113 protein-coding genes, 4 tRNA genes, 1 other RNA gene and 3 pseudogenes (1 of these 121 only partly in view) are annotated in these 111,114 nt (G+C 64.6%); 61 read left to right on the forward strand and 60 right to left on the reverse strand.

The genetic code is table 11. The features are described from left to right. Positions 1-90: 90 nt before the first annotated feature. A complete protein-coding gene (locus BSG17_RS03140) occupies positions 91-975 on the forward strand; it encodes an IS1595 family transposase (RefSeq protein ID WP_089820982.1) in 885 nt (294 codons plus the stop codon). Between the two features lie 1,770 nt (positions 976-2,745). Continuing rightward, positions 2,746-4,395: a hypothetical protein gene (locus BSG17_RS03155; protein ID WP_089821037.1), complete on the forward strand. Its 1,650-nt coding sequence runs from the start codon at positions 2,746-2,748 to the stop codon at positions 4,393-4,395. A 388-nt stretch (positions 4,396-4,783) separates the two neighbouring features. Here BSG17_RS03155 and BSG17_RS03160 read toward each other — a convergent pair whose 3' ends face one another. Then, positions 4,784-7,651, reverse strand: a complete 2,868-nt coding sequence (locus tag BSG17_RS03160) for a phospholipase D-like domain-containing protein (RefSeq protein ID WP_089821038.1) — start codon at positions 7,649-7,651, stop codon at positions 4,784-4,786. Positions 7,652-7,795: 144 nt separating this feature from the next. Then, on the reverse strand, positions 7,796-9,070 hold the full coding sequence (locus tag BSG17_RS03165; protein ID WP_089821039.1) for a HEAT repeat domain-containing protein: 1,275 nt from the start codon (positions 9,068-9,070) through the stop codon (positions 7,796-7,798). A gap of 241 nt (positions 9,071-9,311) precedes the next feature. Here BSG17_RS03165 and BSG17_RS03170 point away from each other — a divergent pair, with 241 nt between their 5' ends. Both BSG17_RS03170 and dpsA read left to right on the forward strand, forming a co-directional pair. Beyond that, positions 9,312-10,085: a carbon-nitrogen hydrolase family protein gene (locus tag BSG17_RS03170; protein ID WP_089821040.1), complete on the forward strand. Its 774-nt coding sequence runs from the start codon at positions 9,312-9,314 to the stop codon at positions 10,083-10,085. A 191-nt stretch (positions 10,086-10,276) separates the two neighbouring features. Continuing rightward, positions 10,277-10,825, forward strand: coding sequence for a DNA starvation/stationary phase protection protein DpsA (gene dpsA / locus BSG17_RS03175; RefSeq protein WP_089821041.1), 549 nt, complete (start codon positions 10,277-10,279; stop codon positions 10,823-10,825). Between the two features lie 79 nt (positions 10,826-10,904). On the opposite strand, the gene BSG17_RS26725 is transcribed toward dpsA, so the two are convergent. Next, positions 10,905-11,078 (reverse strand): hypothetical protein, encoded by a 174-nt coding sequence (locus tag BSG17_RS26725; protein WP_170864698.1) that lies wholly within the window; start codon positions 11,076-11,078, stop codon positions 10,905-10,907. Between the two features lie 85 nt (positions 11,079-11,163). After that, positions 11,164-11,847 carry a DUF7504 family protein gene (locus BSG17_RS03180; protein WP_089821042.1) on the reverse strand — a complete coding sequence of 228 codons (684 nt, stop codon included), beginning with the start codon at positions 11,845-11,847 and terminating at the stop codon, positions 11,164-11,166. Positions 11,848-11,975: 128 nt separating this feature from the next. Between BSG17_RS03180 and BSG17_RS03185 the strand changes: the two genes are divergently transcribed. Beyond that, positions 11,976-13,058, forward strand: a complete 1,083-nt coding sequence (locus tag BSG17_RS03185) for an NADH:flavin oxidoreductase/NADH oxidase (RefSeq protein ID WP_089821043.1) — start codon at positions 11,976-11,978, stop codon at positions 13,056-13,058. 86 nt (positions 13,059-13,144) lie between these two features. Then, a complete protein-coding gene (locus BSG17_RS03190; protein WP_089821044.1) occupies positions 13,145-13,855 on the forward strand; it encodes a DUF7547 family protein in 711 nt (236 codons plus the stop codon). A gap of 183 nt (positions 13,856-14,038) precedes the next feature. Here the strand turns inward: BSG17_RS03190 and BSG17_RS03195 are convergent, their stop codons facing one another. Both BSG17_RS03195 and BSG17_RS03200 read right to left on the reverse strand, forming a co-directional pair. After that, a complete protein-coding gene (locus tag BSG17_RS03195; protein ID WP_089821045.1) occupies positions 14,039-14,413 on the reverse strand; it encodes an OB-fold domain-containing protein in 375 nt (124 codons plus the stop codon). Beyond that, positions 14,413-15,564, reverse strand: coding sequence for a thiolase family protein (locus tag BSG17_RS03200; protein ID WP_089821046.1), 1,152 nt, complete (start codon positions 15,562-15,564; stop codon positions 14,413-14,415). The genes BSG17_RS03195 and BSG17_RS03200 overlap by 1 nt, the downstream gene beginning before the upstream one ends. 95 nt (positions 15,565-15,659) lie before the next feature. Between BSG17_RS03200 and BSG17_RS03205 the strand changes: the two genes are divergently transcribed. The 3 genes from BSG17_RS03205 to BSG17_RS03215 all read left to right on the forward strand — a co-directional run bounded on the left by BSG17_RS03205 (position 15,660) and on the right by BSG17_RS03215 (position 16,820). Continuing rightward, positions 15,660-16,079 carry a DUF7548 family protein gene (locus BSG17_RS03205; protein WP_089821047.1) on the forward strand — a complete coding sequence of 140 codons (420 nt, stop codon included), beginning with the start codon at positions 15,660-15,662 and terminating at the stop codon, positions 16,077-16,079. 91 nt (positions 16,080-16,170) lie between these two features. Next, an RNA gene (gene ffs / locus BSG17_RS03210) (signal recognition particle sRNA) lies at positions 16,171-16,484 on the forward strand. Positions 16,485-16,538: 54 nt separating this feature from the next. Beyond that, entirely contained in the window at positions 16,539-16,820 is a 282-nt protein-coding gene (locus tag BSG17_RS03215; protein ID WP_089821048.1) for a DUF7111 family protein, read from the forward strand. 16 nt (positions 16,821-16,836) lie between these two features. On the opposite strand, the gene BSG17_RS03220 is transcribed toward BSG17_RS03215, so the two are convergent. After that, on the reverse strand, positions 16,837-17,511 hold the full coding sequence (locus BSG17_RS03220; protein ID WP_089821049.1) for a protein sorting system archaetidylserine synthase: 675 nt from the start codon (positions 17,509-17,511) through the stop codon (positions 16,837-16,839). 131 nt (positions 17,512-17,642) lie between these two features. Between BSG17_RS03220 and BSG17_RS03225 the strand changes: the two genes are divergently transcribed. Further along, positions 17,643-18,050 carry a plastocyanin/azurin family copper-binding protein gene (locus BSG17_RS03225; RefSeq protein ID WP_089821050.1) on the forward strand — a complete coding sequence of 136 codons (408 nt, stop codon included), beginning with the start codon at positions 17,643-17,645 and terminating at the stop codon, positions 18,048-18,050. 52 nt (positions 18,051-18,102) lie between these two features. Here the strand turns inward: BSG17_RS03225 and BSG17_RS03230 are convergent, their stop codons facing one another. Genes BSG17_RS03230 through BSG17_RS03245 form a run of 4 tightly spaced genes read right to left on the reverse strand, consistent with a single transcriptional unit; the run spans position 18,103 to position 20,650 of the window. After that, complete coding sequence (locus BSG17_RS03230) at positions 18,103-18,756, reverse strand: 30S ribosomal protein S3ae (RefSeq protein ID WP_089821051.1); 654 nt, start codon at positions 18,754-18,756, stop codon at positions 18,103-18,105. Beyond that, positions 18,753-18,983, reverse strand: a complete 231-nt coding sequence (locus tag BSG17_RS03235; RefSeq protein WP_089821052.1) for a KEOPS complex subunit Pcc1 — start codon at positions 18,981-18,983, stop codon at positions 18,753-18,755. Before BSG17_RS03235 ends, BSG17_RS03230 begins: the two co-directional genes overlap by 4 nt. After that, positions 18,980-20,176 (reverse strand): exonuclease RecJ, encoded by a 1,197-nt coding sequence (locus tag BSG17_RS03240; RefSeq protein ID WP_089821053.1) that lies wholly within the window; start codon positions 20,174-20,176, stop codon positions 18,980-18,982. Before BSG17_RS03240 ends, BSG17_RS03235 begins: the two co-directional genes overlap by 4 nt. Positions 20,177-20,185: 9 nt before the next feature. After that, positions 20,186-20,650 (reverse strand): 30S ribosomal protein S15, encoded by a 465-nt coding sequence (locus tag BSG17_RS03245; protein ID WP_089821054.1) that lies wholly within the window; start codon positions 20,648-20,650, stop codon positions 20,186-20,188. A 223-nt stretch (positions 20,651-20,873) separates the two neighbouring features. On the opposite strand from BSG17_RS03245, the gene BSG17_RS03250 reads away from it, so the two are divergent. The 3 genes from BSG17_RS03250 (at position 20,874) to BSG17_RS27725 (ending at position 21,895) form a co-directional block, all read left to right on the forward strand. Further along, positions 20,874-20,945 (forward strand) — tRNA-Ala (locus tag BSG17_RS03250). A gap of 133 nt (positions 20,946-21,078) precedes the next feature. Further along, complete coding sequence (locus tag BSG17_RS03255) at positions 21,079-21,756, forward strand: SRA domain-containing endonuclease (RefSeq protein WP_244531480.1); 678 nt, start codon at positions 21,079-21,081, stop codon at positions 21,754-21,756. After that, positions 21,674-21,895: an HNH endonuclease gene (locus BSG17_RS27725; RefSeq protein ID WP_244531481.1), complete on the forward strand. Its 222-nt coding sequence runs from the start codon at positions 21,674-21,676 to the stop codon at positions 21,893-21,895. Before BSG17_RS03255 ends, BSG17_RS27725 begins: the two co-directional genes overlap by 83 nt. A gap of 88 nt (positions 21,896-21,983) precedes the next feature. On the opposite strand, the gene BSG17_RS27450 is transcribed toward BSG17_RS27725, so the two are convergent. The 3 genes from BSG17_RS27450 to BSG17_RS03270 all read right to left on the reverse strand — a co-directional run bounded on the left by BSG17_RS27450 (position 21,984) and on the right by BSG17_RS03270 (position 23,248). Next, on the reverse strand, positions 21,984-22,379 hold the full coding sequence (locus tag BSG17_RS27450) for an SHOCT domain-containing protein (RefSeq protein ID WP_089821055.1): 396 nt from the start codon (positions 22,377-22,379) through the stop codon (positions 21,984-21,986). A 95-nt stretch (positions 22,380-22,474) separates the two neighbouring features. Further along, entirely contained in the window at positions 22,475-22,762 is a 288-nt protein-coding gene (gene eif1A, locus BSG17_RS03265) for a translation initiation factor eIF-1A (RefSeq protein ID WP_089694995.1), read from the reverse strand. A gap of 84 nt (positions 22,763-22,846) precedes the next feature. After that, a complete protein-coding gene (locus tag BSG17_RS03270) occupies positions 22,847-23,248 on the reverse strand; it encodes a GNAT family N-acetyltransferase (protein ID WP_089821056.1) in 402 nt (133 codons plus the stop codon). 140 nt (positions 23,249-23,388) lie between these two features. On the opposite strand from BSG17_RS03270, the gene BSG17_RS03275 reads away from it, so the two are divergent. Beyond that, positions 23,389-23,460 (forward strand) — tRNA-Ala (locus BSG17_RS03275). Between the two features lie 289 nt (positions 23,461-23,749). Beyond that, positions 23,750-24,976: a DUF7289 family protein gene (locus BSG17_RS03280; RefSeq protein WP_449271710.1), complete on the forward strand. Its 1,227-nt coding sequence runs from the start codon at positions 23,750-23,752 to the stop codon at positions 24,974-24,976. On the opposite strand, the gene BSG17_RS03285 is transcribed toward BSG17_RS03280, so the two are convergent. From BSG17_RS03285 to BSG17_RS03310, 6 genes are all read right to left on the reverse strand, one after another. Then, complete coding sequence (locus BSG17_RS03285) at positions 24,934-25,551, reverse strand: DUF7288 family protein (protein ID WP_089821058.1); 618 nt, start codon at positions 25,549-25,551, stop codon at positions 24,934-24,936. The two genes, BSG17_RS03280 and BSG17_RS03285, sit on opposite strands and share 43 nt — an antisense overlap. A gap of 1 nt (position 25,552) precedes the next feature. Beyond that, the gene (locus BSG17_RS03290) at positions 25,553-26,092 is read right to left on the reverse strand and encodes a DUF7287 family protein (RefSeq protein ID WP_089821059.1); all 540 of its coding nucleotides are present in this window, start codon (positions 26,090-26,092) and stop codon (positions 25,553-25,555) included. Then, positions 26,089-27,681, reverse strand: a complete 1,593-nt coding sequence (locus tag BSG17_RS03295; RefSeq protein WP_342028327.1) for a type II secretion system F family protein — start codon at positions 27,679-27,681, stop codon at positions 26,089-26,091. Before BSG17_RS03295 ends, BSG17_RS03290 begins: the two co-directional genes overlap by 4 nt. Beyond that, complete coding sequence (locus BSG17_RS03300) at positions 27,618-30,398, reverse strand: type II/IV secretion system ATPase subunit (protein WP_244531482.1); 2,781 nt, start codon at positions 30,396-30,398, stop codon at positions 27,618-27,620. The genes BSG17_RS03295 and BSG17_RS03300 overlap by 64 nt, the downstream gene beginning before the upstream one ends. Before the next feature lie 313 nt (positions 30,399-30,711). Beyond that, positions 30,712-30,784 (reverse strand) — tRNA-Arg (locus BSG17_RS03305). Between the two features lie 82 nt (positions 30,785-30,866). Beyond that, positions 30,867-31,190 carry a Sec-independent protein translocase subunit TatA/TatB gene (locus BSG17_RS03310; protein ID WP_089821060.1) on the reverse strand — a complete coding sequence of 108 codons (324 nt, stop codon included), beginning with the start codon at positions 31,188-31,190 and terminating at the stop codon, positions 30,867-30,869. Positions 31,191-31,351: 161 nt separating this feature from the next. Here BSG17_RS03310 and BSG17_RS03315 point away from each other — a divergent pair, with 161 nt between their 5' ends. The 3 genes from BSG17_RS03315 to BSG17_RS03325 all read left to right on the forward strand — a co-directional run bounded on the left by BSG17_RS03315 (position 31,352) and on the right by BSG17_RS03325 (position 34,132). Beyond that, on the forward strand, positions 31,352-31,852 hold the full coding sequence (locus BSG17_RS03315) for a redoxin domain-containing protein (RefSeq protein WP_089821061.1): 501 nt from the start codon (positions 31,352-31,354) through the stop codon (positions 31,850-31,852). Between the two features lie 45 nt (positions 31,853-31,897). Next, a complete protein-coding gene (locus BSG17_RS03320; RefSeq protein ID WP_089821062.1) occupies positions 31,898-32,728 on the forward strand; it encodes an HD domain-containing protein in 831 nt (276 codons plus the stop codon). Positions 32,729-32,836: 108 nt separating this feature from the next. Further along, a complete protein-coding gene (locus tag BSG17_RS03325) occupies positions 32,837-34,132 on the forward strand; it encodes an MFS transporter (RefSeq protein WP_089821063.1) in 1,296 nt (431 codons plus the stop codon). 22 nt (positions 34,133-34,154) lie between these two features. On the opposite strand, the gene BSG17_RS03330 is transcribed toward BSG17_RS03325, so the two are convergent. Further along, on the reverse strand, positions 34,155-34,457 hold the full coding sequence (locus tag BSG17_RS03330) for a Sec-independent protein translocase subunit TatA/TatB (RefSeq protein ID WP_089821064.1): 303 nt from the start codon (positions 34,455-34,457) through the stop codon (positions 34,155-34,157). Positions 34,458-34,614: 157 nt separating this feature from the next. Between BSG17_RS03330 and BSG17_RS03335 the strand changes: the two genes are divergently transcribed. Next, positions 34,615-35,049 (forward strand): DUF488 family protein, encoded by a 435-nt coding sequence (locus BSG17_RS03335; RefSeq protein WP_089821065.1) that lies wholly within the window; start codon positions 34,615-34,617, stop codon positions 35,047-35,049. Positions 35,050-35,052: 3 nt separating this feature from the next. On the opposite strand, the gene BSG17_RS03340 is transcribed toward BSG17_RS03335, so the two are convergent. From BSG17_RS03340 to BSG17_RS28570, 5 genes and pseudogenes are all read right to left on the reverse strand, one after another. Continuing rightward, positions 35,053-35,364, reverse strand: coding sequence for a hypothetical protein (locus BSG17_RS03340; RefSeq protein WP_089821066.1), 312 nt, complete (start codon positions 35,362-35,364; stop codon positions 35,053-35,055). A 54-nt stretch (positions 35,365-35,418) separates the two neighbouring features. Further along, on the reverse strand, positions 35,419-36,180 hold the full coding sequence (locus tag BSG17_RS03345; protein ID WP_089821067.1) for an SDR family oxidoreductase: 762 nt from the start codon (positions 36,178-36,180) through the stop codon (positions 35,419-35,421). A gap of 176 nt (positions 36,181-36,356) precedes the next feature. After that, positions 36,357-36,427: transfer RNA gene (locus tag BSG17_RS03350), tRNA-Gly, on the reverse strand. A gap of 43 nt (positions 36,428-36,470) precedes the next feature. Beyond that, positions 36,471-37,499 (reverse strand): NAD(P)/FAD-dependent oxidoreductase, encoded by a 1,029-nt coding sequence (locus BSG17_RS03355; RefSeq protein ID WP_089821068.1) that lies wholly within the window; start codon positions 37,497-37,499, stop codon positions 36,471-36,473. A gap of 587 nt (positions 37,500-38,086) precedes the next feature. Then, positions 38,087-38,260 (reverse strand): annotated as a pseudogene (locus tag BSG17_RS28570) (hypothetical protein); the annotation flags it as partial. A 520-nt stretch (positions 38,261-38,780) separates the two neighbouring features. Here BSG17_RS28570 and BSG17_RS03370 point away from each other — a divergent pair. Next, a pseudogene (locus tag BSG17_RS03370) lies at positions 38,781-38,915 on the forward strand (ISH3 family transposase); the annotation flags it as partial. A 316-nt stretch (positions 38,916-39,231) separates the two neighbouring features. On the opposite strand, the gene BSG17_RS03375 reads toward BSG17_RS03370, so the two are convergent. From BSG17_RS03375 to BSG17_RS03390, 4 genes are read right to left on the reverse strand one after another with little or no spacing between them, the layout of a single operon-like run. Continuing rightward, complete coding sequence (locus BSG17_RS03375; RefSeq protein WP_089821071.1) at positions 39,232-39,459, reverse strand: hypothetical protein; 228 nt, start codon at positions 39,457-39,459, stop codon at positions 39,232-39,234. After that, a complete protein-coding gene (locus tag BSG17_RS03380; protein ID WP_089821072.1) occupies positions 39,456-40,088 on the reverse strand; it encodes a class I SAM-dependent methyltransferase in 633 nt (210 codons plus the stop codon). Before BSG17_RS03380 ends, BSG17_RS03375 begins: the two co-directional genes overlap by 4 nt. A 53-nt stretch (positions 40,089-40,141) precedes the next feature. Next, a complete protein-coding gene (locus BSG17_RS03385) occupies positions 40,142-42,241 on the reverse strand; it encodes a type II secretion system F family protein (RefSeq protein WP_089821073.1) in 2,100 nt (699 codons plus the stop codon). Continuing rightward, positions 42,241-43,935: a type II/IV secretion system ATPase subunit gene (locus BSG17_RS03390; protein ID WP_089821074.1), complete on the reverse strand. Its 1,695-nt coding sequence runs from the start codon at positions 43,933-43,935 to the stop codon at positions 42,241-42,243. Before BSG17_RS03390 ends, BSG17_RS03385 begins: the two co-directional genes overlap by 1 nt. A 163-nt stretch (positions 43,936-44,098) precedes the next feature. Between BSG17_RS03390 and BSG17_RS03395 the strand changes: the two genes are divergently transcribed. Together BSG17_RS03395 and BSG17_RS03400 are read left to right on the forward strand one after the other, a co-directional pair. Next, positions 44,099-44,572 carry a DUF5793 family protein gene (locus BSG17_RS03395; RefSeq protein ID WP_089821075.1) on the forward strand — a complete coding sequence of 158 codons (474 nt, stop codon included), beginning with the start codon at positions 44,099-44,101 and terminating at the stop codon, positions 44,570-44,572. Between the two features lie 79 nt (positions 44,573-44,651). Next, positions 44,652-45,284: a uracil-DNA glycosylase family protein gene (locus BSG17_RS03400; RefSeq protein WP_170864699.1), complete on the forward strand. Its 633-nt coding sequence runs from the start codon at positions 44,652-44,654 to the stop codon at positions 45,282-45,284. A gap of 363 nt (positions 45,285-45,647) precedes the next feature. Here BSG17_RS03400 and BSG17_RS03405 read toward each other — a convergent pair whose 3' ends face one another. Further along, positions 45,648-47,315, reverse strand: coding sequence for an acetate--CoA ligase (locus tag BSG17_RS03405; RefSeq protein ID WP_089821077.1), 1,668 nt, complete (start codon positions 47,313-47,315; stop codon positions 45,648-45,650). A gap of 84 nt (positions 47,316-47,399) precedes the next feature. On the opposite strand from BSG17_RS03405, the gene BSG17_RS03410 reads away from it, so the two are divergent. Then, positions 47,400-49,313, forward strand: coding sequence for an ABC transporter ATP-binding protein (locus BSG17_RS03410; RefSeq protein WP_089821078.1), 1,914 nt, complete (start codon positions 47,400-47,402; stop codon positions 49,311-49,313). A gap of 11 nt (positions 49,314-49,324) precedes the next feature. Here the strand turns inward: BSG17_RS03410 and BSG17_RS03415 are convergent, their stop codons facing one another. The 11 genes from BSG17_RS03415 to BSG17_RS03465 form a co-directional block, all read right to left on the reverse strand. After that, entirely contained in the window at positions 49,325-50,161 is an 837-nt protein-coding gene (locus tag BSG17_RS03415) for a DUF4097 family beta strand repeat-containing protein (protein ID WP_139246547.1), read from the reverse strand. Between the two features lie 62 nt (positions 50,162-50,223). Then, a complete protein-coding gene (locus BSG17_RS03420; RefSeq protein WP_244531483.1) occupies positions 50,224-50,889 on the reverse strand; it encodes an MBL fold metallo-hydrolase in 666 nt (221 codons plus the stop codon). Positions 50,890-50,922: 33 nt separating this feature from the next. After that, entirely contained in the window at positions 50,923-51,981 is a 1,059-nt protein-coding gene (locus BSG17_RS03425; RefSeq protein ID WP_089821080.1) for a DnaJ domain-containing protein, read from the reverse strand. Between the two features lie 139 nt (positions 51,982-52,120). Further along, the gene (gene gvpM / locus BSG17_RS03430) at positions 52,121-52,360 is read right to left on the reverse strand and encodes a gas vesicle protein GvpM (RefSeq protein ID WP_089821081.1); all 240 of its coding nucleotides are present in this window, start codon (positions 52,358-52,360) and stop codon (positions 52,121-52,123) included. Next, positions 52,341-53,171, reverse strand: a complete 831-nt coding sequence (gene gvpL, locus BSG17_RS03435) for a gas vesicle protein GvpL (RefSeq protein WP_089821082.1) — start codon at positions 53,169-53,171, stop codon at positions 52,341-52,343. The genes gvpM and gvpL overlap by 20 nt, the downstream gene beginning before the upstream one ends. Beyond that, positions 53,164-53,490: a gas vesicle protein GvpK gene (gene gvpK / locus BSG17_RS03440; protein WP_089821083.1), complete on the reverse strand. Its 327-nt coding sequence runs from the start codon at positions 53,488-53,490 to the stop codon at positions 53,164-53,166. The genes gvpL and gvpK overlap by 8 nt, the downstream gene beginning before the upstream one ends. After that, on the reverse strand, positions 53,487-53,963 hold the full coding sequence (gene gvpJ / locus BSG17_RS03445) for a gas vesicle protein GvpJ (RefSeq protein ID WP_089821084.1): 477 nt from the start codon (positions 53,961-53,963) through the stop codon (positions 53,487-53,489). The genes gvpK and gvpJ overlap by 4 nt, the downstream gene beginning before the upstream one ends. Then, positions 53,956-55,062 (reverse strand): hypothetical protein, encoded by a 1,107-nt coding sequence (locus BSG17_RS03450; protein ID WP_089821085.1) that lies wholly within the window; start codon positions 55,060-55,062, stop codon positions 53,956-53,958. Before BSG17_RS03450 ends, gvpJ begins: the two co-directional genes overlap by 8 nt. Next, a complete protein-coding gene (locus tag BSG17_RS03455; protein WP_089821086.1) occupies positions 55,055-55,552 on the reverse strand; it encodes an alpha-crystallin domain-containing protein in 498 nt (165 codons plus the stop codon). The genes BSG17_RS03450 and BSG17_RS03455 overlap by 8 nt, the downstream gene beginning before the upstream one ends. Continuing rightward, positions 55,549-55,800, reverse strand: a complete 252-nt coding sequence (gvpG, locus tag BSG17_RS03460) for a gas vesicle protein GvpG (RefSeq protein ID WP_089821087.1) — start codon at positions 55,798-55,800, stop codon at positions 55,549-55,551. The genes BSG17_RS03455 and gvpG overlap by 4 nt, the downstream gene beginning before the upstream one ends. 1 nt (position 55,801) lies before the next feature. Next, positions 55,802-56,428, reverse strand: coding sequence for a GvpL/GvpF family gas vesicle protein (locus BSG17_RS03465; protein ID WP_089821088.1), 627 nt, complete (start codon positions 56,426-56,428; stop codon positions 55,802-55,804). A gap of 118 nt (positions 56,429-56,546) precedes the next feature. Here BSG17_RS03465 and gvpA point away from each other — a divergent pair, with 118 nt between their 5' ends. The 5 genes from gvpA (at position 56,547) to BSG17_RS03490 (ending at position 59,906) form a co-directional block, all read left to right on the forward strand. Further along, the gene (gvpA, locus tag BSG17_RS28575; RefSeq protein WP_089821089.1) at positions 56,547-56,861 is read left to right on the forward strand and encodes a gas vesicle protein GvpA; all 315 of its coding nucleotides are present in this window, start codon (positions 56,547-56,549) and stop codon (positions 56,859-56,861) included. A 43-nt stretch (positions 56,862-56,904) separates the two neighbouring features. Continuing rightward, positions 56,905-57,612 carry a gas vesicle protein GvpO gene (gene gvpO, locus BSG17_RS03475; protein ID WP_089821090.1) on the forward strand — a complete coding sequence of 236 codons (708 nt, stop codon included), beginning with the start codon at positions 56,905-56,907 and terminating at the stop codon, positions 57,610-57,612. A 72-nt stretch (positions 57,613-57,684) separates the two neighbouring features. Further along, positions 57,685-58,665, forward strand: coding sequence for an MBL fold metallo-hydrolase (locus tag BSG17_RS03480; protein ID WP_089821091.1), 981 nt, complete (start codon positions 57,685-57,687; stop codon positions 58,663-58,665). A 77-nt stretch (positions 58,666-58,742) separates the two neighbouring features. Continuing rightward, positions 58,743-59,495 carry an NRDE family protein gene (locus BSG17_RS03485; protein WP_089821092.1) on the forward strand — a complete coding sequence of 251 codons (753 nt, stop codon included), beginning with the start codon at positions 58,743-58,745 and terminating at the stop codon, positions 59,493-59,495. A gap of 57 nt (positions 59,496-59,552) precedes the next feature. Next, positions 59,553-59,906 (forward strand): helix-turn-helix transcriptional regulator, encoded by a 354-nt coding sequence (locus BSG17_RS03490; protein ID WP_089821093.1) that lies wholly within the window; start codon positions 59,553-59,555, stop codon positions 59,904-59,906. Between the two features lie 149 nt (positions 59,907-60,055). Here BSG17_RS03490 and psmA read toward each other — a convergent pair whose 3' ends face one another. From psmA to BSG17_RS03510, 4 genes are read right to left on the reverse strand one after another with little or no spacing between them, the layout of a single operon-like run. After that, positions 60,056-60,829: an archaeal proteasome endopeptidase complex subunit alpha gene (psmA, locus tag BSG17_RS03495; RefSeq protein WP_089821094.1), complete on the reverse strand. Its 774-nt coding sequence runs from the start codon at positions 60,827-60,829 to the stop codon at positions 60,056-60,058. A gap of 6 nt (positions 60,830-60,835) precedes the next feature. Then, the gene (locus tag BSG17_RS03500; RefSeq protein ID WP_089821095.1) at positions 60,836-61,315 is read right to left on the reverse strand and encodes an Rpp14/Pop5 family protein; all 480 of its coding nucleotides are present in this window, start codon (positions 61,313-61,315) and stop codon (positions 60,836-60,838) included. Then, a complete protein-coding gene (locus BSG17_RS03505; RefSeq protein ID WP_089821096.1) occupies positions 61,312-61,974 on the reverse strand; it encodes a class I SAM-dependent methyltransferase in 663 nt (220 codons plus the stop codon). The genes BSG17_RS03500 and BSG17_RS03505 overlap by 4 nt, the downstream gene beginning before the upstream one ends. Next, positions 61,958-62,650 (reverse strand): RNase P subunit p30 family protein, encoded by a 693-nt coding sequence (locus BSG17_RS03510; RefSeq protein ID WP_089821097.1) that lies wholly within the window; start codon positions 62,648-62,650, stop codon positions 61,958-61,960. Before BSG17_RS03510 ends, BSG17_RS03505 begins: the two co-directional genes overlap by 17 nt. Positions 62,651-62,906: 256 nt before the next feature. Between BSG17_RS03510 and BSG17_RS03515 the strand changes: the two genes are divergently transcribed. The 7 genes from BSG17_RS03515 (at position 62,907) to BSG17_RS03545 (ending at position 68,925) form a co-directional block, all read left to right on the forward strand. After that, the gene (locus tag BSG17_RS03515) at positions 62,907-63,983 is read left to right on the forward strand and encodes a glucose 1-dehydrogenase (protein WP_089821971.1); all 1,077 of its coding nucleotides are present in this window, start codon (positions 62,907-62,909) and stop codon (positions 63,981-63,983) included. Next, positions 63,970-64,620 (forward strand): transcriptional regulator GfcR, encoded by a 651-nt coding sequence (gfcR, locus tag BSG17_RS03520; protein ID WP_089821098.1) that lies wholly within the window; start codon positions 63,970-63,972, stop codon positions 64,618-64,620. Before BSG17_RS03515 ends, gfcR begins: the two co-directional genes overlap by 14 nt. A gap of 73 nt (positions 64,621-64,693) precedes the next feature. Further along, positions 64,694-65,038 (forward strand): glutaredoxin family protein, encoded by a 345-nt coding sequence (locus BSG17_RS03525; protein ID WP_089821099.1) that lies wholly within the window; start codon positions 64,694-64,696, stop codon positions 65,036-65,038. A 123-nt stretch (positions 65,039-65,161) separates the two neighbouring features. Further along, a complete protein-coding gene (locus BSG17_RS03530; RefSeq protein WP_089821100.1) occupies positions 65,162-65,728 on the forward strand; it encodes a DUF7110 family protein in 567 nt (188 codons plus the stop codon). Between the two features lie 162 nt (positions 65,729-65,890). Continuing rightward, positions 65,891-66,862 carry a phosphoadenosine phosphosulfate reductase family protein gene (locus BSG17_RS03535; RefSeq protein WP_089821101.1) on the forward strand — a complete coding sequence of 324 codons (972 nt, stop codon included), beginning with the start codon at positions 65,891-65,893 and terminating at the stop codon, positions 66,860-66,862. Positions 66,863-66,982: 120 nt separating this feature from the next. After that, positions 66,983-67,933 (forward strand): phosphoadenosine phosphosulfate reductase family protein, encoded by a 951-nt coding sequence (locus BSG17_RS03540; RefSeq protein ID WP_089821103.1) that lies wholly within the window; start codon positions 66,983-66,985, stop codon positions 67,931-67,933. 281 nt (positions 67,934-68,214) lie between these two features. After that, positions 68,215-68,925 carry a diphthine--ammonia ligase gene (locus tag BSG17_RS03545; RefSeq protein ID WP_089821105.1) on the forward strand — a complete coding sequence of 237 codons (711 nt, stop codon included), beginning with the start codon at positions 68,215-68,217 and terminating at the stop codon, positions 68,923-68,925. Positions 68,926-68,960: 35 nt separating this feature from the next. On the opposite strand, the gene BSG17_RS03550 is transcribed toward BSG17_RS03545, so the two are convergent. Continuing rightward, positions 68,961-69,929, reverse strand: a complete 969-nt coding sequence (locus BSG17_RS03550) for a nucleotidyltransferase family protein (protein WP_089821107.1) — start codon at positions 69,927-69,929, stop codon at positions 68,961-68,963. A gap of 103 nt (positions 69,930-70,032) precedes the next feature. Here BSG17_RS03550 and BSG17_RS03555 point away from each other — a divergent pair, with 103 nt between their 5' ends. The 3 genes from BSG17_RS03555 to BSG17_RS03565 all read left to right on the forward strand — a co-directional run bounded on the left by BSG17_RS03555 (position 70,033) and on the right by BSG17_RS03565 (position 71,819). Continuing rightward, complete coding sequence (locus BSG17_RS03555) at positions 70,033-70,317, forward strand: transcriptional regulator (RefSeq protein ID WP_089821109.1); 285 nt, start codon at positions 70,033-70,035, stop codon at positions 70,315-70,317. Positions 70,318-70,405: 88 nt separating this feature from the next. Next, complete coding sequence (locus BSG17_RS03560; RefSeq protein ID WP_089821111.1) at positions 70,406-70,687, forward strand: DNA-directed RNA polymerase subunit L; 282 nt, start codon at positions 70,406-70,408, stop codon at positions 70,685-70,687. Positions 70,688-70,799: 112 nt separating this feature from the next. Then, positions 70,800-71,819, forward strand: a complete 1,020-nt coding sequence (locus BSG17_RS03565; RefSeq protein WP_089821113.1) for a lysylphosphatidylglycerol synthase transmembrane domain-containing protein — start codon at positions 70,800-70,802, stop codon at positions 71,817-71,819. A gap of 38 nt (positions 71,820-71,857) precedes the next feature. On the opposite strand, the gene BSG17_RS03570 is transcribed toward BSG17_RS03565, so the two are convergent. The 4 genes from BSG17_RS03570 to BSG17_RS03585 form a co-directional block, all read right to left on the reverse strand. Next, complete coding sequence (locus tag BSG17_RS03570) at positions 71,858-72,412, reverse strand: DUF1684 domain-containing protein (RefSeq protein ID WP_089821116.1); 555 nt, start codon at positions 72,410-72,412, stop codon at positions 71,858-71,860. A 61-nt stretch (positions 72,413-72,473) separates the two neighbouring features. Continuing rightward, complete coding sequence (gene hisF, locus BSG17_RS03575; protein ID WP_089821118.1) at positions 72,474-73,286, reverse strand: imidazole glycerol phosphate synthase subunit HisF; 813 nt, start codon at positions 73,284-73,286, stop codon at positions 72,474-72,476. Positions 73,287-73,911: 625 nt separating this feature from the next. Beyond that, positions 73,912-75,636 (reverse strand): glycoside hydrolase family 13 protein, encoded by a 1,725-nt coding sequence (locus BSG17_RS03580; RefSeq protein WP_089821120.1) that lies wholly within the window; start codon positions 75,634-75,636, stop codon positions 73,912-73,914. Between the two features lie 86 nt (positions 75,637-75,722). Continuing rightward, complete coding sequence (locus BSG17_RS03585; protein WP_089821121.1) at positions 75,723-77,498, reverse strand: glycoside hydrolase family 13 protein; 1,776 nt, start codon at positions 77,496-77,498, stop codon at positions 75,723-75,725. A 63-nt stretch (positions 77,499-77,561) separates the two neighbouring features. Between BSG17_RS03585 and BSG17_RS26730 the strand changes: the two genes are divergently transcribed. After that, complete coding sequence (locus BSG17_RS26730; protein WP_170864700.1) at positions 77,562-77,729, forward strand: DUF7550 family protein; 168 nt, start codon at positions 77,562-77,564, stop codon at positions 77,727-77,729. Between the two features lie 84 nt (positions 77,730-77,813). Here the strand turns inward: BSG17_RS26730 and purL are convergent, their stop codons facing one another. Further along, positions 77,814-79,937, reverse strand: coding sequence for a phosphoribosylformylglycinamidine synthase subunit PurL (purL, locus tag BSG17_RS03590; RefSeq protein ID WP_089821123.1), 2,124 nt, complete (start codon positions 79,935-79,937; stop codon positions 77,814-77,816). 216 nt (positions 79,938-80,153) lie between these two features. Between purL and BSG17_RS03595 the strand changes: the two genes are divergently transcribed. The 3 genes from BSG17_RS03595 to BSG17_RS03605 all read left to right on the forward strand — a co-directional run bounded on the left by BSG17_RS03595 (position 80,154) and on the right by BSG17_RS03605 (position 82,231). After that, positions 80,154-80,351 (forward strand): hypothetical protein, encoded by a 198-nt coding sequence (locus BSG17_RS03595; protein ID WP_089821125.1) that lies wholly within the window; start codon positions 80,154-80,156, stop codon positions 80,349-80,351. 120 nt (positions 80,352-80,471) lie between these two features. Then, the gene (locus BSG17_RS03600; RefSeq protein ID WP_089821128.1) at positions 80,472-81,155 is read left to right on the forward strand and encodes a PHP domain-containing protein; all 684 of its coding nucleotides are present in this window, start codon (positions 80,472-80,474) and stop codon (positions 81,153-81,155) included. After that, the gene (locus BSG17_RS03605) at positions 81,155-82,231 is read left to right on the forward strand and encodes an asparagine synthase C-terminal domain-containing protein (RefSeq protein ID WP_089821130.1); all 1,077 of its coding nucleotides are present in this window, start codon (positions 81,155-81,157) and stop codon (positions 82,229-82,231) included. Before BSG17_RS03600 ends, BSG17_RS03605 begins: the two co-directional genes overlap by 1 nt. Positions 82,232-82,368: 137 nt before the next feature. On the opposite strand, the gene BSG17_RS03610 is transcribed toward BSG17_RS03605, so the two are convergent. Together BSG17_RS03610 and BSG17_RS03615 are read right to left on the reverse strand one after the other, a co-directional pair. Next, the gene (locus BSG17_RS03610; RefSeq protein ID WP_089821132.1) at positions 82,369-82,848 is read right to left on the reverse strand and encodes an NUDIX hydrolase; all 480 of its coding nucleotides are present in this window, start codon (positions 82,846-82,848) and stop codon (positions 82,369-82,371) included. A gap of 120 nt (positions 82,849-82,968) precedes the next feature. Next, on the reverse strand, positions 82,969-83,952 hold the full coding sequence (locus tag BSG17_RS03615; RefSeq protein ID WP_089821134.1) for a transcription initiation factor IIB: 984 nt from the start codon (positions 83,950-83,952) through the stop codon (positions 82,969-82,971). Between the two features lie 264 nt (positions 83,953-84,216). On the opposite strand from BSG17_RS03615, the gene gatC reads away from it, so the two are divergent. Both gatC and gatA read left to right on the forward strand, forming a co-directional pair. After that, positions 84,217-84,495: an Asp-tRNA(Asn)/Glu-tRNA(Gln) amidotransferase subunit GatC gene (gatC, locus tag BSG17_RS03620; protein ID WP_089821136.1), complete on the forward strand. Its 279-nt coding sequence runs from the start codon at positions 84,217-84,219 to the stop codon at positions 84,493-84,495. Further along, positions 84,492-85,766, forward strand: coding sequence for an Asp-tRNA(Asn)/Glu-tRNA(Gln) amidotransferase subunit GatA (gene gatA, locus BSG17_RS03625; RefSeq protein ID WP_089821137.1), 1,275 nt, complete (start codon positions 84,492-84,494; stop codon positions 85,764-85,766). The genes gatC and gatA overlap by 4 nt, the downstream gene beginning before the upstream one ends. A gap of 334 nt (positions 85,767-86,100) precedes the next feature. Here the strand turns inward: gatA and BSG17_RS03630 are convergent, their stop codons facing one another. Both BSG17_RS03630 and BSG17_RS03635 read right to left on the reverse strand, forming a co-directional pair. Continuing rightward, a complete protein-coding gene (locus BSG17_RS03630; protein WP_089821139.1) occupies positions 86,101-86,766 on the reverse strand; it encodes a potassium channel family protein in 666 nt (221 codons plus the stop codon). Then, complete coding sequence (locus BSG17_RS03635; RefSeq protein WP_089821140.1) at positions 86,763-88,151, reverse strand: APC family permease; 1,389 nt, start codon at positions 88,149-88,151, stop codon at positions 86,763-86,765. The genes BSG17_RS03630 and BSG17_RS03635 overlap by 4 nt, the downstream gene beginning before the upstream one ends. A 235-nt stretch (positions 88,152-88,386) precedes the next feature. Between BSG17_RS03635 and BSG17_RS03640 the strand changes: the two genes are divergently transcribed. Next, a complete protein-coding gene (locus BSG17_RS03640) occupies positions 88,387-89,931 on the forward strand; it encodes a TrkH family potassium uptake protein (RefSeq protein WP_089821142.1) in 1,545 nt (514 codons plus the stop codon). Positions 89,932-89,993: 62 nt separating this feature from the next. On the opposite strand, the gene trkA (BSG17_RS03645) is transcribed toward BSG17_RS03640, so the two are convergent. The 4 genes from trkA (BSG17_RS03645) to BSG17_RS03660 all read right to left on the reverse strand — a co-directional run bounded on the left by trkA (BSG17_RS03645) (position 89,994) and on the right by BSG17_RS03660 (position 95,255). After that, positions 89,994-91,331 carry a Trk system potassium transporter TrkA gene (gene trkA / locus BSG17_RS03645; RefSeq protein WP_089821144.1) on the reverse strand — a complete coding sequence of 446 codons (1,338 nt, stop codon included), beginning with the start codon at positions 91,329-91,331 and terminating at the stop codon, positions 89,994-89,996. 110 nt (positions 91,332-91,441) lie between these two features. After that, complete coding sequence (locus BSG17_RS03650) at positions 91,442-93,046, reverse strand: TrkH family potassium uptake protein (RefSeq protein WP_089821146.1); 1,605 nt, start codon at positions 93,044-93,046, stop codon at positions 91,442-91,444. 112 nt (positions 93,047-93,158) lie between these two features. Next, a complete protein-coding gene (gene trkA / locus BSG17_RS03655; protein WP_089821147.1) occupies positions 93,159-94,496 on the reverse strand; it encodes a Trk system potassium transporter TrkA in 1,338 nt (445 codons plus the stop codon). 219 nt (positions 94,497-94,715) lie between these two features. Continuing rightward, entirely contained in the window at positions 94,716-95,255 is a 540-nt protein-coding gene (locus BSG17_RS03660; RefSeq protein WP_089821973.1) for an SRPBCC family protein, read from the reverse strand. Positions 95,256-95,465: 210 nt separating this feature from the next. Here BSG17_RS03660 and BSG17_RS03665 point away from each other — a divergent pair, with 210 nt between their 5' ends. From BSG17_RS03665 to BSG17_RS03740, 16 genes and pseudogenes are all read left to right on the forward strand, one after another. Further along, positions 95,466-96,638, forward strand: coding sequence for an ABC transporter substrate-binding protein (locus tag BSG17_RS03665; protein ID WP_089821149.1), 1,173 nt, complete (start codon positions 95,466-95,468; stop codon positions 96,636-96,638). A 9-nt stretch (positions 96,639-96,647) separates the two neighbouring features. Next, on the forward strand, positions 96,648-97,805 hold the full coding sequence (locus BSG17_RS03670) for a FecCD family ABC transporter permease (RefSeq protein ID WP_089821974.1): 1,158 nt from the start codon (positions 96,648-96,650) through the stop codon (positions 97,803-97,805). Next, positions 97,802-98,680, forward strand: a complete 879-nt coding sequence (locus tag BSG17_RS03675) for an ABC transporter ATP-binding protein (protein WP_089821151.1) — start codon at positions 97,802-97,804, stop codon at positions 98,678-98,680. Before BSG17_RS03670 ends, BSG17_RS03675 begins: the two co-directional genes overlap by 4 nt. Positions 98,681-98,864: 184 nt before the next feature. Further along, positions 98,865-99,632: a substrate-binding domain-containing protein gene (locus BSG17_RS03680; RefSeq protein WP_089821153.1), complete on the forward strand. Its 768-nt coding sequence runs from the start codon at positions 98,865-98,867 to the stop codon at positions 99,630-99,632. Positions 99,633-99,781: 149 nt separating this feature from the next. Then, complete coding sequence (locus BSG17_RS03685; RefSeq protein ID WP_089821976.1) at positions 99,782-100,579, forward strand: FAD-binding protein; 798 nt, start codon at positions 99,782-99,784, stop codon at positions 100,577-100,579. Positions 100,580-101,195: 616 nt separating this feature from the next. Then, on the forward strand, positions 101,196-102,455 hold the full coding sequence (locus BSG17_RS03690) for a Cdc6/Cdc18 family protein (RefSeq protein ID WP_089821154.1): 1,260 nt from the start codon (positions 101,196-101,198) through the stop codon (positions 102,453-102,455). A 219-nt stretch (positions 102,456-102,674) separates the two neighbouring features. Next, on the forward strand, positions 102,675-103,835 hold the full coding sequence (gene coaBC, locus BSG17_RS03695; RefSeq protein ID WP_089821156.1) for a bifunctional phosphopantothenoylcysteine decarboxylase/phosphopantothenate--cysteine ligase CoaBC: 1,161 nt from the start codon (positions 102,675-102,677) through the stop codon (positions 103,833-103,835). Between the two features lie 306 nt (positions 103,836-104,141). Further along, positions 104,142-105,269 (forward strand): monovalent cation/H+ antiporter subunit E, encoded by a 1,128-nt coding sequence (locus BSG17_RS03700; protein ID WP_089821158.1) that lies wholly within the window; start codon positions 104,142-104,144, stop codon positions 105,267-105,269. After that, positions 105,266-105,559 carry a cation:proton antiporter gene (locus BSG17_RS03705; RefSeq protein ID WP_089821160.1) on the forward strand — a complete coding sequence of 98 codons (294 nt, stop codon included), beginning with the start codon at positions 105,266-105,268 and terminating at the stop codon, positions 105,557-105,559. Before BSG17_RS03700 ends, BSG17_RS03705 begins: the two co-directional genes overlap by 4 nt. Continuing rightward, positions 105,556-105,864 (forward strand): annotated as a pseudogene (gene mnhG / locus BSG17_RS03710) (monovalent cation/H(+) antiporter subunit G); the annotation flags it as partial. The gene BSG17_RS03705 and the pseudogene mnhG, both read left to right, overlap by 4 nt. Positions 105,865-105,965: 101 nt before the next feature. Further along, positions 105,966-106,499 (forward strand): DUF4040 domain-containing protein, encoded by a 534-nt coding sequence (locus BSG17_RS03715; RefSeq protein WP_089821165.1) that lies wholly within the window; start codon positions 105,966-105,968, stop codon positions 106,497-106,499. Positions 106,500-106,600: 101 nt separating this feature from the next. Then, positions 106,601-107,017 carry an MnhB domain-containing protein gene (locus BSG17_RS03720; RefSeq protein ID WP_394327952.1) on the forward strand — a complete coding sequence of 139 codons (417 nt, stop codon included), beginning with the start codon at positions 106,601-106,603 and terminating at the stop codon, positions 107,015-107,017. Further along, complete coding sequence (locus BSG17_RS03725) at positions 107,014-107,382, forward strand: cation:proton antiporter subunit C (RefSeq protein WP_089821169.1); 369 nt, start codon at positions 107,014-107,016, stop codon at positions 107,380-107,382. Before BSG17_RS03720 ends, BSG17_RS03725 begins: the two co-directional genes overlap by 4 nt. Beyond that, positions 107,375-108,916, forward strand: coding sequence for a monovalent cation/H+ antiporter subunit D family protein (locus BSG17_RS03730; RefSeq protein ID WP_089821171.1), 1,542 nt, complete (start codon positions 107,375-107,377; stop codon positions 108,914-108,916). The genes BSG17_RS03725 and BSG17_RS03730 overlap by 8 nt, the downstream gene beginning before the upstream one ends. Further along, positions 108,913-110,760 carry a proton-conducting transporter transmembrane domain-containing protein gene (locus tag BSG17_RS03735; RefSeq protein WP_089821174.1) on the forward strand — a complete coding sequence of 616 codons (1,848 nt, stop codon included), beginning with the start codon at positions 108,913-108,915 and terminating at the stop codon, positions 110,758-110,760. Before BSG17_RS03730 ends, BSG17_RS03735 begins: the two co-directional genes overlap by 4 nt. Further along, a protein-coding gene (locus tag BSG17_RS03740) for a Na(+)/H(+) antiporter subunit D (RefSeq protein WP_089821176.1) crosses the window boundary here: on the forward strand, positions 110,760-111,114 show its 5' end (the start). 1,409 nt of this gene lie beyond the right edge of the window; the window shows 355 of its 1,764 coding nt (coding positions 1-355); its start codon is at positions 110,760-110,762; its stop codon lies beyond the right edge, outside the window. The genes BSG17_RS03735 and BSG17_RS03740 overlap by 1 nt, the downstream gene beginning before the upstream one ends.

Raw genomic sequence — 111,114 nt, forward strand, 5'->3', positions numbered from 1 at the left:
CGCTCTTCTGTAGGAGATTGTTGATACAGTTCAGCTGTTGCTCTAGAATCGAAGAGGGCAAGGGCACCGCGTTAGCGGTGTCCGACACGAATGATTCCGCTCGATGTGTTTGGTTCGGAATCGCTCGCAGCGGACCTGCTCCAACAGGTTCGCTGGCGTGACGGCGTCGAATGCCCCCGCTGCCGTTCTGACCGGACGGTCAGAAACGGCAGCTATGGGGCGTTTCAACGCTATCTCTGTAAGAATTGCGACCGCACGTTCAACGACAAGACGGGCACAATTTTCGCTCACTCGAAGGTTGCGCTCCGCAAGTGGTTGTTCTCAATCTACGCGTTTCTGCGCTTCAACACGAGTCTTCGCCAACTTCAGCGAGAGATCGGTGTCACCTACAAGACGATGCATCAGCGCGTCGAGCGCTTTACCAGAGCGCTCGACGCGCCTCAACTCGACCTCGTTGGACCGGTCGAAATCGACGAAGTGTACGTCTCTGCGGGGTTGAAAGGCCGCGAGCGCGACCAAGAGTCGCGCTCGCGTGGCCTGTCCACGCGCGGACGAGGTTCGTACGAGGGAGACAAACCACCGGTCTTCTCCATCGTTGACCGTGGAACGGGACAGCGATACGTCGCCCCAGCGAAATCCGCTGACGAATCGACAGTGCGACTCCTGCTGGCGGACCACGAGGAGGAGTCGCTGACCGTCTACACTGACGGATTTCGGGCATACGACCCACTGGAGGACGACGACGAATTCACCCGCGAATACGTCGTCCACGGTGACGGCGAATACGCTGATGGAGACGTTCACGTCAACACCTGCGAGAGCCACGCGTCGCTGGCGCGACGGTGGCTCTCGCCGCATCGAGGCGTCTCGAAGGACAAGTTGACACAGTATCTCCGCGCCTTTCAGCTACGCAGCGAACTCTTCAGAAAACCCGGTCGAAAAGCACTCAAACACGCTGTCAAAGCGACTCTCTGAAATCAACAATCTGCTACACATGAGCGACTGGAAAAGACAAGTGGAAACCATCACCCTTGAAATTTTAGGTGGAAAGAACCACACCCCCAGATAGTCACGCGGTAGAAGCTCTGAAACCCGAGAAAAAGAGTAGGGTATCAAATAGTACATATAATTTGATGTCCTAAGCAACACTCATAGTAGGGGTGCAAATTTGCCACCCCCGTCTGAACTATTACTAAAATCTGATAAATGACGAGAAAAGTAACCTAATCTTGACCGCGCCGTCATACTACCCATGGGACCCCCCGAGTAGAGCAGATTGGTGGCTCCCGAGTTTTGTTTATAGAATCTGATAAGACCCGTCTGAAGAGTCACGGTCCCGGCTCCCCTAACCTGAAGATTGAATCCTGAATCTGGTTAGAGAATCCTGAACCCGACCCCTGAACGAGAATAGTGACACCCCATTCTGAATGTGACAAGGAACACCCCAGAATGATCGACGATAAAGACACACCCCGGAACAGTAGCGACGAGAATAGAATCACGAACAAAGCACAACAGAACACACCCCGGTCTAAGCGCAAAATACCAGACCGATGAATCAGAAGGCGTCGCGGAATGAAATCACGGTCAATGCTCACCACACACCGGAAAACATGGACGCGACAGAATGCCGGGGAACTGCTGAACGCGAAAACTGTGGGAGCCAAATCACGTCTAAGACAGAAGGGGGTCCAAGTCTCACAAGAACAGAACAGACAGCGCGTCGCGAATGAAGATCGAAGAGAAGCACACCGTCCCGCGAATGAAAACCGAGGTTAGGGGGGAGACAGCGCGTCGCAAATGAAACACACCCAAATCTACAACAGAAACCACAGTCAAACTCCCGATTTCAACAAACTGATATACCTCATCGCGAATGAAAACCTGGGATGAGACACACAGCACGTCGCAAATGTATTCACTGACAGATTCCTCCCGGGGTGACATCAGTAACACGAGTGGGGTGGACGCGCCATAACACGAACACAACTGAACCATCAATCAGATTACCCGGCAGTGACGGTCTGAACAACGACAATACTGCAAAACCCGAATTTTAACAGGCTAGATATGCAAACACAAACCACGATGCTAACGAACCAGTTAATCCGCGAAAAAGCGCAAGAGAGCATTGACTCAGGCGTGTACGACCCTGAGGGTGTCGCGGAAAAGTTGGAACGACACGCGCGACAAATCCGTGACCTGCACGGTGTCCCGCGTCCAGATGATTCTAACGATTAGTTCGGGAGCTCGATCTGATTTTCTCGCGTCTCGGGTGAGTCACGACCAGCAAGGCCACGTGCCGCGAAGTAAGTACGATGTGTCGTCGGAGTCGTTTGGGGGGGGGGGGTTCTCATACCGCGATTATTTTTTTCTCACGGGGTTTTCGAGGGGTGGGGTTGAGACGCGGGATTTTGTCGGGGTTGTCGTGAACCCCGCGCAGACGGTGAGCGTGCCGTGAGCGGGGGGTACGGCGTCGCTCGCTCACCTTGTTCACTCACTTTGCCGTAAAGGTGGCGTCTTACTCGTCCTTTGACAGTATAGGTATATAAGTGTTGTTGTTAGTTTGTTTATGTGTTTCCTTGTTTTGTGTTGTCGTACTTACCTGTCAACGTGTTTTTGTTAGTGTTTTGGTGTTGCGGGGTGGTTTCGGACCAGAACCACCCCACTTGATTTTGAAACAACCCCAGTTTGGGGTGGTTGTGTGTAAGGTATTTAAGTATGGGTCTACGACCACAGAATACAATGGGTAAAAAATTGAACTATCGCGTTGACGAGAACGTCGCCGAAATGTTTCGGGAGGCTGTCGAGAAGAAGCACGGGCAGGTAGCGTATAAGGCCGGAGATGAGTTGTCCCGATTGATGCGTGAGTGGTCCGAGACCGTGCTAAACGGCGAAAGCGCGGATTCGGATGAGCCGTCGAATGAAGACCTTCTGGAAGCTATCAATGAGCTTAGAGAGGAGTTCGAGGACGGGATCGTTGCACCCCCCTCCCCCTCAAAACCCCCGCGAGAAAAAAATAATCGGGGGGATGCCGAAACCACCCCAAGTTCAGACGATTCTGAGTCAGATTCCGAGTCAGATTCGGAATCTGATGTGGAGTCGGATGGGGGTCAGGACATGGACGCGTCCACGCCCACACGTGAGAAGCCGTGGCTAATCACGGATTACAATCCATATGATTTCAACGGTGAGATATCATCGGAGAAGTTCGACGAGCTTCACGAAACCGTGAAGAGCGGGGGTGACGTGCCTAACGACTTAGTGATCAATCCGGAGCATGTCGAAAAAACGAATGTGCCGAACACGACGGTTGGCACGCAGACGGAGATTGTGTTGGGGATGTTGCGGTACGATTCTGGTGGGCCGTATTCGAAATCCGAGTTGTCGCGAGTCATTAAGACAGTCTGGCCGACGGATTACTATTCGAATCCGAGTGACGGGAGTCTGATTAATCGTGTGTGGGGTCAGATGCCGGATCATCCGTTCAAGTCTGGGTCTGCGGTTGACATGCATACGATTCAGAGTGACGCGAATGAGAAAGCGGCGCGTGAGGTTGCGTTGGCGAAGAAAGAATTGTCGAAGGTTGACAGTGTTGAATCGGTTCGCGAGCGGGACGAACTAATCGAAAGGGTGGAAGAGCAGGAGGATGTGGTTGATGAGTTGACGGACACGTACCAGCTTGATGGGATTCATCAAGAGGGTATGCGCGATGTGATGGATGACTTGGAGGAGGCCCAGGAGACGATGACGGAGAGTATCCGTGAGTCGCGTGAGCAAGACGTGCAGGATGTTGCTGACAAGGTTCGAGGCTACGTTGACGACTTGGATGAGACAGTTGATGAGTCGGATGTTGTCGACATTGTTGAGTCGGCACGCAAGTCGGCGTCAACGTATCTTGACGTTGATACGGACATGCAGGCAGCGGATGATTTGTCGGTGCGCATGATTGCGGCTGAGTCGTCGTCATCGTCGGATGACGTGACTGACCTTGGTGTGTCGACTGCGCCGGTTCGAGATGCGCTTGATGAGGTTGAGTCTGCGGCGGAGGATCGTACTGAGTGGTTGGAGGAGAATGACCCGACGCGGAGTTTAGATGACATCCCTGAGGATGCGTATCGGCAGACATCCAACCGTGACTTCAGCAAGGTGGACGCCGGGACGCGTGACGGTGATCAAATCGTCTTCGGATCTAGTCTGCATCCACGTGAGAAGGCGCGTGTGGTTGTTGATGTGTTAGGGTATGACTTCGCGAATGATGTTATCGGGACCATCCATGTCTACGCAGTTGGGGGGGATGATGTTGCTGATGCACTTGAGGAGACTGTGCTTGACGAGTTCAGTGAGGATACGGATGCGGATGCTGAGACGATGCTGGAGAATGCGGACTTATGATACGGTAGATGTGCGTCGCGTCCATGTTCGCGTGTGTGTTTGGTTGCTGTTTCTGTGATGGGGTTGGTTTGGGTTGTGAGTGTGGTTGTGTGCGGTTTGTTTGCTGATTCTGAGGGATGCATCCTTTGAGCAGAGTTTTGATTGTGAGTGGTTTCTGAGAGATGGTTTGTTATTCTAAATGTTACCAAACCAATGTGAGTCTTTATAAGTGAGTCTGCGATACAAGAGGGGCGACAACAATGAGTTCGGCGACGAGAGGTAGTGAGGATGGCAATGACGTGGGCATTGCCTCTGACGGAAGTAACGGTGAACAAGAAGAGTTGGAGCGACTTGCAGAGCGAGAGGACGCTACGGGGTGGATCGCTCGGGCAATGCTGTCTGGGAAGACTTAATCCACGAGTGTTTCAATGGATTCCTCAACGGCTTCTCGTGGTGCTTCAAATCCGCTGAAGTGGTGTTCGAGTTCGTTCTCGGACAAGTGCGCGGACAAGACGCTGTCCTCCCCCTCAAACAAGTTGTTTAGCGTCTCTCGGGCTTCCGCTGCTTCTTCATCAGTCCCCTCGATTTGTTTTTTCACAAGACCAACTGCCACCCGTGCACTGACCTGTTTGAACGTTTGAAAGCCTAGTTCTCCAATATTCCGAGGTTCGTGTTGACGGAGATAATGAGTCAGATCGTCATCTTCTTCGGCGACATCGAAGAACGCTTGAAGCCACTGGGGACGGGCATCGTCGGAGACCCGGAGATGACACCGTGGGCATTGCGATGTCCCGGCAGCCATGATGGTGTCGCAACGCGGGCATTTGATGGCTTCTTCTTCGACGTCGATATCGACGTCTGCGTCGATGTCAGCGGCTCTAAGCAGTGATTTGATTTGGTCGGATTGGTTGATGTGTTCGTAGCGCTCGTGCTGATTAGTCCCTTCTGTCCAGTCCAGGTTGTGTTCAATGTCGCCAGGTCCGTATTCGTCTTTCTTGCGCATCCATGTTGCTCTTGCGTGCCGGAATGCGTGGTTATTCACCCTCTCAGGGTCAATCCCGGCTTCTCTCGCGATTCGCTTGATTTTCACCCTGAACGATTCCGGGGTCATATGCTCACCGTAGTGTTTCTCGCTGTCTTGTCGGCAAAACAGCGCGGCGTCATCGTCATCAGCACACGGGTGTTCGGAGAGCCACTTGTCGACATACCCGCGAGCGACGGTCAAGGGCTTCTTGCGTCCATCTGCACCTTTGAGTCCGGTTGCGCCAGTAGGTGTGGTTAAAATTGCGTGAGTGTCCTCTATTGGTTCGTAATCCCCGACTCTAAGTGATGCGAGTGCAGTAACTCGGGGAGCGGCTTCCCAGTATGTGGCGATAATCGCTTTTTGACGTGGTTTTGATGCTGTCTCAATCAGCGTTGAAACTTCACTGAATGACAGTACGACGTCTTCATCGATTTTGCTCTGGTTAACGCTTGGAACCGTGAGATTGTCTGCGACGTCTAAGTTGTGATGCCTCGAAAAGTAAACAAATGCTTCAATGTACTTTCTTCGTGTGCCATCTGCGTAGCCGTTCTCGGAGTCGTAGTCACGGCCCATCTCTCGGAGAACGTTCTTGAATTCTCTCCGGTCAAGTTTCCTGAGTGGTTTCTCAGCGTTAGCAGATAGTCGTCGGAGTCGACCTATGTAGTCGCGTGTTGTTGCGGGGGTCGCGTCCAGCGCGTCAATGTAGTCGACAATGTCTCCCTTGTTGGGGTCGTCAAGAGAGTCCATCACGAGATTGAGTTCGCGTTGAACGTCTGATTCGTAGTTGGCTACGTCAAGGTCGACCATTTTGTGTCCAACAATTGGTGTTTGGAACATCAACCTTGGGTACGGATTCCAGTTGACGCTGCCGACGACGACGCGGTCGTCGGCGACGACGGCCTTCGCGTGGATCTTCTCGAACCGGCCGTCGGGGGCGGCGACGCGAGCCTCCAGCGGCAGGTTCCGACGTTCGGCCCGCTCGTTCAGCCAGTCGACGAGTCGGCGGTTCTCCTCCGCGACGTACCACGTCCCCGAGAGAAGGATCCGGACGTCGACGCCGCGCTCGGCGGCCCGGAGCGTCGCACGGAGGAACGGGTGGTGGCGGCCGCCGACCGTCGGCTGGACGACCGAGACACGTTCGGTCGCGCTGTCGACGACGCCGACGATTGCTCGCTCGGCGTTGCCGGGTGCGGTCACGAGCCGCACGCGGTCGACGGCGACCGAGCGAGAGTCGAACTGCGCCCGATACGTTCCGTTCGCAGACCGACTCGCGGTGAACGATCGGCCGCGGCGGAACTGCGACCACGGCGTCGTATCCGGCCCGGTGGCGTCGGTCCGAAAGACGGCGGCGAGTTCGTCGGCCGTCGCCGTCGACGCGACGCGGACGCCCCACCCGCGGTTGCTTCGGCCGCCCGTCCCGCTCGGCTTCCAGTTCTCGGTGAGCACGAGCGCCCGGTCGTCGACGACGGCGTACTTCGGGTGGTGGTAGTCGTACCGTGCACGCTCGCCACCGACGACGGCGACGTCGACGCCCGCCGCTTCGAGTCGGTCGAGTGCGGCCGCCTGTCGGATCGTCGTCCCGCCGACGGGCGCGTCGTCGACGAGCACTCGGACGCGAACGCCGCGTTCGGCGGCCGCGACGAGCAGGTTCGCGACGTGGGGCGAGGCGAACGTGTAGCCGGCGAGGAGGATGCGTCGGTCCGCGCTCCGGAGCGTCCGTCGCGGGACGTCGGGGGCGTCGGGAAGCACGAACGTCTCGGCCGTCGTCGACCCCGCGACGGCGACCGACCGGGGGGAGAACCCGAGCGGTCGCCACCGCGGCGTTCGATCCCGGCGCCATCGCTCTCCTTCGGGTGCGTTCTCGTAGGCGACGCGGTCGACGACGACACCGTCTCGCTTGAGTCGGAGTCGCTCACCGCCGTTGGCGAGTTCGAACGCCGCCGGCGCGCGGACGACGCGCCCGGTCGTCCCGTTCGGGAGCGCCGTAGGCGTCACGGTGACGACGAGACGGGTCGGACTGCCGTTCGAACCGGTCGCGTCGGTCGGCAGCGCCACCGTCGCCTCGCCGTCCGTGAGCGTCCAGTTTCCGGACCGCTCGGCCGAGAGGCCGACGACGACGAACTCACCGCGGTCGCCGTCGGCGAACGGGTTCGGGTACAGCGAGACGACGTACGCGTCTCGGTCGTCGTGCGGCGGGGACGAATCGGGTGGGGGCGAGGCGGCGGAGGCGACGCCACCCGAGGGTGGACTCATCGCTACACAGAGAATGACGAGTACACAGAGCGTAGCGGGACGAGACACGCGAGGCGGTGGTCGCCTCCTCGAACAAAAACGTTCGGCGCGGAGTGGGGGCGCAGTCGCTCCGGACGCGGCGGTGGGAAAACGAGGGAGACCCGTTCAGGCCGTCTGCTGGACCGAGAGCGCGTCGGAGGCCTTTTCGGACTCCGACTGGACGAGGTACGAGCGGTCGTCGCCGTACTCGGCGGCCGCCTCGAGCGCCTTCTCGGTGCCGATCTGTCGGAGTGCCCACGCGGCGCTGGCGCGGACGGTGTCGTTCTCGTCGTCGGCGAGGACGTCCGTGAGCGGGTCGACGGCACGGGTGTCGCCGAGGAGGCCGAGCGCGCGGGCCGCGTACGGACGGACGTTCTCGTTCTCCATGACGAGTTTGTTCGCCAGCGGCTGTGTCGCGCGTTCGTCACCGATCTCGCCGAGCGCCTTGAACGTCACCTTCTGCAGTTGGGGGTCTTTGTCGGCGTCGACATACTCGACGAGCGTCTCGACGGCGTCGGTCGCGCGCATCTTCCCGAGCGCCTTGATCGCGGGTTTGTTGCGCTTCTGTGCGCGCTGGTGCATCGCGTCGAACGCCGCCTGGTCGTTCATGCGGATGATCGACTCCAGGCAGTTCTCCTCCATGAAGTCCGACTGGAAGCTCTCGAGCGCGAGTAGGACCATCTCGACGTTCCCCTCCTGCTCCCATCCCTTGACGGCAGACCACTCCGGCGGGTAGTCCTTGTAGTGACCGAGCACGTCGTAGAACCCCTGTACCTGGAGCTGCTCGCGGGTCTCGAGGTCGTCCCACTCCTGGGCGTCGTCGAGGTCGGACTCGAGGTCGTCGGCCGCCTCGACGAGCGTGGCGATGGTCTCCGCGTCGTCGTCGGCGTCGAGGTCCGCGGCTTCGATGGCCGCCACGGCGTCGTCGAGTGCGGCGGTCAGTGCGCTCTCGTCGGTGCCGTCGACAGATACGGAGGTGTCGAGGATGTTGTTCACCGAGTCGACGAACGACTCGACCGCCGTGACGATCTCCGTCTCCCCGCGTTCGGTCCAGCGGGTGTCGGAGATCTTCGTCTCGGCCTCCTCGACCATCTCGACGACGTCCGCGGCGTAGGGGCCGCGCTGCGCTTCGAGCTCCTCGCGGAGGTCCGAGAGCGTACCCTCCAGTTCCTCGCGGACGTTCTCCTCGTCGTCCTCGTCTTCGTCCGGTTCCGGGAGGTCGGCGGCCTCCAGGTCCGACTCGATGTCGTCGAGTTCCGCTTCGACGTCGTCGAGGTCGTCCTCGGTCTCGGCGGCCTCCAGGTCCGCCTCGGCGGCCGACAGCCGTTCTTCGAGGCTTTCGGCCGAAATCTCGTCTTCCGCTGCGCCCGAATCCTCGGGCGCGTCGTCCCCGTCACTCATATGTTGGACGTCCGTGCGACGGTGAAAAGAGCGTTTCCCTTTGCGAACCGCTCGGCGGTGCGTTCGAAGACGGGCGACCGCACCCTACCTCCGTGGGAGACCATGACGAAACCCACGTCGTTCGCGGACGCCCTACCGGTGTCGGTATCCGACCGCCACCGGCACGATAACATATGTCATGCAGGTATATCTCTCTAGCGGCTGTCGAGACGCTTTTCGTCTACCCGGACGAGCACCCCATATGCCGACCGTCGCCGTACCACAACTCGCCGTCAAGGACCTGTCGGTCGACACGAACGTCGCCGAAATCGTCGAACGGGCTGACAGACTCGAAAGCGGCGTCGACGTCGCACTGTTCCCCGAGTACGCTCTGACGGGGTTCGTCGACGACGACCGACTGGCCGACGTCGCACTCGACGCCGAGGGGCCCGTCCTCGACCGGGTTCGGGAGACCGCCCGCGACAACGATCTCGCGCTCCTCGTCGGGTTCGTCGAACGCGGAGACGGACGGTGCTACAACGCGACGGCGTACGTCCGACCCAGCGGCGAGACGACAGTCTACCGCAAGCGTCACCTCTGGGGGAGCGAACGCGACGTCCTCACGGCGGGCGACGAACGAGTGATCGTCGACACGCCGGCAGGACGCACCGGGATACTCACCTGCTACGACCTGAACTTCGTCGCCGAGAGCGCGGCGTTCACGCGCGAGCGGGTCGACGCGCTGTTCGTCACGGGCGCGTGGCCCGCGGCTCACAGCGAGAACTGGCGGCTCCTCCTCCGGGCGCGGGCGCTCGACGGCGTCCGGTGGGTCGTCGGCGCGGGCCGAACCGGTCCCCATCGGACGACGGCGACGCCACCCGCGGAGTACGCCGGACGGTCGATGGTCGTTCGACCCGACGGGGCCGTCGCCGCCGCGGTGAACCGGGACGAGCGGGACCTCGTCGTCACGCTCGACCCGGCGGTACTCGCCGAACAGCGGGCGTTCATCCCGATCTTCGACGAACGGGTCGAGTAGTTCGGGTGTCGAGAACGACGTCGGTCGTCAACTCGACGGTAGTTGTCGGTCCGTCCGTGTATATCGTGAACACGTGATACACTGGCATGGGCTATCGGCGTCGGCAATTGGGAAGAATTGTTTAGGTAAACCAAAGATTGGTTTTCGGGTCGTCAAAGTTTATATGGCTCGCGTGCTAAGGGGAGAGTGTAATGAGTACTCAGAAGAACGTCCAGCAGAAGGCGGGTACAGTCGAAACGAGTCCGGCGCTCCGACTCGATCAGGAGAAGGCCGAACAGCTCGTCGACGCGCTGAACACGGACCTGGCGGCGACGTACGTGCTGTACCACCAGCTGAAGAAGCACCACTGGAACGTCGAGGGTGCGGAGTTCCTCGAGGTCCACGAGTTCCTCGGGGAGGCCGCCGAAGAGGCAGAAGAGGCGGCCGACGAACTCGCAGAGCGCGCCCAGGCGCTCGGCGGCGTCCCGATCTCGGGGATGAAAGACCTCCAGGAGGCGGCACCAGTCTCGCCCGAGGACAACGACGTCTACGACATCCGGACCTCGCTGTCGAACGATATGGAGATGTACGGCGACATCATCGAGACCGTCCGCGAACATATCGAACTGGCGACGAGCCTCGGCGACCACGCTACCGCCGAGATGCTCCGTCTTCACCTCGTCGAACTCGAAGAGTACGCTCACCACATCGAACACTACCTCGAAGACGACACGCTCGTGCTCGAAGAAGCGACGCACTGATCGGAACCGGTCGAGGAAACGAGTCCACTACAGTCCGCTACGTCCGTTTTTGTGCTGACGCTGGAGAGTGTCCGTAGAACTACCGCTCGAGGTCGACCGCGAGATCCGTCGCGATCCATCCGTCGGTGTTGTTCTCCTCGGTGAAGACGAACCGGTCCGGAGACGACTGGTGGACAGAGATCGTTGCTCGTGAGGTGTCGATGTCGGTGTCGGCCAGCTGCTCGGCGCCGTCACGGCCGTCGGTGACTTCCATACACGGAGTTAGGCGAGCCTAAAGACAAATAGGTTTTGGTTGCCCTAAATCGAGTTCGGGCGTCAGCCGGACGGGGTCGACGGTCTCAGAGTGGTATCCACGAGCTCTCGAGCGCCCCGTCTTGGAGCGTCCAGCGGTGTTCGGGGAGCCCGTCGCGGACGCGGAGCTGGATGACGGCGTCGAAGCCGGGCGCGAGCGTCTCGACGATCGGTTCGGAGCGCGACAGCGGGAGGTGGTAGTGTGCCATCCCGCTCGACGCACGGACGCGGTTGCCGACTGTCTGGACGAACCGGCGTACTGCCGTGGCGTCGTGCTCCGAGAGCAGCGGAGCGAGCGAGTCGAAACAGAGGCGGAGTTCGCCGTTCGAGAACCCCCCGGCGTGGCGTTCGAACGTCTCGATCTCCTCTTGGATACACCACGCGAGAGAACCCAGTCGTGTCGTCTCCAGCTGCCGCCGTGCGATTCGACCGGGCGTCGACGTCGAAGGGACGGCGGCGGCCGTAGTTCTCGTCTGCGTCGTTCGGTCGATCACTCGTACGGTCTCGGGGCCGACGGCACCGTGTCCGATTCTGGCGTCTGCGTGGGTTGCGTCGGTGAAGACGAACAACCGACGACGCGTCTCGGCTACTCCATCCCCGAGGAGCCGACGGGTCGCTGCGTCTCGAGCCTGCTCTGCGGGCGACCCGACGACGAGGAGATTGCTCCCCCGTCGTTTGAGCTCCTGCAGTGACCGAGCGAACGAGTCGTTCCTATCACCAACGCTCCCCATTACTTTCTTATAATTGTTACCTTAGATAATAAGTGTTGCGGGGGCGATTGTGACTCGTCCCTGAGTGAATGGAGGTCTCGTTCTCCGGTGTCAACAGGGGTTTCAGCCGTCGCTGCCAACGACCGACGATGACAGAGTCGCTTTTCAGTCCGTTGTCGCTTCGGGAGACGACCGTCCCGAACCGTGTGATGGTGTCGCCGATGTGTCAGTACTCGACGGCAGACGGCGTCGCCACCGACTGGCATCTCGTCCACCTCGGTAGTCGCGCGGTCGGCGGGGCGGGCGTCGTCATGACGGAGGCGACGGCGGTCGAAGCGCGCGGTCGCATCTCGCCACACGACCTCGGCATCTGGAACCAGGAGCACGCCGACGCGCTCGCACCGGTCGCGGAGTTCGTCCGCTCGCAAGGGAGCGTCCCGGCCATCCAACTCGCACACGCGGGCCGAAAGGCGTCGAAGAGTCGACCGTGGGACGGGAGCAGACCGCTCTCCGCGGACGACGGCGGGTGGGAGACGGTCGCTCCGTCGGCGGAGCCGTACCCCTACGACGACGATCCGCCGGGACAGCGTGCGATGACGGCGGCCGACGTCGAGGACGTCACGCAGGCGTTCGTGAAGGCGGCGAAGCGCGCCGACGACGCCGGTTTCGAGATCGCGGAGGTCCACGCCGCCCACGGCTACCTGCTCCACGAGTTCCTCTCGCCGGTCACCAACGACCGCGACGACGAGTACGGCGGGAGCTTCGAGAACCGCACTCGACTCGTCCGCGAAGTGACGGCGGCCGTCCGCGAGGTCTGGCCCGACGACAAACCCGTCTTCGTCCGTATCTCCGCGACTGACTGGTTACCCGACCGAGAGTCGTGGGATATCGATCAGTCGGTCCGCCTCGCGCCACTGCTCGCGGAGGCGGGTGCAGATCTCGTCGACGTCAGCGCGGGCGGCATCCACCCCGACCAGCAGATTCCGAACGCGGGACCGGGCTACCAGATCCCCTACGCCGAGACGATCAAGGAGAACACGGAGCTCGCCGTCGGAGCGGTCGGCGGCATCACCGAGGCCGAACAGGCCGACCAGCTAATTCGCAACGGTCGTGCCGACCTCGCCATCGTCGGTCGGGAACATCTCCGTGACCCGTACTTCACGCTCCACGCGGCACAGGAGCTCGGTGCCGACGTCGACCTCCCGGTGCAGTATCGCCGCGGGTTCGACTGACTGGGTTCGACCGATGGGTTCGACCGAGTCGGACTAGGGTCCGCGCGCGACCAACCCTTTTGGCTGTGCCCGTCGAACGGCCGAGTATGAGTTCCCGTGACGACGACCTCGTCGACCTGCTCGACGACCTCGAACTGACGCTCGGCGACCTCCGGGACGAACTACAGCGACGCCCCGAGGCCCGCCGGACGTTCCGACCGCCGACCCCGAGCGAGATCCTCCGGTTCACCGACGAGTACACCATCCCGACGGTCATCACGATTCTCGAGGTGAACATCCGCGCGCTCGAACTGCTCCAGAAACTCCTCCGACTGGCGAACCCCGAGGGAACGCTCCGGGAGGGGAGCGACGAGACGCGCCGCCGCGTCCGGACCGTCCGCGACGACGCCGTCGACGGTCTCGACCGTGCGCTCTCCGAGCTCCAGCGCGCGCTCGCCGAGGCGGACCTCCCGGACGACCCCGAGTCGCGGAACATCGTCGAAGACGCACGAAGTCTGACCGACGAGATCGAGCGCCGCATCGAGGAGAGTCGCTCCGGCTCGCGTACGCGGTCACGGAGTCGCTCGCGCAGTCATTCTCGGCCGGAGAGCCGCAGAGGGTCGTCGCAGCGGAGCGACCGTAGCGGACGCTCCGGCCCCGTCGAGATCGCCGTCGACGAGGAACCCGACGGCGGGCGGGACGTCGAGACGGACGAACCGGAGTCCGTCGACGACGAGATCGACGTCGAGTCCGAACTCCAGTCGATCAAAGACGAGTTGGACGACGTCGACGGCGACCAAAGCCGAGACGACTACTGAGCGTCACTGCGTACCGCTTTCGACGTGGTAAAACGAGCGAAGGTCACTCTTCGAACCGGCTTCAGCAGACGAACCTGTGGTCAGACCGGCACGAACCCCCGACCCCACGTCGGCGCGATGAAACGCGCCTACTGGGTCGGCTCGAACCTTCGTTCTGAACCAGTTTCCGCGCGACGGAGCGCGCTATTGGACTGGTTCAAAACGATACCCGTCCCACTCCTGGCTCTCCGGTTCCCGGATACCGGCGCCGGGTTCGCGGAGTTCCTCGCAGTAGACCGGTTTCACTTCGTCGCCGATGTCGACCTCGTCGGTCGTCATCTGGCCGAGCGCGCGGACGGGTTCGCCGTCGACGTCGAACTCGACGATTGCGAGCGTGTTCGGCTGGCGGACGCCCGGCGGCGTCGCCGTCGACGTCGTCCACGTGACGACCTCGGCCGTGTACTCGCTGAGGTCGACGGTGCCGACGGACTCCTCGCCGTCGGGACCGAGTGGGTGGCCGGGGTAGGTGATGCTTCCGTCCGAGTAGCGGTACGCCTCCAGTGGTGGGTTTTCGCTCATTAGTTGCCCTCCAGAATCGTGGTCGAAACACAGTTCCCGAAGCCGCCGACGTTCGTCGCGAGGCCGACGTCCGCGTCGACCTGCCGCGGCCCCGCTTCACCGAGCACTTGCTTGTAAATCTCGTACACCTGCGCGACGCCCGAGGCACCGAGCGGGTGGCCCTTCGATTTGAGGCCGCCGGACGTGTTGATGGGGAGATCGCCGTCGCGTTCGGTGACACCCTCCTCGACTGCCTTCCACGCCTCGCCTTTCTCGAAGAAGCCGACGCCCTCCGCCTGCAGGAACTCGAGGATGGTGAACATGTCGTGGAGCTCCGCCACGTCGACGTCTTCGGGACCGAGGTCCGCCATCTCGTACGCCTGCTGGCTCGACTCGACGACGCCGCGCATCGTCGTCGGGTCCGAACGCTCGTGAACGACGTGCGTGTCGGTGGCACCGCCGACCCCAGAGACGACCGCGTAGTTGTCGGTGTACTCCTGAGCGACCGACTCGGGACAGAACATCAGTGCTGCACTCCCGTCCGTGATAGGACAGAAGTCGTAGAGTCGAAGCGGGTCGGCGACGATAGGCGAGTCGAGCACCGTCTCGAGGTCGACCTCTTTTTGGAACTGTGCGTGGGGGTTGTCGACGCCGTTCTTGTGGTTCTTCACAGCGACCTTGGCGAGACTCTCTCGCGGCGCGTCGTACGTCTCGAGGTAGAGTCGCGCTGTGAGTCCGGCGAAGCTCGGGAGCGTCACGCCGTGTTTGTACTCGACCGGGTGTGTGATCGAGGCGATGACGTCGGTCGCTTCCGCCGTCGTCCGGTGGGTCATCTTCTCACCGCCGACGAGCATCGTCATCTCGCTTGCGCCGCTGGCGACGGACTGCCAGGCAGCGTAGACGCCGGCGCCACCCGAGGACGAGGTCTGGTCGATGCGGGCCGTGTAGGCCGGCATCGCTGCCAGGTCGTGAGCGAGGGCGTTCGGTATGCCCGTCTGCCCCTCGAACTCGCCGCTCGCCATGTTCGAGACGTACAGGTGGTCGATCGCGTCGGGCGAGACATCGGCGTCTTCGAGACACTCCTGTCCGGCCTGCGCGAGCAGTTCACAGATCCACGCGTCGCGTTGCCCGAACTGGGTCATCGACGCGCCAATGATTGCTACGCGTTCCATACGGGACCCGCGCAACGGAACGCTTTACAGTTTTCCCCTCTGACAACCGAAACCTGTCTCGGGTTCTTTATCTTCCGACCGTCCGGACTGGACACATGGATCTGGAAGACGTTGCGCCCACCGTCGGGGTCGGTGCCTGCGTCGCACTACTCGTCGCACTCGGAATACCGTACGTCGCCGTCACCGACGCGGGTCCCACCCTCGGGGCGTACTACGCCTCGGGCCCCGTCGGCAGCGGGGGCATCGCTTTCATGTCGCTTCTCACCGTCGTCGTGCTGCTTTCGGGGACGCGCGGGACGGCGGAACCGGATCTCGTCGCCGGCATCGCGCTCGTCCTCGGCGTCGTCACCTTCGCGCTCGCCGTCCTCTGGGCGGTCTCGGTCGATCCGACCGTCCTGTTCAGTTTCCCGCCGTCGGCCGCGTGGATCGCGAACCACCGCTGGGTCGTCGTCGCCCTCGCGGCGGTTGTCCCTCTGGCTGCCGCCGGCTACGCTCGCGGCGTCCTCTGGAGGTGAGGGGCGCCCGGAGACTCGCAGAACCGTTCCCCTCGTCAGCCGGTTTTCGGACCGAAGTCGAAAGGCCCTTATGAGGCCGACGGATACAATGAAGTGGACTAGGTCGGGCAGTTAGGCCCTGCTCACTTCCCGCAATAGAGTCTTTAGCGGGGACCGAACGACGGGCGCGTCCGGTCTGACCGGCACGGGCCCCGAAAGCCAACGTAGAAACCTCGTCCTGCGGGGACAGCGGCTCGACGAAACACGTCCGCAGGGACGTCGACTCGTCGTTCATCGGTGGCACTGGGTCAGGCGCGGAAGCGAGCAGCCCACCGCCGGACGTGCGTCGCTCGTAGGGTCGCGGGGTGGAGGAGGCAACCGGGATTACCCGTGCCGGAACGCCGGGCAACCCCGTCCTGTCCGCATTCATACTTCATTACAATCGATAGCTTCGACTGTCCCCGTTCCGAAGTGACTGCTATGCCCGAAGCTACCGCAGCGGCCACTGCGAACGGGATTATCGCCCACTACAACGAGACGGACGGCGAGCGACTGCTGACGTTCGATCGTGACGGGCGGACAGCGGCCGTCACCCAGAACGTTGAGGGGTACGCCATGTTGAAAGTACGACCCACCGCCGACGGTGACGAACTCGAACGGTACTACGGGTTCGAGATGGCGCTGGACCACGCCGCCGAGCTGCTCGGCGTCGACGTCCACGACCTGCCGATCCCCGACGACGCTGCCGACATGGGGATGTAGCGGTCGCGCCTCCCGACTACTTCCGCCAGTAGAACCGCGGCCCAAGGAAGAGATACCCCAGCGCCAAGAACAGCAGGCCGAAGGCGAACACTTCTCCGGGGTACCCCGTGAGGAGGATCGCCAGCGCCTGGACGACGCCCATCACGAGCGCGTCCTGCCAGTGAAGGTCCGGATAGTTGATCGTCGTCACCATCATCACCGAGAGCACGCCGACGAGCGGGACGAGGACGACCGGGTCGGCGAACCCGGCGAGCACTCCCGCCGAGAGGATCGTCGCTGCGAGCGTCGTCGGCACCCCTTCCGTCGAGTCGGACTTGCTGTCGTAGGCGGTGTAGAGGCCGAGTCGAGTGACCCCCATCGCGACGAACAGCGCACAGAGTCCGGCGGCGACCCACGACCGGAGCGGGTCGAACCCCCAGGTCGCCTGGACCACGCTCACGACGAGCACCGCGGGAGCGACACAGAAGGAGGCGACGTCGGCCAGCGAGTCGAGATACGGTCCCGCCTCGGAGCCGCCGAACTGCCGGGCGAGGACACCGTCGAGACCGTCGGCGACTGCACCCAGGAGGACGACTCGGGCCGCGAGCGTCGGGTCCACCAGCGCGGCGACGGCGGCGAGGAAGCCGAGCGCCGCGTTGCTGACGGTGACGTAGTCGGCGACTCCGAAGTGGCCGACGAACCGCGGTTTCATGTCTCTGCAGTCGGATAGGACCGGTTTACGTGTTTATATCCCGCGGCCGGACGTCCACAGACGGACGGAGGGGAGACGGTTTCGACGCGTGAACCACGCCGCATTTATTCGTCGCGTCCCGAAGGTCGGATATGCAACGCAGGGCGTTTCTCGCGAGCGTCGGGACGGCCGGACTGACGGCCGTCGCCGGCTGTGCGAGCGTCGGCGGGTCCGAGGGCGACGTGTTGATGCGGGCGACCGCCTTCGACCCCTTCGAGTTCACCGTCGAGGTCGGCGACACCGTCACCTGGTACAACGGGAGCACCCGACTCCACACCGTCACCGCCTACGAGAACGCTATCCCCGAGGAGGCGGCGTACTTCGCGAGCGGTGGATACGAGGACGAGGCGGCCGCACGAGCGGCGTGGGAGAACGGCAACGGCGGTATCACGAGCGGCGAGACCTACAGCTACACCTTCGAGGTCCCCGGCGAGTACGAGTACGTCTGCATCCCCCACGAGCAGGGCGGGATGGTCGGCACTATCGTCGTCGAGGAGTAGCGAAAAAGTCGGAGAGTCGGTGTCGAGAGTCGCCCCGTCGGCTGCGACGGCGTTACTCTTCTGCGGCTTCGTCGACTGCGACGTCTTCCTCGTCGACGTCGACTGCGGCCTCTTCCTCGGCGGCGACCTCTTCGGGTCGGGCTTCGAGGTCGAGCTTCTGGATCTCGACGCGGCGCAGCGGGTAGATCGTCTTGGCCTCGCCGTAGATGGCCGACGAGAGTCGACCTTCGACGACGCTGTCGACGAGTTCCTCGAAGGTGCGGTCCTGAGCGGCCTCTTCGACGAGGTCGATCATGACCTTCCGGATGGCCTTCTCCTGGCTGTTGTCGGCCTTCTTCGTCGTGAGGGCGACGGGCTGAACCTGCACGCGGTAGTCGTCCTTCGTTAGGACGGTCACGTTCACGTCGATCTTCGACGCACCGCGGCGCACGAGGCTCCGCAGGTAGTCACGGGTCAGTTCGTGCTTGATGAACTCGGTGTACGCCGAGTCGCTGCCGACGTCCGTGATCTTGAACGTGAGCTTCGTGTTGTTCGCACCGGCGTCGCCCGTGAGTTCACCGAGGGTGACCTCGATGGTGCGGCCGTTGATCTGTTCGACTTCGTCGGCGAAGGTCTCGCCGAGCTCGGCCCGGTCGAACTGCTCGGGCGCGAGAATGCTGTACCATCGCTTGCCTTTCTTCTGCTTGGATACTGATCGTTCGCTCATGAGTTGCTGTGTCGTGTTGCGTTGTCTGCGACCGTCTCTGCGACGGTCAGGTTCACCACGTAGTCGTCGACCGTCGCCTGCAGGCCGCCGGTCGTCTCCCGCTCGATGACCGTGACGATAGAGTCGTCCTCCACCGTCGTCGTCATCGAGTCGGTGTTGTCGGGAGTCACCGCTTCGGCGAGGAGACGAGCGTGCTCGTGTTCCGTCTCGAGTCGTGCCCGTCTCATCGCGTCAACGCCTCCCGGACCGCCGTGATGAACTCGGTCGTGTCCGTCTCTGTGTCGAACCGCGCTTCGCCACGCGTGTCGGTACCGCGTCCCGTCCCGTCGAACGACGCTGCCGTCTCGGTCATCACCGTGCCGAGGTCCCGGTCTTCGATGCTCGCGGCGGCCGCCCGACCCTCGGCGTCGTCCGACGCCGTGTCGGTGACGACGAGTGCGACGGGTTCCGGCGACCGGAAGTCCCGAAGCAGTCGTGCGACCGTCGGCAACGCCGTCGCCGACTCCGCGTCTGCGTCGACGCGAGCGACGAACACGCCGTCGTACCGGCCGGTCGTCGCCTCCCGAAGGAGTCGGTGAGCGGCGACGGCGTGCGCGCGCCACGCGTCGAGTGCGGCGGCCCGCGCCACGTCGCCGTGACCGAGTGCGAGCGCTACGCCGGTGCCGGGCTGTTCGCGCGCGACGGCGTCGAGCACGTCGGCGTAGCCACCGACCGTCTCGAACGTCCCGTCGGGTATCGCGTACGGGCGGAGTGCCCGTTCGACTGCCTCGGCGGCGCGAGCGGTCGCCTCGTCGGCCGTCGTCGCGTCGATGGCGACGACGGAGGCGAGTCGGCGGTGTGCCTCCTCGCCGAGTTCGGCCGGGAGGTCCATCTCCGCGAGCATCGCCCGGACGCGTTCGACCTCACCCGAACTGGGCGTGTGGACGAGCGTCGAGTGGGCGATGCCGTCGCTGACGTCGGCGGTCGGCACCGCGAGTCCCGGTCGGCGTTCGACCGTTCCGCGGCGTTCGGCCGCGTCGAGCATCGTGCCGCTGCCGTCTGCGCCGACGGTCGATTCGGCGGCGACGACGCCCGCGAGTCCGAGAATCGGGTCGGGTTCGACGCCGAGCTCCCGGGCGACCTCGAAGGCGGTCACGCTCGCGGGGCGACTCGCGCCAGCGAGTGCGACGTCGCCACCGGTCAGACCGACGGCGACGGCGAGTCCGTCGTCGGCGGCGCGTCCGTCGTCAGCCGCGAGAGCGGCTGTCGTTCTAACGTGGAAGGGGGTTCTGACGCTCCGACAGGCGGCGGCGAGGATGCCACTGGCTGCCAGCGAGTCACCGTCCGCGCTCGCGACGACCCGAACGAACGGGACCTCGTGGAGCGCCGCGGCGACGTCGGCGGCGGGGGCTTCCTCGGCTGTGGAGCGCGCGGTCGACATGAACTGTGCTTACTCGAGAAGCTCGACCGCGTTCTCGTAGCTGTATTTGAAGTCTTCGTCGAGCTTGTTGCCCCGGTAGTAGTCGACGAGCCGTCGGATCTTCGACTCCGTGTTCTGGAGTGCGCGCTTGTTCTGAGCGTCCTGCTGGTTCTCCTCGACGTGTCGGCGCAGGCGGATCGCGCGTTCCATGAGGTTCCGGAGGTCCTCCGGAATCTCGGGGGCTGCGTCGTTGTCCTCGAGGATTTCGGTGACGCTCTTGTCGGTGACGAGCTTCACGTTCGGGACGGGCGTGCCTTTCACGCCTTCGTCGCGAAGCTTCAGACCGATTGCGGCGGGGTCGTGACCCTGCTCTGCTAGTTCGACGACGCGCTCTTCGACGGCATCGGCGTCGACGTCGCTCCATTCGGGGGCTTCGTCTGCCACCGGCTTGTCCGAAGCGGACGAGCCACGGCGGCGGGTGTGCATTCGTGCCATTGTTGTGAGTTGGAACGCACAGACCGCAGAAAGCGTGTCCGGGAGCCGCTACGAACGGCTCTCGGCGCACCTCCGTAATCCCAAGCCCGCAGATGCGGGCGAGTCAGAGTTACGGCCGTGCTGTTCCCGTCTTTACATCCTCGCGTCTCGGATTAAACGGTTTCGACTTCAGCGAGGGGGAAACCGAAGCGTCCTTTAGGCACCTCGGGGTAAGAGAAGGTGCGGGCTCGTAGATCAGGGGTAGATCACTCCCTTGGCATGGGAGAGGCCCCGGGTTCAAATCCCGGCGAGTCCACTTCTCTTTGTCTCGCTTCGCTCGACCCGTTCAGTGGCCTCGCCTAACTCCCAGCGAGTTCACGTAGTGTCGGCGAAGAAGATAATCGACTACACAAGAATCGTAAGACGAGTTGGATAAAGTCGAGGCGACAATGCAGACGTCTCCAGTGGGCCTCGTGGTCGGAACTCGTTATACGCAGGGCGAGATCGAGGAGATGTTCGACACCGGGTTCGGCTATCAGATCTCGGGGATCAACCCGCGACGAGACGACCAAGACGGACGGTACGTACTACTGTTCGCTAACGAGGACGGCCCGTACAACGATTCGGTGACTGCGGGACGGTTCGAGTACGTTGGCGAGGGACTCCGCGGTGATCAAAGTGAGACGTCGCCGGGAAACTCGGTTCTCGTCGACGCCGTCGACAGCGACTTCCCGGTTCACTTCTTTTACCAGCACTCAGACCTCGCTGGGTGGGAGTATCAGGGACTCGTCGACGTGCTCGGGTGGGAGTCGCGACGACGAAACGGTCGAGAGATTCTCGTGTTCACGATGGAGCATCGAGAGGAGAAAACGAGCGACGTCGCCGCCGACGTAGAAGAACAACGAGAGCGGTTGAGAACACGACTCACTTCGGAACCGACACTCACAGCCGAGACGGCGGAGTTCACCGACCAGCAGCGACGTGTTCGAGACAGTGCGTTCGCGAGGCTCGTCAAAGAGAACTACGAGCGGACATGTGTCGTGTGTGGGGAAAAGTCGAGAGACTCCGAGTGGGGATCCCGAAGTCGAGGCGGCGCACATCTACCCGAGATCGGAGAACGGTGCTGATGACCCGAGAAACGGACTCGCGCTGTGCAAGCTGCACCACTGGGCGTTCGATAGCGGGTGGCTCGCTGTCAGCGACGACTACGAGATACTGGTCAAAGACGTTCCGAGCGAGACGGATACTACGATTTCATGCAGTTAGCGGGCGACTTGTTGCAATCTCCCGAAAGTCTGCGTACACACCCAGCACAGGTGTATCTCGAAGCTCACCGCACTCTCCACGGGTTCAACTAGCTCCGACTCCGCTCCATCTCCAACTCCCTCAGCGTATCCGGCGTATCCAACAATCGTTCCAACCGTTCGTCGAACTCGTCGTCATCGATTCGCCCTTCAGCGTAGCGGCGCTTTAGCAGTGCAAGTGGATCTTCTGTCGGGCCCTCGACGCCGTTCGACTTTGCGGTCTTCGTCTCTGACTCCCTCTCCGAGTCCGACGAGAAGAGATTCCAGAACGCCTCGTCGTCTTCGAACAAGTCCAAGAACGTCAGCCAGGCGAGACCGTAGAAGACCCAGAACCAGAAGCTGAGTCCTGTAGAGCTAGCGACGAGTGCGACGATGCCGACGAGACCAAGGACGATAGCGACGACGTGTGCGAATTTCGAGTCGAGGAGGGACTGTGCATCGACCAAGTGAGGACGTTGACAGCGAGCATACTAAAGAACTCACTCACAGCGCCGTCGCTCGGGTGGACAGCATCCGAGAGAACACGTCGTGACTCGATCGTTCAGACGTTGATGTGACCTTCGCGTCGGAGCTGGTCGGCTTCGGACTTCTCGTAGCGCCACGTGACGTCGGCTTTCTCGTCCTGCCAGTCCCACGGCTCACAGAGGACGATGTCGTCCTCGCGGATCCAGATCCGTTTGCGCATCCGGCCGGGGATGCGACCCATGCGTTCCTTGCCGTCGTTGCAGCGGAGCGTGACGCGGCCGTGGCCCTGCATATTGGTTACGACGGCGAACAGCTCGTCATCGTCGGGCATGCGAAGGTTCCGACGCCCAGATTCTTCGCTCATAGTTCGAAGTTGTCGTCGGGCCAATTAAATCGTAGCATTCTCCGGTTCGAAGATGGGTTCGACCGCAGTCGGGAGACCGACAGGTCACTCGATACGGAGATACATCCCCTTCGAGGCGGGCGCGGTCGGTTCGAAGCCGAACTGTTCGTAGAAGCCGTCGACGTCGGCCACGAGGTTCACATATGCCGACGGCGGGGCGTTCTCGTGCAACCAGTCGACGAGGGCCTGCGTGATCTCGGTGCCGAGGCCCCGTCCTTGGTGGTCGGGGTGGACGGCGATATCGGTGAGCTGGAGGACGGTCGCACCGTCGCCGACGATGCGTCCCATACCGACGACGTCGCCGTCGTGGACGACAGTGACCCCGTAGCAGCTGTTCGGGAGCCCACGTTCGGCGGCCTTGAGCGTCCGTGACGTCATTCCCGCAGCCTCGCGAAGGGCGACGAACTCTTTCGGTGTTGGGAGGCTCTCGCGGAGTGCGTAGGACATCGTTCGGTCGTCAGCCGGCGAATAGTTAGGTGTGTATATCGGCGTGCAGTCGGGGGTTCGATCCGTGACAGCGTTTCTCCCTCGACTCCGGAAGTCGAAGCCCTTATTAAGGGAACCACAGAAGATGTGGATGCGTTCGAGGGCTCGTAGATCAGGGGTAGATCACTCCCTTGGCATGGGAGAGGCCCCGGGTTCAAATCCCGGCGAGTCCATCAGATATTATCGACACAACACGACGAGCGAAGCGAGGAGTCTGTGTCGACAAATCGGAAGACGCGAGGCGGGATTTGAAGTAGAGAAGTCGCAGCGCGCGGCGAAGCGAGCAGGACTGTTTTCGCGTAGTTCGAATCCCGGTGAAGTCCCACCTGCCCGCTCGCACGCCAAGTCCACCTTCCACTCGTGGAACATCGATACCAACTTGACCGTGCGTGAGACCACTGCAGTCTCACGACGTACAGCTTAGGGCTGTTTTTTTATGCACCGGTGACATTCTGGTAGACAATGATTTCGTCTGGGCGCAGTGACTCTCGTCGGAGGTGGGAGTCACAGAGGGGGAGAGGGCAAACGGAGACGTTAGGTATCGTGTTGTTACTTGGACTCGTCATCGCTGGGACGACTATCGTGGTGGCGCTCGGAGGGACGGCGGTGTCGGACGCACAGGCACGCTCGGACGTCGAGCGTGTCTCGAACGCGATGACGCTCTTCGACTCACAGTCGGCGACCGTCGCGCTCGGTGAGTCGGCCGTCCGGACGGCGCGGTTCGGCCAGTCGAGCGGAAACTTCCGTGTTGACGACAACGCCGGACACATAACCATCGTTCACCAGAACTACGACGGGTCGGGGACCGATGAGACGCTCTACGATGCCTCACTCGGGAGTGTCGTCTACGAGACGCAAGATGGCGGAACCGTCGCGTACCAAGGTGGTGGCGTCTGGCAGACCGACGCGGGCGGGAACACCGTCATGGTCTCTCCGCCGGAGTTCCACTTCCGTGACTCGACGCTGACACTGCCTGTCATTCGAGTCGCTGGCTCCGGCAGTGCCTCGGGGACCGTCGAGGCGACGGTCAAAGAGTCCATCCGTGGGAAAGCGGTGTACCCTGCGGTGGGAACGACGTATCCGAACGACGACCCGTTCGCAAATCCCATCCAAGAGGGGACAGTCGCGATCCGGGTCCAAAGCGAGTACGCTGAGGGATGGGCCGAGTACTTCGAGACACGGACCGACGGGACGGTGACGCTCTCTGGAGATACCGCCGAGGTGGTGCTCGAATCAGCCGGCACCGTCGGTGCGTTCAGTATGCCCGCCGAAGGCAATGGGGTCGACGTACGTGCGATGAAAGACAGTGATCATCCGAACGCAGACTTCTCGGTCACGCTCGCCGAAGACGGCCACTTCAACAACTTACACTGGTCACTCTATGCCGACGAAGGCACTGAAAAGCTCGAGTTCCATGTCTACGCGGACGACAAGTGCAAGGGAGGAAGCTACGACGGAACCGTCGACCTGAGCGTCTTCTACAGCGACGAGAGCGGCTCGTACGAGGGATGGCAAGGAGATTTCGACCCTTCGAGTGATGCGGTCGATGTCGATTGCAGCGCGGGCGAGATGACCATCGACCTGACGAGCGCGACGACCGACCTGGAGTACAAGCAGATTCAAATGACCGGCAGCGACAACAAGTCCTACATCCCCCATACGATCACCTCCACTCGGAGCACGTTGTAGACGTCCGACGACGAGGACACGTCGCTCGCGTAGAAGTTCGCGGTCGACAACGATGACCCGGTCGGCTCGGCAACACCGTCACCGTTGGCATCAACGCCTGGGTTATGCAGTACGTCGTCGTCAAACAACGTGACGTACGTCGAGGTGGTGACGGCGTTGTCACTGGGCTCACCGCGGGAGATGTACCGAATCTCGCGGAAGCCACCGCCCGGTGGCTGATAGCCGATGCGGACGTTGTACGCGATGCCGCGCGGGCCGTACGTCCGGTCGAGCAATCGCCCGAACTCGATGCCCGGCGGCGGCGGTGCGTTGGTGTAGTAGGGCCGTCTCGGCCCTGCGTCGTGGAACCGCCCGTCAGCCTCGTTCCAGAACAGGACGGCTCGCTTGAGCGACTCGTCCTCGGCAGCGTGTGAGAGGACGCCCGCGGTCATCGACTCCTGTTGGTTCTCGATGTGCTGACTCGACGTACTGGCCGACAACGGGGTCACCGCCGTTACCTGCAGCGCGAAGACGACGCTCCCGACGACGAGCAGTGCCGCCGAGATTGCCTCCAAGGTATGGGCCTGTGCTCGCATCTCACCACATCCTGACGAGCAGCGTCACGTCGGTGTTGGCCAGCGAGACGATACGGTGAGCGACGACGACGGAACCGGTGTCCGTCGGTGGGTCGCTCGTCTGCTCGACGAGCAGTTCGTCCACGTCGCACACGGCGGCTCCCTCCTCGACGAGTGACTCACTGTCGGTGTCCCAACAGAGCGTGGTCGCGGCGTCGTCGTCGTCGAGGTCCGCGACGAGCATGACGTCGACCGACTGGGTGTCGCCGACGCTGATTCGCTCGGTGAGGTCACTACCAGTGAACCGACACGTCGTCGGGCTGGTGTCGCCGAAGAACGCGACGGTACAGTCAGTGTCGAGCGTGTACGGCTCGTTCGGATCGCCTAACAGGTCCGTCGAGAGCTGTGTGGCGACACGGTCGGCGGTGACCGTCTCGCGCTGGATGCCTTCGTACGGGTCAAGCATCCCCGGGATGAACGCGACGACGAACGCAACCGCGAGTAGGAATACGCCCGCACCGATCGCGAAGTCGATTGTCGTCTGCGCGCGTGACCGTCTCATCCGACCACCATCCACACGAGCAGTGCGATCGTCTGCAACACGACGACGAACTTCACGCCCGAGACGATGTCGGCGTCCGTGAGGTAGCCCGAGATGAACCCCGACAGGATCGCCTGTAGCGTGACGGCGTGGAAGAACAACACTGAGAGGAGGTTCGGATCGACGCCGCCGCCGAAGTCCATCCCGCTGCCACCGCCCGCGCCCCCACCGCCACCGGAACTCGCCTGGTCGGTCAGTCCCGCCATCACATCGAGGAACTGCGTCTTCAGGATGGCCATCACGGCCAAGAGTGTGAGATAGGTCATCACGATGATGACCACCTGCATCCGCGTGCGGGACTTCCGCTCGCGGTCGATGTCGTCTTGGTTCTCGGAGGCCTGCGCGGCCGTACTCAGCACGTCCGTGATCTGGCTCGACGCCTCCTGCGCCTTCGTGATGAGCTTGACCGTCCGCGCCAACCGGGGGATGTGGTACTTGTTGTTGAACTCGACGAGTGCCTCCTTGAGACTCATCCCGTAGTTGACCTTCCCGTGCATCACGGCGAACTCGTCGGCGAGTTTCCCCGAGGAGGTGTCCGAGACGGTCTCGATCGACTCGAGCAGCGTCTGCCCGGTGTCGTTCGCACTCGACAGTTTCCGGGGGTTATCCGACAGTTTGCCGATGACGGCGGTCCGCGAGCGGACGTTCCACGTGTGGAAGACGGCGAGCGGGATCGCAACGACATATATCGGGACGTACACCCAGATGAACGTCCCCCAGACGGGCGCGTCGACCATCCCGTCCCAGGAGGTCGGAGCCGACCCGCTCGCGACGGCGAGACCGACCAAGACGACTGCGGCCGGGACGGTGAGAAAGAGCGTAAAGAGCGGGAAGTCGCGGAAGAAGTAGTGTGGGCGACGCAACAGCTCTTTGGTCTTGTAGGTCCCCTCGCGGGACTTGATGCGGTCGAACACGCCGTGGTCGCCGACGAAGCTCTCGACGAACCCGAGGTGGAGAAGCCCCTCTTTTCGGCTGTCGTCGAGGCGGGCGCTGGAGTCGGCAGGGCTGAGATAGCCGTCGCCGATCTCGTCCTGTTTGACCGTCGAGACGAGAACGAGGAAGCCCGCTCCCGTGATGGGGATGAGCCCGTACACCGTCGCATAGAGCATTACGTCGTCGGCGTTGCCGAGCATGCTCATGATGACGAGGATGATGATGAGAAGCAGGGGAAACAGCGAGAGCGTCATGTACATCTCGCCGAACAGTTCGAGCGTCTCCAGCGTCAACTCCTGTTGCTGTTTGGCCGTCCGCATGTACTTGTCCTTCTTGTCGTCGAGGAACTGTTGCATGTTCCCGCCGGAGTTGACGATCGAGAGCATGTCGGTGAGGAACTGCGAGAGTTCGTCGCTCGGCGTCTCCATCGCCTGATTGCGGATGGCGGTCCGGTAGTCGACGCCGAAGTACTCCGTCTCCTGAACGATGCTCTGGAACTCCTTTGCGACCTCGCCGTAGGTGTCCTCGGCTTTTGCCATCGACTCCAGCACCTCTAACTGATTGAGTCCGCCGACAAACAGCGCGTACATGAACGAGACAGAGTCCGAGAGCAGCATGTTGATCTCGCGTTTTCGGGCACTGGCCTTCGAGTAGGGGATGGCGACGAGCGACCCGAACCCGAGTCCGAAGCCGACCGAACCGAACACCAGTCCGGGACGTCCGTGGTGGCCGCCGTCGACTCGAGGTCACCGAGTGCGTCCGCGACGCTCCCGCGGTCGGTCCCGCGATAGTCGGGGAACAGCTCCTCCTCTGCACGACGGAGCAGCTCGTCGGCCTCCGCGAGGATCTCGTCGGTCGGCTCCGGCCGCGGCACCATCTCCTCCTTGTCGGGGTCGATGTCGATCAGCACCGACTCCATCTCGCGGAGATCCTCGAGACTCCGCTCGAGGTCGTCGGTCGCCATCAGCGAGATGATGGTGTCGGGGTCGTTGATGAACGCCTGAAACGTGGCGGCGACCTGCGTGTACGTGTTCAACCCGTTGACGAGGAGGTACGCGAGGACGACCTGTCGCTGGAACAGTTCGTCGTCGAGCGTCGCCCTGTTCCACCCGCGGTCGAACATGATCTCGTCGAGCGTGTTCGAGTCGCCCATGTGGAGGAACTCGTCGGTCTCGGCCTGCCACTGATAGACGTCCTGGACGTTGATCTCGTCGTTCTCGGCGTCGTAGTGGTTGATCTCCGTGAGCGACTTGTTCCGGCGTACTTTCCGCCCCTGGACGCGCGTCGACGTCTGAATGGAGACGAGATCCAGCGCCGAGAACATCGTCTTCGAGACGTTGATCGGGTCGGTGGTGAACCGCTTGAGCACCTCGCCCACCGAGTCGGCGTGGAACGTGGTGTAGGTGGTGTGGCCGGTCGACATGACCTGGAAGAGCGTCCGCCCCTCCTCGCCACGGATCTCGCCCATGACGATGTAGTCGGGGCGCTGTCGGAGGGCGGCCTCTAGGAGGTCGAACTCGTCGACGTCGCCCTTGTCGTCCTCGGAGAACGACGGCCGCGTGACCGAGGCGATCCAGTTACGCTGGGGCAACTCGACTTCGCGAGTGTCCTCGATGGAGACGATCTTCGAACTCGACGGGATGAAAAGCGAGACGGCGTTCAGCGACGTCGTCTTCCCAGAGGCCGTCCCGCCGGCGAAGATGAGCGACTTGTTGTTCTCGATGCAGAGCCACAGGAACGCCATCTCGTCCAGCGAGAACGTCTTCCAGTTGATGAGATCCAGCGGCGTGAACGGGACGTCCTTGAACTGACGGATGGTGTAGTTCGTCCCGTGGTCCGACACCTCCCGACCCAGCGTCAACTGCGCGCGAGAGCCGTCGGGGAGCGTCGCGTCGACCTGCGGTTGGCGCTTCGAGATCCCTTTCCCCGACCGCTGGGCGAGTTTGACGACGAACTCGTCGAGCTCCGTCTCGCCGTGGAGCACGTTCGAGATGATCTGTTCGTACTCGCCATGGTAGACGAACACCGGCGAGTTGTAGCCGTCACAGGAGATGTCCTCGACGTTGATGTCGTGTTTGACGGCGTCGATCCGCTCGTAGCCGATGAAGTCACGCGTCAGGTAGTACAGCAGTTTGTTCACCTGATACTCGGTGAGCGTCCGGGCGTCCTCGGCGAGGACGGCCGGTTCGGGTCGGGCGGCGATGCCGTCGAGGTTCACATCGTCGACGGCGGGCGGCTGATACCCGAACAGGCGGAGGATGCGACTCACCGACCCGTCAGCGTCGTCGTCGACGTCGAGATCCAGTCGATCCGCGACAGTGTTGGCGAACCCGCCGTCGTCGTCGCGGCTGTAGAGGTCGTAGCGGTCGAGCAGGCGGTACGTCTCGCGTTCGATGACGTCCCGGCGACTGTCGTCGCCCGCCGCGACCACGTCCGTGTCAGAGTACTTGATCGCCGTCCGGAGTTTCCCGGTGAGGAACTCCTTCAGGTCGACCTCGATCTCGTTGAGGTACGGTTCGACGACGTAGTACTTCTTCTCGTTCTCCTTCGTCGAGTGGAAGACGACGACGAACGCGTGGGGTTCGTTCACCCAGTAGCGTTCGACCTCTCGGAAGTGCGTCTTCTTCGGCATCGGGACGGTCTTCTCCAGGTCGTACCGATTGGCGACGGTCGTCGCCCCCTCCTCGGTGTGGAAGAACGCGTCCTCGTCGATGCCCTCGACGACGTCGACGGTTCGCTCGTCGACAAGCGCCGTCATCTCCTCGCCGCGGTCGTGGAGTCGCGAGAGCGTCTCGTCGAGCCTCCCGTGTTCGTAGTCGAGATACTCCGAACGGTCGAACGGGACCTTCTCACCCTCCTCGTCGTACGGGGCGGAACCGTCTTCCTCGTAGTAGTAGAGGCGCTTGTGGTGCTCCCACAGCCACTCGTCTTTGACGACCAGCGTCGTCTCCGGGTCGCAGAACGCTTCGAACGTCTCGTGGAGGCGTGCCGCGTCGCCGCCGCCCTCTGCGAGTCGTGGTTCGAGATCGTCCGGATGGAACCCCAGATGCTCCGCCGGGTCGACGTCGACACGTTCCCAGTCCGCTGCGGTCGGCGTGTGCGTCTCGTCGTCCGCGTCGCAGCGGTCGCTGCCCGGTGCGGGACCGACGTCGGCGTAGAGTTCGTCTGCAACACCCTCGGGGCCGTACTCCTCAAGGTAGTCCCGCCACGTGTACGACCCGACGACGGCCGTCTTCGGCGCAGTCGCTCCCTCCTCGTTCTCCCCCGACGACTGCTCTGTGTCGACGGTCCCCTCCAACTCCGTGGCGGAACCGTCGACCCCGTCTGTAGCCATTGTCAACAACAGGCCGGTAGAGTTAAAAAAAAGTCTTCTCCCAGAGAAAGTGTTGGAAAGAAGTCTGTTAAAATACTAGAGAGGTCCGTGGGTGACGACGAGCCACCGCGTACGGCAGAACGCCGGCGAGATACGAAGTCGCTCGCGACGTGCCGCCGTCACTCGGAGAACAGCGGGCGTGACGGGACTCTCGCGAGCGAGTGAAACGAACGAGACGGCCGTGGCGGGATTCGGAACCACGGTCGCTCACTCCGTGCTCCCTGCTTCGAATCCCGCGTGTCGTTTGCACGCCTCGCTGTCGCTCGGCGAAAAACGGACGTGGCGGGATTCGAACCCGCGATCGAGAGGTTAGGAACCTCTCGCCCTGTCCACTAGGCCACACGTCCCGGCGGAGGTACGAAAGCACACACAAAAAGCGTGCGCTTCCAGCCGCAGAGAATCGGCCCGATCCGGTCGGGCAGAAGGGAGTTAGTTATTGCGCTCGGTTTCGGTCTCGCGCTCGGTCACGGCGTCGCGGTCGGTGTCGCGGTCCGCCTCGGTGCTGTCGGCACCGATGTCGGGCGTCGGTTCGTCTTCCTCGTCGTCTCGCGAGCCCTTGCCCTGTCGCATCTGTTCGAGTTCGTCTTCGACCTCTTCACGGCCCTTCTGGAACTCACCCATCGCCTGACCCGTCGAACGGGCAAGCTTCGGAATCTTGTTCGCGCCGAACAGCAAGACGAGCACGAGGAGGATGATGAGGAGCTCCGGCCCGCCGGGGATCGGTCCGAACAGTGGAATCACGGTGTCAATCATCTCTACCCCTGCCTAACCATGTATCGATTATAGGCTTTTTGCTCGTCGCGGTCGTCAGAAACTGAGCCGACACCCCCACCCTCGTCGTCCCTGGGTGAGTTTTTCACCCAACCGACGTCGAGAGCACAAACATCATCATTCGAGCGACTGTACGCCGAATCATGGTAGACGTAGGCGACGACGCTCCCGACTTCACCGCACCGTTCGTGACCGACGAGATCGGCTCGAAGACGTTCTCCGACGTGCTCGACGAGGAGGCTCCCGTCGTGCTGGCGTTCTTCCCCGGCGCGTTCACCTCCGTCTGCACGGACGAGCTGTGCACCTTCGAGTCCGAACTCGCCGCCTTCGACGACGTCGGTGCGTCCATCTACGGGATCAGCGTCGACACCCCCTTCGCACTCCAGGAGTTCAAAGAACAGAACGACCTCTCGTTCGGACTCGTCAGCGACACGAACAAGGAGATCGTCGCCGACTACGACGTCGAGATGGACTTCGACGACATCGGCTACTACGGCGTCGCCAAGCGCGCCGTCTTCGTAGTCGACGGCGACGGAAAGGTGACGTACGAGTGGGTCAGCGACGACCCCGGCGTCGAACCCGACTACGACGAGGTCGAGGCGGCCGCCGCCGCCGCCGCAGGACAGCGCGCGTCAATGAACTAACCGAACCCCGAGGACTTTTTCTCGCCGGCGCGTCAAGCCGTAGCCATGAGTAGCGACACAGAGGACGTCGGTGAGATCGACGGTACGGACGGTGCGCGAAGCTACGATCCTGACGAGGAACACGCCTTCCCTGACGAGAAACTGAACGAGGTTCTTCCCGCCATCAAGAACGACGTCGAGATCACGACCTATCTCAAAGCCCAGAACGTCAACGCGGTGACGCGGAAAGGATACAACGACCACGGACCGAAACACATCGAGATCGTCCGGAACCGGGCACTGCGGCTCTACGATCTGCTCAAGGCGGGCAACGTCGAGTTCAACGGTGCACAGGACCAGCATCTCGACGAGGCGGACGAGTCGGTCATCGTCGCGCTGGCGGCGACGATCCACGACATCGGCCACGTCGTCCACCGCGACAGCCACGCCTACTACTCCATCCCGCTCGCGGCGGATCTCCTCGACCGGTTCCTCCCACAGTTCTACGACACCGAGGAGGCCGTCCGTATGAAGGCAGAGGTGCTCCACGCCATTCTCTGTCACCACACCGAGGAGGACCCGCTGACGACGGAGGCCGGCGTCATCCGCATCGCCGACGCTCTCGACATGGAACGGGGTCGCTCGCGTATCCCCTACGAGAAGGGCGGTCGCGGCATCAACACGCTCTCGAGTCAGGCTATCAACAGCGTCACGCTGAAACCCGGCGAGGGAGTGCCGGTGCTCGTCGAGATCGAGATGGTCAACGCCGCCGGCGTCTACCAGGTCGACAACCTCCTGAAGGCGAAACTCCACAAGTCGCGGCTGGAGGACGACATCCGTATCGTCGCGGTCAACACCAAAGCGGACGACCAACTCGTCGAACGGATCGAACTCTGAGGAGACAAGCGGGGCCGCGAGACGCGTCGTCGCTCGCACTTACGAACGCGGCGAACGCGTCGGTGAAAGCGCCGTTTTTCAGGCCGAAGATCGTCGCTGTAAGCAACTGTGTCGTCAGGGTTGGGTCGCTCGGTGGCGCTGTTTCGTGACCGCGAGTTCGCTGCACTGGCAGGGACGGCGTTCGCCCGAAGTCAGGCGTACTCGACGGTGCTCATCGCACTCGCGCTGTACGCCGAACAGTTCGACACGACGGGGTTCGTCGAGGGGCTGTTCGGGACGTCGTTCGCGCTGGCACAACTGCTCATCGTCCTGCCGCTCGGCCGGAAGATCGACACCGGCAACGCGAAGCGCTTCCTCCTCGCCGGACTCGTGGTGAACGTCGCCGTCTTCGGCGGCTTCGCTCTCGTCGAGAACGCGACACACGTCGTCCTGATGCGTGTCGCACAGGGCGTCGGTGCGAGCATCCTCTGGATCACCGGATCGACGGTCGTCGGCGAGATCAGCCCCGACGACCAGAGCGGTCGCTGGCTCGGATCGTACAACCAGGTCGCCGCGTTCTCCAGTCTCGCCGGCGACGTCGTCGGCGGCTACCTGCTCTACGCCTACGACTTCCGGCTCACCTATCTCGTTCTCTCGCTCGTCACCATCGGGGCGTTCGTTCTCGTCTTCGCGTTCCTCCGGGACAACCCCGGCGGGAAGACGGACCCCGCGGAAGCGACGAGCGTCGAGACGTTCCGGACGCTCCTCGGGCGGCCGATGGTCCGGGCACTCGTCTCCTTCCGCCTCACGTTCAGCTTCGGGAAGATGGCGGTCATCATCTTTCTCCCCATCCTCGCCCGCACCGAGTTCGGTATCAGCGCCTTCGCTATCGGCTGGATTCTGGCCGGCGGAAAACTCACGAAGTCGATACTCCAGGGGTACACGGGTGAGTTGACCGACCGGATCGGTCGAAAACCGTACTTCGTCGCGGCAGGCGCACTCCTCTACGGAGTCGGGACCGCCGCGATCCCCCTCTCGTACGTCGCGGAGGGGACACTCAACCCGGTGACGGTGGGATTCGCCGGCAACACGGTCGAACTCGGCGGCGCGTTCTTCGCGCTGTTCGCCGCGTACGGGTTGCTCGGTGTCGCCGACAGTCTCCGACTGCCGGCGAGTATGTCGCTGTTCGTCGACGAGGGCGAACGGTTCGACTCCGTCGCTAGCAGCATGTCGCTCCGGTCGATCTCGTGGAAGGTCGGACAGGTGATCGGACCGGCCGTGGTCGGGATCATCATCGACCTCGTCTCGACGACCGCGGCGTTCCTCACCGCGGCCGGGTTCATCGTCGTCGCGACCACGGTGTTCACCGTCGTTCAGGCGCGGGAACGGCAGACGACGGCCACCGTTTCGACGCTTGGAGACTGACGAGCGGGTGAGTTCGGTTCGATTACACGACGTTTCGGCTCATCCCCGTCTCGGCGTCCTCACTGTCTACGCCGGTGGCGACGCCGCCCGTACCGACGGTCCCGGCGTCGGAGTCGACAGCAGTGTCGCGCTCCGCGTTCGCTGCCGCTCGGATCTCCTGTTCGATCTCCTCGCGACCGCGGCGGAACTCGCCCATCGCTCGTCCGCTCGCGTGAGCGAGTTCCGGAAGCCTGTTCGCGCCGAAGAGGAGGACGATCACGGCCAAAATGATGAGGAGTTCGGGACCGCCCGGGATGGGTCCGAACAGTGGGACGCTGTCGTACATGACAGCCACAGTACGATTGCGAACGAGATGAACTTCGCTGTCGACCGTGCGACACGACCCGTCGCCGACGGTGTCCCCGAGGCGGTGTGCGGTGACCAGGGGCGTTGGACTTGAGGAGACCCGGAGTGTTTTGCCGGTCGCGACCGAACGACGAGCGATGGCTCCCGACGGCAGCGTCCGAGACACGACACTGACCGCGCTCCGACACGGGCTGGTCCACCGGTCGGCAGACGAGTTCGTCGTCGGCGTCGTCTGCCACCCGCCGAGCGCGCTGCGCGCCGTCGTCGACGAGTGTGAACCGGCGCTCGCGCCACCGGCCGAGGTGCTGGAGACGTTCGAGCGCCGCTGCGAAGCGTTCAAACGCGGAGGGTTGTGCGACGAAGGCGCGCACAACGCCGCGTGGGAAGACGTCGGCGTCGACGACCGGTACCGCGACCTCCTCGAGACCGATCCCGGCGCAAGCGATGCTCTCGACCGACTCCGAGATCGACTCGAGGCGGGACAGTCGCTCCTGCTCGTCGGCGACGAACCCTCGGAGAACCGGCGGAGCCACCGGACGATACTCCGAGAGCGACTCGAACGAGTCGAGTGAGTCTCACCGGAACGGGTTGACGCCGACGAGCGCGTCCGACAGGGCTCGCGAGACGGGGAGTGCGAACGTCCCCTCGACGGAGAAGAGCACCAGCCCGTTGGCGAGCAGGTACACCGACATTGCCCCCGCCGCGACGCCGAGGAGGACCGACCCGACGGGAAGCGCTCGGTCGTCATCGCCGAACAGTTCGGTGCCGACGAACCAGCCGGCGACGACGAGCCCCAAGACGAACGCCCCGAGTCCGTAGAGCTGGACCGCTTCGCCCTGAACGGCGTCGAACAGCGCGAGCGCCCCGAGATACGCCGTTGGGAACACCTCGATACGTTAGTACAGCGCGAAGAACAGCAGCGCCGACGGGAGACTCGGCGTCTACAGTTCTTGGTCGGTCGGTCGGATGAGGATCTCGTTGACGTCGACGTGCGACGGTTGGCCCACGGCGTAGGCGATCGACCGGGCGATGTCGTCGGGGGTGAGCGCGTCCATCGCCTCGAGTGCTTCTTCCGCCTGTTCTTGCTGCTCGTCGTCCGGGATGTGCTCGGCGAGTTCGGTGTCGACGAACCCGGGTTCGATGAGCGTCACGCGGATGTCGTTCTCGCCAGTAACTTCCTCGCGGAGCGCCTCGGAGAAGCCGTTGACGCCGAACTTCGTCGCGTTGTAGCCGCTCGATCCGGCGTACGCCTTCCGACCGGCGACCGAGGAGACGTTGACGACGTGTCCCTCGCCCTGTTTCTGCATGATCGGCAGTGCGGTGTGGGTGACGTTCATCAGACCCAGGAGATTCACCTCGACCATCTGCCGGAAGTTGTCGATGTCTGCGTCTTCGACGCGTTCGAGCAGCATCACGCCGGCGTTGTTGACGAGGATGTCGAGGCTCCCGAACTCCTCGTACGTCCGGTCGACCATCTCCTGTATCTCGGCTTCGTCAGTGACGTCGGTCGGAACGACGAGCGCCTCGCCGCCGTCGGACTCGATGCGGTCGGCGAGCTGTTCGAGTTCGTCCTCGCGTCGGGCGGCGAGCGCGACGCTCGCACCTGCTTCGGCCAACGCCTCGGCGGTCGACTCGCCGATACCGGAGGACGCGCCTGTGACGAGTGCAGCCGTGTCGTCGAGATTCTCGGTGATTGCGTTCATCGGACCTCCATCTTGGACGGTCACCGGAAAGAGGGGTCCGCTGGGGGAGACACTGACCGGCACTGTCGGTCGGGGCGGATTCGGCCGGTATGCGTGTTCCGTGGTGGTGTGACACAAGGAACCGACGCGCTATATCGGGACGAGACGCGCCGCTCGTCGTGCAGAATACAGAGAAGTGCACCGGCCGGGAGTTGAACCCGGATCGTTGGCTTGGAAGGCCAAAGTCATGCCATTAGACCACCGGTGCGCACTCGTCGTTTCATCCTCCCCCATTAAGGATGTTACCCTTTTCAGTCGTCGCCGAGGCTGAACGCGCGGGCCGCCTCTCGGAGCGACGGCGAGATGGCCGGCGTCTCCTCGGTAGCGACGGGACCCGACTCCCGGATCTCGTCGAGGCTCTTCGGGAACTCTCGGAGGTCGTAGTGGATACCGATGCCGGCTTTCGCCCCCTGACCCATCGCGACCGGAATCTGGTTGTGGCCGGGGACGAGGTCGCCGACGGCGACAACGCCGTCGACGCTGGTGCGACCGTGGTCGTCGACCGCGACGGTGCCGTCGTCGTTGATGTCACAGCCCAGTTGGTCCGCGAGGTCGTTGTTGTACTCGGAGCCGTACATCGGGAAGCCGCCGCGATACTCGCGGACGGTTCCGTCCTCGAACTCGAAGCTCTCCAGCCAGCCGTCCTCGCCCTTCGTCATCCCGGCGATCTCCTCCTCGACGACGTCGACGGGGTGGGCGCGGAGCTGTTCGTCGGTCTCGTCGCTCCATTCGGGCTCCTTCCCGCGGAGCAGCAGGTCGACCTCGTCGGTGAAGTTGAGCATGATCATCGCGACGTGGGCGGCGCTCTCGCCGTGACCCATCACGTACACCGACTCGTCGACGAACATGTAGGCGTCGCAGTGCAGACAGTAGTGGAGACCGCGACCCGTCCGCGGGAGCGGCGGGTCCGGTCGCTTGTCGGAGAACCCGGTCGCGAGCACGACGCTCTCGGTCAGGTATTCGCCGTCGTTCCCGCTCACGCGGAACCGACCGTCTTCGAGCCGCTCGACTTCGGTGACGAGGTCCCTGTGGAAGGTCGCCCCGTACTCGGCGACCTGCTCGCGTGCGGTCTCCAGGAACTCGTTGCCGGAGACGTCTTCGGTGATCCCGATGACGTTGTGCGTCTCCATCATCATCGCCGCCCGCCCGCCACCGCGGTCGACGACCGCAGTGTCGTGCCCCAATCGTGTCGTGTACAACGCAGTCGTCAGACCCGCCGGGCCGCCGCCGACGACGACGACCTCGTACTCGACGGTGTCGGCTGCTTCCGTCTCGGACATTGTCTACCCAATCTTGCGGCTGGTGAGATTTAAGTACATAGCAACTGTGCGCACATCGTATCATCCCGTTGTATGATGACAGTGACCACACCGCTATAGTACGTGAGTTACCCACGACCGAAGTCGTGGGCTTTCCCCCGCAAGGGTTTCGTCCCACATGATTTGGAAGACGCGGTACGTCTTCCGTCATCACGAGACGGCGAAGCCGTCTCGAATGACTTCGTCCGCCGTCGGGGGCGGGTTTCACGACGGCGGGTTGGTCACACGGAGGGGTTTCTTACGTGGTTTTCCGACCCGTGGTCTGCGTCCGACGCCGTCTCACACCACTGTAATCATCGGTGGACTCCCCCCGCTTCATTGTCGGAGAAGCCAACGAGAGAGGCGTAGTGTCATCCGTCCCCGATTTCAGGGCCTCTCCACGGAGGCCCTTCCACAGTTAACACAGTTGACCGACTGGGAGTGTGGTATGAATGTAATTAAATTTATATTTGGCGCTTTCGGTGGCGAAACCAGTCGTGTTATCGACGGCGGTTTATCGACCATTGTCGGCTTCCTCCACGGCTCAAGCCGTGGGGTTCCACCTTGAACTATGTGTGAGTGGCATCGATCGCGGTCACAAACTGGATTGGCCGCGTGTTATCGATCAGAAAGACAGCTCGCTGATGGACGTGCGATATATCTTCATACCCGTTGTTAATTGCGCCGTAGCGTTCGCCTACCTGCTTGCTCGTGTCGGCAGGTAACGGATAGTTGATGTGATGTTGCTGTGCGAACTACTCATGCGCGTGAACCGCCTCGGGGTCAAGCTCCGAGGCACTCGCCTTGCTCATCTATAGAGATTCTCGACTCTCGAAATGCTGTGAGCGTCATCTGCGCCGGTACGCTCTTCTCACGGCGAGTCGTGGCCGTGTCGCTACGGCTCCCGTCCTCTGGCGAGTCATCGCCTGCAGATCTCCACGGCAGGCTCTCTCTACGGGTCGACCATTGTGCTGTGAAAAGAGAGTGATTGATATTCAAACTATTTCGTTCAAAATTTTGAGTGCAAATTTGACTCTGACTAGTTCAAAACCACGCTGGCGATACTCTCTTCTCAAAGAGGAAAGTGTAGTGAGGTGCGAGGAGTGGGCGTGGAGCGAGTGGGAGAGACATTGCGCAGAGAGGTGGGTATTGAGTTGAGTATGAAGAGTTACCAAAGAGAGTGGAGAGATTGAGTGTCTTCTCTGAGGAGAGGGTTCAGTACATCACAAAGCCGGTTAGTTGAGACTTCTGCTTGCAGAAAGTGTGTCTCCGACCCAGCAAGCAGACGGTGAAATCCACAAGAATCATCTGCTTAATTTCCTCGCCAACTCCCTTGATGGAGAAGTCGCTCTTTCCCTCGCTGAAAACGCCATAGTTGACGCTGAAGACATCTACGAGGAGTCCTCGTTGGCACTTGACAAGAATGTCGCTCTCGAAGAGGTTCAGATCGACTGAGACTCCCACGAGAGGAATCACACGATTTCAGTCGCAGATAGGTGTCAAACGGCGGTGACGTCTCGATCAGAGTATCATATTACCAACCAAACCCGATGCGACATCGCTGTCAAACTCCACTCGCTGTGACCGCTTTGGTCTACTAGAATACCGGCTGTGTCACCCGTTCTTCCGTGCGGTTCTCGACTGGGTTCGCTCGTCGTTGGAGTGCTGTGTCATCGTCGGAGTGAGTCTCGTCGTGGGTAGGCGGTCGCCGCCCTCACCGACCAGACGGCTTCCCTGGTTTCTTCCCCGAGATGACCTCGACCTCGGTGTGCTGGACGAACCGCTCGTCCTCCAGTCTGTTCAGGTACGCTCGGAGGTCCGAGTCGAACGCCTCCTTCTCCTCGCCGAACGTCGCCGGCGAGCAGAACGACAGCGAGAACACGTAGCCGACGACGCTGTCGACATCCCACTCGCGTTCGACGGCGAGCGTCGACCGTCTCACCGCCCGCCGACGACGGCGTAACAGTTGCCGCTGGAGACGAACGTCTCGACGACGTCGAGGTCGCTCGACTTGAGGTCCGCCTGGAACTCTTCGGAGTCGTAGATGTGGTAGTAGCGCGGCACCGTCTCGCCGCCCGGGAGCGTCCAGTCGACGGTGGTGTCGAAGCCCACCTCGGCGTCGAAGGTGTCGTGTTCGGTGCTCCAGACGCTCACGACCGCCCGCCCGTCGGGGGTCAACACGCGAGCGAGTTCCGAGAGGCTGGCGACGCGCGTCTCACGGGACTGGAGGTGGTGGAGCGTCGCGACATACACCGCGAGGTCGAACCCGTCTGCGACGAACGGCAGTCGGGCGGCGTCGCCGTGGACGAGATCGACCGAGAAGTTCCGTTCTGTGGCTCGTACCCGCGCCTCCGCGAGCAGGCCGCGACTGACGTCGAGTCCGACGACCCGTTCGACGTGGTCGGCGAGCAGTTCCGCGTGCCTGCCGTTACCACAGCCGAGGTCGAGTGCCCGCCGCCGGTCGCTCCCCCACTCGTCGACGAACTGCTCGACCTCCGGCCAGGCGTACTCACGGGTCGACGCGAAGTGCGCGGCGATGCGGTCGTACGTCGCCTGTGGGTCCGCGTCCATGCGGTGAGGTTGGGGCGGTCCGATAAAGGCCCGCCGACTCGGCGGGCGTCGACTCAGACGACGAGAAACGCCGCGTAGGCGACGACGAGGAGGACGACCCCGTGTTTCACGCCGTCGGCGACCGACTCCTCGCCGAGTTGACCGGCGACGAGTCCCGAGCAGACCGCCTGGACGACCGACGCGTGGAAGAACAGCAGTCGGTAGGCGTCGGTGTCGACGTCGCCGATACCGCCGAAGACGCTCCCCGTGGGGAGGCTGCCCGTGGCCGACCCACCGCCGACCGTCTGGGTCGCCTCGACGGCCGGCAGGAACGACACCGACAGCGCGGCGACGATGCCGAGGAAGACGAAGAAAGAGATGTAGATGACCAGCAGATAGGTCACCATCTCGGTGCGTCGCTCCCGACGGAGTCGCCAACTCGCCTGCGCCTCGTCGGCGGCGATGCGGAGGACGGGAGCGACGTCGTCGGTCGCCCGCATCGCGTTCGTGACGAGCGTCACCGCACGCGCGACCGTCGGCGATGACGTGCGGGCGGCCATCCGGCGGAGCGCCGTCTCCGCGTCGGCCCCCCACCGGACGTCCCGCCACGCCCGCTCGACCTCCGGCGTCAACCCGCCGAGGTCGCTCCGGGCCACTCGCTGGAGGCTCTGGACGACGGTCACGCCCGCCTCGTTGACGCTGGCCATCCGATCGAGGAAGTCGGGGACGGCGGCCTCCATCGTCCGGAGGCGACGCTTCCGAACCTCGTAGGCGAGTGCGAAGACACCGAGGACGAAGATCATCGCCTGGACGAGCGGTTCGTCGACCGCATCGAGCACCGCGGCGAGATCGAAGCGAGCGAGCGACGACCGGACCGACCAGTCGACGCGCCAGACGACCCACAGCAGGCCGAGCGGGACGGTGAGCGCGAGCGACCGCGTGGGACGGCTGAACGCCGTCCCCCACGGATCGTCGAACCATCGCCGGAGCGGGCGGAGTCTGTCGTACGCACGCAGGCGCTGGTGGTTCGCGGTCGACGCCTCGTTCGCGGTCGACGTGCCGGAGACGGCTCCACCGTCGGGGGCGAACCGGCGAGCGCCGTCCGTCGGTCGGTCGACGAAGTGTCTACCGTCGCCCGACCCCGGCGTCGGAGTCACGCTGTCGACGTAGACGACCAACCCGGCGGTGCCGAGCGGGATGGCCACGTAGCTGACGAACCGGACGATCCCGAGCGTGTCCTGAATGACGAGGCCGACGACGACGAGGGTGGTGATGAAGAAGAGCGGGCCGGCGACGAGGACGGTGACGTACACCTCCGCGAACGTCGCGAGCAGTTCCAGATACTGCTCCTGTTGGGCCCGGGCCTCCTCCTGATACCGCTCGTACTGTCCGTGCAGGAACGTCGAGAGGTTCCGCCCGCTGGAGAGGACGCTCGCGAGGTTCTCGGCGAACTCCCCCAGTTGCTCGCTGGGCGTCCGGCGGGCTACCCGTCGCAGCGCGGTCAGCACGTCGGTACCGAAGGCGTCCATGTCTCGGACGGCGACGTTCACCTCGTCGGCCGCGGCCCCGTACACCGTGCGGTTGTCGACGAGCGTCGCGAGCACGTTCGGAACGGACATCCCGCTGCGCGAGAGCGCGTAGACGAACGCGACGGTTCGGGGGAGCGTCGCCTCGATGGCGCCGGCCCGGGCGACGGCCAACTGATCGAGATACAGCCACCGTCCCCAGTACGACCCGACCGCGAGCACCGTCCCGACGGTGGCGCTCGCGAACAGCAACAGACCGAACAGTTCGCCGAGCGCGAGCGACGGGAGCGTCGCGAGGTCGCCGAGGAAGCTGAGTGCGGCGGGGAGCGACGCCCGGATCTCGTCCGCCGACACCGACAGTGCCGACACGACGCCGGCGGCGAGATAGACGCCGAGGACGCTCCCGACGACGCCGAAAAGCGTGCTGTACAGCAGCGTCCGCGACGCGTACACTCGGTGGGTGACGCCGACGTGTGCGGCGTGCATCCGCCGTCGCTGTCGCTCCGCGCCGTCGGCCGTCTCGACGTAGTCGCCGAAGAGCGCCAACCCGAGGCGGGTGACGGCGAGGCGGACGCGGTCATCAATGTGGTCCAGTACGACGACGAGACAGACCACGCTGACGAACCCGAGCGGAACCGACCAGAGCATCAGCTCCGCTCCGTGGCCTCGAGGCCGTCGACGAGTCGAGCGGTCGCCGCCTCGGGGTCGGCGTAGTACTCGTTGACCAGCGCGGTGAACCGACGGTAGTCGTTGACGCCGCGTTCGTGCAGCGTCTCGAGGAACCGTTCCCGTCGTCGGACCTCCGCGAGCAGTTCGGACCGCGACCAGCCGCGTTCGGCCTGGATCTCCGACAGCAGGTCACTGTCGCTTCGGGTGAACGTGTCCGTCTGGACGTCCCACTGGAACGCCGAGGAGTAGTCCAACTCGCCGGTCCGCTGGTCGATGCCGCCGATCTCGCCGACGACCTTCGAGCGCCGGACGCGCTCGCCCTCGAGGCGGGTGAGCGTCTGCACCGAGAGGAGATCGAGCGACTGGACCATCGCCCGCGGCACGTTGATCGGTTCGTTCTCCAACCGGTTTATCACCGTCTCGATGCTGTCGGCGTGCATCGTCGAGAACGTCGTGTGGCCGGTGTTCATCGCTTGAAACAGCGTCACCGCCTCCTCGCCGCGGACCTCGCCGACGACGATGTACTCGGGGCGGTGCCGGAGCGCCGACCGCAGCAGATCGTACATGTCGATGTCGGTGCCGTCGTGAAGCTGCTCGCGGGTCACGCTGGCGAGCCAGTTGTCGTGGTGGAGAGAGAGTTCACGGGTGTCCTCGATGGTGAGCACCTTCGCTCGCGGCGGGATGAACATCGACACCGCGTTCATCGCGGTGGTCTTCCCGGAGGCCGTCCCGCCGGCGAAGATGAGCGACTTGTTGTGCTCGATACAGAGCCACAGGTAGGCCATCGTCTCGACGGAGAACGTCCCGTACTCGATCAGGTCGATCGGCGTGAACGGTTCGTCGGCGTACTGTCGGATGGTGAACGCCGACCCGCGCGGCGTCACCTCCCGGCCCAGCGAGAGCTCCGCCCGTGACCCGTCGGGGAGCGTTGTGGAGACGACGGGGTTGCCGACGCTGACGTGGCGGCCCGACCGCTGGGCGAGACGGACGACGTAGTCGTCGAGTTCCTCTCCGGAGAAGACGACGTTCGTTTCTATGTCGGTGTACTCGTCGTGGTAGACGAAGACGGGGAGGTCGTAGCCGTCACACGAGACGTCCTCGATGTGAGAGTCGTGGAGGAGCGCGTCGATCTTCCCGTAGCCGACGAAGTCCCGATAGAGGTAGTAGAGGACGGAGTGGTACGTCGTCGCGTCGACGTCGACGCCGTACTGCTGGAGCAGCGCCGTCAGCTCCTCGCGGAGCACCGACTCGCCGACCACGTCGTCGGCGTCGGTCTCCGGCGCGCGGTACAGAAGCGGGTCGCGGATGTCGACGACGATGCGGTCCAAGAGCGCCGCAGTGAACTCGTCGGTGTCGGGTTCGACGACATGGTAGCGGTGTTCGCTGGCGTCGGCGTCGTAGGTGACGACCGCGTAAGCGAACGGCGCGTTCACCCAGTAGCGGTCGACCTCCTCGTGTCCTGCCGGCGTCGTGAACGTCGAGAGTGTTCGGTCCTCGCCCGGCCGGAACGGTCGACCGTCGACGGTCGACCCCCGGAGCACCTCCATCGCGCGAACCACGTGTCGTCGGAGTGTCGAAAGCGACCCCTCCTCCGCCTGCGTCTGCGCCTTCGACCGGGGTTCGTCTCGTGATATGTGGCTCCGATTCAATTGAACCCCTCTACCGTCTGGCATCACTTAAAACCGAGCACGGGACCGACCGACGGACCGCCGGAATAGTACGGCGCGGAAACTCGTTCAATTAACTACATAGGAGCTGTAGCCCCGACTCCGGGTGTGTTATCTACTGTCGGGGGCGTTACGTTCATACGCTGGGCTATCTAAGACCCGGTACGGAATGAGGCGTGACTACTTCGAACTGACTGTCGAACATATTGACTGGGTCGACCACGGTGCGGACCCCGAGAAGCCACTCGTCCGCATCGACTTCCACGGACCGGAGGAGTTGCTCCGAGAGGGCCTCACGGGTGCCGAAGACGAACTGCTCTCCGCCGGCGAGACCGACGTCGCCTTCCGTCTACAGGCGTCGCTGGACGACCCTGACGCGACGGGCGTGGTCGGCGTCACTAACCGCATCACGGGTGACTTCGTCCTCGAACTGAACGAGGACGCCGACGACGTCCTGAAGTTCATCCGCGCCGCCCGCGAGTACGGCGCGTCGACGGACGTCGACGACGGTCGATACCGGGTTGAGATCACCGTCGACAGTGAACCGCTCGTCACCTACGAGAAACGTACTTTCCTCGTCTACGACGCCGACGGGAGTCTCCTCCGCGCGAAGAGTCTTATCCCCTCCGGCGTCGAACTCTGAGCGTCCTCGTGGCCTTTCGGCGGCGCAGTATCGACCGAAACCACGTCACCTAAAACCTCACAGAGACGTACACATTCCCGTGAGAAACGTCACTGACCGCACGAGCAACCCCTTCGGAATGCGGCCGTCCTGCGAGCAGTTCGTCCCGGGGTACGGCGACGCCAACGCAGACTTCCACGTCGTCGGCGACCATCCGGGTCGTCACGGCGGCGTCGACAGCGGCGTCCCGTTCACCGGCGAGAGCGGGTTCCGACTCCAGCGCGCACTCGTCGACGGCGGCCTGCTGCGCAGCGTCGGAACCGAACCGGGGATGCGCCGCACGTTCTTCTCGTATCTGCACATGTGTCTCCCCGACGGCGAGGGTGACCCCAGCGAGTCGTCGTACGGCGACATGGAGCGCTTCTTCGACGCCGAGCTCCGCGCCATCGCCGCACACGTCCTCCTCCCGGTGGGCGAGCGGGCGACGCGGTACGTCCTCGAGAACTACACCGCACGGGCGCACAAGACGACCGTCGACATGGAGACGCTCCACGCGATGGAACTCCGCGGGAGCGGCTTCCTCGTCGTCCCGATCCGGGACCCGAGCGAGTGGGACGACAGTGATCACGAAAAGCTCGTAGACGCGCTGCAGACGCTTCGTTCGACCGATTTCCGCCGCGAGGCTGACCTCGGGCGGTTCCTCGCCGGCGACGACCCGTACTTCGTCCGGTAACTGTCGCTAACAATTGTGATTGTTCCGTGATTCTCAGCGGGATTGTGCAACCGTCCAGTAAAAACTCTGAGATATTTGTGATGTTCGTATCTGTCCGTTTCGACGCCGTGGTTGATTGCCAAGCGAGTGAAAATATTGCACCGTCTGGCTGGTATTGGTAGGAACGTAGCACTTTTTACAGCGTCCGTCCAAGAGGATGCTGGCGCGCGTGGTGTGGAACGACAGACCGCCGATGCGCGCCGGGTAACTGCGAGACTGGTGCTCTTCGCAGTTGGCTTGGTCAGTCACAGGCCCGCGCTCTGCGCGGGTCTGATGTCACTCGAACTTCTGAGAGTAATCGACGCCCTAAGAGCCGTCGGGCCGTCAGGCCGTCGGATCGGCCGTCTGGTCGCGGAGCTCCGTCCGTCGGATCTTCCCGGTGACCGTCTTCGGCAGGTCGTCGACGAACTCGATCTCGCGGGGGTACTCGTGGGCCGACAGCTCGTTGCGAACGTGCTGTTTGATCTCCTCGGCCAGTTCGTCGCTCTCCTCGTAGTCCTCGGTGAGGACGACGTACGCCTTGACGATATTGCCACGTTCGGGGTGGGGTTTGGGGACGACCGCCGCCTCGGCGACGGCCTCGTGTTCACCGAGCGACGACTCGACCTCGAACGGGCCGATGCGGTAACCCGACGAGAGGATGACGTCATCGGCCCGTCCCTCGAACCAGATGTAGCCGTCCTCGTCCATCCGCGCGAGGTCACCCGAGAGATACCAGTCGTTTACGAAACAGTCCCGCGTCTGCTCCGGTTTCTGCCAGTACTCCGCGAAGAAACACGGGAAGTCTCCACGATGGGCGATCTCCCCCGTCTCGCCGCGCGGCAACTCCTCGCCGGTCTCTGGATCGACGATGGCCGACGTGACACCCGGGAGCGGTTTGCCCATGCTTCCCGGTCTGATCTCCATCGTCGGATAGTTGTTGACGACCATGTTGCCCGTCTCGGTCTGGCCGTAGGTGTCGTGGATGGTGACGCCCAGCCGCTCTTCGCCCCAGTCGACGACGCCCGCCGAGAGCGGTTCGCCGATAGACAGCGCGTGTCGCAGATCGAGGTCGGTGCCGGCGAGCACCTCCTCGTTGGCCCGCAGCATCCGGTAGGCCGTCGGGACGCTGAACAGCACGGAGATGGGATACTCGTCGAGCAGGTCGGCCCACGTCGCAGGGTCGAACTCGCCCTCGTAGGTGAACAGCGTCGTCCCCCAGAACCACGCACCGAGCGTGTTGATGGGGCCGGTCAGCCAGCCGAGGTCGGCCGTCGACCAGTAGAGGTCGCCCTCTTGGAGGTCGGCAGCGTACCGCTGGGTGGCCGCGACGCCGGCGACCCAGCGGTGTTTGTGGAGCACGCCCTTCGCCAACCCGGTCGTCCCGCTGGTGTAGTAGAGTAACGCGTCGTCCTCGCCGCCAGTCTCGGCGGCTTGGTACTCGTCGCTCGCGTCGGCCATCGCCCGCTCGAAGTCGACGTCGTCGTGTCGTTCGTCGCCCCGGGCCTCGTCCGCGCCGAGGACGATCACCGTCTCGACGCTGGGGGCGTCGTCGAGCGCGCGTTCGACCGTCTCCTCGTTCTCGGCCGTGGTCACGACGAGTTTCGCGTCACAGTCGTCGAGGCGGTAGGCGATGCCGTCGGGACCGAACCGCTCGTTGACGCTCCCCCAGACGGCACCTCGCTTGAGCGTGCCGACGAGCGCGACGTAGTGTTCGGGGACGCGCGGCATGTAGGAGAACACGCGGTCGCCGCGGTCGACGTCGAGCGACTCGAGCACGTTCGCGAAGCGGTTCGACTGTCGTTTCAGTTCCGCGAACGTCAGCGACCGTCGGTCGCCGTCGGTGCCGACGTACCGCAACGCCACGTTCTCCCCGTCGGCGGCGTGACGGTCACAGACCTCGTGACCGACGTTCAGTCGGTCGGGGGCGTCCCAGTCGGCTTCGGCGTAGATATCGTCCCAGTCGAACGACTCGTAGGTCTCCTCGTAGGAGTGAAGGTTGTGTTCTGACATCATCGAACATGACGGAAAGGGAGATGATAAACTCTCGGCCGTCCGGCGGGGCAAGGTTTTGCCCCTCCGGCACCTGAGAGAGGGATGGAACCACGGCAGTCACGGAACCCGATGGGACGCCTCCTGCGGACCTACGGGCGTGACCACTGGCACGCGCTCGCGCTGGGACTGCTCGCGAGTCTCGTCGCGCGCGTTGCCGACCTGATGCCACCATTGCTCTTGGGACTCGCCGTCGACACGGTGTTGCTCGACGAGCGAGCGTTCGATCTCCCGGGCGTCCCGACGGCGTGGCTTCCGGCGACGCCCGCGACGCAGTTCGTCCTCGTCGGTGGGCTCGTCGCTCTCTCGTTTCTCACGAGTTCGGTGTTCCACCTCCTGCGCGGACGGGCGCTCAACCGTTTCGCCCAGCGGGTCCAGCACGACCTCCGGGTCGACAGCTACGACCGACTGCAGCGACTCGACTCGGCGTTCTTCGACAGTCGGCAGACCGGCGAACTGATGAGCATCCTCTCGAACGACGTCAACAACCTCGAACAGTTCCTCAACGGCGGCGTCGACGGCGCCTCCCGCCTCGGCGTGATGGTCGGCGGCATCGTCGTCATCCTGCTGGTGCTCGACGCGTCGCTCGCGCTCGTCGCACTCGCACCCGTGCCGTTCGTCGCCTACTTCACCTACCGCTACGTCGGCATCTACCAACCGACGTACACCGCGGTGCGGGAGAGTCTCGCCGACCTCTACTCGCGGCTGGAGAACAACCTCGGCGGCGTCCGCATTATCAAGACGAGCACTGCCGAGACCTACGAGCGCGACCGCGTCGCCCGCGCCTCCTGGGACTACTTCGAGAAGAACTGGGCGGCGATCCGGATCAGCACGACGTTCTTCCCGTCGCTCCGCGTCATCGCCGGCGTCGGCTTCGTCCTCACCTTCCTCGCCGGGGGGTTGTGGGTGCTACAGGGGTCGGTCGCTGGCGTCGCCGGGTCGCTGACGGTCGGGACGTTCGTCACGTTCATCTTCCTCACGCAGACGCTCGTCTGGCCCGTCTCGGAGTTCGGCGAGATCATCAACCTCTACCAGCGGGCGAAAGCCTCGGCCCGGCGCATCTTCGACCTCGCCGACACGCAGGCGGCCGTCCGCGACGCCGACGACGCCGAACCGCTACAGGTGACTCACGGCACGGTCGAGTACGACGGCGTCTCGTTCGGTTACGGTCGCGGGACGGTGCTCCGCGACGTCGACGTCACGGTTCCCGGCGGGACGACGCTCGGCATCGTCGGCCCGACGGGGGCGGGTAAGTCGACCGTCGTCGAACTGCTCGTCCGGATGTACGACCCCGATTCCGGTGCGGTGCGCATCGACGGACAGGACCTCCGGACGGTGACGCTCGACAGCCTCCGATCGGCGGTCGGCTACGTCAGCCAGGACCCGTTCCTCTTCTACGGCACCGTCCGGGAGAACATCGCCTACGCCCGCCCCGACGCGAGCGAACGAGAGGTCGAGGACGCCGCTCGGCGGGCCAACGCCCACGAGTTCGTCCGGAACCTCCCCGACGGCTACGACACGCTCGTCGGCGAGCGCGGCGTGAAACTGTCGGGCGGGCAGCGGCAGCGCATCTCCATCGCGCGGGCGGTGCTCGCGGACCCCGACGTGTTCGTGTTCGACGAGGCGACGTCCGCCGTCGACACCGAGACTGAACTCCTGATCCAACAGTCGATCGCCGACCTCACCGCCGAGCGGACCACCGTCGTCATCGCCCACCGCCTCTCGACGGTTCGGCACGCAGACACCATCGTCGTCCTCGACGACGGGCGGGTCGTCGAGCGAGGAACTCACGAGGAACTGCTCGCGCGCGACGGTCTCTACGCCAACCTCTGGGCGGTACAGGCCGGACAGATCGACGACCTCCCGCCGGAGTTCGTCGCGCGCGTCCGGGGACGGGCAGCGGAGATCCGGACCGACGGCGACGGCGACGAGGGGGCCGACGAGTCGACCGACCAGTGAGACAGAGCGGGCTACCCGTCGAGCGCGACGAGGTCGGCCGACCCGTTGGAAACCGACAGCCGGAGGCGGTTGCCGCCGTCGCCCAGTCGCCCCGTGATCCGTCGAGACGTCCGCTCGAGGTTCGCGAGTTCTAGCCCGTCGACGTCGACGGTTCCGTTGCCGGCCGTGAGCTCTACCTCGGCGTCGAGTGAGGGGGGGACGGCCACCTCGACGGAGCCGTTGGCGGTGGAGACGTCGACGTCCTGCCGGATGTCGAGCACCTCGACGTCGACAGTACCGTTGGCGGTTCGAACGCCGTCGACGCCCCGACAGCCGCTCGACTCGACGGTGCCGTTGTTCGTCGTGAGCGTGACGAACCCGTCGACGTCGGTGGCGGTGACCGTCCCGTTCTGGCTCGTGATCGTCGCGTCGCCTCTCGTCCCCGTCGCTTCGACGGAGCCGTTCTGCGTCTCGACGCTGGAGACCGAGAGCGACGCCGGGACGCGGATATCGAGGTCGACCGCGACGCGACGTGCCCGGTCGGTGGCGTAGTCGACGCCGACCGAGAGCGTCCCGTCGGCGACCTCCGTCCGGACGGTCGCGTCGTCGAAGGCGTCGCGACCGACGAGGCTCCGCTTGGTAGCGGTGAGTTCGACGGTGTCACGGTCCCGCGCCTCGACGGTCACCGACCCGTTGCGGCCGGTGACGACGAGTTCGGTCGCGTCGGCGACGTCGACGGTGTCGGTCGTCCGCTCGCGCGCCTCGACCGAGGCGGCGTTACAGCCGGCGAGCGCCGTCGTCGCCGTCACACCGAGTGCGAGGAAGGCACGTCGGGAGCGGGCGGAGGGGGAGTGAGGGAAGCGAGGCATCACCCGAAGCCAGACGGGACGGTGACAAAAGAGTATCTCGACCGACCGGATAGCCGAGCGGTTCAGAGTCTGTCGGCCAGTTGTCGGAGCGCGATCCCGCCGTTGGCGCGGACGGGGTTGCCGTGGCCGACCGCGAGCACCTCGGTCTCGGGGACGTTGTCGGCCAACTTCCGGATGCTCCGCTTGACGTCGCGGAGGCTGTACGAGAGCACCCACGGCGAGGGGTGGAGTTCTCCGTCGATGGTGCGGACGAGGTCGCCGACGAACGCGACGTCGTACTCGTCGTGGACGTAGGCCGTGTGGCCGGGGGTGTGGCCGGGCGTGTGGTGGGCGACGAACGGGCCGATCCGCTGACCGTCGTCGACAGTGTGGACGGGGAACGTCGGTTCCGAGAGGAGCAGGCCGGTCAGCCGCTGGAACAGTCCCTTGTGGTTCGTCAGCGGCGGCGACTGGGTTCGACGGAAGTAGTCGGCGTCGGGGGCGGCGAGATAGACGTCGGCGTCGAGGTCGAGTTTCCCGAGCGTGCCGACGTGGTCGAGGTCGTAGTGCGTGAGCAACACGCGGTCGATGTCCGCCACGTCGTGGCCGACGTCTTCGATACGCGTCCGGATGCGATCTGCGTCCCACGGCGTCCCGGCATCCACGAGCGTCAGCACGTCGGCGTCGACAAGATAGGCGTTGACGCCACGCAACCGCATTCGCCAGACGTGGTTCGGCGGAAGTCCCATACGTTCACACGGTGACGCCCGGGGTGAAAGAAGTTAGCGTGTCGCCACGAGATATCGCCCGACGTCACCGAGGAAGACGAGCGCCGCGGCGACAGGGAGCACGACGAACAGCGCGAGGTCGACAGCGGCCGCCGTCGGCGACAGCGCCCCGACGGCGAGGCCGACGAGCGGACCGAGCGCACCGAACAGATACAGCCACGCCGTCCCGCGGCCGAACTCGACGACCGTCGTCACGAGGGCGGCCGGCAGGAGGAGCGCCCCCAGCGGGAACAGCAGTGCGAGCGAGGGATCGGCCGCCAGCGACTGGACGACTGCCGTCGGCGACCCGAGCCCCCACCCGGTGGTCAGCGCCGCCACGGGGTCGGCGGCCAGCCGAGCGAGGAACGATTCGAGGGCGGTACCGCTGGCCAGCGCGAACTGCGCGAGCCCGGCGACGTAGACGCCGACTGCGAGGCAGACGGCCACCCACCGGTTCCGTAGTCGCCGCCGCCGTTCTGACGACGTCGTCGACCCCCGTGGCTGGTACCGCCGTCCCGTCGTCTGTGAGGAGCGTGCGGTTCGGGTCGTCCCCGTTCCGCCGGCAGCGGAACCGTTCGCCGTCGACGACGATGACGTCGTAGAGCGCGCGGACGACGTAGACCGCCGCGAACCGGACGCGGTCGACCGGTCGTTCGTCGCGCTCGAAGACGCCGTAGCGGTCGACCGAGAGGTCGTAGACGTTCGCGAGGCCGTGGACGTTCGCGAACTGGAGGCGGTCGAACCGTCGGCGGCGTTCGCGGAGGACGAGGAAGGAGAGGAAGACGGGGTGTCCGAGGTGTTCGACGAGTTCGACGAAGATGGCGACGAGGTGGGCAGTCCCTTCATCCGCTCTCGGACGTACGTCTCGTGACCGAGACGGTCGTAGGCCGACCGTTCCGTCTCGTCCCGGAGCACGTCGTACGCGCGGCGAACCGTCTTGAACTGCGTTCCGGCGCGAGCGTCGGCGTTGACGTCCGGATGGTACTCGCGGGCACGCTCTCGGTACGCGCGTTTGAGTTCGTCCTCCGTCGCGTCTTCGTCGACGCCGAGTAGGTCGTAGAAGTTTTCGGGCATACCCTCTGACGAGGACGGCTACGATATGCCACGCTTTCAATGTATCGGGAAACCGAGCAAAATCAACTCTGGCTGCTCTCCGAACGAGCGTCTCGCCATCGAGCGGTGAGAAACGAGAGGCGAGAAACGACGTGAGCGGCTACTCCAGCCGCTGGCCGGCCGTCTCGCGGTTTCTGAGTCGCTGGGCCTCGTCCCAGTCCTCGAAGATGCCGTACTCCGTCATCGTCGTCATCCCGGCGAGCGCCGCGCGGAGTTTGAGACCGACCAGCGGGATGTCGGCGACGGCGATGACGACGTCGGCCTCGATGACCGCTCCCTTCCGGAGGATGACGTCCACGAGGTCGACGAGCGCGTCGTCGTCAGACTTCGTCGGACGCATCGGGTCCCTCCTCTCCGAGTTCGGGTGTGAACGTGTACGGCGGCCACGGACCGGTGAACCGGACCTCGATGCCGGGATCGGCGGCGACGTCGTCGAGCAGCAGTCCGACGGCCTCCTGTTCGTCGTCGGTCGCGAGGACGGCGAAGCGCGCCAGCACGTCGACCTCTTCGTCGGCCCCGCCGACGTCAAGGCCGACCGTCGACCGCTCGCCGAGGTCGACGAGCTCCGTCACCTCGCTCCCGATGCGCTCAGCGAGGTCGGCCGCCTCCGCGCGGCGCTGTTCGCTCAGCAGTTGGTCGAGACGCGTCTCGTACTGTTTGTTCAGGAGGAACCCCGTCCCTTCGTCGGCGGAGTCCCGACGCTCGGCGAGCTGCTGCAGTTCGTCGTCGGCCGCTTCAAGTTCCTCGCGTGCGGCGTCCTCGTCCCAGACGACCTCGATGCGGTACTCCCAGCGCCCGGCGAGCGCCTCGAGGTGGTCCGTCAGCGTCGCTTCCTCCTCGCGGAGCCACGACCGGACCGCCTCGTCGTCGCCGCGGACGATCGTGTCGAACTGGAACGGCAGCGGCGTCCCGAACGCCTCGCCCGCGTCGTCGACGACCGACTGGTGGGCGAGGATCCACCGCTGGATCTCCGTCGCGGAGTCCGAGTCGTACAGGGAGCTGCAGTCGTGGACGACGGCGACGAGGCCCGCTTCACGGATCACGCGGACCTGCTCGTCCTCGAGTCCCGTCGTCGACAGCGACCCGTCGCCGTCGGTGACGACACAGTAGAGGTATCGCCCCTCGTCGAACGAGGTCTCGGGCTCACTCACGGGTCATCTCCCCCAGCACCGCGCCGCGGCGGTCGTGGTCCATCTGTTGAACGGCGTCCGAGACGAGCGAGTCGAGGTCGCCGCGCAGGCGGTCGACGTCGTCGTCGATCCCCTCTTCCTCTTTGAGTCGCTCCAGTTCGTCCTCCATCGCCGCGAGCTGTCGGCCGAGGCGCTCGATCTCCTCGTCCGTGAGCGACCCCGACTCCATCCGGCGGATCGCCTCCCGTTCGAGCGCGTCGACCAGCAGTTCGACGACGGTGACGACGAGCGTCGTCAACCCGTTGGTCGCCTCGTCGCCGTCGATGTCTATCGTCGTCATCGGTCGTCGGTGCCGTCTGTCTCCGTCGTCTGCTCGGCGGCCCGTTCGTCCGTCGTCTCGTCGTCTTCGACCTCGTCTGCGTCGGTCCCGTCGTCGGGTGACTCCGCTTCGTCGCTGGCGTCGGCGTCGGTGCCGGTCTCGACGACCGTCTCCTCGTCGGTCGTCTCTTCTTCTTCCTCGGGGTCGACGGTGCCGACGCGCGTCGACAGGCCGCGCTCGGGTGGTTTGCGGAGGTCGCGCCGCTGGGACGCCTCCTCGACGCGTTCCATGTCGGTCCCCTCGGGGAACTCCAGCCCGTACTGGGAGGCCGTCTCGAACGAGGCGATCGCCGCCCGGAGTTTGATGCCGAGCAGCTCCGTCTGTCCGACCGAGACGGCGATGTCGGCGTTGATGACGACGCCTTTGTCGAGGAGCATCTCCACGACGTCGGCGAGGCTGTCCTTCTCTCGGGTTGGGGCTGTTCCGTTAGTCATCGTCGTTTTCACTCCGTTCGTTCGCGTCGTCGAACCGCTGGCCGTAGATGCGCGGGCGGTTCGGCGCGTTCGAGTAGCGCGTCTCCTCGGGCACCGTCGAGAAGCGGGTCGATCCGCCGAAGTCCGACCGTGACGTGGGCATCGTCGAGACGGCGGTCGGGTTCCGCGAGTCCGGCTGTCCCGCCGGCTCGGTTCGCTCCTGGTTCTTCTCGACGATCTTCTCGAGTCGCTCACGGGCGTCGAGGATGCTCCCGCGGAACTCTCCGACCGAATCGCTGATCTGCTTCTGGATGGCCGCCTGCTTCGATTCGTCGGTCTCCAGCATCCCGAGTTCGGGTTTCGACAGTCCGTCGTCCTCGTCCGCGGCGTCGGCCGCCGCCTCCTCATCGTCACCGACGAGGTCGGCGGCGTCGTCAAGCAGCCCGTCGTCCGTCTCGTCGTCGTCGGCCGCCGCCTCCTCATCGTCGTCACCGACGAGGTCGGCGGCGTCGTCAAGCAGCCCGTCGTCCGTCTCGTCGCCGTCCGGCTCCTGCTCGAACACGTCCTCGACGGCGTCGTCGAGCTCGCGTTTGTTCCGCCAGAACTCGCGGACGTCGACCGCGTCCCAGAGGTCGGTGAGTTCGATCAGTTCGTTGAGGTTCCGCAGTTCGATCGCCTGTTTCGGGTCGCCGCTGGCGACGGCGTCCGGCAGTTCGTCGGTGTCGACGGTGTCCGGGAGTTCGCTCGCGTCGATCGCGTCGGGGAGTTCCTCGAAGTCGACCGTTCCCAGCAACTCCTCGGCCTCGCTGGCGACGACGCGGAGATCCTCGAAGATCTCCGCGGCGCGTTCCTGCGACTCGGGGTCGTCGTCGAGGTCGAGCAGTTCGCGCAGGAGCGCCTCCGTCTCCTCGACGAGTTCGCCCGCATCGACGACGTTGTCGGTGGCCGCGTCGACCGCCTCCTCGACGGCATCTGGGGCGTGTTCGACGGTGACGACGTCCTCGACGTCGTCGTCTCCGTCCGTAGACTCCGATTCGTCTGTCGACTGCGACTCTCCGTCTCCGTCGGGCGTCTCCTCCTCTGTCGTCTGCTCTTCGTCGTCGGTAGTATCCTCACTCATGGGTCTGGTCTTCCTCGGCTTCGAGGTGGAGTTCGAGTATGCCGTTTCGGTACGCGCCCGCGACGACCGTCAGTCCGCGACGAGGCATGTCGACGCGCGTGAAGACGGTGTCGTCAGTGCTGTCGTCTGTGCCGACGACGAGCGTCCGTCCGTCGACGCCGGTGACGACCGTGTGGCCCTCGGCCTCCGGCAGGTCCAGGTGGACGATGAACCCCTCGTCGGTCTCGCGGATGCTCGTCGGCGAGTCCGGCGACACCTCCGGACGCGGCGTCCGCTCGTCCATCTCGTCGTGACGGGCGTGTCCGATGTGGATGGAGTAGTCAGCGATGCCACGGTCGGAGCTCACGCGTCCCCGTCGGGTCGACTCGCCCTGCTGTTCCATCTCCTGAAGCGTCTCCAGGAAGCGACGGAGCGAGCCGAGAATCCCGCTCTCGCGGTCGGGTCGATCCTCCGGGCTGTCGTCCGATCTGTCGGGTGTGTCGTTCGTCATCGTTTCACCTCGACTCTCCCCTGGAGGTTCTCGTGGGCCGCCTCGGCGACCTCCAATCGTTCCTCCAGTTCGGTTCGTCGCTCGCGGTACTCGGCCTCGGAGCGCTCGCCGAGTTCGTAGAGCAGTTGGTTCTCCTTGAGCTCGTCGCGGATCGCGTCGAGGTCGTGGATCTCTTCGACCGCCATCGAGTGGATGGTGTTGAGCAGCGAGACGAACGGCTTGAGGAGGAGGTCGTCGACGAGGAGCATCTCACTGTGCCGCCCCGATCTCGATGTCGACGAAGTTGTACGGCGCCCATGGGCCGCTGTACTGGACCGAGAGGTCCTCGTAGTCGTCCCGAACCGCCTGGACGGCCTCCGAGAACGCCTCCTGGTCGTCGTAGTCGACGAGGTACGCCCGGTTCAACACGAGCCGGTCGCTGAAGAGGTCGTTCTTGACGTCACGCTCTGCGGCCGCCGTGAGTCGGTCGGCGACGTCCTGGAGGATCTCCTCGTCGACGGTCTCGCCCTCGTCGACGACGACTTTGACGCCGAGTTCGACCATCCCGTCGACGTCGAGCAGTGCCTTCCGGAACGCGCGACGGCCGCTCCGGAGGACGCTCTTGAGCGTCCGTCCGGTCTTGAACACCATCCCGAACTGCATCGGGACGACGGTGCGGCCGTCGCCGGCCTCGATGACTTCGCGAAGCACCTCGTCGTGTGCGCGGACGTTCTCGTCCGACCGTTCGGGTTCGAGCTCGTCGATGTCGCTGACGACGGCCGACAGCGTCCGGTACTGGACCGTCCGGATCGGCGTCCCACCGTTGACGCCCGAGACGTCCAGTTCGAACTCCTCGTCGTCGACGACGCCGTAGGTGTAGAGATGATTTTCACTCATGGGGCCACGCTATCGGTATAGCTTCTCCCAGCGCACGGGTATGGCTTTCGGCCGGCGGCGGAGACTGTGAGTAGAGACGGCCAGTGTAGTTAAAAGGGAGGCAAGAGTCGACCCTAGTATGCCCGCATCAGCATCACCAAACTCGTCAAGCCTCGCGGAAGTGCTCGACCGCATCCTCGACAAGGGGATCGTCATCGACGTTTGGGCACGGATCTCCGTCGTCGGTATCGAGATCCTGACGATCGAGGCGCGTGTCGTCGCCGCGTCGGTCGACACGTTCCTGACGTACGCCTCCGAGATATCGAAGATAGAGCAAGCCACCCAGACTGGCGACCTGGACGACATCCGCGACCTCGAGATCGAGACGACCTCGGCCCGGAAACACGAGCAGACGATCGAGAAGAGCCGAGCGGGCGTCGAAGCGTCGTCCTAACGGCGTCGCCTGCTGACCACTCACCCAACCGAGGTTTAGTTTCGTGACAACGGACATAGACGAATCGGCAGATATCGAATCAATCGACGGCATCGGGCCGAAGACAGCGGAGGCACTGGCGGACGCAGGCGTCGAGACGGTCGGAGATCTGCGCTCGATCGACCGGAGCGAACTGTACGATATCGAGGGCATCGGTGCGGCGACGGCGTCGCAGCTCTTCTCATTCGTCGACGGGGACACGTCGGACGGAGACGACGAGACCCGAGAAGGCGCCGAGTCCGACGAGGAAGAGTCTGAAACCGACTCGGAGACCGAAGGTGACGAATCCGAATCTGACTCGGAGACCGACGCCGACGCCGAGTCCAGCAGTGACGAATCCGCCCCCGACTCGGAGGCCGACGCCGACGCCGAGACCGAAGGTGACGACGAAGACGTGGCAGACGACACAGCTACAGACGACACGACCGACGACGGAGCGTCGACGGGATCGGTCGGCTTGCTCGACATCCGCAACCAGACCGTCGAGTTGGCCCCCGACCTCATCAACCGAGACCTCGACGGGATCATCGAGGTGACGCAGCGCGGCGACCAGTGGGTGTCGGTCGTCGAGATGATCGAACGGAAGTCCGTGCCGGACACGCAGGACATCCTCGGCCGGTACGAACTGGAGTTCGACGAGGCGGGGACGCTCACGGGGTATCGCCGCGTCAACCGCTACCGACGCAACGAGTCGAACCCCGACGAGTTCTGATCCCCTCGTCCCACCGCTCTTCCGACGTGAAATGAGGAACCCTCATAGTTCCGCGTCTCGACCCGCGAACGTATGAAGCGCATCCAGCTCGGCAACACCGTCTTCGAGGGGAAGAACGACGTCTACCTGCTCGACGGCGACCGAACGGTCCTCGTCGACGTCGGCGTCTCCCTCCCGGACGTGCGCGAACAGTTGCGCGACGGACTCGCCGCACACGATCTGACCGTCGCCGACGTCGACGAGATCTTCCTCACACACTGGCACCACGACCACGCCGGCCTCGCCGGCGAACTCCAGCGAGAGAGCGGTGCCACCGTCCGAATCCACGAGGCAGACGCACCGCTCGTCGCGGGCGACGAAACCGCGGAGAACGACGACGACGAGCGCCTCCGGGCGGCGCTCGACGACTGGGCGATGCCCGTCGAGTCGCGCGAACGGCTGCTGTCGTTTCTCGACTCCCACGACGAACTCGCCGGCGAGGACGTCGACGTCACCCCCTTCACCGACGGCGAGACGTTCGACGTGAACGGACGGACGCTCGAGGCGGTCCACCTCCCGGGCCACGCCGCCGGCCTCTCCGCATTCGCCTTCGACGGCGAGTCCGGTCGCGAGGCGTTCGTCGGCGACGCCATCCTCCCGAAGTACACCCCGAACGTCGGCGGCGCGGACCTTCGCGTCGACTCGCCGCTGGCGCAGTACGTCGACAGCCTGCTGCGACTCGTCGATCTCGATCTCGCCCGCGCGTGGCCCGGTCACCGCGACGTCATCGACGACCCCTCGGCCCGCGCGCTGACCATCCTCGACCACCACCGAGAACGCACCGAGAACGTCGTGAGCGTCCTCGCCGAACACGGCCCCTGCGACACCTGGACCGTCAGCGCCCACCTGTTCGGCGACCTCGACGAGATCCACATCCTCCACGGCCCCGGCGAGGCGTACGCCCACCTCGATCATCTCGCCCGCCACGGCGTCGTCGAGCGCGACGGCCGCGAGTACGAACTGGTCGACGAGACGGTCGACGTCGACGCGCTGTTCCCGGCCGTCGAGCGCTGATCGGGGCACAGCTCCTCGATTCGACTCGCGGCAGTTCACCACTCACTGTTATTTTGGCCCCATCCCTACCTGCCCCCGTGTGCACACTCACTATCGCGTGGCAGGTGTTCGAGGACGCGCCCGTTGCCGTCGCCGCCAACCGCGACGAGGCGGTCGACCGACCGTCGGAACCGCCGGCGAGGATCGAGGACGACCCGGCTGTCGTCGCCCCGCGCGACGTCGACGCGGGCGGGACGTGGGTCGGCTACAACGAGTATGGGCTCTTCGTCGGGATCACCAACCGCTGGGTGACGGGACTCGCGAGCGAGCGGTCGCGCGGCTTGCTCGTCCGCGACGCGCTCGGACAGGAGAGCGCCGAGGCGGCGCTCGACCTCGTCGCCGACGCCGTCGACGCCCACGAGTACGAGGGGTTCAACCTTGTCGTCGCCGACGCCGACGCGGCGTACCTGCTGGAGTGGGACGGCCACCTGCACGTCCGCCAGTACGACCCCGGCGTCCACGTCGTCGTCAACGTCGGCACCGACGACTCGTTCTTCGTGCCGGACCGCCGGCCGGAGATCGGACGACGACAGGCCGCGAACGCCCGCGCCGTCCGCGACGCGCTCCGGCCCGAGGCGGGCGAGACGGCCGACGCGTGGCTCGACCGCGCGGCCGACGTCCTCGCCGACCACGAGTACGGCGTCTGCATCCACGCCGAGCGGTACGGGACGCGCTCGTCGTCGCTCGTCAGACTCGGACGCGACGACGACGGGACGCTCCGGGCGGGCTATCGGTTCGCGCCGGGGCCACCCTGCGAGACGGACTATCTGCCGGTGGAAAGCCAAATATAAGGAGGGGCCACCTCCTTGTAAGAGTATGAGCGAGCACACGACGTCGGGGTGGTTCGCGTGAGCGCCTCCGAGACGGAAGCCGAGCTCTCGGAGGACGAGCGTGCCGGACTCGAACTCATCCGCCAGTCCGGCGGTATCCACCAGAGCGACTTCTGGAAGGAGTTGGACGTCTCCTCCCGGAAGGGGAGTCGGATCGCCGAGGCGCTGGCCTCGACAGGACTCATCGAGCGCGAGGAGACGGTCTACAACGGACACAACACCTTCTACCTCCAGCCGGCGGCGAAGGATCTCGACTTCTCACTTCTGATGGCGGGCGACATGCTCTCGCCGTTCATCGGCGAGGAGGAGATCAACGCCAACAGCGACGCCTTCTCGCAGTGGCTGATGAACCTCGCGTACGACGACTACTGACGCCGGAGTTCCGTTCGAACGGCCGTCCTCCGTTTTCGCTGGGAAACCAGACGAGAGAGCGACAGCCGGTGCCGTCGCTCGTCGTGATCCTCACACGGCGGTCGCTCGGCTACTGAGATACCGAGAACGAAAGAACGGGTCGGCGGGACTTACTCTTCTTCCTCTGGCTCTTCGTCGGCGGCGGCGTCCTCGCTGGCGAGCACGTCGTGCTCGGCGAGGATGTCGGCGAGTTCCTCCTCGGAGGGCTGGCTGAACTCCTCGGTCTCGACGTCGACGGTGGCGACGCCGATACCGGTGGGCGAGAGACCTTCCTCGTTGACCTCGCCGAGCGCTTCGACGGCGAGACCGACACCGGCGTCGAGGTCCATGTCCTCGCGGTAGTGTTCCTCGAGGTAGTCGCGGATCTCGGCGCGGTCCGCACCGATGGAGACGGCCTTCCACTCGTAGGGCGTTCCGGAGGGGTCCGTCTCGTAGAGCCGGGGCGTCCCCTTCTCGACGCCGGCGATGAGGAGGGCGACGCCGAACGGACGAGCGCCACCGACCTGCGTGTACTGCTGGATGTGGTCGGTGATCTCCTTGGTGAGCGTCTCGATACCGATGGCCTCACCGTAGCGGAGGCGGTTGACCTGCGCCTGCCGACGGGCGAAGTCGATGAGTTGGCGCGCGTCGGCGACGTGGCCGGCGCTCGCGACGCCGATGTGGTCGTCTGCCTTGTGAATCTTCTCGACGCTGGACGGCTCCATCAGCGGCGATCCGCTGCGTTTGTCCGCCGCGAGGACGACGCCGTCCGCCGTCCGGATGCCGATGCTCGCTGTCCCTCGCTTTACCGCCTCACGTGCGTACTCGACCTGGTAGAGGCGTCCGTCGGGCGAGAAGATGGTGATGCCGCGGTCGTACGCTTGCTGTTGCGCTTGTCCCTGCATAGAGTATCACTCGAAATCGAGTTCCGTCGCTCCCACGAACCCCGACGGAAGACGGACGTCGAGGACCGTATCCCGTGCCAGGGCGGTCCGGTCGGCGTTCGCGAACACGACGCTTCTCTCCTCGGGAACTCCGGCCGGGCGTCGTAAATACCTTTCTTCACAGGCACGTACCGTGCCCGAGACGCCGCGCACCCGGAGGCCGACCGGCTGTCCGTCGACCTCGTCGATACAGGCCAGCGCCGCGCGCACCTCCGAGACGTGTCCGCGACGGGCTCTAACGACCGTCTCGCCGACGCCGCCAGAGAAGTGGAAGTCCAGCACCGTCAGGTCGGCGTCGGCACTTCCTGCGTCGCCGACGAGGTTCTGGGCAGCGAACCACAGTTCGCGCTGGAACGACCCGCGCGAGAGGTCGGCGTCCGGCCACGTCTCGAGCTCGACGGCGAGATACCGCCACCGCGGTCGGATATGTTTCGGGAGGTGTTTCATTCGGCGTCGCCGACTCCGTCGACTTCGCCGCGCTCGCCGCTCTCGTCGGGATCGTTCGCCCGTTCGGCGACCAACACGCCCACCTGGTCGTGGACACGCTCGACGGCGGTGAGTGCGAATCCGGCGTCCGTGAGCGCGTCGGCGAGCGTTCCGACCGTCGCCGGGTCGTCGACCTCGGGGCTGTAGAACGGGTCGTCGGGGTTCGGTTCGCCGAAGAACATCACGTCGCCGAGGACGAACCGTCGAGGACGGAGGTCGGCGACGACCCGGATCGCCTCGCGCTTCTCCTCGTCGGAGAGGTGGTGCATCGCGAAGTTCGAGACGACGATATCGACATCGTCGTCGTAGTTCGGGTCACGGAACCGTCCTTCGCCGAACTCGACGTTCTGGATACCGCGCTCGGTCGCTTTCTTCCGGGCCTGTTCCATCATTCCCTCGCTGATGTCGCGGCCGACGACGCGCTTCGCGTTCGGGGCGAGTGCGAGCGCGATGGCACCGGTTCCGGTGCCGAGATCGAGGACGACGTCCTCCGGACCGGGATCGGCGTAGTCGACGACGAGCGAGGCGCAGGCCTTGTACTCGTCGCTCGACTGAGACTCGTCGTAGTCGGCGGCTATCTCGGAGAAGCGGTCGGCGTGTTCCTCAATCGTCTTCTTCATATCTGCCCCGTTCGACACCCGGGGCAATGAACGACTCGGACGTCAGTCGCCGGTTCCGCTCGGCGAGTCGCCCCCACTCGGCGAGTCCCTCGCGGATCTGGTCTTCGGAGAAGCCGATCGTCTCGCCGACGGCGACGAGTTCGCGTGGCGCACGGAGTTGGAGATGCGACTGCGGTGTCGCGCTGACGACGTAGGGCGCGTCGTACTGCTCGACGAGTTCGCGCAGCTTTCGGAGGTTTCTGATCGCTCGGACGCGGTGGCCGCCGTCGAGACGGAGCACGGGGCCGAGGTCGAACTCAACGCGAACGCCGTTCTCGTTTGCCGCCCGCGCGAGGACGTGGTTGAAGTCCCCGTCGTCGGCCATCGGACGAGTGAGCACGTCCACCCGCTCCTGCTCGACGGCGAACCGGTTGAGGGCGTTCGTCCCGCCCCGAAGCAACAAGAGCGTCGTCTTGGGTCGGTAGTTGCCGATGCCGCCGCTGGCCTGATCGGGCGTGTCGGCGACGACTTCGACGCCGTCGACGACGTCGTAGCCGGCGTCGCGGAGCGTGGCGTAGTCGGGCGTCGCCTCGCGAGCGCGGACTACGACCCCCTCGTAGCCGTAGCGGGCGGCCGTGTCGGCGAACCGTGCTGCCGTACTCTGACCGTCGGGGTACGCGTAGACCGCCTCGTACATGGGTAGACGATGGCGACTCTGGGGTTTGGTGATTACGGTTCGGGGAGCGAGAGCGCGGTGGAACGAGCGCGGTCGCTCGCAGCAAAAGGGGAGTCAGAAGGTGGCACGGGTGCGGTGAGCACCGAGGTGGCTGGCTGGTACATGCGCGGACGAACGCGACTGGGGCTGGACAGTACGCGTCCGGATGCTCACCGACGTTTGACTCTTTACTCGAAATAGAATAAATGTTTTGGTGATGGACTTCAGAGAGGGAGGTATGAAAGCCATCGCAGTTCGTGAAGGAACGAGCACTCCGGTAGTCATTGACAAGCCCATTCCGGAGCCACAGGAAGGAGAGGTACTCGTGCGGACGCTTCGCGTCGGCGTCGACGGCACCGACCACGAGGTCATCAGCGGCGGCCACGGTGGGTTCCCGGAGGGAGAGGACCACCTCGTCTTGGGCCACGAGGCGGTCGGCGTCGTCGAGGACCCGAACGGAACGGAGTTCCACGAGGGCGAGGTCGTCGTCCCGACGGTCCGGCGGCCACCGAACGGCACCAACGAGTACTTCGAGCGCGGTGAACCCGACATGGCGCCCGCGGGTCAGTATCACGAACGCGGTATCGTCGGCGCACACGGGTTCATGGCGGAGTACTTCACCAGCCCCGTCGACTCGCTCGTCCGGATCCCGCCGTCGCAGGCGGAGATGGGGTTCCTCGTCGAACCGATCTCGATCACGGAGAAGGCCGTCGAACTGGCCGAGGCGTCGCGGTCGTCGTTCGGCTGGGAGCCCGAGTCGGCGCTCGTGCTCGGCAACGGGAGTCTCGGACTGTTGACGCTGGCGATGCTCGACGACGACGAGAACTACGAGCGCCTCTACTGTCTCGGCCGTCGGGACCGTCCCGACCCGACCATCGACATCATCGAGGAGTTGGGGGCGACGTACGTCGACTCTCGACAGACGCCGGTCGACGAAGTTCCCGACGCACACGAGGAGGTGGACTTCGTCTACGAGGCGACGGGCTACGCAAAACATCCGTTCGAGTCGGTCCACGCGCTCGCACCGAACGGTGTGGCCGCGCTGCTCGGCGTCCCGAGTTCGTGGGAGTTCGAGATCGACGGCGGGGAGTTCCACGAAGAGATGGTGCTGCACAACAAGGCGATGGTCGGCAGCGTCAACTCCAACGTCCGGCACTTCGAGGCCGCCTCGCGGACGCTGACGACGGTGTCCGACTGGTTCCTCGACGAACTCGTCACTGGGGTGTACGGAATCGACGAGTTCGAGCGGGCGTTCGACGATGGGGACACCATTATAAAAACCGCCGTCCAATTCAGCGCGTATGAAGAACGTTGACGACCTCATCGCGAGTGCCGCCGAGTTGGCCGAGCGAGGGCTGTCGAAAGGTGAGATCGCAGACGAGTTGAACGTCTCGCGGGAGACGGCGAGTTGGCTCGTCGAGCGCAGCGGCGCGTCGAGCACGCCCGACCTGTCGAACGACGAGACGAGCGAGCGGTCCGGCGGTCCCTACGACATCCACGTCGACTGGAGCGCGCTCGGCCGCGACAGCACCCGACTGACGTACCTCAGTCAGGCGATGGCCGACCTGCTGTCGAAGGAGGGCGAAGAGGTCGACCTCACCGTCGGTATCGAGAAGGCGGGCGTCCCGATCGCGACGGTCGTCTCGCGGGAACTCGACACGGACCTCGGCGCGTACGCCCCGCGCAAGCACCAGTGGGAGGAGGGTGACATCGAGGATCTCGGCGGGAGCTTCTCGCGGAACTTCGCACAGATCCGCAATCGCGACTGCTACATCGTCGACGACACCATCACGAGCGGGACGACGATGAAAGAGACCATCGAGGCCGTCCGCGAGGAGGGTGGCAACCCCGTCGCCTGCGCGGTCGTCGTCGACAAACAGGGCGTCGAGCAGGTCGAGGGCGTGCCAGTCCACTCGCTCATCAACGTCGTCCGCGTCGGCGACGACGAGTAGTTCGACCGCTCGAAGGACTTCAGAGTCGAACGGTGACGCAACCCCTTTGTCAGTCGCTCCCCTACGAGTCCGTATGACCTTCCAACCCGGAAGCGACCTCAGCGGCGAAGAGGTACAGGAGCGCGTCGACGACGCTATCGAGAACAACCACATCGTTCTGTTCATGAAGGGCAACCGGCTGATGCCGCAGTGTGGCTACTCGATGAAGGCGGTCGAACACATCGGCCAGTACGAAGATGAGTTCGAGACGATCGACGTGCTGCCGGCGCTCGACCACTACCGTGCCGCACTCGAAGACCACAGCGGTTGGGAGACGATCCCGCAGACCTACGTCGACGGCGAGTTCGTCGGCGGGAGCGACATCCTCGAGGAACTCGACGAGCGCGGCGAGCTAGAAGAAACGCTTGCCGGTAACTGATTCTCGTCTCCGGGGACCGAGCCGAAGCAAAGAGTAGGTCTAATAAGCCTACGGCCCCAACAGACGGGTAGGTGCAGTTGGATTAGCGTCGCGGGCGTTGCAATCAACCACTTCCAGTAACCCATGTCAGGCCGTGTATATCGACTCCACTCGACACTCGAACTGCCTCTCGAAGACGTCGAAACCTACTTCGAGAACGACCCAGACCTCCCGCCGGAGATCGCTGACATCGACATCACGAGGCGGAACAACACACTCATCATCAAGGCGGTGGCGTCCGACGAGAGCCTGAGCAAGTACACCCCGACGGCGCAGTTGAAGGCGAGCGTCAGCGAGACGCGCGTCTACGAGGAGGAGCCGCCACGCCCGGGCGGCCCGCAGTGGGGGCAGGAGGAAGAAGAGGAGATCCCCTCGGAACTCGTCGAGTTCGCCTGCTTCAAGGGCGACCGCGAGACTGTGCTCCAGAATACGGCGCTGCAGTACCCGATGTTCCTCGTCCTCCGCGACATCGCACGTCAGGCCGAGAAGGGGACGCTGACGGCGATCACCGAACTCGACGGCGAACTGCAGGCGACTCGCATCGTCGAAGGCGACCAACGGCCGGCGAGCATCGAAGTCGTCGAGACTCCCTCGAAGGAATCCAACAGCGGAAACGGTGTCAACTGGCGCGACAACAAGTTCATCAGTTAGAGTTCGCGTCGCGAGCGACGCCCGTGGTCTTCACCACACCCCTCTCCGTTTCGGTACCCGACCGTCTACAACGACCCGCTCAGCCGTGTGTGGCGGTATCATTCGTCAATCAGCTCGTCGGGCAAAAAGCACTTTAGGCTGCTAATTATATCTCATTACACGATGGCAGCGAACTTCCCGGACTACCTCGACATCGACTACAGCGACGGCGAGGGCGAGACGCCCGAGGACTATCCGAGCATCAACCACAAACTCGAGAAGGCTATCGAGGTCACGAAGCAGGGTCTCGAACAGTACGAGAACCCGGCCGTGATGTGGACCGGTGGCAAAGACTCCACGCTCACGCTCTACTTCGTGAAGGAAGTCGCGGAGCGCTACGACCTCGAACTGCCGCCGACGGTGTTCATCGACCACTTCCAGCACTTCGACGAGCTGATGGACTTCGTCGAGCACTGGGCCGACGAGTGGGACCTCGAAGTCGTCTACGCGCGGAACACGGACGTCGGCGACTACGTCGACGAGAACGGCCTCACGCCCGGCGACGACATCCCGATCGAGGACCTCTCGGAGCACAACCAGCACCACGTCCGCAACATCCTCGAGTACGAGGAAGACACCTTCCCGTTCCTGCTCGACACCTACGTCGGCAACCACCTGCTGAAGACGGTCGCGCTCAACGACGCGCTCGAGACGCACGACATCGACGGCATCATCTCCGGCATCCGCTGGGACGAGCAGGAGGCTCGTGCCGACGAGACGTTCTTCAGCCCGCGTCACGACCCCGAGATCTACCCGCCGCACGACCGCATCCAGCCGATCCTGCAGTTCGACGAGGCCGACGTCTGGGAGACCTTCTGGCACTTCGTGGTGCCGGAGACGGTCGAGGAGTTCCCGGACGACGGCTACGTCCCGCAGGACTACGACGACCTGCCGAACGGTCTCAGCCACGAGGACATCCCGGTCTCCCCGAAGTACTTCGAGGGGTTCCGCTCGCTCGGCAGCGAGATCTCGACGGACAAAGCCGACTCCGAGCCCGCGTGGCTCCAGGACCTCGACAACACGACCGAACGCGCCGGCCGCGCCCAGGACAAAGAGGACCTGATGGAGCGCCTGCGCGACCTCGGCTACATGTGAAGTCGGCCGCGTAACACGCCGACAGCTGTCTCCTCCCGTTTTCGCCACCGACGAGCCGTGGCACTGCTACGCAGTGGCGACGCAAACGTGATGCTCTCTGCGAACGATTCGTAGTGTGATATGACCAGCTTCCCCGAGTATCTCGACCTCGACTACACAGCCGGTGCCAACCAGACGGCCGCGGACTACCCCTCTCTGCTCGACAAGATGGCGAAGGCCACCGAGGTGACGCTCACCGCGCTCCGACAGTACCGCAAGCCAGCGGTGATGTGGACCGGGGGGAAGGACTCGACGCTCGTCCTCTACGTCGTCCGCGAGGTCGCTCGCGAGCACGACTTTGCGGTGCCGCCGGTCGTCTTCCTCGATCACTTCGAACACTTCGACGAGGTCGAGACGTTCGTCCGCCACTGGGCCGATGAGTGGGACCTCGACCTCGTCTGGGCGGCGAACGAGGACTTCCGACGACTCGGCGTCGCGCCCGGCGAGTCCATCGCCGTCTCTGACCTCAACGAGACGAACCGCCGCGAACTCGCCCGTCTCGGCTACGAGGGCGACGAGTTCGTCCTCGACGCCGACTCCTTCGAGGGGAACCACCTGCTGAAGACGGTCGCGCTCAACGACGTCGTCACCGAACACGGCTTCGACGGCATCTTCTCGGGCGTCCGCTGGGACGAACAGGAGTCCCGAGCCACGGAGACGTTCTTCTCGCCCCGCCACGACTCGGAGAAGTACCCGCCGCACGACCGCGTCCACTCTATCCTCCAGTTCGACGAGGGCGACGTCTGGGACGCCTTCTGGCACTTTGTCGTCCCCGACACCGTCGAGGGCTACCCGACCGGTCACGTCCCGGAGAGCGCCGACGACCTCCCGAACGGCCTCACCGCACGCGACCTCCCCGTGAGTCCGAAGTACTTCGAGGGGTTCCGCTCGCTCGGGACGGAGTCGGGGTCGGGCAAGAGCGACGACCGCCCCGCGTGGCTGCAGGACCTCGACAACACGACCGAACGCGAGGGCCGTGCTCAGGACAAGGAGAATCTGATGGCGCAGTTGCGCGACCTCGGGTACATGTAGCGCGACCTTTTTCAGCGCCGGGAATCGCACGCCTTCGGCGTGCTCAACCCGGCTAAAAAATGTCGCCTTCGCGGTTCTACCGCGAAGGCTCGGAAGACGCGACGCGTCTTTCTTCGATCAAAAAGCCCGTGAGGCTCACTTTTTTGCCTCACGGTCCACAGATAGGATTCAACCGCAACCACACCCACCTGCACCGACAACCACACACCTGTTTTCAAGTGTTTCAGTGCTGCACCGGCAACCGCAGACTGTTTAACGCAATCGTCGCTTACTCCGAGGCAATGACCGACGACTGGGTGAGTCTCTTCTCCGGCGGCAAGGACTCCGCGTGGGCGCTGTATCGGGCACTCGAAGAGGGGCTGAACGTCTCGCGACTTCTGACCGTCCACCCGGACGGCGATTCCTACATGTACCACGTCCCGGAGACGCGACTCGCACGCCTCGTCGCCGAGAGCGTCGGCATCGACCTCGTCGAGGTCGAACCCGGCGACTTGAAGGCCGAGTCGGCCGAGGACTCCGGCGCGCAGGGCGACGCCGAACTCGAACCGCTCGAAGCCGCCCTGACCGAGTTGCAGGACGAACTCGACCTCGCGGGCGTCACCGCCGGGGCCGTCGAGAGCGAGTTCCAGACGCACCGAATCGAAGGGATGTGCGACCGACTCGGCATCGACCTCTTTGCTCCCCTTTGGCAGGAAGACCCGCGCGAACTCGCCGACGCGATGCTCGACGCCGGGTTCGAGATCGTGATCGTCCAAGTCGCCGCGGGTGGGCTGGACGAGTCGTGGCTCGGACGGACGCTCGACGAGGAAGCCCTCGGAGAGCTGGAGGAACTAAACGAGAAGTACGGCGTGCACATCCTCGGTGAGGGTGGAGAGTTCGAAACGTTCGTCGTCGACGGCCCGCACATGGAGCGTCGTATCGAACTGGAGTACGACACCGAGTGGGACGGGACGCGCGGGCGGATTCGGATTACTGACGCTCGGTTGGAGTAGGCGAGACGACTGAAAAGGCTGCTTCGAGGGCGATGTTAGACGTCGTCGGTGATCTTCGTGTGTGCACCGATGAGCGCGCCGGCGAACTCTAGTCCCTCAATTCGGGTCCCTTCGTCGATGATGGAGCGTTTGATGTCGGAGTCGACGATGGTCGTATCGGCGAAGACGATGGTGTCGTCGAGTGTGGAGTCGGTGACGGACGCGCCGGCCATCACGTGGACGTTCTCGCCGAGTTCGGAGTTCTCGATAGTCGCCGTCTCGTCGATGTAGTTCTCGCCGCCGAGCTGCCAGGCGACCGCATCGAGATAGCTGTCGGGCGTGCCGATGTCGAACCACGCGCCGTCGAACGTGAAGGCGTGGACGTCCTCCTGGGACTGGAGCCACTGGATGAACCAGCCGGGTTCGTCGGGGTTGTTGCCGTCTTCGAGATAGTCGGAGAACTTCGGGAGGTCCTCACGACGGAACGCGTAGCAGGCGATCGAGACGAGCGTGCTCTTGGGATCCTCGGGTTTCTCCTGGAAGTCGACGACGCGCTCGCCGTCGAGTTCGACGAGGCCGTACGACTTCGCCTTGTCGTAGGAGCCGACGTCGTAGGCGGCGAGCGCGGGCGTCCCCTTGGACTCGAAGTAGTCGATGAACTCCGACATCTCGAAGCTCAGGAGATTATCGCCGGCGACGACCAGCAGGTCGTCGTCGACGCCCTCGCGTTCGATGAGTTCCTCGATCGCGCCGACGACGCCGAACTTCTCGTCTTCCGCGCGCGTCTCTTCGACCGAGAGTGTGGGTTTCTCGTAGTCGCTCTCCGCGAGGTACTCATCGAACTCCTCGGCGAACGCCTCGTTGGTGCTGACGAACACCTCGTCGACGCGGTCGTCTTCCTCGAGGTCCTCGAAGATGATGTCGATGACCGTATCCTCACCGACCGGTAGCAACATCTTCGGGCGGTGCTTCGTGATGGGCCACAGCCGGGTCGCGTACCCGCCGGCTAGCACTACGGCTTTCATATCTGTCCACTTTCGCCCCGGTAGTATGGTTCTTTCCCCCGCGACGAATAGCGCAATCGCACAACAGGAAACGGTTTGTCCCATCGGCCACTACTGTCTCCCGATGGACGCGACGACGACGCGACAGCGAATCGCCGAGACGCTCCGCGAGAACCCTGCGACGGCGAGCGACCTCTCCCAGACGGTCGGCGTCCCTCGGTCGTCGGTGTACGACCACCTCCCGCACGTCGCCCAGTCGCTCGACGACACCGACGAGCAGTTTCTGGTCGCACCGCCGGAGTGTCGAAACTGCGGATTCAGCGCCTTCGACGACCCGGTAAACTACCCCTCGCGGTGTCCGGACTGTCGCAGCGAGAGCATCGAGGAGGCCGTCTTCAAGATCGAGTAGCCCGCCGGTCCGTCGGTCTCGGCGCTCTCGAAGACGTGGACACCACGCTATCGACAAGTTGAAACACGCGACGAGAGAAACCAGAGGCATGGAACTGCGGGTCATCGAGAAGACCGACGAGGAACTCCGCATCGAGATCGCCGGCGAGGATCACACGTTCATGAACGTGCTCAAGGGCGCACTGTTGGAGACGGAGGGCGTCGCCGCCGCGACGTACGACGTGAACCCCGAACAGTCCGGTGGACAGACCGACCCTATCCTGTCGGTCAAGACGGAGTCGGGCGTCGACCCGCTCGACGCCGTCGCCGACGGCGCACGGAGCGTCCGGGAGATGACCGACTCCTTCCGCGACGCGTTCACCGCCGCGTAGTCCGAGCGGCCGATAGACACAACCCTCTCCCGCTGTTCGTCTCTCTTAGAAGCGGGACCTCACCGACTCTGTCGTCGCCGGTGAGCGACTGCCAACGAGGAACGCCTTCAGGATGTCTCAGGTTGCACGTACGACAGTCGATCGAGAAACCGGTGTAAAAGTCCTCGCGAGTTTCGCTGCTGCCAGCGTCTTGCTGTACTTCTTCGGCGCCGTCATCGGATGGGGCGAGATCATCGCGACGCTCAGGAAGGCGAAACTCGAGTGGCTGGTGGTGGCCTGTCTGTCGTCGACGCTCTGTCTCGTCATCTGGGCGAAGTCGTGGGACGTCATCTTCGGGGCCGTCGACGTCGACATCCCCCTCAGTGCGCTCGTTCCGACCTACTTCGCGGGGACGTTCGCCGACTACGTGACGCCGTTCGGGAAGGCGGGCGGTGGACCGTTCATCGCCTACATCCTCTCGACGGACGGCCGCGTCTCCTATCAGGAGAGCCTCGCCGGCGTCGTCATCGCGGATCTGCTCAACATGCTGCCGTTCTTCACGTTCGCCGGGTTCGGGTTCGTCGCGCTGTTCGTTCAGGGGTCCGTCCCGCCGCGGGCGGAACCGCTCGTCGGCGGACTCGCCCTCCTGGCGTTCGGGATCCCGGTGGCCGTCTACCTCGGCTGGCGACACCGCCAGGTGGTCGAGCTACTCGTCGTCGGCCTCTCACGGCCGATCGCCGCCCGTACCAGCCGTGTCGACGTGGACTCGCTCAAAGACCGCGTCGACGAGTTCTACGACCGTCTCGACCGCATCGCCGCCCACCCGAAGGAGCTCGCCATCACGCTCGCGTACTCCTACGTCGGCTGGCTGTTCTTCGCCGCGCCGCTGTTCCTGGCGGGACAGACGATCGGCGTCCACATCGACCCAGCGCTCGTCCTGTTCATCGTTCCGGCCAGCACGCTCGCCGGCGTCGCACCCACGCCCGGCGGTCTCGGCGGCGTCGAGGTCGCCATCGTCGGCCTGTTGGTCGCGCTCACGACGGTCAACACGGCGACCGCCGCGGCCATCGCGCTCGTCTATCGCGTCGCGAGCTACTGGTACGTTCTCGGTCTCAGTGGGATCGCCGCGCTCTACGAGATCTACACCCACTGAGCGCCGCACACTGACCGACCGAGAAGCGCCCTCCGGGCTCAGTTCGTCGGCGGTTCGTACGTCTTCTCGCCCGCGCGGATCTCGACGTCGAGCCAGTTGGCCATCGGGACGAGCGGACACTCGTAGGCCTCGTTGTAGGCACAGAAGGGGCTGTACGCGCGGTTGAAGTCGACGACCCACCGCCCCTCGGCGGTTCGGTCGTCGGCGTCGAGTTCGAGATAGCGACCCGCCCCGTACGTCTCCTCGCCGCTGGTCTCGTCGCGGAACGGGAGCCAGAACCCCTCGTCGTCCGCGCCGCGGCTGTAGACCTGCAGCGTGCAGTCGTCGCCGTCGACGGTGAAGCCGAACTCGCCCCACTCGACGTACTCGCGTTCGCCCTCGGTCGTCGTCGCGACGGTAATCGTCTCTTTCGTCTCGTGTTCTCGGATCTCGACCTCGAAGCGGTAGTCGGGGTCCGGGTCGAAGTACGACAGCCCCTCGAACCCATCGCGCTGGTCGGCCGGGAGCGGCGACTGCGGATGATCGCGGAAGAACTCGTCTTTGTCGGCGCGGTGGCGCTCCAGATCGTCCCGCCAGCCCTTGGGTGTGGTCATCGACTGTGGCGTACGGCGGCGAGTAGCTTGAACGTTCGGCGGTGAGGCGTTCGGCGCTCGGCTACAGCCGAACCGGAACGTCACGCTCGTCCAAGTACTCCTTGACGTCCTGGATCGAGTACTCGTCGAAGTGGAAGATGGAGGCCGCGAGACCGGCGTCCGCGCCGGCTTCGGTGAACACCTCGTACATGTCCTCGGGGCCGCCACAGCCCGAGGAAGCGATGACGGGCGTCGAAACGTCGTCACAGACGGCCTTCGTGAGCGGGATGTCGTAGCCGTCTTTCGTCCCGTCGGCGTCGATGGAGTTGACGAACAGTTCGCCCGCGCCGCGGGACTCGGCCTCGCGGGCCCACTCGACGACGTCGATTCCGGTCCCCTCGCGGCCGCCCTTGATCGTACACTCGAACCAGCAGGACTCGCCGTCGACGTCGGCGTAGAACTCGCCCTTCTCGTCGAAGCGACGGCGGGCGTCGACCGAGATGACGATACACTGGTTACCGAACGCCTTCGCGCCCTCCTCGACGAGCTCGGGGCGCTGGAGCGCGGCGGTGTTGATAGAGACCTTGTCCGCACCGGCGCGGAGCGTCTCCTTGATGTCCTCCTTCGTGCGGATGCCGCCGCCGACGGTCAGCGGGATGAACACCTCGTCTGCGACCCGCGAGACCGTATCGAGCATCGTCGCCCGCCCCTCCGCGGAGGCAGTGATGTCGAGGAAGACGAACTCGTCGGCCCCGGCCTCGTTGTACCGTTTGGCCATCTCGACGGGGTCGCCGGTGTACTGCAGGTCCTCGAAGTTGACACCGGTGTAGACCGCGGGGTTGCCGTCCTCGTCTAAGTCGACGTCGATACAGGGGATGATGCGCTTCGTCAGCATTTGAGTGAGTGAGGCTTCGTCAGTTGCGGGTTTGACGGTTTCGACTACGGCAGGTCGAGTTCGCGTCCGACCGTCGGACGAAGCCGCGCCTCGAGGGTCGATAGAACGGGAGTGTCAGGCAGCCGCACGTCTCCGCTTGCCCGGAGGTGACGTTTTGGAGGGTGATGCGTGCACTGCCTGACGTGAGGTCGGTGCCGTCGTCCGGTCGGGGGACCGCCGACGACGAGTCACCGACGGGACGGGAGTCTGCCTCGCATCACCCGTCGATGGGATGGGATGGGATGGGATGGGATGGGATGGGATGGGATGGGATGAGTACCTCTGACGTGCGACCCGTCGTCCGTGTACGTCGTTGGGTCGCATCGGAATGACCGTTCTCGACGAGTATAATCTACTTGGCCGTCTCGGAACCGTCAAGCTACAATCGTGGGTCTCGTCCCCACGCGAATGCGCAAACGGTATAGCACAGAGTCCACATAGTCGTTCGTCTCGAAGGCTTCTACGTCGGCGGCAGCAATCGATCCCCGCGAGAACGACGGCGGAGCGGAGACGTTTACGCCAACTCGTACGTTTACGCCAACTCGTACGTTTACGCCAACTCGTACGTTTACGCCAACTCGTACGTTTACGCCAACTTGTACACCCGCGCCTCCCACGGCTGGAGGTCGGTCGGGTCGACGCTGTCGACGTCGTCGATGTCGTCGTAGTTGGCGGCGAGCAGGTCGGCGTCGGCACCGGCGACCGACGCCGGCGGTTCGAACTGCGTCGACGTGTCCGACACGTTGAGTGCGACGAGCGCCTGTTCGTCGCCGAGAGTACGCGTGAACACCCACAGATCATCGTGGTCCGGGAAGAACAGGTCGTAGTCGCCGTAGACGAGCACCTCGCAGTCGTGTCGGAGATCGACCAGCCCTCGGTAGTAGTGCCACACCGAGTCGTAGTCGTCGCGTTCGGCCTCGACGTTGACCACCTCGTAGTTCGGGTTGACCGGGATCCACGGCTCGCCGTCGGTGAAGCCGGCGTACTCGTCGGTGTTCCACTGCATCGGCGTCCGCGCGTTGTCGCGACTGCGACGTCGGACGACGTCCAGCAGCTCGGCCTCGTCGGAGAACCGACCGTCCTCGCGGGCCAGACGGACGTTCTTCAGCGTGTCGACGTCGCGCACCTCGTCGAGACTCTCGAAGGGGTAGTTCGTCATCCCGAGTTCGTCGCCCTGGAAGACGTACGGCGTCCCCTGCAGTGTCATGAGCAGCGTCCCGAGCAGTTTCGCCGACTCGGCGCGGTAGACGCCGTCGTTGCCGAATCGCGAGAGGATGCGCGGCTCGTCGTGGTTGCCGAAGAAGATCGCGTTCCACCCCTGGTCGCCGAGCCCCTCCTGCCAGTAGCTCATCGCCCGCTTCAGCTCCGGGAGACCGAACGTCCCGTGGCTCCACCGACCGTTCGGGCCGAAGTCGAGTCGCAGGTGGTCGAAGGTGAACGCCATCGACATCCCGTCTTCGGCGTACGATCGCGCCTGTTCGGCGTCGATCGCCGCCATCTCGCCGACCGTCACCGCGTCGTACTTCTCGATGACCTTCTCGTGCATCTCCGAGAGGTAGTCGTGGATGTGCGGGCCGTTCATGAAGTGGTCGGCACCGACGACGAGCGCGTCCTCGTCGTCGCTGTCCGGCAGCCCCTCGGGCTTCGACAGGAGGTTGATGACGTCCATCCGGAAGCCGTCGATCCCCTTCTCCAGCCACCACTCCATCATGTCGTAGATCTCTTCGCGGACCGCCGGGTTCTCCCAGTTGAGATCCGGCTGTTTCTGGTCGAAGATGTGGAGATACCACTCGCCGGTCTCCTCGTCGTAGCTCCAGGCGGGACCGCCGAAGAACGACTCCCAGTTGTTCGGCGGTGCCTCGCCGCTCGGTCCGTACGGGCCGCCCTCACGGTCGACCTTTCGGCCTTCGCGCCAGATGTAGTAGTCGCGATACTCGTTGTCTTTCGACTTCCGGGACTCCTGGAACCATTCGTGTTCGTCCGAGGTGTGGTTGACCACGAGATCCATGATGAGTTTGATGTCGCGGTCATGCAGTCCCTCCAGCAGCTCCTCCCAGTCGCTCATCGACCCGAACTCGTCGTCGATGGCGCGGTAGTCGGCGATGTCGTAGCCGTTGTCGGCACCGGGAGACTCGTAGACGGGGTTGAGCCAGACGACGTCGACGCCGAGATCGTCGAGATAGTCCATCTTCTCGACGACGCCGGGAAGATCCCCGACGCCGTTTCCGTCCGTATCGTTGAAGCTCCGCGGATAGACCTGATAGATGACAGCTTCCTTCCACCACTGTCGGTCGATGTCTGGCCCGGTCATTAGCGATACTCGCCGCTGGGTATCCTTTGATTCATCGGTTCGTTAAACGTATGACAGTGAGAAACAGAGTTGTGAGGACGAAAGTCTCAGGACAACCGGTAGACTCGCGCCTCCCACGGGCGGAGGTCGAACGCCGTCGGATCCGTGCCGACGTCGTCGTAGTTGGCGATGAGCAGTTCGGTGTCGAGAGCGTCGATCTCACCGGCGTGCAGCGGTAGTTCGTCGGTGTAGTCGGCCGTCGAGTGCGTCTCGTCCTCACGCGGGAGTCGGAACTGCTGTTCTTCGCTCGTGAAGTTCAACACGACGAGCAGCCGCTCGTCGTCGAGCGTCCGCGTGTACGCCCACAGGTCGGTGTGACTCGGCCAGAGGTCGTCGTAGCTGCCGTAGACGAGGACGTCGTAGTCGCCGCGGAGGTCGATGAGGTCGCGGTAGTAGTGGAACACCGAGTTCTCGTCTTCACGGGCGGCCTCGACGTTGATCTCCTCGTGGTTGGGGTTCACGTCGAGCCACGGTTCGCCGTCGGTAAAGCCGGCGTGTTCCTCGTCGGTCCACTGCATCGGCGTCCGCGCGTTGTCGCGGCTCAGCATGGCGACCGAGTCGCGAACCGACTCGAAGCTGTCGACGACACCCTCCTCGATGGCGTTCCGGACCGGGTTGAGCGTGTCGACGTCCTCGAAGTCGTCGAGGCTCTCGAAGGGGTAGTTGGTCATCCCGAGTTCCTCTCCCTGGTAGACGTACGGCGTCCCGTGAAGAGTATGCAGCAGCGTCCCGAGCAGTTTCGCCGACTCGACGCGGTACTCTCTGTCGTCACCGTACCGGGAGACCATCCGGGGTTGATCGTGGTTGTTGAGGTAGTTGCTGTTCCACCCCTCGCCCTCCAGCCCCTTCTGCCAGTGACGGAAGATATCTTTCAGGTCGGTCAGATCGTAGCCGTGGTACTCCCAGATGTCGCCACCGCGATCGAGCAGGACGTGATCGAAGTGAAAGAGCATGCTGAGGCCGTCGCCGTCGCGGCCGACGTACTGCTGGGCGTCGTCCATCGACACGTCGCCGACCATCTCGCCGACCGAGAGCAGGTCCTCGGAGAGGACGCGGTCGCCCATCTCGCCGACGTACTCGTGGATCTTCGGCCCGTCGAACGTCGCGTCGAACCCGTCGGGAGTCGGCGGGTCGTTGTCGGTGACGCTCGGCGGCTTCGAGATGAGGTTGATGACGTCCATCCGGAAGCCGTCGATCCCCTTCTCCAGCCACCACTCCATCATGTCGAACACTTCCTCCCGAACCTCCTCGTTCTCCCAGTTGAGATCCGGCTGTTTCACGTCGAAGAGATGCATGTACCACTCGCCGACCTCCTCGTCGTAGGCCCAGGCGGGGCCGCCGAAGAAGGACCCCCAGTCGTTCGGCGGGGCTTCGCCTTCGGGGCCCTGGTGGCCGGTCCAACCGTCGACGTCGGTTCGGCCCTGTCGCCAGAAGTAGTAGTCGCGGTAGTCTTCCTCGCCCGCGCGGGACTTCACGAACCACTCGTGCTCGTCGGAGGTGTGGTTGACCACGAGGTCCATGATGAGCTTGATCCCCCTGTCGTGGAGTCCGTCCAGCAGCTCCTCCCAGTCGGCCATCGTCCCGAACTCGTCCATGATCGACTGGTAGTCGGCGATGTCGTAGCCGTTGTCGGCGTTCGGCGACTCGTAGACGGGGTTGAGCCAGACGACGTCGACGCCGAGTTCTTCGAGATAGTCGAGGCGTTCGACGATGCCGGGGATATCGCCGACGCCGTCGCCGTCGGTGTCGTTGAAACTGCGCGGGTAGATCTGATAGACGACCGCCTCTTTCCACCACTGGCGGTCGATGTCTGCGCTGTCCATAGCTGGTGCTCACACGCCGATGGTATAGTTGTATTTTAGTAGCGGCGAAACTCACGGTGAGATATGAGCGACCACACCGAGGAATACGACAGCCACGATCACGGCGGAAACGAAGCGGGCCGCGTCACGTCCCCGATGCAGGAGTTCTCGATGAGCCAGGTCGGCACGGGCGTCGCCGTGACGCTCGTCGGCCTCGTCGTCGTGTTCGGCGTCCCGCTACTTCTGGGCTGAGACACCCCTCCGTTCGATTTTCCAGCCTCGCACTCGACGCCGGAGCCACGGTGCCGGAGAAGCGAGAACGGACTCGTCGTGGCGCTACTCCAGCTCGCGCTCGATGACGTCCCGCAGGTCGGCGATCGCGTCGACGTCGTAGGCGAGTTCGTCGTCGCCGACCGAGAGCGAGAGCGTCCCGTCGGTCGTCGCCGACCCGAGTTCGGTGACGGGTGCGACGCCCTCGAACGCCGCGTAGACGGCCTCGGGGTTCGTCGTCTCGACGACCGCGCGACCGGGCGTCTCGTCGAACAGCGCGACGACGTCCGCCAGTTCGACGTCGGCACCGGCGGTGTCGGTGACCATCTCGGCCAGCGACACGGCGAGGCCGCCGTGGCTCACGTCGTGGACGGCGAGCGTCGACTCGTCGTCGGCGACAGTCGCGAGCGCCGAGACGAGTTCTCCGGGGTTCGCCGGTAGCGCCGGGAAGCGGTCGGTGCCGCCCATCTGAGCGAGATACTCCGACCCGCCGAGCGACCCGCCCGACTCGCCGACGAGCAACAGCGTCCCCTCGCCCGCGAACGCGGCGGGCGGGGCGTCGTAGCCCGCCTTCGTGCCGAGCATCGCCAGCGTCGGCGTCGGCGGGATCGGCCCGGAGACGGAGTCGTTGTAGAGCGAGACGTTGCCGCCGACGACGGGAGTCGAGAGGCTTCGGCACATGTCGGCCAGTCCGTCCACGATCCCTTTGAACCCGCCGTAGACGTCGGGTTTCTCGGGGTTGCCTCCGTTGAGACAGTCGACCGCGGCGAGCGGCGTCGCCCCCTTCGCCGCGAGGTTGGTGGCGTTCTCCAGTGCGACCGCGCGAGCACCCTCGTAGGGGCTCGCGCTCGTCCAGTTGGGGTTCGCGCCGGAAGAGAGCGCGAGACCCGTCCCCGCCTCGCGGAGGGCGACGATGGCCGCGTCGTCGCCCGGCCCGACGCTGGTCCGGACGCCGACCTCGTGGTCGTACTGGCGATAGACCCAGCGCTTGCTCGCCGTGGTCGGACTGCCGACGACGGCCTCGAACGCCTCCGTGAGACCGGCTTCCGGAAGGTTACGCTCCTGCGGCTCCGGACTCACCGCGTCGAGATCGTTCATCGGCGCGCCGTCGGCGAGGAACTCGGGAGGAACGTCGACGACGACCTCGCCGTCGAACGTGCAGACGTAGTTGCCCTCGGCGACCTCGCCGATGACCGAACAGCCGAGGTCGTACTTCTCGGCGATCTCGGCGACGCGGTCGACGTCCTCCGGCGCGACCTCGTAGCACATCCGCTCTTGGGACTCCGCGAGCAGGATCTCGAGCGCCGACATCTCGGGTTCGCGCTGGTGGACGCGGTCGAGGTCGATCTCGGCGCCGAACCCGCCCTTGGCGACGAGTTCGCTGGAGGCACCGCCCAGCCCCGCCGCACCGAGGTCGCGCGCCGAGCGGATCAGTCTCTCGTCGACGAGGTCCTCGTTGGCTTCGATGAGTAGTTTCTCCGTGTACGGATCGCCGACCTGGACGGCCGGGCGGTCTTCGGTCTCGGCGTCTTCGGCGAGGTCCTCGCTCGCGAAGGAGGCGCCGCCGAGCCCGTCGCGGCCGGTGGCGTTGCCGACGAGGACGAGTTTGTTGCCGGCCTCCTGCGCTTCGGCGGTGACGAGACGATCGGGGGTGGTCAGGCCGACGCAGGCGACGTTGACGAGTGGGTTACCGACGTACCCCTCGTGGAAGTCGACGCTGCCGGCGACCGTGGGAACGCCGATACAGTTGCCGTAGTGGCTGATTCCCTCGACGACACCCTCGAAGAGGTAGCGCGAGTGTTCGCGATCGAAGTCGCCGAAATACAGTGAATCTGCGAGTGCGATGGGGTACGCACCCATCGAGAGCGTGTCGCGGACGATGCCGCCGACGCCCGTCGCCGCGCCGTCGAACGGATCGACGTAGGAGGGGTGGTTGTGGCTCTCGATGCCGAACGTGACGTAGGTCTCGTCGTCGCCCTCGTAGAGCGGGACGGCGACGACCGCGGCGTCGTCTCCCGGACCGACGACGACCTGGTCGCTCTCGGAGTCGAACGCCGAGAGCAGCGGGCGCGAGGAGCGGTACGCGCAGTGTTCGCTCCAGAGGTTCTCGAACAGCGCACCCTCGGCGGGCGTCGGGTCCCGACCGAGTTCGTCCCGGATGAGGTCGTGATCCGTGTCGGGTAGGCTCATTCACCTTCCTGTTGAAAGAGGGGCCGTTAATGCTTTTCTATATGCACATGCGTGCACAATAATCACGGTACGAGGCGCACACGCCGCCAACACGGCCGCGTCTCTACCAGCGACTCGGGGGTCGTGGCGTCTCGAGACGGGAAGCTCGGGGCGCCGGCGTGTGCCACTGACCCAATCCGGTACACATAACACGGTCGGTCGTTTCAGAGTTCACCAATGAACGAATCACTCGTCTGGGGTGGACTCGGCGTCCTGTTGGCCGTCGTCGGACTCGGCATCATCGCACCGGATTTGCTCGCGGAGTTCCAGCACGGTGGGTTCGGTAGTCCGATGGTACTCTACGGGATCGGCGTCGCCGCCGCAGCCGTCCTGACGATCCTCATCGTCGTCCCGAGCGTCGTCGCCAAAAAATAAGCCGCTCGGTACGTCGCTGCACTCGTCGTAAGGGATCGAGTCGGCGACTCCCGCCAGTCGGCTGACGTGAGAGACGGTCGGACCGCGGAGCTTTTTTACGGGTGGTGCCAACGAACGTCCGTGTTATCGGTCGAGCTGCACACGCACTCGTCGCTGTCGTACGACGGGCGAGACCCGGTCGATCTACTGCTGGAACAAGCGGCCGCAGTGGATCTCGACGCCATCGCCATCACCGACCACGACGAACTCGACGCCAGCCTCGAAGCCGTCGAGCGAGCGCCCGAGTACGGACTCGTCGGCATCTCCGGGATGGAGGTTACGAGCGCCGCGGGACACGTCCTCGCGTTCGGCATCGACGACCCCGTCCCCGCGGGCCTGTCGTTCGACGAGACGCTCGATCGAATCCGCGAGCAGGGCGGCGTCGCAGTCATCCCCCATCCCTTTCAGAAGTCACGCCACGGCGTCGCCCCGCACGTCACCCGCGAACAGTTGGCGAACGCCGACGCTATCGAAGTGTACAACTCCCGGCTCCTGACCGGACTCGCGAACCGGAAAGCCGAGCGGTTCGCGGCCGATCGAGGGCTGCCGATGACCGCCGGCAGCGACGCGCACATCAGCGAGATGGTCGGGCAGGCGATCACGGAAGTCGCCGTCGACGAACGTAGCGCGGAGGCGATCCTCGACGCCATCGTCGAAGGACGCACCAGCTACGTCGGATCGCGCACGCCGTGGCACATCAGTTTCCGACAGGCCGCTGGCGGCGCGAAGCGGCGGATGAAACACGGCATCATCGACCTGCTGTGATGCGCGGTGCAGATGAGTCGTTCGTCCGCGACGCGCTCGACGCCGGCGACCCGCTGCCAGGGACGGCGGGGTTCGCGGGCGAGGTCGACGGCTGCCTCGTCCGCGACGTGCTCGGCCGGCAACCGCTCTTCTCCGAACGCGGCGACCACCGTCGCTGGAGCGTCGACCGGACCGACCTCGACGATCCACGGCGCGTTCCGGCGGGTGTCGCCCGAGACAGCAACGGCGACGAAGTGGTGTGGCGGCTCCCCGACCCACCCGTCGCTGACGCCGACGTCGCGGTCGACGCGGTCCGCGACGCCGTGTTAGCGAGCGTTCGCGACGTCGACGACGACGGCCTCGCGGTCGCGTTCTCCGGCGGACTCGACTCCGGACTCGTCGCCGCGGGTGTCCCCGACGCACCGCTCTACGTCGCCGGCTTCGAGGGGAGCCACGACGTCGCCGCCGCGATCGCAGCGGCCGACGCGATGGACCGCGACCTGCACGTCGTCGAGTTTACACACGCGGATCTGAAGCGTGCGGTGCCGAAGCTGGTCTCGGCTATCGGGCGAGATAACCCGATGGATATCCAGATAGCTCTTCCACTGTATCTCACTGCGGAGCGGGCGGCGACCGACGGCTACGACCGACTCGCCGTCGGACAGGGTGCCGACGAGCTGTTCGGCGGCTACTCGAAGGTGGTCGACCCCGCCGCCGACCATCGCGTCGACGCCGACACGGTTCGCGGAGCGACGCGCGAGGTGATCGCGACGCTCCCGGACCAGCTGGAGCGTGACGTCCTCGCGTTGCGAGCAGCCGGCGTCGAACCGGTCGCGCCACTGTTGCACGACCGCGTCGTCGACGCCGCGCTTCGACTTCCAGCGGAGTTGCTGGCCACGGCGGACGAACGGAAAGTCGCGCTCCGACGGGCCGCGACAGACGTACTTCCGGAGTCGGTTCGGACGGCGGAGAAGAAGGCGGTCCAGTACGGAACCTACGCCGCACGGGAACTGGACCGACTCGCGCGACAGGACGGGTTCAAACGACGGATGGACGACCACGTCGGCCAGTACGTCCGCTCGCTCTGCGAGGAGTAAGAAGGTAGCGAGCAGGCGACACGCGGTAGACCTAGACGCGTGGCGGTGTGTCGCACGGTCGCGGCGTCGCCACGCGGTCGCTCGTCAGCGCACGGCCGCTCTGGCTTCGCTCTCGCACTTGAAGTTACAGCTATCCGCTAGCCGTACCGTTCTCCGACCGTCTCGATAGCCTCGACGCCGATCTGCACTGTGTCGGGGTCGACGTCGCTGGCACGGAGCTCGTCGACGCCGTACCAGTCCCAGATCTCCGACTCGACCTCGTCGTCGCCGTCGGGGTCGATCTCGCGGCCGTCGACGTGGGCGAAGTAGACGTGGTCGACGTGTTGGTGGCCGACCGTCCCGTCCCCGTGGACGTTGATGTCGTAGAGCATCATGTGCGCCGGTTGGGGGAGCGGTTCGCCGGCGGGGGCGTCGACGTCGGCGACGTCGGCGACCAGCGTCGCGTCGAGACCGGTCTCCTCGCGAACCTCACGGAGGCCGGCCTCGTGCGGCAGTTCGTCGCGGTCGACGTGACCGCCGGGTGGGACGCGGATGTCGAGTCGGCGGTGGTGGTGGAGCGCGGTCGCACCGTCGTTGACGATGTACACGGTCGCAGTGAAGTGACGCGTCGTCTCCATACCGGCCTCTCCCGCCGGAGAGGACTTGCAGATTCCGACTCGCGATGGGAGACTCACTCGGACGAACGGCGAAAAGACAGTGCCCGGAGAGTGTCGCGTGGAGAAGAGACCCGGCTCCGCTCAGGGCATCTGAACCTGCTCTTCGGCTTCGAGCAGTTCGTGATACCGGTTGCGGATGGTGACTTCGCTGATGTTAGCGACGTCCGAGACCTCGCTCTGTGTGACCTTCTCGTTGGTCAAGAGCGAGGCGGCGTAGACGGCGGCCGCGGCGAGCCCGACCGGCGACTTCCCGCTGTGGACGCCCTCCTCTTTGGCGTTCTTCAGCAGCTGGCGGGCGCGTCGTTCGGACTCGTCGGAGAGTTCGAGGTCGCTCGCGAACCGCGGTACGTAGCTGCCGGGGTCTGCGGGCTGGATCTCCAGTTTGAGTTCGCGGACGACGTAGCGGTACGTCCGGGCGATCTCGTCTTTGTCGACGCGGGAGACGCTCGTGATCTCGTCGAGCGAGCGAGGCGTCCCAGCCTGTCGCGCTGCTGCGTAGAGGGAACTCGTCGCGACGCCCTCGATGGAGCGGCCCGGGAGCAGGTCGTCGCTCAGCGCGCGACGGTAGATGACCGACGCCGTCTCGCGGACGTTCTCCGGCAGACCCAGCGCCGACCCCATCCGCTCGATCTCGCCGAGCGCCTGCTTGAGGTTACGCTCCTTGGAGTCGCGGGTGCGGAACCGCTCGTTCCACGTCCGCAGTCGCTGCATCTTCTCGCGCTGACGACTGGACAGCGAGTTGCCGTAGGCGTCTTTGTCCTGCCAGCCGATGTTCGTCGACAGCCCCTTGTCGTGCATCATGTTGGTGGTCGGGGCACCGACGCGGGACTTCTGGTCTTTCTCTTTGGAGTCGAACGCCCGCCACTCGGGACCGTGGTCGATCTCGTCCTCGTCGACGACAAGGCCACAGTCCTGACAGACCGTCTCACCGTTCGACGTGTCTGCGTTCAGCTGTCCTCCGCACTCCGGGCAGCGTAGCTCTTCCGAGGGGTCGGACTCGGACTCTGTCTCTTCCTCACGCGAACGGGCACGCTGGCCCGTGTAACTTCGGACACTTTCAGTCATTGTGGGATGGGGTGGGAGAGAAGGGTCTCTCTGGTTCGATGCAATCATCTGTTGGGCTCTGAGCAACTTAAGTCTGGTGACCAATCGTGTGAAACAATCCCGTGGAGGGCAGTGCGGAGCCGCGTCGTCGCCTGATCTCGGTCTCGGGGCGACAGCGGAACGACACGGAAGCGGCGTCGGCGACGAGCGGGATGAGCGCGTGGCTGGTGGGCGTCGCGGCGCCGCACCGAAACCCTTACTCCCGGCCCGTGGCACCCTCGAAGTATGACCCAATCCCGCGTTGACGCAGCCGAGGTGCGTCACGTCGCCGAGCTGGCGCGGGTGAACCTCGACGACGAGGAAGTCGAAGAGTTCGCCACGCAGTTCGCCGACATTCTGGAGTATTTCGACGCGCTCGACGAGGTACCGGAGGTCGACCGCGAGTCCGACCTCGTGAACGTGATGCGTCCCGACGAGGTCCACGAGGGGCTCTCACAGGAGGAGGCGCTCGCGAATGCAGCCGAGACGGAGGACGGCTTCTTCAAGGGGCCGCGGGTGTCATGAGCGGTCTGAACGCCTTCATCACCGAGGAGACTATCGACGGCGAGGGCGACGGACCGCTCGCCGGCAAGTCGGTCGCCGTCAAGGACAACATCAGCACGAAGGGGCTCCGGACGACCTGCGGCTCTGCGATGCTGGAGGACTACGTCCCACCCTACGACGCGACGGTCGTCGAACGCCTGAAGGAGGCCGGCGCCGCCATCGCCGGTAAGGCCAACATGGACGAGTTCGGGATGGGGACGACGACGGAGACGTCCGCCTACGGCCCGACGAAGAACCCGGTCGACGAGTCGCGCGTCCCCGGCGGCTCCTCCGGTGGCAGTGCGGCGGCCGTCGCCGCCGGCGAGGCCGACCTCGCACTCGGCTCCGACACGGGCGGCTCCGTCCGCTGTCCGGCCGCGTTCTGTGGCGTCGTCGGCATCAAACCGACCTATGGGCTCGTCTCCCGGTACGGCCTCGTCGCGTACGCCAACTCGCTCGAACAGATCGGCCCGATCGCGCCCACCGTCGAGGAGGCCGCCCAACTGCTCGACGTCATCGCCGGGCCGGACGGGCGCGACGGGACGACCCGCGAGGAGGGAGCCGACTCGGACTACGCCAGCGCCGCCGACGGCGACGTCGACGACCTGACCGTCGGCGTCCCGACCGAACTGCTCGACGGTGCCGACGAGGGCGTCGTCGAGACGTTCTGGGACGCCATCGACGACCTCGAGGCGCAGGGCGCCGAGTACGAGGAGGTCTCGCTCCCCTCTGTCGAACACGCGGTACAGGCGTACTACGTCGTCGCGATGTCGGAGGCGTCCTCGAACCTCGCCCGCTTCGACGGCGTACGCTACGGGAAGTCCGGCGGCTACGAGGGCAACTGGAACGAGTCGTTCGCTGACGCCCGCGAGGAGGGGTTCGGTGCGGAGGTCAAGCGTCGCGTCCTCCTCGGGACCTACGCGCTCTCTGCAGGCTACCACGACAAGTACTACGCGAAGGCCCAGGACGCACGCGCGTGGGTGAAACAGGACTTCGACGAGGCGTTCGCCGACGTCGACGTGCTCGCCTCGCCGACGATGCCGGTGCCGCCGTTCGAACTCGGCGAGAGTCTCGACGACCCGCTGCAGATGTATCTCGCCGACGCCAACACCGTCCCGGTAAACCTCGCGAACCTCCCCGCCATCTCGGTCCCCGCAGGCGAGACCGAGGGACTCCCGGTCGGACTGCAGCTCATCGGTCCGAAGTTCGGCGAGGAACGGATCGTTCGCGCGGCCAGTGCCGTCGAACGGTAAGGTCGAGCGATCAGGAACGTCTTCTGCAGTGTTGTTTACTTCTGCCCGACACGTTCGACGAGAGAGCCGTCGCCGTCGCTCGTCGACGAGTGAGATCCGATGAGAGAATGGCGACGATGGCTGAAAACTCAGCCAGTCGCCCTGGTCCCCGCTGACGCTTCGGCCCTCCAAGAACGAAGCGTCGTATTGGGCAAGCAGTGCAATACACATAAGGTTGATGGCCCCGAGCACTGGTCGCCGTGCGAGCGCAGAGACAAGCGCGTGAAGAGAGTCACCGTCGAGAGTGCGACGGCTTGGCGAGCACGCACAGGAGTACGAGCCTCTCTATCGAGTATCAGCCACGGAAGAGGTTCATCACCTCGTCGACGACGTCGGACTCGACGGCGACGACGTAGCGGTTGCCGGGGTCGAGCACCGTCTCCGGCCCGCCGATGCGGTTCCCCGCGTAGTCGACGATGATGAGACTCCCTCGTGGCAGTCTGATCTCGCTGAGTTGTCGACCGGCGGCCGGTGCGCCTTCGGCGATCTCCACCTCCAGAATCTCGACGTCGCCGAAGACGTCTTCGACCGTCCGGACGCCTTCGCCCGTGATAGCGTTGACAGCGGCGCGCGCACCGGTCCGCTCGGGAAAGACGACCTCGTCGACGTACTCCGTGTAGAGATCGTCCGGACGCGCTGTCGTTCGTAGTACGGTTCGGACGTCTGCCAGTCGCTGGGCAGCCATGCAGATCGCGAAGTTCGTCGGTTCGTCGTCGGTAAGCGCCGCGACCACGTCACTCCGCTCTGGCTGCGCCTGTCGGAGGATGGAAGGACGCGAGGCGTCACCCTCGATGATCGTCGCGACGTACTCGTCGCTCAGGAAGGCACTTCGCTCGGAGTGGTCCTCGACGAGTGTGACGCTGTGGCCGCGGTCGGCGAGCAGTTCTGCGGTGCGCACGCCGACCTCGCCGCCGCCGGCGATGACGACGCGCAGGTCTCGTGTCGGGTCGTCGGTACTCATGTGGGGTCCTCCTCCAGGTCGAGGGGTTCTGCCTCGGCGATCTCGGGTTCACGGCGCTCGCCCTCACCGTACCCTCGGCGGGCCAGGAGCAAATAGACGACCCCGCCGGTTGCGAGCCACCCGAGCGCCAACAGCCAGGTGAAGGGGTCGATGAAGAGGCTCAAAAAGAGGTTACAGACGATGCCGAGGATCGGTGTGTAAGGGTACAGAGGGAGCTCGAACGGCCGTCGGAGGTCCGGTTGCTGGCGACGCAATCGGATGACCGCGACGTTGACGATGGAGAACCCGAGCAGCGAGAAGAGACTCGCGAGGTTGCCGACGACCCGGATGGGGACGACGAGGACGGCGACGAGCATCACGACCGCGCTGGCGACGATGGCGACGAACGGCGTCCCGTAGCGGTAGTGGAGCCGACCGAGCGCGGCGGGCAGTTGACGCTCGCGACCCATCGCGAACGCGACCCGGCTCGATCCAATGACGACGGCGTTGAGCGCGCTGACCGTCGAGAACACCGCGCCGAAGGCGATGATGGCCGCACCGGTTCCGACGAGCGGGAACGTCGGCATGAACCCCTCTGCGGCGCGAGCGACGGCAGTCTCACCCGCTGCTCCCAGTGCCTCCGCGCCGAGCGTACCGATGGCGACGAAGACGACGAGGAGATACACGACGACGGTGACGACCACGCTGAGGACGATGGCCCGCGGGATGTTCACGGTCGGGTTCTCGACCTCCTCGGTGACGGTCGCGATGAGGTCGTACCCCTGGAAGGCGATGAACGTCAGCCCCATCGCCGGGAGGAGTGCGACCGGTCCCGCTTCGGGAAAGAACGGACGGAACTCCCCGACACGGGCGACCGAGAACCCGAACGCGACGAACACGCCGAGAATGGCGATCTTGACGAGCGTGATGACCGTCTCCGCACCGCCGCTCGCTGCGGTCGACAACGCGTTCAGTGCGACGAAGCCGACGACGACGAGCAGTGCGTAGGCGACGGGTGGACCGGGCAGGTCGATACCGTAGAGATGGCCGAACTCCACGAAGTTAGAGGCGAAACCGAGTGCGTACAGCGCTCCGGCGATCATGTAGGTGAACCACCGCGTCCACCCCATCACGAACGAGACGGGTGCGGAGAACACCTCTCGGACGTAGGCGTAGCCACCGCCGTTGCGCGGGATGGCCGCCGCAAGTTCGGCGTACGCCAAGGCGGTGAACGAAGTGACGACGCCGTTCAGCGCGAACACGAGAATGACGGCCGGGCCGGCGATGTTCGCGGCGAGGCCCGTCAGGACGAAGATACCGGCACCGATCATCGCGCCGATGCCGACCATCGTCGCGTCGAGTAGCCCCAGACTCGTCGCGGGTGCGCGCTCGCCAGCGTGGCTCACGGGTCGAACCCCGCGGATCGGTCGTCTCGTCGGTGACACGGAGGCATACCGTGGTAGTTGGTAGCGTGAACCAATAAACGTCCGAGTCGTATCGTAGCCTCTGGTCGGTCCGCGTCGAGAACGGGAAAATATCGGCAGAGAGCAGCCATCGACGACCAATCCGCCGCCCGTCTGCCGGCCTTCGTCTATCTAAGGAGTCTTATGTCTGCTGGGTTTTCTTGCTCCTACCGAACAGATGAACGCGAATCTATCGAAATACGTAGACTACCGGGCGAGTCTCGGATTTCTCGGGTCCGTCATCAAGTACATGGCAATCCCGCTGGCGGTTCCTATCGCCGTCGCGCTCTACTACGGTGAGAGCCTCGTCCCCTTCGTCGTAACGCTGGGAGTGATGCTCGGAGTCGGCGTCGGTCTAGAACGGCTTCACTCCGAACCCGACCTCGGTCACCGCGAGGGGTTCTTGTTGGTGAGTCTGACCTGGTTGGTGATCCCCATTGTCGGGGCGATTCCGTATCTCGTCGCCGGGGAGGGAACCGTCGCCCATCCGGTGAACGCACTCTTCGAGAGCATGTCGGGGTTCACGACCACCGGATCGACCGTCCTCGGCGAGATCTCCTTCGAGCGTCACTCGCGGTCGATACTGATGTGGCGACAGTTGTCCCAGTGGCTCGGCGGGATGGGGATCGTCGTCCTGATGGTCGCCATCCTCCCCGAACTCTCCGTCGGTGGCGCACAGGTGATGGACGCGGAGGCGCCGGGGCCGTCCCTCGAGAAACTGACGCCACGAATCCGGGACACCGCACAGGCGCTCTGGCGGATCTACATCGGCTTCACCGTCGCGGCGCTCGCGGTCTACTACGGTCTCCATCTCGCCGGAGTAGCTCCGAACATGGACTTCTACAACGCGGTCGCCCACGCGTTGACGACGATGCCGACCGGCGGGTTCTCTCCCGAGGCGCGGAGCGCCGAGGCGTTCTCACCGGCGATCCAGTGGGCGATCACCGTCTTCATGATCGTCGCCGGGACCAACTTCGCGCTGTTCTGGTACGTCCTGAAGGGCGAACCAGGTCGGCTGACGGGGAACACGGAGTTCCGCACGTATCTCACGGCGATGGGTGTCGTCGGGACGGTGCTGGCGACGCTGCTGTTCGTCGGGATCGGTCTCCAGACGACGCCGACGAACGTCGGGGAGATTCCGGGGAACCTCGAACACTCGCTCCGACAGGCCGCCTTCCAGACGGCTGCGATCGTGACGACGACGGGGTACGCCAGCATGGACTTCAACACGTGGGACCAGTCGACGCAGCTGATCCTCCTCTTCGCGATGTTCCTCGGCGGATCCGCCGGGTCGGCCGCGGGGTCGATCAAGATCATCCGCTGGTATCTGATCCAGAAGACGATCGTCCGCGAACTGTTCACGACGGTCCACCCCGACGCCGTCCGCCCGCTCAGGCTCTCCGACGACGTGGTCGACGAGGGTACCGTCCGCGGCCTGTTCGTCTTCACGATGACGTTCCTCCTCATCTTCGCCGTCTCCGCGGTCGTCCTCTACCTCGATGGACTCCGAACCGGTGTCGAACTGTCGGCCATCGAGGCGGTGAGCGCCACCATCGCGACGCTCGGCAACATCGGACCCGGCGTCGGGATCGTCGGCCCGATGAACAGCTTCCTCCCGTTCTCGAACGCGGCGAAACTCTACATGGTGTTTCTGATGTGGATCGGCCGACTCGAGATCCTCTCGGTGCTCGTCATCTTCACGCCGTCGTACTGGGGGTCCTGAGCAGAAGGCGGGGAGTCGTAACTCGACTTCGACCTCGACCTCGACACCCGTCGTGTCCCTCGTTACACTGCCGCGGTAACCGCCTCTGCACTGTCGGCTTCGAGGAAGAGAACGACGTGGTCTCCGCGTTCGATAACCGTCTCTCCACGTGGAGAGACCAGTTTCCGGTTGCGGGTGATCGCTCCCACCACGACGTCCGCCGGGAGGTCGGGAACCGACTCCTGAATCGGCCTCCCGACGAGTGCACTCTCGTCGTCGATCTCGACCTCTAGCACCTCGGCACTCTCGTTCTCGATGAAGGCGAGCTTCTCCGTCATCTGCTCGCGGGTGAAGCGACTGATCTCCTCTGCGGTTACGGCACGCGGGTTGATTGCGATGTCGACGCCGACTGCCTCGAACAGTTGACGGTAGTCACCGGTCTCGACGACTGCGATGGTCTGATTCACACCGAATCGCTTGGCGAGCAAGGAGACAAAGAGATTCTCTTGGTCGCTCTCGAGTGCAACGACGACGACGTCTGCTTCGCCGAAGTTCTCCTGTTCCAGCGCGTCACTGTCGGTCGCATCAAACTGAAAGACGAGCGTATCGGTCAACTCCTCGGCCACTTCCTGCGCTCGACTCTCGTCCGATTCCACCAGCCGCGGACTGAGACCTCGTTCCTCCAGTAACCGAGCGGTCTGGTACCCGATCTCGCCACCACCAATGACGAACACGCTCTCGGTGTCGTTGGCTGCCTCCGTCGGCGACACCGTCAGCGCGAACCGGTGGACACTCTCCGGAGGACCGATGACGACGACTCTGTCGCCCACGTCGAGTCTGCTGTCACCGCGCGGTAACTCGACTCGTTCGTCCCGAACGATTCCGGCGAACGTGAGCAGCTCGAAGCGGTCGGCCTCGCGAACCGTCTGACCGACGAGCGGGCTGTCTTCGTCGAGTTCGAACTCGGCCATCTGTACGAGTCCGTTAGCGAATCTGGCAACGTCGACCGCGGCCGGGAGGCCGATGACCTGCACGATGTCCTGAGCAGTGAGCAGGTTCGAACAGACCATAAAGTCGACACCGAACGCACCGGGTTCTCGTTCCCACGTCCGAAGAAATCCGACCTGTTTGACTCTGGCGATAGTGAACGCGTCGCCGAGCACTTTCGCCGTTCCGCAGATCGCCAGATTGGTCTCGTCGTCGTCAGTACTCGCGATGAGGAGGTCCGCACTTCCGACGTCTGCCTCCTCTAACGTGTCGAGCGACAGGCCATCACCCTGGATTGCGAGGACGTTCAGCGAGTAGTTCAGTTCAGTCACTTGCTCACCGTCGACGTCGACGACGACGACCTCGTGGGAGTCTGCCAACCCTGCAGCGATGTTCGATCCGACCTCGCCGGCACCGACGATAATTACACGCACGGTCGACCGCCTCGCTCTGCGTTCATACGTAGCGATGACACACCACTCGCATCAAGATTGTCGTCTCGAAGCGGTGTCGTCCCCGTCATTCCCGAGACGTCGTCAGCGACCTACCGCCGCCAGTACTCCGGCGTCAAGAGGACAAGCACGGGCAGGATCTCAAGTCGACCGATCCACATCAGGAACGTCATGAACACCATCGAGGCGTTCGAGAAGGGGAGATAGCTCCCCATCGGACCGACGGTACCGAACCCCGGACCGACGTTGCCGAGCGTCGCCGCGGTCGCGCTCATCGTTTCGAGCACCGAGAGCCCGAGGTCGACGCGAGCGGCGTCGAGAAACAGCACGCCGACCGAGAGGAAGAACAACACCAGATACAGCAGCGTGAACGCGTAGATACCGCGGAGGGCGCGCTCGTCGAGCGCCCGGCCCCCGAGTCGGACGGGGCGAACTGCGTCGGGGTGAGCAGTCGTGAACAGTTCTCGACGGACCGATTTGAGGATGACGTACCAGCGGACGACCTTGATCGCGCCACCGGTCGACCCGGCCGACCCGCCGACGAACATCGCAAAGAGGAGGACGTACTGTGCCGGGGCGCTCCACGCGTTGAAGTCCATGCTGGCGTACCCCGTCGTCGTCACGATGGAGACGACCTGGAAGGCGGACTGCCGAACCGACGGCTCGAACTGCATGACGACACGGTCGGTGTACTCCGCGAGGTAGGCTGCGTCGTACGTCTCACCGGCGGGCACCTGCCCGACGAAGCCAGCACCGACGAACAGTATCCCCGCGAGTACCGCCGTCAGCGACGCCATCACGCCGAGGTAGAACCGAAACTCCGTGTCCTCGAACAGGCGGTCGAGGTCGCCGGTGAGCGCGTGCCAGAACAGCGCGAAGTTGGTCCCCGCGGCGACCATGAACGGGATGATTATCCACTGGGCGGCCGCCGAGAACGCCTCGATGCTCCGCGCCTCGGGGGAGAACCCGCCGGTCGGCATCGTCGTCAAACCGTGAGCGACGGCGTTGTAGGCGGTCATCGCCGGGTCGATGCCGGCGAGGTTGAGCCCGTAGAGCAGCAGGATCTCGAGCACCGTGAAGCCGAGATACGCTCCCCAGAGCGCACGCGCCGTCTCGGCGATGCGCGGGGTGAGCTTTTCGATGCCGGGGCCGGGTGCCTCGGCGTCCATCAGCTGCGCCCCGCCGACGGAGAGTTCGGGGAGGATCGCGACCGCGAGGACGACGATCCCCATCCCGCCGAGCCACTGGGACAACTGTCGCCACATCATGACGCCGCGCGTGTGCGAGTCGAAGGAGATGTCACCGAGGACCGTCGCTCCGGTCGTCGTGAACCCCGACATGCTCTCGAAGAGCGCGTTCGCCGGGTTCGCGAGCGTCGACTCGGGGTGGACCGGGTCGAAGACGAGCGGGACGCCGTGGGCCTCGACGAGGTAGGGGACGGCACCGACCATCGCCACCGCCAGCCAGGTGACACCGACCATCAGGAACCCCTCGCGGGCGCGGATGTCCGGGTCGGGTCGGAGTCGCTCGAGTCCAAACCCGAGTGCGGCGGTGACGGCCATCGTCACGAGGAACGGGATGATCGTCTCGCCGTATATCAGGGCGACGAACACCGGAAACGCCAGTGGCGCGACCAGATACTTCAACACGGTGCCGACGAGACTGAGACTGGCACGATAATCGACACGCAGTCTCACGGCCCGACACGCTCCTTCGTTCGGAACACAGACGTGCGTCGAACTTCGCAGATATGAAGATACTGTTCGGGAACGACCCAGTGAGTGAGTGACGTGGAGAACCCGTCGGCGTTCAGAGTTTCGCGGTTACCTCGTCGACGACGGCCGCGTCGGCGAAGACGACGACGTGGTCGCCGGACTCGACGACGGTGTCCCCGCGCGGGACGATGAACTCGCGGTCGCGCGTGATAGCGCCGATGACGACGCCGGTCGGCAGTTCGCCGACTGCGTCGCGGATGGCCCGTCCGGAGAGGACGCTGGCGTCGTCGATCTCGATCTCCAGCACCTCGGCTTTGTTCGACTCGATGAGCGCGATGTTCTCCGCACCGCCCTCGCGAGTGAACCGGGTGATCTCCTCTGCGACCACCTCGCGGGGACTGATCGCGACGTCGACGCCGACCGTCTCGAACAGTTCGAGGTAGGAGGTGGTGTCGATGACGGCGACCGTCCGCTCGGTGCCGAGTCGCTGCGCGAGCAGCGTCACGAGCAGGTTCTTCTCGTCGGAGTCGAGGGCGGCGACGACCATGTCGGCGTCGCCGATGTGTTCGCGTTCGAGGAACGCCATGTCGGTCGCGTCCGACTCCATGACGACCGTGTTCGGAAGTTCCTCAGCGAGTTGGCGCGCCCGGTCGTGATCCTGCTCGATGAGCCGTGGGCGGAACCCCCGCTCTTCGAGCAGTCGGGCGACGTGGTAGCCGATCTCGCTGCCGCCGACGACGACGACCTCCTCCGCCGTCCCGGGCGACTCGTCGGGGGCGATCGTCTGTGCGAACTCCTGGACGCTGTTCGGACTCCCGATGACGACCACCCTGTCGTCCGGCCGGATCACCGTCTCCCCACGGGGGATCTCGATGGTCCCGTCGCGGAGGATCGCCGCGAACGTCAGCGAGTCGAAGCGGTCGGCCTCCTGGACCGTCTGGTTGGAGATCGGGCTGCCGTCGGGGATCTCGAACTCGGCCATCTGGACCTGTCCGCCCGCGAAGGGGTCGACGTCGAGCGCCGCGGGCAGCCCCACGATGCGGACGATCGACTCCGCGGTCAGGAGGTTCGTACAGACCATGAAGTCGATGCCGAACGCCTTCTCCGAGCGCTCCCACGTCCGCAGATACTCGGTGTTCTTGATGCGGGCGATGGTGAACGCGTCGCTGATCGCCTTCACCGTCGAGCAGGCGACGATGTTGGTCTCGTCGTTGTCCGTCGACGCGATGACCATCCCGGCGCTGTCGACGCCGGCCTCTTCGAGCGTCGCGACGGCGGTCCCGTCGCCTTGAATCGCGAGGACGTCCAGCGAGTAGTTCAACTCCTCGACCCGTGCAGGGTCGCGTTCGATGACGATGACCTCGTGGGTGTCTTCGAGGTCGGCCGCGATACTCGACCCGACCTGTCCGGCCCCGATGATGATCACGCGCACGGTCCGGTCGCCCCTCTGTTCATGGCCCGCCGTAGTCTCGCAGGTCGTATCACTATTTCCATTGCGGGATCGACGGGAGAACGGAGTTCTGCAGCCTCTTCGCTCTCGTTTAACCAGTTATAGGGGTTGTCGTACCCGGCCGGAAGACCAGAGATTCCCGGCGAGCCACAGGGTTCGGTTCTCACGGAGAAGATCTCTGAACTGCTACGATAACCTCTCTCAGAGGTCGCTCGGTCTGTTCTCGATGGTCAAATCCACACGACGGCGGTTCCCTTCGAGATCGGCGACGATACGCTCGACGATGCGTTCGGCCTCCTTGACGACTACCGGTTTGACCTTGTCGAGCACGCGGTCGAACGAGATGAACCGGGGGAGATCGAGCGCGTTCGAGTTCGCGGAGTCGGCGTCGAACCGGATCTCGAACCAGACGCGACAGGCGGTGTCGGCGTCCGCCGGGGCGTCCGCCGGGAGGTCGTCGAGTTCCTCGATCCGCCAACAGCCGTGGGCGTGGATGTCCTTGACGATCTTCCAGTCGATCCGGTCGGGCGGCGCCAGTTCCGTCACCTCCGACCGTGCCGTGTAGGTGAGCTTCCACCACGCGAGTCGGAACTCGTACTCCGTGCCCGGCCCGCCGTCGCCGTGGCTGCGGACCTCCTTCAGATGCTTCGAGTAGCCCGGATACCGCGAGAAATCCAAGAGGAAGTCGTACACCTCCTCGGGTGGCACGTAGACGACGGTTGTGACGACGATTTCGTCCACGCCTCCCGGTTTGGCGCGTGTCACCTAAGGTTTGTGGGGCGAGCGGTCCGTCGAGGCGAACGTCCGCTCGGGGGCGCTCGTTGGTCGGAGCATCGGCTCGTAGGCCGTCCGCTCGCTCGACGAAACCGCGTCACCCGATAACCTGCACCGGTCATTTCGGCCAGCCAAAAAACCGGAGCGCTTTTCTGTTTTAGGTGTGCCAAAACGACCATGCAACGTCGAACGTTTCTCGGTGTCGGTGCGAGTGCGCTGACTGTCGGGTTGGCAGGATGTGCTGGTTCGGAGGGTTCAGAAGCGACGACCGGCGAACCCGAGACGAACGGGTCGACCACGAACGGGACGTCCGAAGGGACGGCCGACTCGGAGTCCGGGTCCTATACGGTGTCGATGGTGCCGGTGGGCGACGTGACGTTCGAGGCCGTTCCGAAGTCGTGGCTCGTCTACGAGTCGGGGTACGCCGACATGGGTGTCGCGCTCGGAAAGGCAGACGGACTAGCCGCAGTCGGAAACAAGGCCCGTTACCACACGCAGTATTACGACCAACTCGACGGCGTCAGCGTCGACAAAGAGGGGCTGACCCAGTTGGTCGGTGAGAGCGCCCAGATCGACAAGGAGCTGTTCTACGAACTCGACGTCGACGTCCATCTCGTCGACCCCAACTGGCTCACGAGCGGGTCGTCGTTCGGTCTCGAACAGAGCGACGTCGACGAACTCTCCGAGAGCGTCGCGCCGTTCATCGGCAACACCATCTTCCGGCGGACGGACAGCTCCGCCTGGCACAACTACGACTACTACACGATGTACGAGGCGTTCGAGAAAGTCGCCCAGATCTTCCAGGAGCAGGAGCGCTATCAGGCGTTCAAGTCGTTCCACGACAACTACGTGGACCGCGTCCAGTCGGAGTTACCGGCGGAGGGGGAGCGACCGAACGCGCTTCTCACCTTCGCCGCCGGCGACGAACCCGAACAGTTCTACCCGTACCGTCTCAGCGACCAGGGGACGAACAAGAAGCAGTTCCACGACCTGGGTATCAAGGACGCACTCGAGGGAACCGGCATCGACGGTCTGTCGACGAGCGACCGCGGCACCGTCGACTACGAGGCGATGCTGGAGGTCGATCCCGACGCCATCCTCGTCCGCGGCCACGAGAGCAAGACGGCCAAGCAGTTCCGGAACACCGTGCTCTCGTTCATGCAGCAGCACGACGTCGCCTCACAGCTCACCGCAGTGCAGAACGAGATGGTGTTCCGCGGCGGTCCCATCTACCAGGGTCCCATCCAGCATCTGTTCACGCTCGAGCGCGCCGCGACCGACTTCTTCCCCGACAGCTTCAGCGGCGAACTGTTCGACCGCGGCAAACTGTCGAGCGTCATCAGTGGGTGAGTGATCACAGTGGCGAGTGACACACAGAAGACAGAACTCACCTCGGCGCCGAGGTGGTGGCCCGCGTGGCTCGACGGGTCGCTTCTCACTCTCGCCGTCGGCAGCTGCCTCGTCGTCCTCTGCTCGACGCTCGTTCAGGTGAGTTTCGGCGCGTTCACCATGTCGATCCAGCAGGCGTGGCGCGCGGTGTTCGACCCGATCGTGTGGTCGAACCCGTACGTCCTCTTGCAGTTCTTCTTCGGGGAGGGCGTCGCGACGACCGTCGCGAACCTCACGGGGCTGTCGACAGCGAGCGTCGACCTGTCGAAGGAGACGCTTATCGTCTGGAACATCCGACTCCCGCGCGTCGTGGTCGGTGCCCTCGTCGGGATGAACCTCGCCGTCTCGGGAGCGATCTTTCAGGCGGTCACTCGCAACGAACTCGCGAGCCCGTACATCCTCGGCGTGAGTTCGGGGGCCGGCCTCGCCATCCTGCTCACGCTCGTCGTCTTCACCGGCTTCTCGACGTTCCTCCCGGTGTTCGCCGCGCTCGGCGGGACGACGGCGTTCCTCGTCGTCTACGCCATCGCGTGGAAGAACGGGACGAGTCCGGTCCGACTCGTCCTCGCGGGCGTCATCGTCTCGACGATCTTCGGATCGCTGCAGACGGCGATGTATCTACTGGCGAGCGACATCAGCGTCGTCCAGAGCGCCATCGCGTGGACGACCGGGTCGCTCACCGGCACCGACTGGGAGCAGGTCCGGATGATCCTCCCGTGGACGCTGTTCGCGACGATACCGCTCTCGATCGTCGCCTCCCGGCAGCTGAACGTGCTCCTGCTCGGCGAGAAGACGGCGAAAGCGCTGGGGATGTCCGTCGAGCGCGTCCGATTCGCGCTCTCGGGTGTCGCCATCCTCGCCGCGAGCGCCGCCATCTCGGTGGCCGGCATCGTCGGCTTCGTCGGTCTCATCGTCCCGCACGTCGTCCGAAACATCGTCGGCAGCGACTACAAGCGACTCGTCGTCGGCTGTCTGTTCGCCGGGCCGGCGCTGATGGTCGCCGCCGACGTCGGCGCACGACTGGCGCTGAGCCCGACGCAGATCCCCGTCGGCATCGTCACCGGACTCGTCGGCGGGCCGTACTTCCTGTATCTCATGCGCAAGAAAGAACGGTTAGGTGAACTATGAGCGACGAATCGCTGGAGTCGCCGGTCGGTCGCGAGCAGTTGGACGGCGACAGAGAGCTCCACGAGACGGATGCCGCCGAGGCGACGCATCTCCGCGGCGAGGAACTCGCCATCAGCTATCCGACCACCGAGAACCCCGTCGTCGAGTGCGAACGCGTCGACATCCCCGCCGGAGAGGTGACGGCGCTCGTCGGGCCGAACGGGTCGGGGAAGAGTACGCTCCTGAAGACGATGGCGAAGCAGTTAGACGCCGACCGAGGCCACGTTCTCCTCGACGGGGCGGAGGTCCGTGACCTCGGGACGAAAGAACTCGCCCGGCGACTCGGACTGCTGTCGCAGGAGAACGAGGCACCGGGGAGCCTCACGGTCGAGGACCTCGTCTACCACGGTCGCTACCCGCATCGTGGCTTCTTCGAGTCCGTCGGCGAAGACGACGAGCAGGCCGTCGAACGGGCACTCGACCTGGCGGGCGTCGACCATCTCCGCGACGACGAGGTCGGCAACCTGAGCGGCGGTCAGAAACAGCTGGCGTGGATCGCGATGGTGCTCGCCCAGGAGACCGACGTCCTCCTCTTGGACGAGCCGACGACGTATCTCGACTTACACCATCAACTGCGCGTGATGGAAGTGATCCGGACGTTGAACCGTGAACGCGACGTCACCGTCGCCGTCGTCCTCCACGACATCGGACAGGCCGCCCGGTTCGCGGACAACCTCATCGCCATGAAGGACGGCGGACTGTACGACTGGGGGCCGCCGCGGAAGGTCGTCTCCGAAGAGCTGCTACGGGACGTGTTCCGCGTCGACGCCGACGTGGACGCCGACCATCCGACCGGGCCACACATCTCGCCACACCGCGCGCTCGACGACGAGTAGGTTTTGGCCCGCCTAAAATTCGGAGTGATTTTGTCAATTTAGGCTAGCCTAAAATCATGGCTGAAGAGACGAATCAGACGCGACGGCGGTTTTAGAGCTGTCTGTCGGGGTTACAGGGAGTATCGCATTGGCGGGATGTACAGGTACGTCTGGAGACGACGCGGCGACGGAGACGACGAACACGATGGACGACTCCACCACGGGGTCGGGTGAGACGAGTCAGCAGACCGCGGAGTCGAGTTACGCGGTGACGATGGAACCGATGGGGGCCGTGGAGTTCGAGGCGGTCCCCGAGTCGTGGGTCGCCTACAAGACCGGTTACGGTGACATGGGCGTCGCGCTCGGCATCGGCGACGGGGTGGTCGGCGTCGACCGTCCTCATGAGTCGTTTCGACTGCTGAAAGAGCGGTTCTACAGCCAACTTCCGGGGTTCGAACTGGATCTCGACGACACGACGAACATCCGGGCCGACGGCATCGCGCTGATGAACGGGGGGTCCGACCCCGCGAAGGGTGTCTTCTACGCGATGGACCCGACCGCGGCGGGCTACGAGATGAAGCAGTACCGTGACCTCGGCATCCGGAACGCCTTCGATGGGGTCGAGACCGGTGAGTTCGGAAGGACGGACTACGAGACGCTCCTGGAGGTCGACCCCGAGATCGTCGTCTTCCACTGGGGCGTCACCTACGAGAAGGACGCCTTCGAGTCGCGCTTCGTCGAACCGCTCGTGAACCACGAGGTTGGCAAAGAGCTCACGGCAGTGAAAGAGGGGAATCTCTACCCCGGCGGGACGGCCGAGCAGGGGCCCGTCATCAACCTCTTCCAGACCGAGATGCTGGCACAGCAGCAGTACCCCGAGCAGTTCGGCCAGTATCCGGGGCTGGGCGAGATCCCCGACCGAACACTGTTCGACTGCCAGCGGGTCGCGGACATCGTCACAGGGGAGCTCTGAGATGACGAGACGAGTGGACGTTCAGAATCGAAGCTCCGAGCTACTGGTGGCCGAAGTGGGAACGTCCATACCAACTACACCCGAACGAGGAAACGATGACGGACGACACGGTACGACAGACGACGGCAGGCTCTGGTACGAGAGAGGAGATGGACAGCTACGACGTCCTCGTCGTCGGCGGCGGGGTCGCCGGGTCGACGGCCAGTGTGTTCACCGCTCGCGCCGGGCTCGGAACCGTCGTCGTCGACGACGGCGAGTCGATTCTCCGCCGGAACGCCCACCTCGAGAACTTTCCCGGCTTTCCGGCGGGTGTGAACTCGAACCTGTTCACCGACATGCTGGAGGCACAGTCGACGCGGAACGGCGCAGATCACCTCGACGGTCGAGTGACGGAGGTTCGGCGTGTCGAAGACGAAGCAGGAGAGGAGACGCCCGGAGGCGACGCGCGGTTCGTCGCGACCGTCGCCACCGACGAGTCGGACGACACGGAGCTCGCCGCACGGTTCGTCGTCGTCGCCTCGTGGGCCGACGTCGACTACCTCGACGGACTCGACGTCGACGTCCGCGACGCAGGGAGCAAACGCTACGTCGACGACGACGGCCTCGGCCGGACGAACGTCGACGGCGTCTACGTCGGCGGACGACTCGCCGAACGCTACCACCAGGCGATCGTCGCCGCCGGTCACGGCGCGGAGGTCGCCATCACCCTGATCCACGACTCCGAGACGCCCTACTACCACGACTGGGTCGCTCCGGAGGGCTACTTCACCGACCGCGGCCGCGAGGTCCCGCCCGGCTGTGAAGAGATCTCGGAGACCGAACGGCAGGCACGCGAACGGGAGTCGATCGCGGCGATGCAGGAGTACTTCGCGGAGCCGCATCCGGAACCCCAACGAACCCACCCCAGTCTCGTCGACGACGAGCTCGGTCGACTCTCCGACGAGTGACGTAGTCGCCGATCAGTGACCCTCCCACACCAGTTTTCAAATGTTTCAGTCGTCGAGAGGGGGGAGGGTGGATGACGGTCATGAGATGAGTATATAAACGAACGCGCTCTCTCGCCCCGACACACCAGTTTTCAAATGTTGCACTCGGCCGCTGTCGGGTGGTTTCTACTCTCTACCTAACCAGCAATAATAACATATATAGTAAAGTTTATAATATATAATAGTTTAGGCAGAGAGAGGAGACGAGTGTCGACGCCGCCGAGACCGTCTATAGATTCGGTCGTCGACGCGACTCGTGAGGTCGTGGACTCTCGACGGTCGGATCGTCTTTCCCGGTTACCCTCGCCCGCACCCAGCAGTTGAAACTCGCTGAGAGAGAGGCCGGATGGAGGTGAGACGGGAAGTGACAGCGGGACGTCCGACCCCCTCCCCCTCCTCACACGCAGAACATTTGCAAACTGCTGTGGGAGGGTCACTCCCTCCCCTCCGCTCTCGCTCGGAACATTTGCAAACTGCTGTGAGAGGGTCGTCGAGGCGTTCCGGAGACGGGGAATCATTTGAAACACGTGAAGCACTTGAAAAAAGATAAGTAGGGCGCACTGGAGCGTCGAAGTACATGGCACCGGATTCTATTTTCGAGGACGAGGCCGAGGTCTTCAGGAACATCGAGGTCCTCGAGGAGGACTACACCCCCGAGACTATCCTCTGCCGTGACGAGGCCATGAGCGAGTACATCAACGTCCTCAAACCGATCTACAAGGGTCGACCGCCGCAGAACGCGTTTCTATACGGTGATACGGGAGTCGGTAAGACGGCGGTCACCAACCATCTTACGAACCAGCTCGAACGCGACATCGTCCAGAAGAACGAGGAGGCCGACGACCCCATCAACCTCACCATCGTCAAGGTGAACTGTCAGAACCTCACCTCGACCGGTGAGGAGACCTCCTCATATCAGGTTGCCATCGCTCTCGTCAACGAACTCCGGTCGCCGAAGGACATGATCGCCTCGACGGGGTACGCCCCGCAGGCAGTCTACTCGATGCTGTACGACGAGATCGACGAACTCGGCGGGACCGTCCTCATCATCTTAGACGAGGTCGACCGCATCGGCGGCGACGACACCATCCTCTACGAACTGCCGCGTGCCCGTGCCAACGAGAAGATCGAGAACGCCCGTATCGGCCTCGTAGGCATCTCGAACGACTACACGTTCCGAACCAACCTCTCGCCGAAGGTGAAAGACACGCTCTGTGAGACCGAGTTGAAGTTCCCCGCCTACAACGCGAACCAGCTCCGCGAGATCCTCCACGACCGCGCCTCGCGCGCGCTCCACGACGGCACCTACACCGAGGACGTCATCGCGCTCTGTGCGGCGCTCGCGACCCGGGAATCCTCCGGCAGTGCGCGGAAGGCGATCAACCTCCTCCGGCGGGCCGGCGAGATCGCAGAGAACACCGGTACTACCAGCATCACGGAGCGACACGTCCACCAGGCGAAAGACGACCTCGAGTACGGCGACATGGTCGACTCCATCACCGACCAGGACGCACACAAGCAGTACATCCTCGCAGCCGTCGCACATCTCTCGCAGGCCGACCGCACCCCCGCGCGGGTGAAAGAGGTCCACAGGACGTACGAACACGTCGCCGACAGCTACGGCGCGGACCCGCTGAGCCAACGCGGGATGTACAACCATCTGACGAAACTGGCGATGCTCGGCTTTCTCACCTCCCACGACAACAACGAGGGGATCAAGGGCGGGCAGTACTACGAGTTCGAGTTCAGCGACGAGGTCGACTCGAAGAAAGTCAGCGAGGCGTTCGAGCAGATGGGGCTCACGTGGCAGTCCTTCCAGATTCAGCAGCGTCTGTAGCTCTCTACCGGGAGCATTTGAAAACTGCTGTCTGTGTCGGAGTCTCGTTCCGCTGTAGGCGCTCTCTCTGGTGAGCACTTGCAAACCGGTGTTCTGCCCGGGTCAGACGACGCCGACCCTATCGTCGCGTGAGAGGGTTTCCGTCGAACCCTGATCAAGTCGGTTTCACGACCGCCGAGAGAGACACCGTTAAATCGCACCGAACAGAACCACGAACGAATGCTGGAAGGAGTGAACGTCGCCCTCGGTGTGTCGGGCAGCATCGCCGCCGTGAAGGTGGTCGAACTGGCCCACGAACTTCGGCGACACGGGGCGTCGGTCCGCGGAGTGATGACCCACAGCGCACAGGGTATCGTCCACCCGTGGGCCGTCGAGTTCGCCACCGAACACGACGTGGTGACGGAGCTAACGGGCCGCGTCGAACACGTCGAACTCTGCGGTCGCGACGGCTGGGCCGACGTCCTGTTGCTCGCGCCGGCGACGGCGAACACGGTCGGGAAGATCGCCGCCGCTGTCGACGACACGCCCGTGACGACCTGCGCGACCACCGCCCTCGGCGCCGACGTGCCGGTCGTCGTCGCTCCGGCGATGCACGAACCGATGTACGACCATCCGGGCGTGCTGGACGCCATCGCCCGCCTGGAGGAGTGGGACGTCGACTTCGTCGACCCGCGTGTCGAAGAGGGGAAGGCCAAGATCGCCACCGAGGCGGCCATCGTCACCGGCGTCGCGAGCGCGACTACCGAGAAGCCACTCGCGGGGACGAAGGTGGTCGTCACCGCCGGCGCGACGAGCGAACCGCTCGACCCGGTTCGCGTCCTCACCAACCGCTCCTCCGGGAAGACCGGCCGCGCCGTCGCGCGCGCCTGTCACGTCTTCGGGGCAGACGTGACGCTCGTCCACGACGGACCCGACGTCCACTACGCCGACGTCCGCCGAGCGGAGACGAGCGCGGAGATGCTCGCCGCCGTCGAGGCCGCCTGTCGCGACGCCGACGCGCTCGTCTCGGCCGCCGCCATCAGCGACTACACCGTCGACGCGAGCGACGAGAAGATCCGCTCGGGCGAACCCCGGACGCTCGAGCTCGTCCCGACCCCGAAGCTGATCGATACGGTCCGCGAGGAGTACCCGAGTCTCACCATCGTCGGCTTCAAAGCCGAGACCTCCGGCGACGACGAGGCGATGGTCGAGGAGGCCCGTCGCATCCTCGACCGCGTCGGGCTGGCGTTCGTCGTCGCCAACGACGCCTCCGTGATGGGCGACGACGAGACGCGCACCCTGTTCGTCCGTGGAGACTCGACCGAGGAGTTCGCCGGGAGCAAAGCAGCCCTCGGCGAACGCGTCGCGGCCGGACTGGGCCGCGAACTCGACGAGGCGTAGGTTCCGCAGCGTTCTCGACCGGCGAGCGACCACGGTTTCTGTTTCCACGCCGGGCGCGCGCGTTTTCGTTCGTCTCCCGAGTCTCCGTACTCCCGTTCGTTCCTCAAACGTCCGCGCTTCCGTCCGTTCGTTCGGGAATCGTTTCCGCTTCTGTCCGTCTGATACTGTACCCACAACCCCCGACGAGAGATGAGAATAGTTTTGCGTCAATAGCTACTCGCTCCAAACGATTAGTTACTATGTGGAGTCGAACAGAGCCGAGGGACTGTCGACCCCCGGACAGTCACCAAACGAGGTGGAAAACCCGTGGCGGATGAAGCGAGCGCACACGTACTCGTCCCGGTCGGCGAGTCGCCGACGCTCCGTAACACCGTCGCCTACGCCGTCCAGACCGCCCGCGAGCGCGCCGAGGAGACGGGCGAAACAGCGATCGTCCACTTCGTCTACCCCGCAGTGTGGCGGGCGGTAGAGCCGACCCGCGCGGAGAAGTTCGAACGCGCCGAAGAGCTGTTGGACCGCGTCGAACTGTGGGCCAAGGAGGACCTCGCCGGCGACGAAGAGGCGGAGGACCGAGCCGCCGAACCGGTCATCGACGTCGAGACGGCGATCGTCGGGGACGAGGACTATCTGTTCAGTCCGGCCGACTTCGCCCGCGTCATCGTCGCCTACGCGAACGAACACGACCTCGACCGCATCGTCGTCGACCCGGAGTACCAGCCCGGCGGCAACGCACCGATGCTCCGTCCGCTGGAGTTCGAACTGTCCCGGAGTGACCTCTACGTGGAAGAGGCGCCGGTCGAACGGCCGGCACGGCGAGGCGTCCTCGTCGGTCGCGAGAGTCTCAGCCAGTATCTCATCGTGTTCGGGACGTCCTACCTGTTCTACCTCACGCTGGGTGGGTTCAGCGGGACGTTCGACCTCGTGACCGGGGCGATAAGCGCCGGCATCGTCACACTCGTCCTCGGGCAGATCTCGTTGAAGGGACGTCCCGACCTAAAGCGGATCCCCGGCGAATTCGGCCGGATGCTCCTCTATATCCCCTATCTCGTCTGGGAGATCGCGAAGGCGAACGTCACGTTGGCGTACGTCATCCTCCACCCGCGACTCCCGATCGACCCGAAGATGGTCCAGTTCAGAGCGGCCGTCTGGAACGACCTCCCGGCGACGACGCTCGCGAACAGTATCACGCTCACGCCCGGGACGCTCACCGTCGAAGTGAGTCAGCGGGAGTTCTACATCCACTCGCTGACCCGCTCGGCCCGCCGCGACCTCCTCGAGGGGGCGCTCGAACGCGCCGTCCGGTTCGTCTTCTACGGTCGCGCGGCCGCGCGAATCCCGAGTCCGCGAGAGCGGGAGGCCGAGCGCGAGGACCAGCAGTCGACACAGCAGGACGCGCCGACGGCCACCGCCGCAGGCGAGGAGGGTGAGGAATGAGCGCAGCGTCGGCGTCGCCGCTCGTCGCGGACGCGCTGCTCGGCGCAGCGGGTGCGTTCGTCGCGCTCGCCATCGTCGTCCTCTACCGCGTCGTCACGGGGCCGACGATGCAGGACCGCGTCATCGCGGTCAACGTCATCGGGTCGAACACGGTAGTGATCCTCGCGTTGATCGCCGCCGCGTTCGGTGAACCCGGCTACCTCGACGTGGCGCTCGTCTACGCGCTGTTGAACTTCCTGATGAGCATCGCCATCTCGAAGTTCACGGTCGAGCGGGGTGGTGTCATATGACGCCCGTCGAGATACTGATAATCGCGCTCGCCGCCGGCGGCGTTTTCTTCGGCTTCGTCGCGGCGGTCGGCATCCTCCGGCTTCCGGACCTCTACACGCGTGCGCACGCCGCCTCGAAGAGCGACACGCTCGGAGCGGTGTTGAGTCTCGCTGCGGTCGCACTCGTGTTCGGGGCCGACACCGCGACGGTGAAGGCGGTGTTCCTCGTCGTGTTCATGTTCGTGACGAACCCGACGGCCGCCCACGCCATCGCGCGGGCCGCCTACGACCAGGGGATCGAACCGTGGACCGAGGAGGACGACGACCGGGGCGCGACGGCGACCTCGGAAGCTTCCCGATCCGACGAGACGGGTGAGACCGGTTCCGTCGCCACCGACGGCTCCGGCGTCGCCACGGGAGGTGACCGATGACGCCGGTCGAGGCGACCATCCTCGTGTTCGTCATCGGCTGTGCGCTGGCGACGGCCGTGTTGCGCGACATCCTCGCGGTGATCATCGCGTCGGCCGCCTACAGCCTGGGTATCGCCATCCTCTGGGTGCTGCTGCAGGCACCCGACGTGGCGCTCACGGAGGCCGCCGTCGGCGCCGGTATCATGACGCTGTTGTTCCTGTTGACCGTCGCGAAGACGGTGAACCCCTCGACCGACCACCTGTTCGAGCGTATCCGACCGCGGACGTTCGTGGTGCTCGTTTGTTTCCTGGGGGCGATGCTGGTGACGGTGCCGGCGCTCCCCGCCGTGGGCGACGCCGGGTCGCCGGTGGTCGACGGCGAGGTGACGAACTACTACCTCGACAACGCGTACGAGGAGACCGAGGTCGAGAACGCCGTGACGGCGGTGCTCGCCGCCTACCGTGGGTTCGACACCCTCGGCGAGGCGGCAGTCGTCTTCACCGCCGGTGTCGCGGTGCTGCTCGCCCTTCGACGGGAGGCGTTCGTATGAGTCACGACGATCGGACGGACGGCGGGACGGTCCGCACGTCGACGAACAACCGCATCTTCCGCACGGAAGACCAGACGCCGTACGTCGAGAGTACCATCATCATGACCACCGTACGAGTGATCGTCCCGTTCATCCTCACGCTCGGACTGTTCGTGATGTTCCACGGGGCGGACTCGGCGGGTGGCGGGTTCCAGGGCGGTGTCATCGCCGGCACCGTCGTGTTGCTGTTGGCGTTCGCGTTCGGGATCGAACCGGTTCGCGACTGGCTCGACGCCGCCCGGTTGCTCGGACTCGTCACCGCGGGTCTGTTGACGTTCCTCTTCGTCGGGTTCGGGGGGCTGGTGTTCGGCGGGTCGTTCCTGCAGTACACCGCCTACCCTATCTCGCACGCGAGCAAGTACGGCATCGAACTGGTCGAACTCGGTATCGGGGCCGTCGTCGCCGGTATCATCACCGGACTGTTCTTCCTCCTCGCGGCCGGGTTCGACACGAACGAGCCGTTGGAGGACGACCAATGAACGCGAACATCCTCTTCACCCACTACAACTACATCGTCGTCGCGTTGCTGTTGACCACCGGTGCGTACATGCTCGTCGAGACGCCGAACCTCGTCAAGAAGGTCATCGGGATGAACATCTTCCAGTCGGGTATCTTCCTGCTCTTCATCACCTCGGCGTACCGGACCGGCGGGTCGCCGCCGCTTCTCGGTCACGGCGGCGAGGGAACGACGTACGTCAGCCCGCTGCCGCACGTGCTCATCCTGACGGCTATCGTCGTCGGGGTGAGCCTCACGGCGGTGGCGCTGGCGCTCGTCGTCCGCATCTACTCCGAGTACGGGACGCTCGACGAACACGTCCTCCGGGAGGTGCGTGCCGATGAATGAGCTCCTGCCGCTTTTGGTCGCCATCCCGCTTCTCGGCGCCGCGCTCACGCTCGCGGCCGGCTTCGCTTTCGAGCGACTCGGGTGGCCGCTCTGCTTCCTGACGTCGCTCGTCCACGTGGGGCTGGCGACGGCAATCGCGGGGACCGTCTACGCCAGCGGCTCGCCGCTCGACCACGGTGTCGGCGGCTTCGCGCCGCCGTTCGGCATCGAACTCGTCGTCGACGGGTTCAACGCAGCCGTCATCGTGCTCGTCTCGGCGATCGCCGTCAGCGTGCTCGTCTACGCGCGCCGTGCCGGCCCGCACTCCGTGCCGTTCTACACCGGCTACCTGCTGCTGCTGGCGGGGCTCTCGGGGATGACGATCACGGGCGACATGTTCAACCTCTACGTCTTCCTCGAGATCACCGGGCTGGCCGCCTACGCACTGGTCGCGACCGGCGACGACGGCCGCGCGGCGGTCGGCGCGCTGAAGTACCTCCTCGTCGGCACCGTCGGCGCGTCGCTGTTCCTCCTCGGGATCGGCTACGCGTTCATCGCGACGGGGACGCTCAACATGGCGGATCTGGCGACGAAACTGGCCACGGCCGACCCAACGCTCGTCGGGGCCTCGTTCGCGCTCGTCGCGACGGGACTGGCCGTGAAGACGGCGCTGTTCCCGCTGCACACGTGGCAGCCGGAGGCGTACGCCAGCGCACCGGACAGCGTCAGCGGGCTCATCGCGGCGCTCGTCTCGACGGTCTCCGCGTACGCGCTCGCACGCGTCACCTTCAGCGTCTACACCGTCGACTTCCTCACGTCCTCGGCGTTCGCCCAGGAGTTCCTGCTCGCGCTCGCCGCGCTCAGTATCGTCGCCGGCAGCGTCCTCGCGGTGATGCAGACCGAAATCAAGCGGATGCTCGCCTACTCGTCGGTGTCGCAGTTCGGCCTCGTCGTCGCCGGCGTCGCCATCGCCAACGAGGCGGCCGTCACCGGCAGTCTCGTCCACCTCGTCGGCCACGCGGTGATGAAAGGTGGGCTGTTCCTCGCCGCGGGCGCGCTGGCGACCGTCGCCGGCGCGCGTACCGTCGACGAGTACGACGGGCTCGGCGCCCGTGCGCCGCTTCTCAGCGCCGCCTTCGCCGTCCTGTCGCTGTCGATGGTCGGCGTCCCGCCGGCGGTCGGCTTCGTCGGCAAGTGGTACATCGCACTCGGCGCGATCCAAGCCGAATCGTGGCCGATCGCCGTCGTCATCCTCGTGAGCACGCTGCTGACGCTCGCGTACTTCCTGCGCCTCATCGAGCGGATGTACTTCCGCACGTCGACGACGACCGAGACCACCTCGTCGTCGGCGACGGGGACGGGGACGGCCGCCGTCGCAGACGGCGGTGACGACGCGACCACCGACGACCCGACCGACGACGGCCTGGCCCACCCCTCGCCGGGGATGATCGCCGTCGTCGTCGTCGCGGCGCTGCTCGCGGTGACGCTCGGCCCGCTCGTCTCGACCTTCGAACCGCTGCTCGAACCGACCCTCGAAATCCTACTCCAGCAATGACAGACATCGCATCGCTCAGACCGCTCGCGGCGGTCGCCGTCCCGGCGGTCGCCGCCGTCGCCATCCTCGCGTCGGGCCGCCGCCCGAACGTCCGTGAAGGGTGGACGATCCTGGCCGCCGCATCGACGCTCGCCCTCGTCGCGAGCATGGTTCCCGGCGTCCTCGCCGGCGACACGTACGTCACCGACCTCGGGGCGTTCGTCCCGCTCGGGAACGGGAGCGTCGACTTCGTGCTCCAGGCCGACGCGCTCGGCCTGCTGTTCGGGCTGCTGGCGAGCCTCCTCTGGCTCGTCACCAGTTTCTACAGCATCGGCTACATGCGCGGCCTCGACGAACACGCACAGACACGCTACTTCGCCTCGTTCGCCGCCAGCGTCGCCAGCGCCGTCGGCGTCGCGCTCGCGTCGAACCTGCTCGTCCTGTTCGTCTTCTACGAACTGCTGACGGTGGCGACCTACCCGCTGGTCTCACACGACGAGACCGCGGAGGCGCGCGCCGCCGGCCGGAAGTACCTCGCGTACACGTTCGGCGGCGGCGTCGCCGTCCTCGCGGGGACGGTCCTGATCTACGTGCTCGCCGGGAGTATCTCGTTCACGCCCGGCGGCATCGAAGGGCTCGCAACGGCCGACCCGACGCTCGGACGCGCGGCGTTCGCGCTCCTGGCGACCGGGTTCGGCGTCAAGGCGGCGCTGATGCCCGTCCACTCGTGGCTGCCGGACGCGATGGTCGCGCCGACGCCCGTCTCGGGGCTGCTGCACGCCGTCGCCGTCGTCAAGTCCGGCGTCTTCGGCATCGCGCGCGTCGTCCTCGAGGTGTTCGGGCCGGACACCGTCTCGAACCTCGGCGTCGGCGTCCCGCTGGCCGCCGTCGCGGCGTTCACCCTCTTGGCGGCGAGCGTCATCGCGCTCCGACAGGACAACCTCAAACGCCGACTCGCCTACTCGACGGTGAGCCAACTGTCGTACATCGTGCTCGGACTGGGCATCGGCGCGTCGATGGGCGGCGACGCCGCGAGATACGCGCTCGTCGGCGGGCTGCTGCATATCCCCGCCCACGCGTTCATGAAGCTCACGCTGTTCTTCTGTGCGGGGGCGATCCACGTCGAGACCCATACCGACGACATCAGCGATATGGCGGGTATCGGCAAACGGATGCCGCTGACAATGGCCGCCTTCGGCGTCGCGGCGGCCGGGATGGCCGGCATCCCGCTCGTCGCCGGCTTCGTCAGCAAGTTCTACCTCCTCATCGGTACCGCCTCGGGCGGTGCGGTCGCGTTCACCGTCGCGCTGTTGGTCTCCGGCGTGCTCAACATCGCGTACTTCTGGCCGGTCGTCTACCAGGCGTTCTTCGAGAGCGAGACGCCCGACGGTCACGACCGGAAACCACTCATCGAGAACCCGCTCGGCGGCCGCTCGGCCGTCGCCGCCGACGGCGGCGAGCGTAACGGTGGGTCGAACCAACACGGTGCGACCAGCGGTCGACCGCTCGCCGACTCCGACGGCGAGTACGCCGTCGACCGGAACCCGAGCGACCACACCCGTCCCGGCGAGCTCGAGACGGACACCGGCGAGACGGTCGATCGCGAGCACGAGGAACGCGAGGGACGCGACGACCACCACGTCGACCACGCCGACCACGACCACCACCATCACGGCGGACCGCCCGCTGGCGGGTGGGAGCGTCGCAGTTGGCTCGGCGGCGAGGGGTCGTGGTTCGTCGTCGCACCCATCCTGACCGCAGCGACCGGGTCAGTCGTTCTGGGTCTCGTTCCCGGACGCGCGGTCTTCCTGCAGCTCGTCGAGTACGTCGTCTCGGCGGCGACGGTCGTGGGGGTGTTCGCCTGATGGAGGCGTTGACCGCGATCCCGCCGTTCGTCTACGTGCTCGTCGCAGCGCTGCTGCTGCCGTTCGTCCCGCGTCGTGTCGGCCACGCCCTCGGCGCGCTCGCCACCGCCGCAGTCGTCCCAATCGCGTTCCTCACGCCCGCGGGGACCCACTGGGCGGTGCAGCTGTTCAGCTTCGACGTCGTGCTGTTCAACGTCGACGAGTTCTCTCGGCTGATGGGGATCATCTTCGGCTTCATCGGCGCCGTCGCCGTCCTCTACTCCTCCGCGACGGAGGCGTCGAACGAGCAGACCGCCTACGCGCTCACCTACGTCGGCACCAGCGTCGGCGCGGTGTTCGCGGGCGACTGGCTGA

The sequence above is a fragment of the Halogranum amylolyticum genome, from assembly GCF_900110465.1.
Taxonomy (GTDB): Archaea; Halobacteriota; Halobacteria; order Halobacteriales; family Haloferacaceae; genus Halogranum; species Halogranum amylolyticum.

Coding starts and splice junctions, on each gene's coding strand:
- BSG17_RS03140 (WP_089820982.1), top strand. CDS start 91: ATGATTCCGCTCGATGTGTTTGGTTCGGAATCGCTCGCAGCGGACCTG.
- BSG17_RS03155 (WP_089821037.1), top strand. CDS start 2,746: ATGGGTAAAAAATTGAACTATCGCGTTGACGAGAACGTCGCCGAAATG.
- BSG17_RS03160 (WP_089821038.1), bottom strand. CDS start 7,651: ATGAGTCCACCCTCGGGTGGCGTCGCCTCCGCCGCCTCGCCCCCACCC.
- BSG17_RS03165 (WP_089821039.1), bottom strand. CDS start 9,070: ATGAGTGACGGGGACGACGCGCCCGAGGATTCGGGCGCAGCGGAAGAC.
- BSG17_RS03170 (WP_089821040.1), top strand. CDS start 9,312: ATGCCGACCGTCGCCGTACCACAACTCGCCGTCAAGGACCTGTCGGTC.
- dpsA (WP_089821041.1), top strand. CDS start 10,277: ATGAGTACTCAGAAGAACGTCCAGCAGAAGGCGGGTACAGTCGAAACG.
- BSG17_RS26725 (WP_170864698.1), bottom strand. CDS start 11,078: ATGGAAGTCACCGACGGCCGTGACGGCGCCGAGCAGCTGGCCGACACC.
- BSG17_RS03180 (WP_089821042.1), bottom strand. CDS start 11,847: ATGGGGAGCGTTGGTGATAGGAACGACTCGTTCGCTCGGTCACTGCAG.
- BSG17_RS03185 (WP_089821043.1), top strand. CDS start 11,976: ATGACAGAGTCGCTTTTCAGTCCGTTGTCGCTTCGGGAGACGACCGTC.
- BSG17_RS03190 (WP_089821044.1), top strand. CDS start 13,145: ATGAGTTCCCGTGACGACGACCTCGTCGACCTGCTCGACGACCTCGAA.
- BSG17_RS03195 (WP_089821045.1), bottom strand. CDS start 14,413: ATGAGCGAAAACCCACCACTGGAGGCGTACCGCTACTCGGACGGAAGC.
- BSG17_RS03200 (WP_089821046.1), bottom strand. CDS start 15,564: ATGGAACGCGTAGCAATCATTGGCGCGTCGATGACCCAGTTCGGGCAA.
- BSG17_RS03205 (WP_089821047.1), top strand. CDS start 15,660: ATGGATCTGGAAGACGTTGCGCCCACCGTCGGGGTCGGTGCCTGCGTC.
- BSG17_RS03215 (WP_089821048.1), top strand. CDS start 16,539: ATGCCCGAAGCTACCGCAGCGGCCACTGCGAACGGGATTATCGCCCAC.
- BSG17_RS03220 (WP_089821049.1), bottom strand. CDS start 17,511: ATGAAACCGCGGTTCGTCGGCCACTTCGGAGTCGCCGACTACGTCACC.
- BSG17_RS03225 (WP_089821050.1), top strand. CDS start 17,643: ATGCAACGCAGGGCGTTTCTCGCGAGCGTCGGGACGGCCGGACTGACG.
- BSG17_RS03230 (WP_089821051.1), bottom strand. CDS start 18,756: ATGAGCGAACGATCAGTATCCAAGCAGAAGAAAGGCAAGCGATGGTAC.
- BSG17_RS03235 (WP_089821052.1), bottom strand. CDS start 18,983: ATGAGACGGGCACGACTCGAGACGGAACACGAGCACGCTCGTCTCCTC.
- BSG17_RS03240 (WP_089821053.1), bottom strand. CDS start 20,176: ATGTCGACCGCGCGCTCCACAGCCGAGGAAGCCCCCGCCGCCGACGTC.
- BSG17_RS03245 (WP_089821054.1), bottom strand. CDS start 20,650: ATGGCACGAATGCACACCCGCCGCCGTGGCTCGTCCGCTTCGGACAAG.
- BSG17_RS03255 (WP_244531480.1), top strand. CDS start 21,079: ATGCAGACGTCTCCAGTGGGCCTCGTGGTCGGAACTCGTTATACGCAG.
- eif1A (WP_089694995.1), bottom strand. CDS start 22,762: ATGAGCGAAGAATCTGGGCGTCGGAACCTTCGCATGCCCGACGATGAC.
- BSG17_RS03270 (WP_089821056.1), bottom strand. CDS start 23,248: ATGTCCTACGCACTCCGCGAGAGCCTCCCAACACCGAAAGAGTTCGTC.
- BSG17_RS03280 (WP_449271710.1), top strand. CDS start 23,750: ATGATTTCGTCTGGGCGCAGTGACTCTCGTCGGAGGTGGGAGTCACAG.
- BSG17_RS03285 (WP_089821058.1), bottom strand. CDS start 25,551: ATGCGAGCACAGGCCCATACCTTGGAGGCAATCTCGGCGGCACTGCTC.
- BSG17_RS03290 (WP_089821059.1), bottom strand. CDS start 26,092: ATGAGACGGTCACGCGCGCAGACGACAATCGACTTCGCGATCGGTGCG.
- BSG17_RS03295 (WP_342028327.1), bottom strand. CDS start 27,681: ATGCTGCTCTCGGACTCTGTCTCGTTCATGTACGCGCTGTTTGTCGGC.
- BSG17_RS03300 (WP_244531482.1), bottom strand. CDS start 30,398: ATGGCTACAGACGGGGTCGACGGTTCCGCCACGGAGTTGGAGGGGACC.
- BSG17_RS03310 (WP_089821060.1), bottom strand. CDS start 31,190: ATGATTGACACCGTGATTCCACTGTTCGGACCGATCCCCGGCGGGCCG.
- BSG17_RS03315 (WP_089821061.1), top strand. CDS start 31,352: ATGGTAGACGTAGGCGACGACGCTCCCGACTTCACCGCACCGTTCGTG.
- BSG17_RS03320 (WP_089821062.1), top strand. CDS start 31,898: ATGAGTAGCGACACAGAGGACGTCGGTGAGATCGACGGTACGGACGGT.
- BSG17_RS03330 (WP_089821064.1), bottom strand. CDS start 34,457: ATGTACGACAGCGTCCCACTGTTCGGACCCATCCCGGGCGGTCCCGAA.
- BSG17_RS03335 (WP_089821065.1), top strand. CDS start 34,615: ATGGCTCCCGACGGCAGCGTCCGAGACACGACACTGACCGCGCTCCGA.
- BSG17_RS03345 (WP_089821067.1), bottom strand. CDS start 36,180: ATGAACGCAATCACCGAGAATCTCGACGACACGGCTGCACTCGTCACA.
- BSG17_RS03355 (WP_089821068.1), bottom strand. CDS start 37,499: ATGTCCGAGACGGAAGCAGCCGACACCGTCGAGTACGAGGTCGTCGTC.
- BSG17_RS03380 (WP_089821072.1), bottom strand. CDS start 40,088: ATGGACGCGGACCCACAGGCGACGTACGACCGCATCGCCGCGCACTTC.
- BSG17_RS03385 (WP_089821073.1), bottom strand. CDS start 42,241: ATGCTCTGGTCGGTTCCGCTCGGGTTCGTCAGCGTGGTCTGTCTCGTC.
- BSG17_RS03390 (WP_089821074.1), bottom strand. CDS start 43,935: ATGCCAGACGGTAGAGGGGTTCAATTGAATCGGAGCCACATATCACGA.
- BSG17_RS03395 (WP_089821075.1), top strand. CDS start 44,099: ATGAGGCGTGACTACTTCGAACTGACTGTCGAACATATTGACTGGGTC.
- BSG17_RS03405 (WP_089821077.1), bottom strand. CDS start 47,315: ATGTCAGAACACAACCTTCACTCCTACGAGGAGACCTACGAGTCGTTC.
- BSG17_RS03410 (WP_089821078.1), top strand. CDS start 47,400: ATGGAACCACGGCAGTCACGGAACCCGATGGGACGCCTCCTGCGGACC.
- BSG17_RS03415 (WP_139246547.1), bottom strand. CDS start 50,161: ATGCCTCGCTTCCCTCACTCCCCCTCCGCCCGCTCCCGACGTGCCTTC.
- BSG17_RS03420 (WP_244531483.1), bottom strand. CDS start 50,889: ATGGGACTTCCGCCGAACCACGTCTGGCGAATGCGGTTGCGTGGCGTC.
- BSG17_RS03425 (WP_089821080.1), bottom strand. CDS start 51,981: ATGCCCGAAAACTTCTACGACCTACTCGGCGTCGACGAAGACGCGACG.
- gvpM (WP_089821081.1), bottom strand. CDS start 52,360: ATGCGTCCGACGAAGTCTGACGACGACGCGCTCGTCGACCTCGTGGAC.
- gvpK (WP_089821083.1), bottom strand. CDS start 53,490: ATGACGACGATAGACATCGACGGCGACGAGGCGACCAACGGGTTGACG.
- gvpJ (WP_089821084.1), bottom strand. CDS start 53,963: ATGACTAACGGAACAGCCCCAACCCGAGAGAAGGACAGCCTCGCCGAC.
- BSG17_RS03450 (WP_089821085.1), bottom strand. CDS start 55,062: ATGAGTGAGGATACTACCGACGACGAAGAGCAGACGACAGAGGAGGAG.
- BSG17_RS03455 (WP_089821086.1), bottom strand. CDS start 55,552: ATGACGAACGACACACCCGACAGATCGGACGACAGCCCGGAGGATCGA.
- gvpG (WP_089821087.1), bottom strand. CDS start 55,800: ATGCTCCTCGTCGACGACCTCCTCCTCAAGCCGTTCGTCTCGCTGCTC.
- BSG17_RS03465 (WP_089821088.1), bottom strand. CDS start 56,428: ATGAGTGAAAATCATCTCTACACCTACGGCGTCGTCGACGACGAGGAG.
- gvpA (WP_089821089.1), top strand. CDS start 56,547: ATGCCCGCATCAGCATCACCAAACTCGTCAAGCCTCGCGGAAGTGCTC.
- BSG17_RS03480 (WP_089821091.1), top strand. CDS start 57,685: ATGAAGCGCATCCAGCTCGGCAACACCGTCTTCGAGGGGAAGAACGAC.
- psmA (WP_089821094.1), bottom strand. CDS start 60,829: ATGCAGGGACAAGCGCAACAGCAAGCGTACGACCGCGGCATCACCATC.
- BSG17_RS03500 (WP_089821095.1), bottom strand. CDS start 61,315: ATGAAACACCTCCCGAAACATATCCGACCGCGGTGGCGGTATCTCGCC.
- BSG17_RS03505 (WP_089821096.1), bottom strand. CDS start 61,974: ATGAAGAAGACGATTGAGGAACACGCCGACCGCTTCTCCGAGATAGCC.
- BSG17_RS03510 (WP_089821097.1), bottom strand. CDS start 62,650: ATGTACGAGGCGGTCTACGCGTACCCCGACGGTCAGAGTACGGCAGCA.
- BSG17_RS03515 (WP_089821971.1), top strand. CDS start 62,907: ATGAAAGCCATCGCAGTTCGTGAAGGAACGAGCACTCCGGTAGTCATT.
- gfcR (WP_089821098.1), top strand. CDS start 63,970: ATGAAGAACGTTGACGACCTCATCGCGAGTGCCGCCGAGTTGGCCGAG.
- BSG17_RS03525 (WP_089821099.1), top strand. CDS start 64,694: ATGACCTTCCAACCCGGAAGCGACCTCAGCGGCGAAGAGGTACAGGAG.
- BSG17_RS03530 (WP_089821100.1), top strand. CDS start 65,162: ATGTCAGGCCGTGTATATCGACTCCACTCGACACTCGAACTGCCTCTC.
- BSG17_RS03535 (WP_089821101.1), top strand. CDS start 65,891: ATGGCAGCGAACTTCCCGGACTACCTCGACATCGACTACAGCGACGGC.
- BSG17_RS03540 (WP_089821103.1), top strand. CDS start 66,983: ATGACCAGCTTCCCCGAGTATCTCGACCTCGACTACACAGCCGGTGCC.
- BSG17_RS03545 (WP_089821105.1), top strand. CDS start 68,215: ATGACCGACGACTGGGTGAGTCTCTTCTCCGGCGGCAAGGACTCCGCG.
- BSG17_RS03550 (WP_089821107.1), bottom strand. CDS start 69,929: ATGAAAGCCGTAGTGCTAGCCGGCGGGTACGCGACCCGGCTGTGGCCC.
- BSG17_RS03555 (WP_089821109.1), top strand. CDS start 70,033: ATGGACGCGACGACGACGCGACAGCGAATCGCCGAGACGCTCCGCGAG.
- BSG17_RS03560 (WP_089821111.1), top strand. CDS start 70,406: ATGGAACTGCGGGTCATCGAGAAGACCGACGAGGAACTCCGCATCGAG.
- BSG17_RS03565 (WP_089821113.1), top strand. CDS start 70,800: ATGTCTCAGGTTGCACGTACGACAGTCGATCGAGAAACCGGTGTAAAA.
- BSG17_RS03570 (WP_089821116.1), bottom strand. CDS start 72,412: ATGACCACACCCAAGGGCTGGCGGGACGATCTGGAGCGCCACCGCGCC.
- hisF (WP_089821118.1), bottom strand. CDS start 73,286: ATGCTGACGAAGCGCATCATCCCCTGTATCGACGTCGACTTAGACGAG.
- BSG17_RS03580 (WP_089821120.1), bottom strand. CDS start 75,636: ATGACCGGGCCAGACATCGACCGACAGTGGTGGAAGGAAGCTGTCATC.
- BSG17_RS03585 (WP_089821121.1), bottom strand. CDS start 77,498: ATGGACAGCGCAGACATCGACCGCCAGTGGTGGAAAGAGGCGGTCGTC.
- BSG17_RS26730 (WP_170864700.1), top strand. CDS start 77,562: ATGAGCGACCACACCGAGGAATACGACAGCCACGATCACGGCGGAAAC.
- purL (WP_089821123.1), bottom strand. CDS start 79,937: ATGAGCCTACCCGACACGGATCACGACCTCATCCGGGACGAACTCGGT.
- BSG17_RS03595 (WP_089821125.1), top strand. CDS start 80,154: ATGAACGAATCACTCGTCTGGGGTGGACTCGGCGTCCTGTTGGCCGTC.
- BSG17_RS03605 (WP_089821130.1), top strand. CDS start 81,155: ATGCGCGGTGCAGATGAGTCGTTCGTCCGCGACGCGCTCGACGCCGGC.
- BSG17_RS03610 (WP_089821132.1), bottom strand. CDS start 82,848: ATGGAGACGACGCGTCACTTCACTGCGACCGTGTACATCGTCAACGAC.
- BSG17_RS03615 (WP_089821134.1), bottom strand. CDS start 83,952: ATGACTGAAAGTGTCCGAAGTTACACGGGCCAGCGTGCCCGTTCGCGT.
- gatC (WP_089821136.1), top strand. CDS start 84,217: ATGACCCAATCCCGCGTTGACGCAGCCGAGGTGCGTCACGTCGCCGAG.
- gatA (WP_089821137.1), top strand. CDS start 84,492: ATGAGCGGTCTGAACGCCTTCATCACCGAGGAGACTATCGACGGCGAG.
- BSG17_RS03630 (WP_089821139.1), bottom strand. CDS start 86,766: ATGAGTACCGACGACCCGACACGAGACCTGCGCGTCGTCATCGCCGGC.
- BSG17_RS03640 (WP_089821142.1), top strand. CDS start 88,387: ATGAACGCGAATCTATCGAAATACGTAGACTACCGGGCGAGTCTCGGA.
- BSG17_RS03665 (WP_089821149.1), top strand. CDS start 95,466: ATGCAACGTCGAACGTTTCTCGGTGTCGGTGCGAGTGCGCTGACTGTC.
- BSG17_RS03675 (WP_089821151.1), top strand. CDS start 97,802: ATGAGCGACGAATCGCTGGAGTCGCCGGTCGGTCGCGAGCAGTTGGAC.
- BSG17_RS03680 (WP_089821153.1), top strand. CDS start 98,865: ATGGACGACTCCACCACGGGGTCGGGTGAGACGAGTCAGCAGACCGCG.
- BSG17_RS03685 (WP_089821976.1), top strand. CDS start 99,782: ATGGACAGCTACGACGTCCTCGTCGTCGGCGGCGGGGTCGCCGGGTCG.
- BSG17_RS03690 (WP_089821154.1), top strand. CDS start 101,196: ATGGCACCGGATTCTATTTTCGAGGACGAGGCCGAGGTCTTCAGGAAC.
- coaBC (WP_089821156.1), top strand. CDS start 102,675: ATGCTGGAAGGAGTGAACGTCGCCCTCGGTGTGTCGGGCAGCATCGCC.
- BSG17_RS03705 (WP_089821160.1), top strand. CDS start 105,266: ATGAGCGCAGCGTCGGCGTCGCCGCTCGTCGCGGACGCGCTGCTCGGC.
- BSG17_RS03715 (WP_089821165.1), top strand. CDS start 105,966: ATGACGCCGGTCGAGGCGACCATCCTCGTGTTCGTCATCGGCTGTGCG.
- BSG17_RS03720 (WP_394327952.1), top strand. CDS start 106,601: ATGACCACCGTACGAGTGATCGTCCCGTTCATCCTCACGCTCGGACTG.
- BSG17_RS03725 (WP_089821169.1), top strand. CDS start 107,014: ATGAACGCGAACATCCTCTTCACCCACTACAACTACATCGTCGTCGCG.
- BSG17_RS03730 (WP_089821171.1), top strand. CDS start 107,375: ATGAATGAGCTCCTGCCGCTTTTGGTCGCCATCCCGCTTCTCGGCGCC.
- BSG17_RS03735 (WP_089821174.1), top strand. CDS start 108,913: ATGACAGACATCGCATCGCTCAGACCGCTCGCGGCGGTCGCCGTCCCG.